Origin of the sequence: Saccharopolyspora galaxeae (genome assembly GCF_016526145.1) — a bacterium.
In the GTDB taxonomy this organism is placed as follows: domain Bacteria; phylum Actinomycetota; class Actinomycetes; order Mycobacteriales; family Pseudonocardiaceae; genus Saccharopolyspora_C; species Saccharopolyspora_C galaxeae.
Genome location: NZ_JADDUE010000014.1, coordinates 57528 through 146593, shown reverse-complemented (window position 1 = coordinate 146593; position 89066 = coordinate 57528). Strand labels below are relative to the sequence as shown.

Genomic DNA, 89066 nt, shown 5'->3' with positions numbered 1-89066 from the left:
GTGGGTATAGCGGAGCGGGGTACGCCCGGTCCCATTCCGAACCCGGAAGCTAAGCCCTCCAGCGCCGATGGTACTGCACTTGTGTGGGTGTGGGAGAGTAGGACACCGCCGACAATACTCGAAATAGGGCCGACCGGGCCGCCCGTACGACGGGTGCGACCCGGTCGGTCTTTTTTGTTTCCCACCCGGATCTCGCGGTCTCATGGGCGTCTGCCCGTCCGGTGCGGGTGAGGTCTACGCTGGTTGTCAAGAGAGTTTGGAAGTTCCCAGGAGGTCTGGTGTCCGGGTCCGACGACACGCGCGGCGGTGGCCGCCGCGGAGCCGATGCCGGTCGGGGCGGTCCGGCCGGCAAGAAGGGGTCGGCCGGAGGCGGTCACGGCGGGCCTAAGCAAGATCGTGCAGGTGGCCGCCAAGGCCAAAACCGGGGCGGAAATAACCGCACCGGTGGTGACAAGTTCGGTGGGAAGCCGGGCAACGACGATCGTCGCGCACAAGGCCACAGGCAACGGCAGTTCGGCCAAAGTCGCGGTGAGCAGACGTGGGGCAAACCCGACGACCGGCAGAAGAGAGATCGCGGGGACGGTCGAGGGCGTCCAAGCGGTGACCGCGGCGGATTCCGCCGCGACGGGAAATTCGATGACAGGCGCGGCGGTTCGTCCGACAGGCGGGGCGGACCGCGCGAGGATCGACGAGAAGCGCGCCGCGACGACCGCAAGGGGCCGGGCGGGCCCCGTCGTCACGACAGGCAGGACGACCGCGGTGGACGCCCCTTCGGCCGCGACGACCGGCGCACCGGCCAAGGCGACTCCCGGGACGACCGTAAAGGTAAACCGAGGTTCGACGACCGGCGAGGGCGTCCGGAACAGAACCGCAGCCGCGGGGACCAGCATTCCGGTCGCCAGCAGGATGACCACCGCCGCAGCGATCGCGGCGCCGGCCCGAAACGCGACCATGGCGGACCCGGTCAGAACCGTGGCGGGCCTCCCCGCGACGGTGATCGGCGGGGGGAAGGCCGACGGGATGAGAACCGGCGGCCTGCCGACCGTCCCGGGAAGGACGATCGCTACGGAAAGCGTGGCGGTGACGGCCGCGAGGACCGGAGGCAGCGGTCCAGCACCGACCGGCCGCGCGGGAAAGACCGGCCGGATCGCAAAACGGGAAATGCGGCGAGCGCGGAACAGGAGACCAAACAGGTCCCGGACGCGCCGGAGCTGCCCGAAGACGTCGACTCCGCCGAACTGCACGAGGAAATCCGACGGGAGATGCGCTCGCTGCCGAAGGGTTTGGCGGACAAGGTCGCTGCGCATCTGGTCGCTGCGGGCAAACTCATGGACACCGAACCGGAGCGGGCGCTCGAGCACGCGCGTTACGCGCGGCGCCGGGCCTCCCGGATCGGAGCGGTTCGCGAGGCCAACGGGCTCACGGCCTACCAGATGGGCGAGTGGACCGAGGCGTTGTCGGAACTGCGCGCGGCGCGGCGGATGGTCGGCGGCGTCGGCCACGTCGCGATCATGGCGGACTGCGAGCGTGCGCTGGGACGGGCAGAACGCGCTTTGGAACTGAGCCGCAGCCCCGAAGCAGCCGAGTTGACCGGGCAGGAAGCTGTGGAGCTGCGCATCGTTGCGGCGGGCGCGCGCCGGGACCTCGGCGAGATCGACGCTTCTGTGGTGAGCTTGCAGATCCCGGAGCTTGATCCGCAACGGCAAGAGCCGTGGAGTGCCCGTCTGTTCTACGCGTACGCCGACAATCTGCTCGCTGCCGACCGCGTGCAGGAGGCGTTCACCTGGTTCGTGCATGCCGCGCACGCCGACGACGAAACCGAGACCGATGCTCCGGAACGGTTGGACGAGCTTGTCGTCCAGCTCGGTGGTGCCGAAGCCGCGGAGGAACTCGTCGCTGAAGCGGAAGCGGTCGGGCCGCTTACCGTCATGAAGGACGTGGACGAGCCGGAGGACGACGCGGAACGAGCGCACGGGGCGACACCCTCGGACCGCTCGGAACAGTCCGGAGGTGGCGAGGCGCGGTGACCGGCTCTCTGCTCGAGAACCACGACGTGGTTCTGCTGGATCTCGATGGCACCGTCTACAGGGGCGGGCAGCTGGCTCCTGGGGCTGACGAAGCCATCGATGGTCTGCGTCGAGATGGTGTGCACGCGCGCTACGTCACGAACAACGCGTCGAAACCGGGGCAGGCCGTCGCCGATCACCTGAACTCACTCGGGCTCAGCGCTGACGTGACCGAGGTGAGCACCAGCGCGCAAGCAGGAGCTGCTCTGTTGGGGCAGCAGCTGTCCGCGGGTGCCAACGTTCTCGTGGTCGGGACGGATGCGCTGGCAGGGGAAATCGAGCACGTCGGCCTCACTCCGGTGCGGCGGTTTAAGGATAAGCCGGTCGCAGTGGTGCAGGGCCATTCGCCGGAGACCGCGTGGTGGAACCTGGCCGAAGCTTGTTTGGCGATCCGGGCCGGGGCGTTGTGGGTCGCCTCCAACTCCGATGCGACATTGCCGACCGAGCGCGGTGAACTGCCGGGCAACGGCGCCATGGTGACCGCCCTGCGCGCTGCAACCGGCCGGGAGCCGCAGGTCGCGGGCAAACCGGAACTGCCGCTATTGGAGCGTGCCGTTGCTTCCGCCGACGCGCGGCGCCCGTTGATGGTGGGAGATCGGTTGGACACCGACATTGCGGGCGCAGTCCGGTACGGGATGCCGTCACTGATGGTGTTCACCGGCGTGGGTACTCCGGCCGAGGTGTTGTTCGCACCACCCGACGCGCGCCCGGATCACTTGGCCGAGGACATGCGAGCTCTGTTCCGGCCGATCGATGACTCTGTGGTCGGCGAACAGCAGCAGTGGAAGGTCCGCGTCGGGGAACGCTCCTTGGAGCTCACGGCAAATGCCGCGGCTGGCGGCGGTGACCGGCTCACGGCGCTGCGCGCGTTGTGCGCTGCGTGGTGGGCGGCCGGTTCCGGCGAGGTCGCCTTGCAGGCGGGCGACGCGGAAGCGAGTCGGGCATTGCGGGAACTCGGTCTGGACTGACCCGGCCGGTTCCGCGCACCGGCCGCTGCGGTCGGATAGCGTTGACTTGGTCGCCGTGACATGCCCGGCGACGTCGCAACAGAGGCGGGAGACGATGACCTCTCCAGGGCAGCAGGGCGAACCCTCGGTGCCGAATCCGTCGATGTTGGCGAGGCAGGTGGACGACGGTTCCGCCGCCGAGCAGGCCACCAGCGCGGCCCTCGCACGCCTCGATGAGGTGCGTGAGCTGCCGGTGGCCGAACACGTCGAACGGTTCGAAGCGGTGCACTCGGCGTTGTCGGACGCGTTGAGCAAAGCCGAGAACATGCATTCCGGTCCGACCGGCGGTGGGTGAAGCAGTGCCACGCAGAGCGCGTTTGGACGCCGAACTGGTACGGCGTGGTTGGGCTCGGTCGCGCGAGCACGCCTCCGAACTCGTCGCCGCGGGCAGGGTGACCGTGCGCGGAATGGTGGCCAAGAAGTCCGCCACTGCCGTTGAGACCGCCGCGCCCATCGTCGTGAACGAGGACGTGGACGACCCGCGGTGGGCTTCCCGCGGAGCGCACAAGCTCTTGGGGGCACTGGCGGCTTTCGAGCCCGAAGGTCTTTCGATCAGTGGTCGGCGTTGCCTCGACGCGGGCGCGTCGACCGGCGGATTCACCGACGTGCTGTTGCGACGCGACGCGCGCGAGGTCGTCGCTGTGGACGTCGGATACGGACAGCTCGTCTGGGCGTTGCAGACCGACGAGCGGGTCCGCGTGCAGGACCGCACGAACGTGCGCTCGCTGAGCCCGGAGGACATCGGTGGAAAGGTCGACCTCGTGGTGGCCGATCTGTCGTTCATCTCGCTCAAGCTGGTCCTGCCCGCGCTGCACGCGTGCGCGGTGCAGGACGCCGACCTGGTGCTGATGATCAAGCCGCAGTTCGAGGTGGGCAAGCAACGCCTCGGATCCGGTGGAGTGGTGCGTGATCCGGGGCTGCGCACCGAAGCCGTCGTTGACGTCGTGCGCTTCGCCGCGGACAGCGGTCTGGGGTTGCGTGCTGTGGAAGCCAGCCCGCTGCCCGGACCGTCGGGAAACGTGGAGTTCTTCGTGTGGTTGCGGGCGGGCTCGAACACCAGCGCTTCGGAAGCCACCGAGCTCGTGGTGGACGCGGTCCGCAGAGGACCGCAGACCGCGAACAACGGCGGTGTCACCGACGCCGCAGCTGTCGCGAGCACGTCCGATGAGCGGCAAGGGAGCGGTAGTTGACCCGAGAAGTGCTGTTGGTGGTGCACACCGGCAGGCAGCACAACCTGCGCACGGCGGAGAAGGTCGCGGGACAGCTCGTCGGCGCCGGGGTGCGGGTCCGGGTCCTGGAGGACGAGGCGCGCGAGCTCAGCCCGGGCTGCTACACCGAGGCCGTGCCCACCGGACTGCACGCCGCTGCCGGCACCGAGTTGGTGTTCGTCCTCGGTGGCGATGGCACCTTGTTGCGAGCCGCGGAGTTGGCGAGGCTGCCAGGAGTGCCCGTTTTCGGGGTGAACCTGGGCCGGGTGGGGTTCCTGGCCGGGGCGGACTCGGATGCGCTGGACCAGGCGGTGCTGGCTGTCGTCGAAGGGCGCTACCACGTCGAGGAACGCATGACCATCGATGTCACTGCGATGCTCGACGGTCGCGTGCTCGCCACTACGTGGGCGTTGAACGAGGCCAGCGTCGAGAAGAGCAGCCGGGAACGCATCCTCGACGCCGTCGTGGAGGTCGACGGCCAACCGGTCTCGGCTTTCGGCTGCGACGGGGTGCTGTGCTCCACCCCGACCGGATCGACGGCCTATGCGTTCTCCGCCGGTGGTCCGGTCGTCTGGCCCGAAGTGCAGGCATTGCTCGTGGTTCCCAGCAATGCGCACGCGCTGTTCGCGCGACCGTTGGTGGTGTCCCGGAACTCGACGCTCGCGCTGGAGATCGATCAGGCCGGCCACGACGCGGTGCTGTGCTGTGACGGGCAACGGCACTTCGACCTGCCGGCGGGCGCCAGGGTGGAGGTCGTCGCCGGTGCCAACCCGCTGCGCCTGGTCCGGTTGTACGACGCGTCCTTCACCGAACGCTTGGTGCGCAAGTTCGAGTTGCCGGTGCAGGGATGGCGCGGGCCTGCGGCGGATTGAACGCCCGTGACCGGCGGCGGAGGTAGTGGCCGACTCACCGCTCCGTTCGGGTTGGCCGCGTTGATCGGACTGGCACCCCTCAGCCGGTCGGGGCGGACCGCTAGGGTGCTCGATGTGTTGGCGGAGATGCGCATCCAGGGACTGGGCGTCATCGATGACGCCACGCTCGAGCTGCACCCGGGATTGACCGTGGTGACCGGCGAGACCGGGGCGGGCAAAACGATGGTGGTCACGGGGCTGCACCTGCTCAGCGGCGGGCGTGCCGACGCGTCGCGGGTCCGGTCCGACACCCCTCGAGCGCTGGTGGAGGGACGTTTCGAGGTCACCGCGGACTCGGGCGCCGTCAAGGTCGCGCGAGAGGCCGGTGCCGAACCCGACGAGGACGGCAGTCTCCTCGCACTGCGCAGTGTGAACTCGGACGGTCGTTCGCGCGCGCACCTGGGAGGACGGGCGGTGCCGAACGCGGTGCTGTCCGATCTTTCCGACCAGCTGCTGGCCGTGCACGGGCAGAACGATCAGCTGCGGTTGCTGCGCCCCGGTGAGCAGCGCGCGGCGTTGGACCGTTTCGCGGGTGAGCCGGTCGCCTCCGCGCTGGCCGAGTACCAGCGGGTCCGTGCCGAGTGGACCGAGGTGGTCCGCGAGCTCAAGGAGCGCACCGAGCGCGCTCAGGAATGGGCGCGGGAGGCGGACCTGCTGCGGCACGGCCTGTCCGAGATTGACGCCGTCGCTCCGGAGCAGGGAGAGGATCAGGCTCTGGTCGACGAAGCCCGCCGGCTTTCGGACGTCGATCAGCTGCGCGAGATCGCCACCGGCGCACAGCAAGCGGTCAGCGGTGCTGCGGACGGCGACCCGGAAGCCCCCGGTGCCATGGGGATGCTCGGGGACGCGCGGCGCAGGCTCGGCGGTGCTGAGGACCCGGCGCTGCGCGACTTGGAACCTCGGGTCGCCGAAGCCGCCGCGGTGCTGGCCGATGTCGGCGCCGAGCTCGGCGGTTACCTGGACCGGCTGGAGGTCGACCCGGGGCGGCTGGAGCAGGTGCTGGCACGCCAAGCCGAGCTCAAGAACCTGACGAAGAAGTACGCCGCCGACGTCGACGGGGTTCTGGAATGGGCCGCGGAGGCGCGTAACCGGCTGGCGGGGATGGACACCTCCGAAGAGGCGCTGGCCGAACTCGCGGGACGCCGCGATGAGTTGGCCGGTGAACTCGCACAGCACGCCCAGGCGCTGTCGGACGCTCGCGTCGAGGCTGCGAGCGGACTCGCGGAGTCGGTCTCCGCGGAACTGTCCGGGCTGGCCATGGCACAGGCCCGGCTGGAGGTCGTCGTGGAGCCGAAGGAGGCCAACGCCGACGATCCATCGGCGCTGCGCGTCGGGGACCGGACGTTGACGGCCGGCCCGGAGGGCACCGACGAGGTGGAACTGCGCCTGGTCGCGCATTCGGGCGCGCCGGCACTGCCGATTCACAAGGGGGCTTCGGGCGGCGAACTCTCCCGCGTGATGCTCGCGCTGGAAGTGGTGCTTGCCGACGCCGACACGGTGCCGACGCTGGTGTTCGACGAGGTCGATGCCGGGGTGGGTGGCCGCGCCGCAGTGGAGATCGGTCGGCGGCTGGCCCGATTGGCCCGCACGCACCAAGTCATCGTCGTCACGCACCTCGCGCAGGTCGCCGCGTACGCGGATCGGCACCTCGTGGTCGACAAGGGTTCCAACGACACGGGACTGACTCGCAGCGACGTGCGCACCGTGGCGGACGAGCGCCGGGTGGCCGAACTCGCCCGGATGCTGGCGGGCCTGGACTCGACCGCGACCGGCCGCGCGCACGCGGAGGAGTTGCTGGCGACTGCGGCCTCGGACAAGGCGGATACCGGCAGTGGCCAGGGAAGCGGCAAGAGCAAGGGGACGCGTAAGCGCAGCCGCTGATCTTGTTGCTCCGTTCAGGGCAGTGAAATATCGGTGAACGGCGGTACCGGTACGGCGTGGCGGTCCTGCGTTCGGTGATCTGTTTGTCACCATCGGTTCATGAAGATCAGTGGTCTCCTCACCCGCCAGGAGGACAGCCGTCCTGGTGTGGCCGGGACGGCGCGGGTAGCGCACCGTCCCGGCGAACTGCCGCGGCGGTTCGGCCCGGGCGACGTCGTCGTGTTCGATCACGTGGACCTCGATCGCCGCACCGCGGACGCCTTGGTCGAAGCCGGTGTGGTGGGGGTGGTCAACGCCGCGCCGTCGATCTCGGGACGCTTCCCCAACCTGGGGCCGGAGGTCCTCTCCGGCGCGGACGTCACCCTGATCGACGACGTCGGTTCGGACGTCCTGCGATCGGTCAAGGACGGCGCGCGCATTCGGTTGCACGAGGGCGTGGTGCACTCCGGCGACGAGGAACTCGCCTACGGCCAGGAACAGGACGCGGACTCGATCGCGGATCAGCTCATCGAGGCCAAGGCCGGGATGACCGCGCAGTTGGAAGCTTTCTCCGCCAACACCATCGAGTTCTTGCGCACCGAGCGGATGCTGATCCTGGACGGGATCGGGGTTCCGGACGTGAGCGTGCCGATGGAAGGCCGCCACGTGCTCGTGCTGGCGCCCGGCTACGGGCACGTCGACGACCTCAAACGGCTCAAGCGGTACATCAAGCATTACCGCCCGGTGCTGATCGGAGTGGACACCGGAGCGGACACGCTGCGACGTGCCGGATATCACCCCGACGTGGTCGTCGGTGACCCCAACGGCATCGAGACGGCCACCCTCAAACGGGGCACCGAAGTGGTCGTTCCCGCTCATGTCGACGGACACGCTCCCGGCATCGAGCGCATCCAGGACTTGGGTATCGGTGCGCTGACGTTCCCGGCCTCCGGCAATCCCGAAGACTTGGCCTTGCTGATCGCGGATGCTCGTGCGGCGCAGCTGGTGGTGACCGTGGGGTTCCAGGCGACCCTGCACGAGTTCCTGGACCGGGGTCGCTCCGGATCGAACCCGTCCACGTTCCTGACCCGGTTGCGGCTGGGCAGCAGGCTCGTCGACGGGTCGGCCGTTGCGGTCTTGCAGCGCGGGACCGGCTCGAATGCAGCGCTCCTGCTGCTGGTGCTGGCCGTGCTCGCGGTCGTGTTCATCGCGCTGGCGGCATCGGGATTCGGGACCTCGTTCCTCGCCGTGCTGCAGGATGCCGGGCAGTCCGCGCTCGCGTTGGTGAAGGGGTGGTTCGTGTGATCTCGATGCGGCATCACCTGGTTTCGTTGGCCGCGGTGTTCCTGGCACTGGCGGTCGGGATCGTGCTCGGGTCGACGTCGTTGAGCGACCGGTTGCTGTCCCACGTCGGTAGCGAGCGGGATTCGCTGAGCCACCAGGTCGGCGAGCTGAGCGCCGAACGCACGGCGTTGCAAGCGCGCCTCGACGGAGCGCGGCGCTTCAGCGCCGCGACGGCTCCGATGGCGGTGCGGGGTCAGCTCGCCGACCGCGGAGTCGTCCTGGTCAGCTCGTGGGACGTTCCACAGCAGGAGCGGGACGGCGCGCGCCGCATGATCGAGGCGGCGGGCGGCCGCGTGACCGGTGATATGCAGCTCACCGAGGCGGTCGCCGCACCGGACCGTGCGGACCAGTTGCGCCGGGTGGTCACCCGGTTGCTGCCCGCCGGGGTGCAGCTGCCGACCGCGACGGATCTCGGCACGCTCACGGGCGGGTTGCTGGGGCCGCTGACCATGCTGGACCAGGCGACCGGACAGCCTCAGGTCTCCCCGGAAGAGCGGTCGGCCGCCCTGGGCGGGTTGAGCGAAGGCGGGTTCGCCACGGCCTCCGGCGAGGTCCAGCCCGCGCCGCTGGCCCTGGTCCTGACCGGCGGTGCGGAACGCGGAGATGACGCGGGAAGCCGTGCGAGCGTGGTGGCCCGCCTGGCGACTCAGCTCGACCGCTCGGGCTCCGGAGCTGTACTCGCCGGCCGTTACGGGTCCGCAGCCGGCGCCGGCGCGGTCGGGGTTGCCAGGGCGGACTCGTCGACGGCCGCCGCGCTCTCCACAGTGGACGATGTGGAGACCCCGCAGGGGATGGCGGCCGCTGTGCTCGCGTTGCGCGAGCAGCTCGACCATCGAGCCGGGCACTACGGCGTCGCGGGTACCGCGCAAGGCGTGGTGCCCGGCGCCAGGGACTGAGGCCCGGTCCGCAGCGAGTGCCGGGCGCGGGTAGCGCGGTCCGAGGCTTGCGCCGGGCGGCGCGTACGCGAGCGCGCCGCCCGGCCGGACGGTCCGGCGCGCGGCGGCCGGGCGCCGCGCCCAGGGGAGGGGCCGGGCACGGGATTCCAGCCGGGCGCCGGACCGGGTTCGGGAGGTCATGCCGTCCAGGATGACTGAAGAATTATTCGATATGCCATAATTCGATCAGGTGACATTCCTGGACGTTGCCCCATCTGCCGGCCCAAGATCAAGGCATGGACGAAACGCAAACCGAGCGGCAGCGGACCAGTCCCACGGTCCGGCGTCACATGCTTGCCGCCGAGCTGAAAGAACTCCGCCGGGCGGCCGGGCTGACGCACGTCGATGTCGCCGACCGCTTGGGTTGGCCGCAGGCGAAGGTCAGCAAGATCGAAGGGTCGCGGCAGGCGGTCGGAGTCGAGGCGGTCATCGCCCTCGCGGACATCTGTCACGCCGAAGGCCGGCACCGGGAGCACCTGGTCTCACTCGCCCACCAAGCGCGCGGGCGCGGATGGTGGGACTCGTATCGCGACGTGCTACCGCCCGAAGACAGGCTCTACATCGGCTTCGAGGCCGAAGCCGCCGACGTGCGCGTCTTCGGTACCGAGGTGCTGCCGGAGCTGGTGCGTACCCGGGATTACGCAGCCGCCGTGCTTGCGGCTCGCCGATCTGCCGAACCCGCGGCGGACTCCGAGCGCTCGCTCGAGGCGCTGGAGATCCGTCAGCGGAACTTGGACAGCGGCGGCGTGCCGCTCGACCTCGTACTTGCGGAGTCGGCGTTGCGAAGGGTGGTCGGCGGCCCGGACGTGCTTCGCGGCCAGTGGGACCGTCTGCTGGAGATCGCGGCGAGGGCTGAGGTGACGCTTCGGGTGCTGCCGTTCGCCGCCGGTGCCTTGGCGGCCGACGGCCCGTTCACCGTGCTGTCCTTCGGTGCGGACTCACCTCCGGCCGTGGTGTATCGACCAGCCTTGGCCGTCCGGCCGTTGCTGGACTCGCCCACGGACGTGCAGGTCCACCAGGATGCCTTCGACCAGCTTGTCGAGTCGGCCCTCGACCCGGAGGAGTCGGTGCGCTTGCTGGAGAAGGAGGTGGACCGGGCCAAAGCCTGAACGGTGCGAAGCAGGCGTTCGAAGGGCCTCGAGCAGTGCACCTTTGGCGGTTGACCAGCAGTGGTCAACGTGCTCAAAGCCATCCGGGCTGCCGTGTACCCGAAGTTCATCGTGCGTTAGGCTGAAATCCCGTGGGTGAGACGGATTCGGCCGTCCTGCCTGTGCACGTTCACTTCAGCCCGGCGACGGCTTGACCACGGGGAGCCTTCTTGGTGCCGCAAGCACGCACGATCAAGCACGTGTTCGTTACCGGAGGTGTGGCCTCCTCCCTGGGCAAGGGCCTTACCGCTTCCAGTCTGGGCGAACTCCTGACCTCCCGCGGTTTGCGGGTGACGATGCAGAAGCTCGACCCCTACCTCAACGTTGACCCCGGAACGATGAACCCGTTCCAGCACGGCGAGGTCTTCGTGACCGAGGACGGCGCCGAGACCGACCTGGACATCGGGCACTACGAGCGGTTCCTCGACCGGGACCTGACGCGGAACGCGAACGTGACGACCGGTCAGGTCTACTCAGCGGTGATCGCCAAAGAACGCCGCGGTGAGTACCTGGGTGACACCGTGCAGGTCATCCCGCACATCACGGATCACATCAAAACGCGGATCCGGGCGATGGCCGAGCCGGATGAGGACGGGCGCACGCCCGACGTGGTCATCACCGAGGTGGGCGGCACCGTGGGGGACATCGAGTCGCTGCCGTTCCTGGAGGCATGCCGCCAGGTGCGGCACGACGTCGGCCGGGACAACTGCTTCTTCCTGCACGTGTCGCTGGTGCCGTACCTGGCGCCGTCCGGGGAGCTGAAGACGAAGCCGACGCAGCACTCGGTCGCGGCCCTGCGCAACATCGGGATCCAGCCGGATGCGCTGGTCTGCCGGGCCGATCGGGACCTTCCCGATGACCTGAAACGCAAGATCGCGTTGATGTGCGACGTCGACTCGGACGGTGTGGTGGCCTGCCCGGACGCACCGTCGATCTACGACATCCCCCGGGTGCTGCACTCCGAGGGACTGGACGCCTACCTGGTGCGCCGTCTCGGACTGCCGTTCCGGGACGTCGACTGGGCGGTGTGGGGCGACCTGCTGGACCGCGTGCACAAACCCAGCGAGCACGTGCGAATCGCGCTGGTGGGCAAGTACGTCGACCTGCCGGATGCGTACCTCTCGGTGACCGAGGCGTTGCGCGCCGGTGGTTTCGCCCACCGGGCGAAGGTGGAGATCGCGTGGGTGCCTTCGGACACCTGCGAGACCGAGTCCGGTGCCGCGCACGCCCTGGCAGGGATGGACGCCGTACTCGTCCCGGGTGGTTTCGGGGTCCGCGGTATCGAGGGCAAGGTCGGGGCCATCCGGTACGCCCGCACGCACGGCATTCCGACCCTCGGGTTGTGCCTCGGCCTGCAGTGCATGGTCATCGAGACGGCGCGGGCGCTCGGCGAGCTGCAGCGGGCGAACTCCACCGAGTTCGAGGAACCGTGCCAGCACCCGGTGATCAGCACGATGGCCGATCAGCACGACGTCCTCTCCGGGAACAAGGACATGGGCGGCACGATGCGGCTGGGTGCCTACCCGGCCAAGCTGCAGGCGGGCTCACTGGTGGCGGAGGCTTACGGCACCACCGAGATCGCGGAACGGCACCGGCATCGCTACGAGGTCAACAACGCCTACCGCGACCGGTTGAGCAAGGCGGGCGTGGTCTTCTCCGGCACTTCCCCGGACGAACGGCTCGTGGAATTCGTGGAGCTTCCGCGGGAGGAGCACCCGTTCTTCGTCGGCACCCAGGCGCACCCCGAGCTCAAGAGCCGGCCGACCCGCCCGCACCCGTTGTTCGCGGCGTTCGTCCGTGCGGCCGTCGATTACCAGGCGGCGGAACGCCTCCCCGTCGAGCTGGCCGACAGCGTTCAGGCAGGGGCCTGATCCATCCGTAGGCTGGCGGCGTGAGCAGCACGGAGAACGCGGGCGCGAACGAGATCGAGCGGACCGGCGGCACGCATCGCTTCAGCACCGTGGCGACCGAGGACGTGTACGTCGGCAAGATCCTGGCGTTGCGGGCGGACGAGGTGGCCATGCCCGGCGGTGTGCAGGCACGCCGCGAGGTGGTCGAGCACCTGGGCGCGGTGTCGGTGGTCGTGCTCGACGACGCCGACCAGGTCGTGTTGATCCATCAGTACCGCTATCCGTTGGGTCGGCGGTTGTGGGAGTTGCCTGCGGGACTGCTCGATGTCGCCGGTGAAGATCCGTTGCACACCGCGCAGCGGGAATTGGCCGAAGAGGTCGGTCTGGCCGCCGAGTCCTGGTCGGTGCTCGCGGACATCGCCTCGTCGCCGGGCTTCACCGACCAGAGCGAGCGGATCTTCCTCGCTCGGGGGTTGTCCGATGTGCAGCGCCCGGACGCCACCGGTGATGAGGAAGCCGACCTGGTGATTCGCCGCTTCCCGTTCGACGAGGCGGTGCGCATGGTCTTCGCCGGTGAGATCGTCAACGCTCCGGCGGTCACCGGTCTGCTCGCCGCGCACGCGGTGCGGGCGGGCGCGCAGCCAAGGCCGCCCGAAGCGGAGTGGCAGGATCGTCCGCACAGCCTTGCCAAGAGGCTGCACGGGTAACTCGGTTCAAGAGCTCAGGCGGCGTCCCGCTGCGTCGGTGCTGTCTGTGTTGGCCAGCAGCACGATTCCGTCGATGAAGCACCAGATCGCGGCTATCGCACTGGTAAGGCCGAAGGTCAACAGCCCGAAGAAGAACAGCAGGAGTTGCGCGATGGCTGTGCCGGTGTGGCCGGTGTAGAACCGCCCCACGCCGAATGGCAGCACGATCTGCAGCACACCGGCCGTGATCCGGGACTTGCCCGACCGGATGAGCGCGTCGTACCCGGGGTAAGGGGTCGGGCGGTATGGGAGCGGTGGTCCCGGCGCTTGTGCCTGCGGTGGCGCAGGCAGACCCATCGGGCGTGGCCCCGGCAGGTCGGCGAACAGCGCCATCAGATCGTTGCGGGTAACGGCGCGGAGAGCTCGATCGAGCCGTTCCTCGTACTCGACCACGGTCAGCCGACTTTTTGCGAAGTGTTCGCCGAGGGCTTGCGAAGCCTGTGACCGTTCCTCGTCGCCGATCCGCATTTGGCCGGGATCCCGTGGTTGGCTCACCCGGAACACGGTAGACCGATTCATCCGGGCACGGTGTCGATTCCGCGAGACTGTGTCGGTGCTGTCCGGTTCTTCCCTGGTGAGCGACGAGATCGTGAACTCGCTGCGGGAGTTTCACTGGAATGGGGGACAATCGGTGCCCATGCGGATCGTTCCTCGCGCATCACGGTTTCTTAGGCTGCAGCTGGTTCGTTCCCGGCACGGAGGAGGTCGGTGGTGAAAGCCTCCGAAGGACTTCCCGAGGGGCTGCGCGCCGCCTTCGCCGGATATTTGGACCATTTGGCGGTCGAGCGGGGGACCGCGCGCAGCACGCTCGATTCCTACGCGCGCGATTTGCGGCGTTATGGGGCACATCTGGCGGAGTCGGGTGTTCACGAGTTGCGCGAGGTCGGGGCGGGGCACCTGGCCGAATTCACCGCCGAACTCCGTGAAGGTGCTGCGCAGCGGCCTGCGCTCGCGCAATCTTCGGCGGCTCGGGCGCTTGTGGCGGTGCGCGGGCTGCACCGGTTCGCACACGCGGAGGGCTGGGTCGAAGCCGACGTGGCGCGGGAGGTGTCGCCGCCTACGCCTTCACGTCGGTTGCCGAAGGCGTTGCCGGTGGATGAGGTGCTGCGACTGCTCGACAACGCGGCCGGGCAGGACGGGCGCGGACTGCGGGATCGTGCGTTGCTGGAATTGCTGTATTCGTCCGGCGCTCGAATCTCCGAGGCCGTGGGTCTGGACGTCGACGATGTCGACTCCGGCGAACGGACGGTGCTGCTCAACGGCAAGGGCGGCCGGCAGCGGATCGTGCCGGTCGGGCGCCCCGCGCTGGAAGCGTTGCAGGCGTACCTCGTGCGCTCCCGTCCGACGCTGGCCGGGCGCGGGCGGGGGACGTCGGCGGTGTTCCTGAATTCCCGCGGCGGCAGGTTGTCGCGGCAGAGCGCTTGGAACACGTTGAAGACTGCGGCGGAGCGTGCGGGGATCACCCGTGAGGTTTCCCCGCACGTGCTGCGCCATTCGTTCGCGACGCACCTGCTGGAGGGCGGTGCCGACGTGCGCGTCGTGCAGGAGCTGCTCGGGCACGCCTCGGTCACGACGACGCAGGTCTACACGCTGGTCACGGTGAACACGCTGCGTGAGGTGTACGCCACCGCGCATCCCCGCGCGCTCAGCGCTGGGTCTTGACCACGACCGGGTGTGGTGGGCCGCATTTCGCGGGCCCCTCGGCGAGGCGCGTTGCCGCTGGTCGAGAATGCCACTTAGGCTTCGTCCGATCGGTATGATCGTCACCGGCAGACAAGGAGTCCTAGCGCCATGTCGACACCGCAGCCCTCCGCCGAAGGGCGGTCCCGGGGCGCGGTCGACCTGAGCATCGCCCCGGAGAAGCCCGGTGTCGCGGGTGACGCGGCCGAGTTGGACCAGGATGGCAACGTCGGCCCGACCGGCAGGCCGCGCAGGCACATTCCCGAGCCGCCGCTGCTGGATCGGCACGGCCCGGCCTCGGTGCTGGCCATGTGCAACCAGAAGGGCGGCGTCGGCAAGACCACGTCGACGATCAACCTGGGTGCTGCGCTGGCCGAGTACGGCCGGCGGGTGCTGCTGGTGGACTTCGATCCGCAGGGCGCGCTTTCGGTCGGCCTCGGGGTGCAGCCGCACCAACTCGAGCAGACGATCTACAACGTGATCATGGAACGCTCCGTGAAGGTCCAGGACGTGGTGCGCTCGACCACGGTGGAGGGCATGGACCTGCTGCCGAGCAACATCGACCTCTCCGCCGCCGAAGTGCAACTGGTCGCCGAGGTGGGCCGGGAGCAGACGCTGGGCCGGGTGCTGTACCCGGCGATGAAGGAGTACGACTTCATCCTGGTCGACTGCCAGCCGTCGCTGGGCCTGCTCACGGTCAACGCGCTGGCCGCCGCGGACGGCGTGGTCATCCCGCTGGAGTGCGAGTTCTTCAGCCTGCGCGGGGTCGCGCTGCTGATCGACACGATCGAGAAGGTCCAGGAGCGGCTGAACCCGAAGTTGGAGATCAGCGGCATCCTGGCGACCATGTTCGACCCTCGCACGCTGCATTCGCGGGAAGTGATGTCCCGCGTGGTGGAGGCGTTCGGGGACATCGTGTTCGACAGCGTGATCAACCGCACCGTCCGGTTCCCGGAGACGACGGTCGCGGGAGAGCCGATCACCCGCTGGGCGCCGCGTTCGGCGGGGGCGCAGGCTTACCGCTCGCTGGCGCGCGAGGTGATCGCGCGGTGATCCGCCGCGGGGTGGCCGGGTGAAGCGCCGTGCCACGTTGCCCGGCGCCGCGGAGTTGTTCCGCACGACGGGGCGGGCTGCGGAGCAGGAGCGATCCCAGTCCGGCAGTGCTCCCGAAGCCGATCAGGGGCCGGACGGCCGCGGCAGGTCCGACGGCCAGGGCAGGTCGGGCTCGGGCCGGCGCAGGCACGATGCGAAAATCACCGTGTACGTCTCCGACGAGGAGTTGCTGGCGTTGGAACAGACCCGGCTCGCGCTGCGCGCGGAGCACGGTCTCGCGGCCGACCGGGGAAGGGTCGTCCGGGAGGCGGTCGCGGTGCTGCTGGCCGATTTCGAGGCGCAGGGAGCGGATTCGGTGCTGGTGCGTCGGCTGCGGCAGGAGCGCGGCGAGTGACCGGCTCCCCGCATGGGGCCGGGTCCGCCGTTGGCGATCAACACGCAGCAGCCCAGGACGCAGCGACGCTCCAGCGTGCGGCGACGACACCGCAGGACGAAGCAGCGGCGCCGGATGAGTCGCCGGCGCCCACCGACGAATCGACCGACTTGACCGAGCAGATGAACACCGGTGATGCGGCGCCCCCGCAGGACGCCGAGCTGCCTGCTGCCTCCGGTGCGGACCAGTCGGGGCGGTTCACGGTCCGGCTGGAGAACTTCGAGGGCCCGTTCGACCTGCTGCTGCAACTGATCTCGCAGCACCAGATGGACGTCACCGATGTCGCGCTGCACAAGGTCACCGACGAGTTCATCGCCTACACCAAGGCGCTCGGCGAGCAATGGGATCTGGACGAGACCACCGAGTTCCTGGTGGTCGCTGCCACGTTGCTGGATTTGAAAGCGGCGCGGCTGGTGCCCGCCGCGGAAGTCGAGGACGAGGAGGACCTCGCGCTGCTGGAGGCGCGGGACCTGCTGTTCGCGCGGCTGCTGCAGTACCGGGCGTACAAGCAGGTGGCGGCGTTGTTCAGCGAGTTGGAGGCCGGTGCGCTGCGGCGGTATCCGCGTTCGGTCTCGCTGGAACCGCGGTTCGAGGGTTTGCTTCCGGAGGTGATGATCGGTGTCGGGCCGCAGCGGCTGGCCGAGGTCGCCGCTTCGGTGTTCCGGCCGAAACCGCCGCCTGCGGTGTCGCTGGAGCATCTGCACCAGCACCAGGTCTCGGTTCGCGAGCACGCCGCGCTGTTGCGGGTGCGGCTTGCCGAGCAGGGGTCGGCGGACTTCTCGGAGCTGGTGGCCGACTGCGAGCACACGGTGCAGATCGTGGCGCGGTTCTTGGCGTTGCTGGAGCTCTTCCGGGAGCAGGTGATCGCGTTCGAGCAGCAGGACCCGTTGGGGAACCTGCTGGTGAGCTGGGTCGGCGGCAGCGTGCAGGAGGCGCAGGCGGCGGCGGACGCGGCGCGGGCGAGTGTCGAGGAAGAGGAATACGGGTGAGTTCGGTGCACGACGACGTTCCCGGCGATGAGCTGCCCGGTGTTGTTGCGGCGCAGGCGGCCGATGACGCGGAGGACACGGTCGCGGGGGGTCCGCTCGCTGAGGACCCGGCAGCTGAGGACCTGGCTGCTGAGGACCTGGCCGCCGGGGACTCGGGAACTGCGCAAGGACCGGACGGGGCCGAACCAGGTGATTCGGTGGCGGTTTCGCAGGCTCCTCCGGATCTGACTTCCGACGAGGCGTTGGATTCCGCGTTGGAGGCGCTGCTGCTGGTGGTGGACGTGCCCGCGGGTGAGGAGTTGCTGGCGAGCACGCTGGAGCAGCCGGTGGCGCGGATCCGCACCGCGCTGCAGCGGTTGGCGCAGGGTTATGCCGACGCCGGGAGCGGTTTCGACCTGCGCAGGGTCGGCGACGGCTGGCGGTTCTACACGCGCGAGACCTATGCGCCCTACGTGGAGCGCTACCTCCTCGACGGGCAACGCTCGAAGCTGACCCGGGCGGCGCTGGAGACGCTGGCCGTGGTCGCCTACCGCCAGCCGGTGACCCGCTCCCGGGTGGCGGCGGTACGCGGTGTCAACGTCGATGGCGTCATCCGTACCCTGGTAGGGCGCGGCCTTGTGGAGGAGGCCGGTACCGATTCGGAGACCGGCGGGAACCTGTACTGCACGACGGAGCTGTTCTTGGAGCGGCTCGGCCTGTCGTCGCTGAAGGATCTGCCGCCGTTGGCTCCCCTGCTCCCTGAAGTGGATACGATCGACGATGTCTGAACACCGTGCCCCGACCACGTCCGGTGCGGAGTCGAAGCCGGAAGGTGTCCGGTTGCAGAAGGTGCTGTCCAGGGCCGGGGTCGCCTCCCGCCGGGCGGCGGAGAACATGATCACCGAGGGGCGCATCGAGGTCGACGGCGAGCCCGTGACCGAACTGGGCCGCCGGGTCGATCCGGAGAACTCGGTGATCCACGTGGACGGCACCCGCGTGAACATCAACGAGGACGTGCAGTACCTGCTGCTGAACAAGCCGCGGGGCATCCTTTGCACGATGTCCGACGATCAGGACCGCCCGTGCATCGGCGACTACCTGCGGGAGCGGGACGGCAAGCTGTTCCACGTCGGCAGGCTGGACGTGGACACCGAGGGGTTGCTGCTGATCACCAACGACGGCGAGCTCGCGCACCGGCTCATGCACCCTTCGTACGAGGTGCTCAAGACCTATGTGGCGGATGTGCCGGGGCCGATCCCGAAGGATCTCGGGCGGCGGCTGAAGTCGGGCGTTCAGCTCGATGACGGGCCGGTGAAGGTCGACGGGTTCCGGTTGCTCGACGTCACCGGCCCGCGCGCGCTGGTGCAGATCACGCTGCACGAGGGCCGCAAGCACGTCGTGCGCCGCTTGTTGGAGCAGGTGGGGCACCCGGTGAAGCGGCTGGTGCGGACCGCGATCGGGGAGGTCCGGTTGAACAACGAGCGGCCCGGCGCGATCCGGAAGCTGGACCGCAAGGAGGTCGGTTCGCTCTACCGGGCCGTCGACATGTGATCTTGCCGCGGTCGCCCGTGGGTTCGTGGACCCACGGGCTTTTTGCCGCCCGGATTCATCGACGGCCGTAATTTTTTCAGTGTCGAGCGAAATTAACCCCGAAGCGCAGCTTTGCAGAAGAAGCTCGGAGGCATCATGCCTTGACGGTGCGACGTCCCACGAAAAGCCTTGCCACCGGCTCGACGTACCGCGCCGCTACCGGTCCGAGGATCGCCATGAGCAGCACGTACGCGGTGGACAGCGCGGCCAGTTGACCGTTGATGCCCTCGGCGACGGCCAAGCCCGCGATCACGATCGAGAACTCGCCGCGCGCCACCAGCGCGGCCCCGGCCCGGGCGCGGCCCAGCTTCCGGATGCCTTGCGAACGGGCCGCGAACCAACCGGTGGCGACCTTGGTGGCTGCCGTGACCACCGCGAGCAGCAGCGCGTAACCGAGCACCGGCGGGATCTGCGCCGGGTTCGTGTTGAGCCCGAACACCACGAAGAACACCGCGGCGAACAGATCGCGCAGCGGCTCCAGCATCCGTGTCGCGTTCTGCGCGGTAGACCCGGAGATCGCGATGCCCAGCAGGAACGACCCGACGGCGGCGGAGACTTGCAGCTCCGAGGCGATGCCGGCGACCAGCAGTGCCGCGCCCAGCAACCGCAGCAGGAACACTTCCGGATCGGGGCTGTCGACCAGCGCGGAGACGTAGCGGCCGAACTTCAGCGCCACCACCAGCACCACCGAGATCACGATCAGCGAAATGCCGACCGCGGTCAGCCCGCCCAGCAGGCTCACCCCGCCGAGCACCGCGGTGAGGATCGGCAGGTACAGCGCCATCGCGAGGTCCTCGAAGACCAGCATGGACAGCACCACCGGCGTTTCCCGGTTACCGAGCCTGCCGAGGTCGCCGAGGACCTTGGCCACGATCCCGGACGAGGAGATGTAGGTGACGCCTGCCATCGTCAACGCGCCGATCGGGCCCCAGCCCAGCGCCCAGGCCACCAGCGCCCCGGGCGCGGCGTTGAGCACGATGTCGACCAGGCCCGCCATCCAGGACCGTCGCAGGCCGGTGACCAGCTCACTCGCCGAGTACTCCAGACCTAACAGGAGCAGCAGCAGGACGACGCCGATTTCGGACGCGAGGTGGGTGAACGGCTCGATCCCGTGCAGCGGGATGACGCCGCCTTCGCCGAACGCGATACCGCCGATGAGATACAGCGGGATCGGTGAGATTCCGATTTTCCAGGCGAGGCGGCCGAGTATGCCGAGACCGAAGAACACCGCTCCCAATTCGATGAGGGAGATCGCCGTGTCGTGCACCGTGTTTCCTCTCGCCTGTCCGAGTGCCTGCCTGAGTTGTCCCTCGCGCGGCGCACGGGGCTACCCGCCCGGGGACCGCGTCCCCGGCCGTTGCGGACGACCTCGTTTCCCTCTTTGCAGTTGCGCTGATCCCGCCTGCGGGCTGCGCCGAGCCGCTCCTCGAGCGGGTGCCGGCTAGCCGCGCTCGAGAATGTCGCCTGCGGCGCGCAGACCGTCGGCGGTGCCGACGACGACCACCAGGTCGCCGGAATCGAAGAGGAAGTCCGGGCGTGGCGACGGGTGCACGGTTCCGCCGCGGACGACGGCGACGATCGACGCCGAGGTGCGGGTGCGCATCTCGGTGTCGCCGAGGGGGCGGCCGTCGTAGGGAGAGCCCTCGACGACCGGAAGCTGCCACGTGCTGATCCCGGTGACTTCGCGTTGCTGCTCGGTCAGTTGCGCGACCAGTTGCGGCGCACCCAGCAGGTTCGCCAGCGTGTTGGTCTCCTCCGAGGTCAGCCCGGCCGATGCGGCCACCTTGTCCGGGTCGTCGTGGCCGGAGACGATCAGCTCGTAGCGCCCGTCACGGTAAGTGATCACCCCGATCCGGTGCCCGGAACGGGTGACGAAGTCCTGTTGGGTCCCGAGTCCCGGCAGCGGGGTCACTGTGACGTCCACGAACGAAAGGGTAGTACACCTGTCAGCTCGTTCGGGTGTCCCGGTGCGGCGCACAAGGAACGCACGCGCCGTTGGCGACCGGGTGGTGCCGGGGCGGACGCGATTGGGTTCCGCTGGGGCGGGCCAGGCACAATGAGTGGTTGATCCGGCGTTGGGCCGGTGACGACGAAGGAGGAGACTCGACGTGGCACACGCCGAGCTTCGAGGGGTGGTGGCCCTCGACGGCCCCTCGGGCACCGGGAAATCCACGGTGGCCCGGAAGCTGGCTTCGGCGCTGTCGGCGTCGTACCTCGACACCGGGGCGATGTACCGGGCGGTCACGCTGGCGGTGCTACGGGCCGGAGTGGTGATCGGTGACGCGGAGGCCGTCGCGGGTGTCGCGGCGAGCGCGGTGCCGGTGATGGGGACCGATCCGCTGCGCCCGGGTGTGGCGCTGGATGCCGAGGACGTCGGCGAGGAGATCCGCGGGCCGGAGGTGACCGGCGCGGTTTCCGCGGTTTCGGCGGTCCCGGCCGTGCGCGAGCTGCTGGTGGACGAGCAGCGGCGGCTGATCCGCGAGGCGCTCGCCCGTCCCGGGGGCGTGGTCGTGGAGGGCCGCGACATCGGCACGGTGGTGGCTCCGGACGCCGGGCTGAAGGTGTACCTGACCGCGTCGTCGCAGGCCCGCGCGATGCGCCGCAGCACGCAGGACCGGGAAGCCGGGCGGGAATCCGACGTGGGCCGCGCGCACGAGGACGTCAGCAGGCGGGACGCGCTGGACTCCGGACGTGCGGTTTCGCCGCTGCGGATCGCGCAGGACGCGGTGGAGCTGGACACCACCCAGCTCGACGTGGCCGGTGTGCTGGAGCAGCTGTGGAAGATGGTGGAAAGCCGCGGATTGTTCGCAAGCGCGGAGGGAGCACGTTGAGCGCGATCGACCTGCCCGAGGGGTCCTCGTCGAAGCTGGCCCGGGTCGGTCGGCTCATCGCCACCACCGTGGTGCGCCTGCCTTACCGGGTGCGGGTCCACCACGCGGAGCGCATTCCGCGCACCGGCCCGCTGGTGCTGGTGGCCAACCACAGTTCGCTGGTGGACGGCCCGCTGCTGTACGGAATGTTGCCGCGCAACGCGGCGTTTTTGATCAAGACTGAGTTGTTCCGCGGTGCCTTGGGCTGGTTCCTGCGCCGGATCGGGCAGATCCCGGTGCGCCGGGGCGAGCCGGACCGCACTCCGCTGCTGGCCGCGGTCCGGGTGTTGCGGGCCGGCGGCCTGGTCGGGGTGTTCCCGGAAGGAACGCGCGGGGACGGCGACATGTCCAACGCGCAGCACGGCGCGGCGTGGCTGGCGCGGACCTCCGGCGCGCAGGTGCTGCCGGTTGCGTGCCGGGGCACGCGCCGACCCGAAGGCCGGGGCCGTAGGCTGCTACCCAGGGTGGACGTGCTGTTCGGCGAGCCGGTGGCGCTGCCGGCGGCGAAGGGGCGCGCCGGGTTGACGGCCGCGACCGATCAAGTCCGCGCTGAACTGGTCGGGTTGATCGCCGAGTTGGACCGGTTGATCTCCGATGCCCCCGAAGACGATGCGAGAGGGATGCGAGCGTGACCGAGGAGTCGGTGGGCGGCCCGGACGACCTGGGCGCGCCGCTCGACGGTGGCCTGGACGGCACCTGGTCGGACGAGTCGGAATGGCACGAGTTCGACGGCGTCGAGGACGACGAGGATTCCGCCGAAGGCGGGCCGCAGCCGGTGCTGGCGGTGGTCGGGCGCCCGAACGTGGGCAAATCGACGCTGGTCAACCGCCTGTTGGGGCGCCGTGAGGCGGTCGTGCAGGACACCCCGGGCGTGACCAGGGACCGAGTGGCCTACGACGCGCTGTGGAACGGCAGACGCTTCACCGTGGTCGACACCGGTGGCTGGGAGCCGAGCGCGAAGGGCTTGCAGGCGGCCGTGGCGAACCAGGCCGAGATGGCGATGTCCACGGCGGACGCGGTGTTGCTGGTGGTGGACGCCAAGGTCGGCGCTACCGCCACCGAGGAGGCCGCGGCGCGGGTGCTGCGCAGGTCGAAACGACCGGTGCTGGTGGCCGCGAACAAGGTCGACGACGCGCGCGGCAACGCCGACGCGGCCGCGTTGTGGTCGTTGGGACTGGGTGAGCCGCACCCGGTCAGCGGCCTGCACGGGCGCGGTTCGGGTGACCTGCTCGACGAGATCCTGGACGTTTTCCCGGACGTGCCGCACGAGCAGTTCGCCGTGGCGGGCGGTCCGCGCCGGGTGGCGCTGATCGGCAAGCCGAACGTGGGCAAGTCGAGCCTGCTCAACCGGCTGACCGGCCAGCAGCGCGCGGTGGTGGACGAGGTCGCAGGCACCACGGTCGACCCGGTGGACTCGATGGTCGAGCTGGACGGCGAGGTGTGGCGGTTCGTCGACACCGCGGGCCTGCGCAAGCGGGTCCGCACCGCCAGCGGCACCGAGTACTACGCCTCGCTGCGCACGAAGTCGGCGATCGAGGCGGCGGAGGTGGCGATCGTGCTGATCGACGCGTCCGAGCCGGTGACCGAGCAGGACCTGCGAGTGATCGGCACCGTCATCGAGTCCGGCCGGGCGCTGGTGCTGGCGTGCAACAAGTGGGATCTGGTCGATGCCGACCGCAGGCGGCGGCTGGACAAGGAGTTCGACCGCGAGATGAACCGGGCCCGCTGGGCCGAGCGGGTCAACGTCTCGGCGGAGACCGGGCGTTCGGTGGCCAAGCTGGCGCCCGCGCTGCGCACCGCGTTGCAGTCCTGGGACACCCGCGTTCCCACCGGCCAGCTCAATTCGTGGTTGTCGGACCTGGTGGCGGCGAAACCGCCGCCGGTGCGCGGCGGCAAGCAGCCGAAGATCATGTTCGCGACGCAGGCGCACCCGCGTCCGCCGACGCTCGTGCTTTTCACGACGGGATTCCTGGAGGCCGGTTACCGGCGGTTCCTGGAACGCAAGTTCCGGGAGACGTTCGGGTTCACCGGCAGCCCGGTGCGGATCTCCGTTCGGGTCCGCGAGCGCAAGGACGACCGGCGCAGCGGACGCCGCTGATCGGGCGAACTGGCGGGTACTGCACGCAGCCGAAGATGACCTTGCCGATAGCCTGCCCCTAGCCCTCGGAGCAGGGGAGGTGACTCAGGGTGCGAGCAGATCCCGCTGGGGGGAGCTCTGCGGTGCGGCCGATTCGGTTGGTGCTTGCCGATGACGAAGCGATGCTGCGGCGCGGCCTCCGGGTACTGCTGGAACACGACGGCGCGATCCGCGTGGTCGGTGAGGCCGGAGACGGCGACGAACTGGTGGCGGCGGTGCGCACGCACCAGCCGGACGTGGTGCTGGTCGACGTGCAGATGCCGGTCAAGGACGGGCTCGCGGCGCTGAGCGAGTTACGCGCGGTGCCGCGGCCGCCGGTGTCGGCGGTGCTGACCACGTTCGATCTGGACGACTACGTTGCCGAGGCGCTCCGGTTGGGTGCGCACGGATTCCTGCTCAAAGATGCCGAGCCGGCGGCGCTGGTGCGTGCGGTGCAGGACTTGGCCAGCGGTGGCGCGGTGCTGGATCCGCGGATCGCGGCGCGGTTGCTGCCGAAGTTCCGCACGCTCAGCGACACCGCGCAGGAAGTCCGGTTGGTGCGCGGTCTGTCGGCGCGGGAGCGGCAGGTGCTGGAGTTGTTGGGGGACGGGCGTTCCAATGCGCACATCGGTGATCAGCTCGGGCTGACCGAGGCGACGGTGAAGAGCTACGTCTCGACGGTGCTGAGCAAGTTGGGCGCGGAGAACCGGGTGCAGGCCGCTTTGATCGCGCAGCGCGTGGCCGGGCCAGGTGAGGGCGAGCGCCGTTGAGGTGCGCGCTGGCACGTGCCCGGCCGGTGGTGCTGGATGTGCTCGCGGTGCTGGTGCCTGGCGCGGCGGTGCTGCTCGCGGAGACGGATTCGTGGTTTTCGCTCCTGTCCGCATTGATCGCCAGTGCCGCGCTGGTGCTGCGGCGCTGGTGGCCGCGGCTGGCCGTGTTGCTGTGCCTGCCTGCGATGGCCGGTGGGTTGGGGTGGCCGCCGACGGTGGTGGCGTTGTTCCGGCTCGGCCGTGCCCGGTCCGGTTCGCCTTGGCTGGCGGGCTGGGTGTTGCTGGTGACCGTGGTGGCGGTGGTGCCGGTGCTGCTGCGCGAGTCGCTGGCGCTGCCGAACCTGCTGCTCACGCTGGCTTTCGTGCTGCTGGCAGCCAGCGGCCCGATCATCATCGGCACGTTGATCGCCACCCGGCAGCAGTTGACCGCGAGTCTGCTGCGGCTGCGGGAGGCGACCGAGGCGGAGTCGTACGCGAAGGCCGAGACCGCTCGCGCGGAGGAACGTGCCCACATCGCGCGGGAGATCCACGACGCGGTCGGTCATCACGTCACGTTGATCGGGGTGGAGGCCGCCGCGTTGGCCACCGTGAGCGAGGACGCCGAGGTGCGGGATTCGGCGAACCGGTTGCGCGGCATGGCGAAGGAAGCGTTGGGCGAGATGCGCACGACCCTGGGTTTGGCGTCCGGCCACCGGGCGGCGGTGAGCGTGCAGGCCATTCCCGAGCTCGTGGAACAGGCGCGCGCAACCGGCATCCGCGCGGAGCTGTCCGACGAAATGGAATCCGGGCTGCCGCTGCCTTCCGGGGTCGACCGGGCGTTGTACCGGGTCGTGCAGGAGGCGTTGACGAACGTCTCGAAGCACGCGCCCGGTTCCCGGGTCGCCGTGCGGTTGAGCCGCGCGGACGGGATGGTCCGCGCGGAGGTGCGCAACGACGCCCCGGAATCCCCGCCGCAGACCGGAAATGTGGCCGACATGGGTAGCGGTGCCGGTCTGGAGGGGTTGTCGGAGCGGGTTCGGATGCTCGGCGGCCGGGTGGAGGCGGCACCCACTGCGGAAGGCGGGTTCACGCTGCTGGCCGCGTTGTCGCTCGAGCCGCCCGGCTGATCACGCGCGCAGCCGAGTCGGCGACGAACCCACGGCGGCGCCGGTTCGCACGCCGCGAGTTTCGCGCTCATGAACCGGCACCGAGCGTCCGGCGCAGGAATTCGACCTGCAACAGCAGCAGATTCTCCGAGGTCGTCTCGTCGGTGGGCATGTGGCTCACCCCCGGCAGCGGCAGCATCGTGTGCGGCCGTCCCGCCGCGGTCAACGCTGCTGAGAGCCGCAGCGAATGCGCCGGGAACACGTTGTCGTCGACGGTGCCGTGCACCAGCAGCAGCGGACGTTGCAGGTTCGCCGCGTCTGAGAGCAACGAACTCGCCTCGTAGTTTTCCGGCTCGCTGTCCGGGTGGCCGAGGTAGCGCTCGGTGTAGAACGTGTCGTAGAGCCGCCAGTCCACCACCGGCGCGCCCGCGATCGCCGCGTGGAACACGTCCGGCCGGCGAAGCACCGCCAGCGCCGCAAGGTAACCGCCGAAGGACCAGCCGCGGATCGCGACCCGGCTCAAGTCCAGTTCGCCGCGTTGCTCGCCGAGCGCCTGCAGCGCGTCCACCTGGTCCTGCAGCGGTGGGCTCGCCAGGTCGGAGCTGATCGCGCGGTCCCAGGCCGGGCCGCGGCCCGCCATCCCGCGCCCGTCGGTGACGACCACGGCGTAGCCCTGGTCGGCGAACCACTGCGAAGTCAGGAATCCCTGCCGGCGCGCGAGAACGCGTTGCGCGTGCGGGCCGCCGTAGGGGTCGAGCAGCACCGGCAGCGGTCCTTGGTCGGCGCTGTGGTCGTGCGGCAGCAGCAGCGCTGTGCGCAGGTCGCGTTCGCCCAGCCGCAGCAGTTCGACGTTCGGCACGACCGCGGGTGTTTCCGGGTATGAGCCGATTTCGCCGAGCCGCCGCTGCCGGTCGCTCACCCGGAACGAGGTGTGCGGCCGATCCAACCCGGCCGAGGCGAGCACCAGCACGTTCCCGGCGCGGCTGGCCGAATGCACGCCCGGCTCGGTGCTGATGCGTTCGGCCCCGCCTTCGGTGCAGCGGTACACGTGGATTTCGGCCGGGTCCTGCCCGGAGGCCGTCACCAGCACGTCTTCGTCGATGTCGAGCACCGACCGGACCTGCAGCGACGCCGGTGTCCACGGGTCGTCGCCGACGAAGAGCCGGTACGCGCCGTCCTGCGGGGCGATCCGTACGACACGGCCGCCGGGGTGCCAGGCGGGCGAACCCGGTTTGATGTCGACCCAGTGCTCGTCGAGGTCGCGGTGCACTTCCCGGGTCCGGCCGCTGGCCGGATCGATCGCCAGCACTGACTGCACACGCTGATCGCGGCTTTGCACGGTGATCAGCGGGGGTCCGTGCGGACTCCAGTGCGCGGTCGCCAGGTACGGGAACGATTCCCGATCCCAGTCGACGTCGACGGCGCCGGATTCCAGGCTCAGCACGGCCAGCGCCACCTCGGCGTTCGAGGTGCCCGCTGCCGGGTAGCGCAGCCTCGTGGGCTGCTTGGCAGGCTCCGCCGGGTCGGCGAGGTACCAGTGCTGCACCGGGTTTTCGTCCACGTGCGCAGCGAGCACCGCGGTGCCCTCCGGGGACCACCAGTAGCCGCGGTGGCGGTCCATTTCCTCGGCTGCGATGAACTCGGCCGCGCCCCAGCTGACGGTCTCGCTCTCCGGCTCGGCCAGCGCCCGGTCGCCTTCCCCGTCCACGCCGATCACCCGCAGCGACCTGTCGCAGATGTAGGCGATGAACCGGCCGCGCGGGTCCGGGCGCGGATCGGCCACCGGTTGTTCGGCGGGAAGTTCGCGCACCTCACCGGTGCTCAGGTCGGTGTGGAACAGCCGGCCGGACAGCGTGAACGCCACGCACCGGCCGTCCCGATCGGTCGCGTAACCGGTGATGCCGGTCGCCCGCTCCCGGGAACGCTCCCGCCTGGCCTGTTCTTCGGGGGACACCGAGTCGTCGGTGAGCAGCTTCGCCGGGTCCGCGAGCACCCGCTCGGTCCCGCTCGCGGCATCCCAGACCCAGAGCGCGTTGCTGCGGTCGGTGCCGCTGTTGGAACGGAGGAACAGCACGGACTCGCCACCTGCGGTGACGGTGAAGTTCCGCGGCACGCCGAGGGTGAAGCCCTGGGTGCGCGCGCTGTGGCGGGGAAACGAGGGCGCGGACGGCATGACTGCACCTTGCCAGCTCGAGAAGGTCGGAGAGGAATCAGGTTGCGTCGGCGTGTCGGCCCTTGACACGCGCTGCAGCGCGGCGGAAGTGTGCACGCCGGGTGCTCTGGTGAGTTCGTTGCGTGGCTAGGAGGGCCGAGTGGCGATCCGGTGGCCCCGCGTGCGGGGATTCCTATTCGCGCTGCCGATCTTGCTGGCCACCGGGTCCACTGCAGCCGGTGGGGAACGGTCCACCGACGCGACCTACTACAACGACGCCGCGCTTCCGGCGGCGGATCCCTTCGTGCTGCGGGATCCGCGCAGCGGCGACTACTTCGCCTACTCCACCGAAGGCGCCGACCCCGGCCATCACTTCGCGATCTACCGCTCGCCGGACCTGGCGACCTGGCACCGGCTTCCCGGCGGCGCGCTGGACATGGCCGACGGGACGCAGTGGGGCCGGGACTGGTTCTGGGCGCCGGAGGTCTACCACAATCCCGAGACCGGGCGGTACTTCCTGTTCTACTCGGCGCTGCTGCGGGACGGGGTGGAGGAGAACTTCGGCCACGCCGACTTCGAAGAGCCCAGCAAGATCGGTGTGGCGGTCGCCGATTCGCCTGCCGGGCCCTTCCGCAACATCGCGCCCGAGCCGCTCGACTACCGGCCGTACGATCCGGACTACCACGACGTGAACGTCCTCATGGACGCCGAGCAGAAGAAGCCGCCGGCGACCTTGGAAGAGGGCCGGACCGCGCCGCTGGGCGTGTACCTGCCTTCGATCGACCCGAACGTCTTCTTCGACGACGGGCGCATCTACCTGTACTTCTCCCGCAACGCCTACCGGAACTGGGTGTGGGACCACGAACTCGGCAAGTACATCGAGGAGTCCAACGTCTCCGCGGTCGAGCTGGACGCGGACTGGTGGCACGACCCGAGCGGGACGACGATGCCGCGGATCACCCCGGATTACCGCGACGCGAACGGCTCACCGGCCGACCCGCCGGGCATCCGCAAAGACGGGTTCGCGCCGATCCTGGACTACGGTTCGGATCCGCAGGACTGGGAGAACGCCCACGTCAACGACTACGCCGAGTCCGGCGGCGAGAAGAAGGACCGCCGGTGGGCCGAAGGTTCCACGGTCCTCAAGACGCGTACGCGAGATGGGCGGCCGCGCTACTTCCTGACCTACTCGGCGAACAACTACCAGAACCGGTTCTACGGTGTCGGATACGCGGTGGCCGACAGTCCGCTCGGTCCGTGGCGCAAGAGCCCGGACAATCCTGTGCTGCAAGAGGATCCGGGTGCAGGGATGTACTCGACCGGGCACGGCAGCGTGATCGCCTCTCCGGATTCGTCGCAGCTGTACTACGTGCATCACGGTCGGCCCGCGACGGACACCCACCGGCGGCTCTACACCCAGCGGATGCGAGTGGCTCCGGACGCGTCTTCGCTGCTGATCGACGGCTCCACGGCGGATCGGCCGATTCCTTCCGGTGTCGCACCGTTCTGGTTGCGCACGGACCGGCCGCTGGTGGAGATGCGGGACGGCCGCGGGCGGGTCGGTTGGCGGGTGGACACTTCTTCCGGATCGGCGATGCCGTTGTCGAACGTGCTCAACCGGGTGCGGGCCGAGGTGGGACCGGGTTCCGGTGTGACCGTGGCGCCGTCGGCGAACGGCGCGGAATTGACCGGTTCGCCCCACGGCGTGGCCGCGTTGTCGTTGCAGTACCAGCGCAAGCAGGCGGGCGGCCAGTACGTCGACGTGCACGACGACGAAGGCACGGTCGCGGTGACCTTGCCGGTCGCCGACTGCACTTCGCACGTGCGCGGGCGCTCCGACGAGCTGCTGATCACCGGAGTGACCTGTTTGGACGGAGCCGAGGTTCGCGGGCCGGTGCGGCTGGCGCCCGGTGCGTCGCTGGTCGCGGTGAACTCGGTGATCGACGGCCCGGTCATCGCCCAGGACTCGGGCGCGGTGTGGTTGTCCGCGAGCACGATCAACGGCTCGGTTCGGGTGCGGGGAGCGCGTGGGCCGGTTCGGGTGGACGGTTCAGAGGTGCGCGGGGCGTTGACGCTGACCGGCAATGCACGCCCGGTCGTCGCGGGCGCCGAGGTGCACGGTCCGTTGAGCTGCCGGGGCAATGCGCCCGCGCCGGTGAATGAGGGGCGGCCGAACACGGTCCGCGGCGCGGCGACCGGGCAATGCGCTGACTTGTAGCGCTCGATTCTTCTTCTGTGGAACGGTTTTTGCCGTCTTCGCTCGGTCCCTGATGCCAGCGGCTCGTGCCCGATGCACATTTCCCGGCTTCTCGCCCGCAGGGAGTATTCGCCGGTGTGTCGGACGGGGGTCCGGCACCGCCGCTGCGCAAACTTCGCCTTGCCCGAAGTGATCGCACACCGCTTCCGCACGGCGGCGGTGAAGTCTGGATGAGAGCAGCCTGATGGATCTCACGGTCGTCGTTCCCTGCTTCAACGAACAGCGCGCTTTGCCGCACCTGCACGACGCGCTGTGCCGCGTCCTGCCCCGGCTCGCCACCGAGTACGAGATCGTCGTGGTCGACGACGGCAGCACGGACCGCACGCTGCCGCAGGTGCGAGCGCTGGCCGCCGTCGATTCCCGGTTGGGTTTCGTGTCGCTGAGCCGCAATTTCGGCAAGGAGGCCGCGCTGCTGGCCGGTTTGCAGCGCGCCCGCGGGCGCCGCGTCGCCATCATGGACGCGGACCTGCAACATCCGCCCGAGTTGCTCGGCCGGATGCTCGCGCTGCTGGACGACGGCCGTGATCAGGTGGTCGCCTGCCGGGACCGCCGCCACGAGCCGCTGTCCCGGGCATTGCCTGCGAAGGTGTTCTACCGGGTGTTCAACGGGTTCCGCGGGTTGCGGATACCCGCCGGGGCAGGGGATTACCGGGTGCTCTCGCAGCGGGCTGTGCAAGCGTTGCTGGCATTACCGGAGCAGCACCGGTTCTCCAAGGGTCTGTTCGCGTGGATCGGTTTCGACACCGCGCACGTGCCGCTGCCGCACGTGCCGCGGCGCGGCGGGCGGTCGAAGTGGAGCAGGCGAGGACTGCTCGAATATGCGTTGGACGGCTTCTTCTCGTTCCACCACAAGCCGCTGCGGTTCGCGGTGCATCTGGGCGCGGCACTGGTTCTCGGCTCGCTGAGCGGGCTGGTGGCCGGGGTGCCCGCGCTGTTCGCCGGAGTGCTCGCGGTGTGCGGCGTGCAGCTCGGCTGCCTCGGGCTGATCGGGGAATACCTGGGACGAATCCACCTCGAAACCAAGCACCGGCCGCATTTTCTGGTGAAGGAGACCGGTGGGCGGGCTGCCGACCGCGGGAGCGCTGTGCTCTGCGGCGCTTCCGCCGATCCGGTGCAGGGGGAGTTGTGGTCCGCATGATCGCCCGGTGGCCGCTGGTCCGGTTCGCCGGCGTCGGCGGGATCAACACCGCGGTGCACCTGTCCGTGTTCACGGTCGTGCGCCCGGTCTTGCCGTACTGGATGGCACACGCGGCGGCGACGGTGCTCGCGATGAGCTGCTCCTACCTGTTGAACTGCAAGTTCACCTTCGGGGTGCTGCCCTGCGCGCGTTCGTTGCTGCTGTACCCGGTTTCGCACGTCGGCAGCCTCACGCTGAGCACGGCTGCGATGTCGGTGCTGGTGGGAGTGGCCGGGATCGATGCGCGAGCGGCGACGTTGGCCGGTGGTGTAGTCGCGCTGCCGCTTACCTACCTGCTCAGCCGTGGCGCGCTCACCGGTGGCGTCCGGAAGCGGGTGACGGCATGAGCACTGTGGAAACCGCATCCGCCGATTCGGCCCGGGCCGGGTCGCGCTCGCGAGAGGTGCTGGCTGCCGCGGCGGTCGCCGTCGCGGTCGCACTGCTGGCTCAGCTGCCGGTTCTGGTGAACTCCGCGTTCTACTTCTGGGACGACAGTGCCGCGCAGTTCCTCCCGATGTGGCACGAGCTGGGGGAGCGGCTGCTCGCCGGGCAATGGCCCGCACTGCTGGAACCGGATTCCTGGATGGGCGGGAACATCGCGGGCGAAGCGCTGTTCGGGGTGTGGAACCCGCTGCACCTGGCTGAGTTCGTGCTCGTCGTCGCGGTCGGTGATCTCGCCGTGGCGGCCGCCTTGGTCAAAACCCAGTTCCTCGTGCTGCTGGGTGTGGGCACGCATTTGCTGTGCCGGGAATACGGGGCCTCGCGTGCGGTGGCGGCGGTGTTCGGCGTGGCACTGCCGGTTTCCGGCTTCGTCTTGTACTTCCAGGCGGCGAGCTGGGCCGGTGGCCTGATGGGACTGGCGTGGGTGCCGTGGGCTTGGTGGGCGTCGCGGCGCACGTGTCACCGGAGGGGGCCGCTCTGGGCGGCTTTCGCGGCCGGGTACCTGTGCGTGTCGGCCGGTGATCCGTACGCGGTGTTGGCCCTCGTCCTGGTTTTCGCCGGTTTGCTCGCGGAATTCCGGTTCATGCGGGTGTCCGGGACGCGCCGCATGTGCGTGCTCGCGGCCTCGGTGGGACTGACGGTGCCGCTGGTGTTCTGGCCGGTGCTAGCGACCACCGCGGTCGGCTGGCGAACCGGATTCGTGCTGTTCAACGTGGGGATGCTCGCGCCAGACCCGGGTGATCTGCTGAATCTGAGCCTGCCCGGGTTCGTGCCGCAGATCCGGTCGTTCGGTTCGTTCCGGATGACGGTGCCCGCGATGTACTTCGCCTGGTTCGTCGTTCCGCTGCTGGCTTGGCTCGATTGGCGTGCGTTCGCGCGGCGCGCAAGGGAATTCGCCGGGCCGTTGATCGTTGCCGCGTGCGCGGTCCTGCTGTGCTTGGGGCCTTCGCAGGTCGGCTTGTTCCGCTGGCCGTTGCGGCACCTTCCGTTGGCGTACCTGGCGTTGTCGGTCGTGTTCGCGGTCGTGGTGAGTGCGGGGCTGCGCAGGGACCGGGTGTGGTTGCGATGGTCTGTCACGGTCGGCGTTCTGGTGCTGTGCGGGTACTTGTCGTTCGCGGCGTGGCCGTCGCTGTGGTTCGCCTACGCCGTCTCGCTGCTGCTGACGGGCGGATTGCTCGCGATCGCGTTGCGGGTGCGCCTGATGCCGCTGGTGCTGCACGCCGGGACCGTTGTCGCACTGGTGCTCCAGCTCTGCTGGTTCCCGGCGAACCGCGACGTGGCCGATTACAACTTCCCGTCCGACGTTCGACGGCTGCGGGATGATTTCGCCGGACTGCGGACGGGCACCGTGGTGCAGATCGCCGATCGTGCGGCGATACCTCAGGAGGACATCGCTTCCGGAGCCGTCTGGCGCCATCTGCTGTTCGGCAACATGCACGCTGTGGCCGGAGTGCCGAGCCTGGTCGCCTACACCGGCATCGGGTACCGCGCGCTGCACGATCGGCTGTGCCTGGGCTACTTCGGGGCGCATTGCCCGGACGCTTACCGTCGACTATGGACGGTCGATGAGACCGGGGTGCCGCTGGCCGATCAGCTCAAGGTCCGGCACGTCGTCGTGCAGCGGCAGCTGATCGATGCTCCGGTGCCGCCGTCCGGCTGGCGCGTGGTGCAGCGCAACGACGTGGTCACGCGCTTCGAGCGGGTGGCGGCCCTTGCGTGGCCGGATGGCCGGGTCGGTGCGTCTCGCGGTGTCCGGGTCGAATCGGATGTCGAAAGGGGAACGCGAACTGAGGACGTGCGGTTCTCCGCGGTGGACCGCACCGGTGGACGGATCGTGTTCGCGCGGCTCGCCTGGCCCGGATACCAGGCCACTGTGGACGGAGCTCGGGTGCCGTTGCGTGCGACCTCGGCCGGCCTGGTCGAGGTTTCCGTCCCGCCCGGTGCTCGTGCCGGGAGTCTGCGGCTGACCTGGAGTCCGCCCGGCTATCCCGGCTGCCTGGTGCTCGCGGGGGCAGGGGCGGTGCTGGCCGTGCTGGGTTCGCGGAAGGCGGTGTGGTCGTGAACTTCTGCAGGTGGATCGCCGTGATCGTGTGTCTTGCCGTGCTGCTCGGACCTTCGGCGTCGGCGCAGCAAGCAGGACAGGCTCGTTACGTCCAGGTCGTCGCGCATCCGGACGACGACATCCTGTTCATGAATCCGGATCTGCTGACCTCGGTGCGTTCCGGAGCACCGACGACCACGGTGTACGTCACCGCGGGCGAGAGCGACGTGCGGCCATCGGAGCGTTACGCCGCTGATCGGCAGGCCGGCACGCGTGCCGCGTTCGCCGAAATGGCGGGCGTCGTCGATCGGTGGCGCTACGAGGTCGTCGAACTCGGTCCGCAACGCTTCGTCGAGGTGTACCGCTTGCAGGATCGGCCTGCGGTGCGGCTGGTTTTCCTGAACCTGCCGGACGACAACGATCCCCGGGTGGTCGGCGGAAAGCACGCTCTGAGTCGACTGTGGACCGACGGGGGCCGGACACGTTCGCTGCTGCCGCAGGGTTCCGGGTTGTCCGCTGCCTCCGAGTTCGACCGAGGCGACCTGATCGATGCCTTGGCCGCGTTGTTCCGGTGGCTCGACCCGACGGTGCTGCGTACCCAAGACCCGGCGCCGGACGTCCGCTACCAGTCGCATTGGCCCGAGCACGATCATACCGACCACGTGATGACCACCCGGTTCGCGCAGGCGGCGTTGCGGCTGCACGGAGTCGAGCAGGTTCGGTACTACCGCGGATACAACGTCGCGGACTCGCCGCCCAACCTGGCACCGGAAGTCGTGGCGGTGAAGCGTCGGATATTCGCGCGGTATGCGCAGCACGATCCGATGGTGAGCTTGGACGAACCGTACGCGACCTGGCTGCGCAGCATGCGGTACCGATGGCCCGCTGCGGCGGACCGGGCCGCACACGACCGGCGAGGCGCGGGCCGGACGACCCGTGCGCTCGGCTGTCCGAGTGATCCGGCTATCAATGATGATGTTAAAATAACCTGTCGTGCTGTGAACACGAAGCCCGCGGGCTCAGTCCACCGGGACCAGCCGCACCTCGGAGTGTTCGCGCATCGCCTCGACGAGCTCGGCGCCGGGGTCCCCGGCCAGCAGCACGTGCTCGAAGTCGCCGACCGGGGCCACCCGGTGCAGCGCTGCGCGGCCGACCTTGCTGGCGTCCATCATCAGCACCCGCGTGTTGGCGGTCGCGATCATCGCGCGTTTCACCAGCACGATCTCCTGCTCCTGGTGGAAGGTCATGGTCGCGTTCATCGCCGAAGTGGACAGGAACATGATGTCCACCGACAACCCGCTGATCATCTCCTGGCAGGGCAGCCCGATGTAGGAGTCGTGCGTGCGGGAGTACTCGCCGCCGATGCCGATCAGCCGGATGTCCGGCGATTCCCGCAGCGCCTCGTGCACTTGGCGGTAGTTGCTCACCACGGTCAGCGGACCGACGTCGGCGAGTTGCCTGGCCAGGGAAAGGCCGGTCGTGGAGTCGTCCAGCATCACCGACATGCCGGGTGTGATCAGCGGGAGTGCCGCGGCGGCCAGCGCTTCCTTCTCCCGGGTGTGGGTGTGCAGCCGGAAGTCGGAACTGCTCTCGAACACGGTCGATGGCTGGGCGGAGACCCCGCCGTGGAACTTGCGCAGCAGTCCGCGGCTGACCAGGTCGTCGATGTCGCGGTGCACCGTCATCAGGCTGACCCCGGCCATCGTCGACAACTCGGCGGCGCTGGCGAAACCACCGGCGACGACGTGGTCGATGATCTGCTGCTGGCGCACGAGCCGAGGGGACTGCTTCTTCGATGCGGACACCATGACCGTCATCTTGCCCCTTACCGGGGCCGGAACCAGAGTGCCGGGCCGGAGATGGGCAGAAATACCACTCGAGTCGTGACACTTAACCATCACGGTGTTAATTTGGGTCGCGAGCGAGCGGGAGGGTAGTGCGATGACGCAGCCGAACGGCGCGGCGGTGGCTGCGCACCGTGCTGTCGTTTTCGACATGGACGGCGTCCTGGTCGAGAGCGAACACCTGTGGGAGCGGATGTGGAGCAGGTTCGCCGCCGCGCGCGGCCGGACCTGGACGGCGCAGCAGACCCGCCAGGTGCAGGGCATGAGCGCGCCGGAGTGGTCGGCGTTCCTGGCCGGGTTCAGCGTGGCCGAGGACTCCGCCGCCGCGACCGAGCGGCTGGTCGTCGACGACATGATCGGCGCGCTGCACGGCGGTGAGATCGAGCTGCTGCCCGGTGCGGAGCGCATGATCACCGAGGTCGCCGCGCGCGCTCCGATCGCGCTGGCTTCCTCGGCGCCGCGCAGGCTCATCGATGCCGTGCTCGATCGGCACGGGCTCACCGAGTTCTTCGCCGCGACCGTCTCGAGCGCGGAGGTCCCGCGCGGCAAACCCAGCCCGGACGTGTACCGGGAAGCCGCGCGCAGGCTCGCGCAGGACCCGCAGGCTTGCCTGGCCGTGGAAGATTCCAGCAACGGGCTGCGCGCCGCCGCGGCGGCAGGCATGACCGTGGTGGCCATCCCCAGCCCCGACTACCCGCCCGCCGAGGACGCGCTGGCCGCGGCCGGATTCGTGGCCGCGGACCTGGACGAGGTCCGGCTGCACCTGCTCGACTCGCTGTCGGCCGCCGTCGCCGGTTGAGCCGCGCCCGTCGAACGAACCTCATCGAACGAAGGAGCCTCCGGAGATGACCAAGGTGCTCGCCGCGGGCGACCACTTCGTGGCTCCCGAGCTGTTCGTGGACGCGTTGGGCGCCCGTGCCGTTGGCCGCGACCTCGAGTTCGCCGAGTTGAAGCTGCCGTGGCCGGTGGAACCGTTCGGTCCCGTCGGCGGGGTCCGGGAGGCCAGCGGCACCGAGCAGCAAGTGCTGGAAGTGCTGGGCGGGGCCGCGGTGGCGATGACCCAGATGGCTCCGTTCACCGCCGAAGTGCTGGGCAAGAGCCCCGAGCTGAAGCTGCTCGGGGTCTGCCGCGGCGGGCCGATCAACGTCGACCTGCCTGCCGCCACCGAAGCCGGCGTGATCGTCAGCTACACGCCGGGCCGCAACGCCGCGGGGGCTGCGGAGTTCGCCGTCGGGATGATCTTGGCCGCGCTGCGGCGCATTCCGGCATCGGATGCCGAGCTCAAGCAGGGCAACTGGCGCGGCGACTACTACGCCTACGACAACGCCGGGATCGAGTTGGCGGGTTCGACCGTCGGCCTGGTCGGTTACGGCGCCATCGGGCGCATCGTGGCCCGCGTACTGCACGCCTTCGGCGCGCGAGTGCAGGTCGCCGACCCGTTCGTGCGGCCGGAAGAGGCCGAGCACGACGGGGTGCGCTTGGTCGGGCTCGACGAGCTGCTGCGCAGCAGCTTCGTGGTGAGCCTGCACGCGCGGCTCACCGCGGAGACCGAGCACCTGCTCAACGCGGACAACTTGGCGTTGCTGCCGGAAGGCGCGGTGCTGGTGAACTCCGCGCGCGGTGGCCTGCTCGACTACGCGCCGCTGCCGGGACTGCTGAAGTCCGGCCGGTTGGGTGCGCTGGCGGTGGACGTCTACGACATCGAGCCGCCGCCGCGCGAGTGGCCGCTGTTCGACTCCCCGAACGTGATCACCACGCCGCACCTGGGCGGCGCGACCCGGCAGACCGCGCACCGCGCGGCGGACATCGTCGCCGGTGACGCGGCCCGCTTCCTGGACGGGCGGCGGCCGCGGTACGTGGCCAATCCGGAAGTGCTGGCACGGTTCGAAGGTCTACAGCCATGATCATCGGGGTGGACGTTGGCACTTCGGTGACGAAGGCGTCGCTGCTCGGACGCGACGGGTCCGCGCGGGTCACGCACAGCACGCGCAGCACGCTGCACCGGCTGCCGGGCGGCCGGGTCGAGCAGGACCTCGACGAGGTCTTGGACTCGGCGGTGCAGGTCATCCGCTCGATCATCGCCGAGGCGGGCGAGCGGGTGCAGGCGCTGGCGATCACCGGCCAGGGCGATGGCCTGTGGCTGCGCGACGCCACGGGCAGGCAGGTCGGGCCCGGCGTGTCCTGGATGGACGCCCGCGCTGCGGGTGTGCTGCAGCGTTGGGACCAGACGGGTGTGCGACGCGCGGTCCACGGCCTGACCGGTGCGGGATTGTTCCCCGGCTCGCCTGCGCCGCTGCTGGCGCACGTCGCCGAACACGAGCCGGATCGGCTGCGCCGCGCGGAAGTCGCCGGCTACTGCGTGGACGCGATAGTGCAGCGGCTGACCGGGGAGATCACGGTGGACGCTTCGGACGCGTCGATGCCGTTCCTGGACGTGCCCAGCCGCACCTACTCGGCTGCTGCGCTGGCCGCGTGCGGGTTGTCCGAGCACCGTCGGCTCTTGGCCGAACCGGCCCCGCCGGGCAAGTTGTTCGCGCTCGGCGCGCGCAGCGCCGAACTGCTCGGGTTGCCGTCCGGCCTGCCGGTTTCGGCGGGCCCGTTCGACCTGCCCGCGTGCGCGTTCGGCTCCGGCATCGACGCGGTCGGCGACGGTGCGCTGGTGATCGGCACGACGCTGGGTTGCCAGGTGCTGCGCGACGAAGTGGTCATCGACCCGTGCGGGGAGGCGGCGGGCATGTGGGTGGCCGGTCCCCGGCCGGACCGCTTCCTGCGGGTGATGCCCGCGATGGTGGGCACCGCGAACCTGGATTGGGTGCTGCGCATGGTCGGGGCCGAGGTGGCCGACCTGGACGCCATGCTCGGCGCCAGCCGCCCGGGCGCGAACGGGGTCTCGGCGCTGTCGTTCCTGGCGTCGTCGGGTGAGCGGGCGCCGTTCGTCGAGCCGCACGCGCGGGGCCAGTTCACCGGCCTGTCGCTGGAAACCACTCCTGCCGATCTGGTGCGCGCGTTGTGCGAGGCGATGGCCTACGCCGCGCGGCACAACCTGGAGGCGGCGGGCCTGACCGGTTCGGTTTCGGCCTGCGGGGGCGGGGCGCGTTCCGCGACCTGGGGTCAGATCTTCGCCGACGTGCTCGGCCGCCCGTTGCACGTGCCGCACGAGGCAGGCGTCGGCGCCCGCGGGGCGGCGATGACCGCGTGGGATGCGTTGGGCGAGCCGGTGGACCGCGAGCAGTGGGCGGCGGCCCGGCGCACGGTGTCGCCGGATCCTGCCGCGGCGGAGTTTTACGAGCGCGGGTACCGCGCATATCTGGAGTCGATCGACCGGGCGCGGCCAGTGTGGCGGTCCGAAGGAGGAGCAGCGCGATGACGCGACTCTACGACGATCCGGCGTCGTTCAGCGAAGACATGGTGTCCGGCTTCGTCGCCGCGAATCCCGGCTACGTGCGGGAGGTTCGCGGCGGCGTGGTGCGGGCGCGCAAGGCGCGCCGCGGCAAGGTCGCCGTGGTCACCGGCGGTGGTTCGGGGCACTACCCGGCGTTCTGCGGCGTGGTCGGCAACGGGTTCGCCGATGGGGCCGTGGTGGGCAACATCTTCACCTCGCCGTCGGCGGAGGACGCCTACTCGGTGGGCAAGGCCGCCGACAACGGCGCGGGCGTGGTGTTCTCGTTTGGCAACTACGCCGGGGACAACATGAACTTCGGGCTGGCCGTGGAACGGCTGGAACGCGCCGGGATCCGCGCGCACAACGTCGTGGTGACCGACGACGTGGCCAGCGCCGGTGCCGAGGACATCGCCAAACGCCGCGGTGTGGTGGGCGATTTCGTGGTGTTCAAGGTCGCCTCGGCGGCCGCGGAGGAGGGCTACTCGTTCGACGAGGTGGTCCGCGTCGGCGAGCACGCCAACGACCGCACCCGCAGCCTCGGCGTGGCCTTCGACGGCTGCACGCTGCCCGGTAGCTCGGAACCGCTGTTCGAGGTTCCGAAGGGGCGGATGGGCCTGGGCCTCGGGATCCACGGCGAACCAGGTGTGTCCGAAGTGGACATGCCGTCGGCCGCGGAGCTGGCCCGCACACTGGTGGACGGGGTGCTGGCCGAAGCGCCGGAAGTCGAGGGCACGCCGCGGGTGGTGGCGATCCTCAACGGGCTCGGCGCCACGAAGTACGAAGAGCTGTTCGTGGTGTGGAAGACCGCCTCCCGGCTGCTGGCCGAGGCAGGCGTGCAGGTCGTCGAGCAGGAGGTCGGCGAACTGGTCACCAGCCTGGACATGGCCGGTTGTTCGCTCACGCTGACCTGGCTGGACCCCGAGCTGGAACGGCTCTACGCCGCTCCGGCCGACAGCCCGGCCTACCGCAGGGGCAGCGTCACTGCGTCCGAAGTGGACGACCAGGTCGTCGAGGAGGCCGAAGAGGTCGTCGAAGAGGCCACCGCCCTCGCTCCGGAGGCGGGCAGGCGCACCTCGAAGGCCGTGGTCGCCGCACTCCGCGCGATCAGCGACGACCTGCACGAGGCGGAAGCCGAGCTGGGCCGGATGGACGCCGTGGCCGGGGACGGTGACCACGGTCGCGGCATGTCCCGCGGCAGCGCCGCTGCGGTGGAAGCCGGTGCGGCCGCCGCCAAGCGCGGAGCAGGCCCGGCCGCGGTGCTGGTGGCCGCCGGGGACGGCTGGGCCGCCAAGGCCGGTGGGACTTCCGGCGCGCTGTGGGGCGCCGGCCTGCGCTCCTTCGGCGACCTGCTGCCGGACGACCGCGCGGTGGCCGCGGCCGATCTGCTCGCCGGAGCGAAGGCCGCGCTGGCCGCGGTGCGCCGCCTCGGCCGCGCCGAGCTGGGCGACAAGACGCTGGTCGACGCCATGGACCCGTTCGTCGACGCGCTCGACGCGGCCGTGCAGGACGGGCAGGACGGGCCGCAGGCGTGGCAGCGGGCGGCCCACGAGGCAACCGCGGCCGCCCAACGCACCGCCGAGCTCACACCCCGCACCGGCCGCGCCCGGCCGCTGGCGGAACGCAGCGTCGGCACCCCCGACCCGGGCGCCACGTCTCTGGCGATGGCGCTCAACCAGGTCGCCGGGGTGCTGACGGCAGGAACCGAATCCGACGCGCAAGAGGTGAAGTGAGGATCATGACCGAGCAGAACGCTCCCTGGCGCATCATCGTCGGTGGCGACGACGCCGGGTACCAGTACAAGGAAGCCATCAAGGCCGACTTCGAGAAGGACTCCCGGGTCGCTTCGGTGACTGACGTGGGCGTCGGCTCCGATGAGCACACCGACTACCCGCACGTTGCGGTGGCCGCCGCGCGCAAGGTCGCCGAAGGCGAGGCCGACCGGGCCCTGCTGATCTGCGGCACCGGCCTCGGCGTCGCGATCAGCGCGAACAAGGTGCCGGGGGTGCGCGCGGTGACCGCGCACGACAGCTACTCGGTGCAGCGTTCGGTGCTGAGCAACGACGCGCAGGTGCTGTGCTTCGGCCAGCGCGTGGTCGGCATCGAGCTGGCGCGGCTGCTGGCTTCGGAGTGGCTGGACCTGGTCTTCGACGACAGCTCCTCGTCGGCGAAGAAGGTCGCGGCGATCAACGAGTACGACTCCGGCGCCGCGAGTTGAGCGAGCCGGTGCTGGCCGCCGAACGGGCCGAGGTCATCCGCGTCGCGCGCAAGATGATCGACGACCGGCTCGTGGTGGGCACTTCCGGCAACATCTCGGTGCGGTCCGGCGATCTGGTGGCGGTGACACCGTCCGGTGTGGACTACGACGCCATGCGGGTCGCCGAGGTCCCGGTGGTCGCGCTCGACGGCGAGGTGGTGGACGGCGAGCTGCCGCCCACCTCCGAGCTGCCGATGCACCTGACCGCCTACGAGCGGCACGGCGCCCACGCCGTCGTGCACACGCACTCGCTGCATGCCACCGCGGTGTCGTTGTTGCGCGACGACGTTCCCGCGGTGCACTACCAACTGGCCGAGTTCGGCGGTGCGGTGCGGGTGGCCGACTACGCCACCTTCGGATCCGAGCAGCTGGCGGAGAACGTGTCCGCGGCGCTGGCCGACCGGGGAGCGTGCATCCTGCGCAATCACGGCGCGCTCGCGGTCGGCTCGACGTTGCCGCGGGCCTACAACAGGGCGCGGCAGCTGGAATGGCTCTGCGAGCTGTGGTTGACCGCCAAGCGCGCCGGCGAGCCGCGATTGCTCGACGATGCGGAACTCGCGCGCTGTGCGGAGCGGTTCGCCGGTTACGGCGTGCACCGCGAATAGGCTGCGCGGCCGCCGCCCCGGACCCCCCAGGGGGCGGCGGCCGCGCTTCCCACTCAGCTGAACGACGAGTAGTAGACCGCGGCCATGTCCTCGTCACCGTGCCCGGCTTCGACGGCGCGGGCGAAGCGTTCCCGGATCGCGGCGGCGAGGTCCAGCTGCAGCCCCTCGGCGGCTTCGGCGATCAGACCGGCGTCTTTGAGCGCGCCGGAGAGCCCGAACGCGGGCGTGAAGTCCTTGTTCAGGATCGCTTTGCCCTTGAGGTGCGCGTAGGGCGAGTCGACGGCGCCGCCTTCGATGGCTTCCAGGAACCGCTGCGGATCGACCCCGAGGTTCTCGGCCAGCGCGATGGATTCGGACACCGCGTTGGTCAGCGCCAGCACCCAGCTGTTCGCGGCGAGCTTGACCCGGGTGCCTTCGCCGCCTGCGCCGGAGGTTCCCAGCCACATGGTGCGACCGCCGACCACGTCGAACACCGGTTGCGCGAGTCCCCGGGCGCTTTCCGGCCCGGAAGCCAGCACGACCAGCGTGCCCTGTTCGGCGGGTGCGCGAGTGCCCAGCACGGGCGCGTCGACCAGCGCGGTGGACCCGGCCACTTCGGCGACTCGCGCGAGGCCGTCCAGCCCGATCGTGCCCATTTGCAGCCACGGTGTTCCGTCGGGCAGTTCGGCGGCTGCGGCGCGGCCGGCTTCCACGGTCGCGTCCGCGTCGAGCAGCATCGTCACCAGCACGTCGGCGCCTCGTGCGGCTTCGGCGGGGCTGTCGGTGACGGTGGCGCCGTCCGCGGTGAGTTCTTCCGCGCGCGAGCGGGTGCGGTTCCACGCGCGCACCGCAAAGCCGCTGCTGAGCAGGTTGCGCGCCATCGGGGCGCCCATCGTGCCGGTTCCGAGGAAGGCCACGGTCGTCATTGCCTGCACTCCATCGTCGTCGGGTTTCGGCCCTGGCGATTGTCCGCGCCGGGCGGCCGCGGCGCCGAAGCCGGGAGCCGCGAAGGCACCGCTTACCGCGCCGTTAGGTTCCGCGCGGTGCCCACCTCGCGGTCGCAACCCGGCCAGAGCATCCGCGCGGATCACCGCAGGCGCAGCTCGGCTCGGCGGCCGCGAACTCCGCCCCGAATCAGGAGAAACTGCACTCCTCTCGAGCGCTCAGACGAGCATCCCGGCAATGGCCGCGCTGAGCAGGTTCGCCAGGGTGCCGCCCGCGATGGCGCGCATCCCGTACTGCGCGATCAGCGAGCGCCGCGACGGGACCAGCCCGCCGAGACCGCCGAGCAGGATCGCCAACGACGAGAAGTTCGCGAACCCGGTCAGCGCGAAGGTGATGATGATCGCGGTGTGCGGGTCGAAACTCGCCGCCTGCGGGCCGAAGTCGGTGAACGCGACGAACTCGTTGAGCACCAGCTTCTGCCCGACGAATCCGCCCGCGGCCACGGCCTCCGACCACGGCACCCCGATGACCCACATGAGCGGGGCGAAGACGTATCCGATCAGCCCCTCGAAGGTGATCTCCGGCAGGCCGAACAGCCCGCCCAGCGCGCCGAGGATCAGGTTCAGCAGCGCGATCAGCGAGACGAACGCGAACAGCATCGCGCCCACGTTCAACGCGAGCTTGAGCCCGTCGGAGGCACCGGTGGCCGCGGCGTCGATGACGTTGCGCGGTTTGGTCTCCAACGCTTCGCTGTCGTCGACGTCTTCGCTGCTGCGCGGCGCGGATTCGGTGGCGGTCGGTGCCGAGTCGTCCGGGGTCCGCGCGGAGTCGCCGGACTCGGCCGCGGGCTGCTCGGAGTCCGCGGCGAACGTCTTCGAAGGCGCCTTGCCGCGGCCGAATTTGCCCGCCACGTCGCCGAACGTGGTCGGCCGCTTGCCGTCCGCCGCTTCGGCGGAGCGCTCGGTCTCCGGCACGATGATCTTCGCCATCAGCAGCCCGGCGGGGGCGGCCATGAAGCTGGCCGCGATCAGGTGGTCCAGGTTCGCGCCCAGCAGCGCGTACCCGACCATCACCGATCCAGCCACAGTGGACAGTCCGCCGACCATCACGGCGAAGAACTCCGAGCGGGTCATGCCCTTCAGGTACGGCCGCACCACCAGCGGCGCCTCGGTCTGCCCGAGGAAGATGTTGGCGGTGGCGTTGAGCGACTCCGCCCGCGTCGTGCCCAGCACCGCGCGCAGCGCCCCGCCGACGATCCGCACCGCCCACTGCAGGATGTTCCAGTGGTAGAGCACCGCGGACAGCGAAGCGATGAAGATGATCAGCGGCAGCACTTGGAACGCGACCACGGTGCTGCCGTCGGTGGGCATCACCGGTCCGAGCAGGAAGTCGATGCCCTCCTTCGAGGAGTCGATCACCCGCTGCACGCCCGCCGAGACGGTGCTGAGCACCTGCTTGCCGGTTTCCCAGCGCAGCACCGCGAACGCGAACACGAGCTGGATGGCCAGCGCGCCGAACACGGTGCGCGGCCGGATCGCCCGGCGGTCGGTCGAGAGCGCGAACGCGACCAGCAGCAGCACCACCATGCCGCCGGCACCCCAGAGAACCTGCACGGCTGAACCGCCTTTCCGTCGATCGATTCGCGGGATGTTCGCATTCCGCCGCAGCCGTCGCTAGACCGGCTGCGGCACGGGAAATGTGGGAATGCCGACGATTTCCGTGCCGCACTCACGCTGACCAGCGGCGTTGGCATTTCCGCCTGCAAGGGGAATCAGCGCCTGCACGCGCGGAATCCGGCGCGGAAAACGGTGCGAACCAGCGCGCGTCGGTGCCGACCGCGGCGTGCTCAGCGCCGCACTCCGACACCGCCGAAGACGATGTGGTCCTGCTGCTCGTCGTCCAGCCGCTCGTCGGGACGCCAGTCGCCGACCAGCTGCGCGCCCGGCTCGACCAGCTCGAAGTCGCCGAACTGCTCGGCGATCCACGCCTTCGGCCGCGGCACGGCCGGGTTGCTGCTGCTGGCGAACAGCTTCGTCAGCTCGGCGAGCTCGTCCTGCCGCGCGTCGTTGGCGGCGCTGGTGATCGCGATCATGCTGCCGGCAGCCAGCGGTTCGCGGTAGCTGGCGACGATGTCGGCAGGCCGGTCCTCGTCCGGGATGAAGTGCAGCAGCGCCAGCATCAGCACCATCACCGGCTCGTCGAAGTTCAGCAGCCGCGTCGTTTCGGGATGTGCGAGCACGTGCTGCGCGTCGCGCGCGTCCGCGGCCACGATCGTCGCGTGGCGATTCTCCTTGAGCAGCAGGTCGCTGTGCGCCACGGCCACGGGTTCGTAATCGACGTAGACGACCGGGCAGGTGGGGTCGACCGCGTGCACGATCTCGTGCACGTTGCCGACGGTCGGGATTCCGGAGCCCAGGTCGAGGAACTGCCGCACACCGGCGTCCAGCGCGTGCAGCACGGCGCGGCGCAGGAATGCGCGGTTGGCTCGGGCGGAGGTGCCGAGACCCGGATACACCCGTTCGGCCTCGCGGGCGAACGCCCGATCGGAGGGGAAGTTGTGTCCGCCGCCGAGCAGCGCATCGTAGACGCGAGCCGCGCTGGGCGTGTTGATGTCGACGTCCTCGGGAACCCACTGCCGGTCCATCCCCGCTCCTCCGATCGCCTCGTGAATGCGGTTCAGGATGCCGCAAACCGCGTCGCGATCGGTCTCGGGATGATCACGAAGTGGCGGTGCGTCAGGTCCCGTCGTCGATGGCCGGGTTGTCCTGCGTGGAGCGTTCGGCGGCGATGCGGACGCAGCGCATGCACGGCATTCCGGTGGATTCCTCGATCAGCGACGGATCCAGCGGCATCCCGCACAAGGTGATCAGCACGCCCCGCGGGGTCCAGGCGGCTGCGTGCACCACGCGGGAGCGTTCGCCGACGACACCGGCGCGGTAGCGCACGTTGAGCACGGTTCGTTCGGGGGGCGGTTCGGCGCCGAGCACTTCCGGCTCGGATCCGGATTCGCGGGATGCGGACACGTCTATCACCTGACTTGGTAACGGTAGGTGATCGCTTTCTCCGCAATCTACGGCTCTCCGGCACTATGGAGTGACAGGCTTGTGACAGTGCGCGCACCGGGTGCCACACCAACGTGTGTCACCTAGTCTGGTGTTCCGCAACGGACGTGGACGGAAGGAGCACGGTGGCTCGGCCGGATCAGGGACTCGCCCTCGGTGAGCGGGTCGCGATGGCGCGGAAGGTCGCCGGGCTCAACCAGCAGGCGCTGGCGCAGCGCGCGAACTACAGCACCAGCATGGTCCGCGCCGTCGAACAGGGCAGGGAGCCCGGTTCGCCCGCGTTCGTCGCCGCCATCGCCCGCGCACTCGGCATCGAGCCCGAAGAGCTCTACGGCCAGCCGTACCGGCAGACCCTCGACGACGACGGTGGCGTGCCACCGGGTTTGACGGAACTGCGCACGCTGTTCGCCGAAGGCCGCTACGCGGCATCGCTGGACCCGGGACCACCTGCGGAACTGGCCGCCGAACTCGCCAAGGCGAGGAGTTTGCGGCACTCCGACCGGGCACGTCAAGGCATCGAGCTGACTCCGGCGCTGCTGCGCAGGCTGGGCGGCGCGGTGCGCGAGGCCACCACGGACTCGGCGCGCGAACGCGGCTACCGCCAGCTCGCGCAGGCATACGCCAACACCGCGCAACTGCTCTACCGGTTCGGGTGGATCACGCTGGCCACCCAGGCGGTGGATCAGATGGAGAACTCCGCCGAACGCAGCGACGATCCGCTGCTGGCCGCGCACGCCGCTCAGCACCGCGCGCTGATCCTGATGTCCTGCGCGGCCTACGACACCGGCGCGAAGCTCGTGGGGCATTCGCTGAACCTGTTGGCGGCGCGGCCCGAAAGCGAGGAAGTGCTGGCACTGCGCGGATCGGCGCACCTGCGCGGTGCCATGATCGCGGCGCGGGACTGCGACGTGGCCCGGGCTCGGGAGCACATCGCCGACGCCCGCGCGATCGGTGCGCGCCTCGGGCATTGCTCGAGCGCTTACGACACCAACTTCGGCCCGGGCAACGTCGAGATCCACGATGTCGCGGTCTCGCTGGAAGCGGGTGATCCGGGTCGCGCGGCCCGCGACGGCTTCGCGCTGGAACTGCCCGATGACATGCCGGCCAACCGCATCGGCCACCACTGGCAGGACGTGGCCCGCGCCTGGGTGCTGGCAGGCGACCACGGCAACGCGCTGCGCGCGCTGAACAACGCTCGCCGCATCGCGCCGCAGCAGACCCGCTACCACCCGCAGGTGCGCGAAACCGCCCGCGCCATCGCCACCGCGGAGCGCCGCAAGTCCGACAGCATCGCGCACTTCACCAACTGGCTCGGCCTGAAGGTCTGAGCCGTTCGGCACCGCAACGCACAACGCCCCGGAAACGCGCACGGCTTCCGGGGCGTGGCAAGGAGTTGTGCCGTTCAGTGGTGGTAGCGGCCGTCCTTGATCGCAAACAGGAACGTCGACCACTGCTCACCGTTCGCGGTGAAGTGCCCGGCGGCGCGGTCCTTGGTGTCGCGAACGGCAGCACCTCCGTCGGCGGTTCGGCTGATTTCTACGCAGTTGTCGTTCGGTCCCGAGCGGGTGGACTTCTTCCAGCGGGTGATCGATGTCTTCATTTCCGGTCGTTCTCCAGTCGTAGAGGAACGTTGGACCGCGGAAGTGCTCAAGATGGATCGTGGGCGCGCTTGCTCGAACTCGAACAGCACGAACGCGCCATTATGCGCGAGCGTCCATCGCATGGCGCTGGCGGGAAGTACGTGCAGTGCGACGCTCGGACCGTCCGCGCCCCACCTCCACCGCTCCAACGGCAAGGAGTGAACGGACTGTTCGTCCCACTAGATTGGTCGAACGGTCCGTTCACTCGGCGCGGTGCTGCGGCGCTGGCGAGGTGTGGAGGCCGCTGCGCAGCGGTCGGCCCGCATTCGGCACCCTTGGAGGCATGGTCAGCATCAAGGACGTCGCCGAGCGCGCCGGGGTTTCGGTGGCGACCGTGTCCAACGCGCTCAACCGGCCCGACCGGGTTTCGGTGCGTACCCGCAGCCGGGTGCAGTCCGCGATCGACGAACTCGGCTACGTCCGCAGCGAATCCGCCCGCCAGCTCAGAGCCGGGCACAGCCGGATGCTGGCGCTGCTGGTGCTCGACATCGGCAACCCGTTCTTCGTCGACGTGGCTCGCGGTGTGGAAGCCGCGGCGCGGGAGCAGCAGCTCGGCGTGATGCTGTGCGACTCCGCGCAGGATCCGGCCGCCGAGGCGCTGTACCTGTCGCTGTTCGCCGAGCAGCGCGTGCGCGGCGTGCTGGTCACGCCTGCCGACGAGCACGGCACGAGCTTGGATTCGTTGCAGCGGCAAGGGATTCCGTCGGTGCTGGTGGACCGGAAGATCTCCAGCGAGCGGTGCTGTTCGGTCTCGGTCGACGACGTCGCCGGGGGAGCGCTGGCGGTGCGGCACCTCGTCGATCACGGGCATCGGCGGATCGCCTACGTCAGCGGATCAGCGCACCTGTCGCAATGCCGGGATCGCCATGTTGGTGCGCTGCAGGCGTTTCGCGACTGCGACTTGGACGAAGATCTGCTGAGCACGATCGAGGTACCGGCGCTGGACGTGGCCTCCGGGCGCGACGCCGGCTCGCGGCTGCTCGGTCGGCCGGACCGGCCCACGGCGGTGTTCTGCGCCAACGACCTGCTCGCGCTGGGGTTGTTGCAGGCGCTGTTCGCCGCGGGCGTGCGGGTGCCGGAGGACATCGCGCTGGTCGGCTACGACGACATCGAGTTCGCCTCCGCCGCTGCCGTGCCGCTCACCTCGGTGCGCCAGCCCGCCTACCGCATCGGGCACAAAGCCGCCGAGCTGCTGCTGGCCGACACCGCCGACGCCGAGCAGCACGTGCACCAGCAGGTCGTCTACGAGCCGGAACTGGTGGTCCGCCGCTCCTCGCTGGCCAAATCCGCGGACTGAGCCGGAAACTTCCGCACGCTGCTGCGCCCGACACGCCCGCGCCACCGCAGAACTTTCCGAGTGAACGGAACTTTCGTCCCACTAGATTGGTCGAAGAGTCTGTTCACTCCAATTCGGCACGGGGTGGTGTCCCCGGATGGTGGTTGATCGGGCGAGTCGGCAGGTCTAGCGTCACGGCGATTCGGTGTTTCGCGGGCGTGTGTCGGGACGTTTTCGGTCGGCGGGCGGCATTCAAGGGCGAATGGGGGAGTGGCTCCGATGGACATCGCTGCAAGCAGTGCGCCGGAGGAAGGCGCGGACTCCGGCGCGACCGGCGGCAAGCCCAGCCGGAAGATCTGGAAGTGGACCGCGCTCGCCTCGATGGCCTCCTACATCGACGCGGGGTCGATCGTCGCCGCGGCGGCCGGACTGCCGCTGTGGGAGAGCTATCTTGGGCTCGGCGCCGGCACCGTCGGCCTGCTCACCGCGTTCAGCTCCAACGCGATCTCCGCGGCCATCGGCGCGCTGATCGGCGGCAGGCTCGGCGACCGGTACGGCCGCAAGCGCATCTACGCCTGGGACCTGCTGGTGTTCGCGTTCGGCATCCTGTGGATCGTGTTCGCGGTGAACACGCCGATGCTGTTCGTCGGCTACGTCATCGTGGGGCTCGCGGTCGGTGCCGACCTGCCGACCTCGCTGGCGCTGATCGCCGAGTTCTCGCCCGGTCGGTCCCGCGGCAAACTGATCGGGCTGACCCAGGTCGCCTGGAGCCTGGGGCCGCTGGTGACCGCGCTGCTGGCGTTCGCCTTGGCGCCGCTGGGATTGCTCGGCGTGCGCATCGTGTTCGCGCACCTTTTCGTGGTCGCAGTGGTCACCTGGTACCTGCGCCGGAGCATGGTCGAGTCCGCGCATTGGGTGCGTGCCCGCGAGCGGGCCCGCGACGCCGGGAACCCGGTGGCGCTCGGACGGCTGCGCGACCTGTTCACCGGGAACAACCTGCGGGCGCTGGTGTTCACCGGCGCGATCTACGTGCTGTGGAACACCGCGGCGGGAACCGCGGGCGCGTTCCTGCCGTACATCCTGCAGCGCGCCGGCAACGCCGATCAGGCGACGAGCGTCGGGATCCAGGTCCTCAACTACGCGCTCACGATGCTCGCGGTCGCCTTCGGCTTCATGCAGCTGGCGGACGGGCGGCGGCGCCGGACCGTTTTCGCCGCCGGATCCCTCATGCAGGTGGCGGCGTTCGGCTGCTTCGTGTTCCTGCCGATCGGGACCGGAGTGGCGGTGGCCAACGTGGCGCTGTTCGGCATCGGCGCGGCGTTCGCCGGCGAGTCGTTCTACAAGCTGTGGTCGCAGGAAATGTTCCCCACGATGTTGCGCGCCACCGCGCAGGGCCTCACGTTCGCGTTCGCCCGGATCTTCCTGGGGTTCTGGAGCCTGTTGGTGCCGCTCATGATCGCCTCGTCATTCGGGGTGGCGGGCATGTCCGCGATCATGATGGGGATGCTGGTGCTGTTCTCCGTCATCGGGCTGCTCGGGATGCCCGACTCGGCGGGCCGCTCGCTGGGCGAACTGGAGCAGGGACCGTCCACGCCGGGCACCGCCGAAGGTGTTGAATCGAACCGGTAAAATGATCGACTCAGCGTAGTCGAATTGCGCATGATTCCCTCGATCGAATGGCTTTCCATTCATTTTCCTGGGCGTCGCCGAGAAAGTCGCTTAATTGTTACCGGCGGCAATGCGCCAAATCTCCGATGGCGCCGCGGCCTCGACGTTCAATCGATCCGTACGGCCCACATTTCTTCGTGCGGAGGGTTCCATGCGTCAATTTCGGGGGGCTGCTCGCAGGTTCGCGGCAGCCGTAGCGGTCAGCACCGTCGCCGTCGGCACAGCGATGATCGGCACACCGGCCTACGCCGCGGAAGCGCACTACGCGGCGCTCGGCGACTCCTACGCCTCCGGTACCGGCACCAGGGAGTACTTCGAGGACAGCGGCGACTGCCAGCGCGGCCCCAAGGCGTACCCGCAGCTGCTGGCGGACGCGAACAGCCCCGCGTCGTTCGAGTTCGCCGCTTGTTCCGGGGACACCACCGACGACCTCAACGCCGGCCAGCTCGGCGCGTTGTCCGCGGAGACCACGCTGGTCACGGTGCAGATCGGCGGCAACGACGTCGGGTTCGCCAAGACCATCAGCAGCTGCCTGCTCGGCAGCGACGAGGGCTGCGCCTCCGCGGTCGCCGCGGGCGAGGCCAAGGCGCGCGACGAGCTGCCCGGCAAGCTCAAGACCACCTACGACAACATCCGCGCGGCCGCCCCGAACGCGGAAGTCGTGGTCGTCGGCTATCCGCACGTCAACGAGCTCGGCGACTGCGACATCCCCGGCTACACCGAAGCCAAGCGCAAGAGCATCAACGCAGGGTCGGACGTGCTGGCCGAAGTGATCTCGGCGCAGGCGGAGTCCGCCGGGTTCAGCTACGCCGACCCGCGGGAGAACTTCGCCGGGCACGGGGTGTGCGGCGGCTCCGAGTGGATCAACGGGCCGAGCAGTCCGCTGACGGAATCCTTCCACCCCAACGTGGCCGGCCACGCCGAGGGCTACCTGCCGACCGTGCAGTCGATCACCGGATGACGCGCTGCTCCGGCGCTCGCCGCTCGCGGGCGCCGGAGCCCGGCTCGTTGACGGCGGGCTCGGGTGCGATCGGCGCGTCCAGCCAGCGGCCGAGCCGCCGCACTCCGGCGTAGCCGAGCGCGGCGGCGGACCCGAGCGCGGAGAGGATCACGAATCGGCGCACTGCGGAACTTCCTTCCACTCGTGCGGAACGCTGAGGTGGTGCGCGGTGAGCATCACCGCGAGCGCCTCGGCGAGCTCGTGCCACTCCTGCTGCAATCTGCGCCGCTGCCCGGGATCGCTTTGCTGCACGGTCTCGATGACCTGACGGATGCTGGTCGGGGCGTAATAGGTCACGTCGACTCCATCGAGTGGGCGGGTGCGGGCCGCCGGGTTTGCCGAGATCGGAGGCGGACGCTACAAGATCCGCGCACCGGCTCGGGCCGATCGACCCGCGCTCCACTCGGATGAGTGATCAGGCGGCCTACCGCCAGGAGTCCCGTGCTCGAGACGGGCTGAACCTCTTGCGGTTCAGCCGACGCACCAGGAGTTCCGGATCAGGAAGCGGGCGCGGGTTCCGGCGATCCGGCGAACGGGATGCTCTGACCGGCGGTTTCGCCGGAGACGCCCGCCGGGTGCTGCCACAGGCCCTTGCGCTGCAGGATCGGCAGCACGCCCTCGCCGAACCAGTACGCCTCCTCCAGGTGCGGATGACCGGAGAGGATGAACTCGTCCAGGCCCAGCGCGTGGAACTCCTCGATCCGTTCGGCGACCTCGGCGTGGCTGCCGACCAGCGCGGTGCCCGCGCCGCCGCGCACCAGCCCGACCCCGGCCCACAGGTTCGGGTAGATCTCCAGATCCGAGGCGGAGCCGCCGTGCAGGTCCAGCATCCGGCGCTGGCCCTCGGACTCGCTGCGGTTGAGCCCCGCCTGCACCTTGTTGATCGTGTCCCGGTCCAGCGCGCCGACCAGCCGCTCGGCCTCGGCCCAAGCCTGCTCGGAGGTGTCCCGGCTGATCACGTGCAGCCGGATGCCGAACCGCGGTTTGCGCCCTTGCGCAGCCGAGAGCCCGCGGATCCACTCGATCTTCTCGGAAACCTTCGCGGGCGGCTCGCCCCAGGTCAGGTAGACGTCGCTGTGCTTGGACGCGACCGTTCCGGCCGCAGCGGACGAACCGCCGAAGTAGACATCCGGCACCGGGTCCGGGGTCCGGGTCAGTTCGGCGCCTTCGACGTGCACGTGCGCACCGCTGAAGTCGACCCGCTCACCGCGCCACAACCGGTGCACGACCTCCAAGAACTCGTCGCAGCGCTGGTAGCGGCCCTCCTTGTCCAGGAAGTCGCCGTAGGCGCGCTGCTCGTGGCTTTCGCCGCCGGTGACGACGTTGAGCAGCAGGCGCTTGCCGGAGTGGCGCTGATACGTCGCGGCCATCTGCGCGCCCAGCGTCGGCGAGAGCAGCCCGGGGCGGAACGCGACCAGGAACTTCAACCGCTCGGTCACCTCCGCGAGCATCGCGGTGGTCAGCCAAGCGTCCTCGCACCACGCGCCGGTCGGCGTCAACGCCCCCTCGAAGCCCAGCTGCTCGGCGCTGCGCGCGATCTGGCCGAGGTAGCCCAGCGTGGCCGGGCGCGATCCGGCGGCGGTGTGCGTGGCCACGCCGTGCCCGCCGCCGACCAGGTAGCGGCTGTCGCCGTAGGTGGGCAGGAACCAGTGGAAGGTGAGTGACATCAGGCTTTCTCCCGAGAAGTGGTGGGGCCGCGTCGTCCGGACGGGGCTCGGCCGGTGCGGCTCATCGCGCGGGCGCAGCACCGGGTGAGCGGTCTGTTCGCTCAGCTGGATCGGTCGAGCTCGGCACCGCCGATCACGCCGAGCGCCCGAGCACGCTGTCGTGCGGGACGCCGTCGAGGGCCTTGTGGAACTGCTCCAGCACGTCGTCGAGCGGGCCCGCGCTTTCCTCGTGGATGGTGAGGTCGTCGCCGGTCACGGTCAGATGCTTGTCGATCAGGAAGAAGCTCTGCACCACGTGCCGCGCGCCGAGCGAACTCACCACCGGGCGCAGCGCGTAGTCCAGCGCCAGCACGTGCGCCACGCTGCCGCCGGTGGCCAGCGGCAGCACCGCCTTGCCGCCGAAGCCGAACTGCGGCAGCAGGTCCAGGAAGACCTTCAGCAGCCCGGAGTACGCGGCCTTGTAGGTCGGGGTGGCGAGCACGACGCCGTCGGCGCGGCGCAGCTGCTCGACGGCTTCGGCGATCTCGGCGTCCGCGGTGTCGGCGCTCAGCAGCGCTTCGGCGGGCAGCGTGCGCAGCCGCAGGTGCTGCGCCGGGCGGCCCTCGGCGGTGAGGCGGCGGGCGAGGTGGTCGGCTACTCGTTCGGTCTTCGAGGTCTTCGACGGGCTGCCGGAGATGACCAGGACGGTGGACACGGGTTCTCCTCACCAGGAACGGCCGGTGGGGTGGGCGCGCACCGGCGGTCGAATGACTGTCCACAAAGGAGAGAACTGCGCGCGGGCGCCGCTCTCAGTCCCGGCAGCGACAGCCCTGCGTCGCCACGCGCAGCAGATCCACGTGGCGTCGTCTGGTGAACAGGGCGGGTAGCACGTCGAGCATCGCAACACCGGCCCGGAAAAAGTGTCAACCGCCGGGAACGCAATCCCAACCGGCGGAACCGGGATTTGATCAGTCCGCCGCGCCCCGGCGCAGCCGGGCCACCCGGCGCGGCGTCGGCCACTTGACGTGGCTTGCCCAGCCCAGCTTCTCGAACAACCAGATCACCCGCGCGGAGATGTCCAGCTGCCCGCGCCGCACCCCGTGCCGGGCGCAGGTCGGGTCCGCGTGGTGCAGGTTGTGCCAGGACTCACCCATGCTCAGCAGCGCCAGCGGCCAGAAGTTCGCCGCCTTGTCCCGGCTGCGGAACGGCCGCTCGCCGATGATGTGGCAGATCGAGTTCACCGACCACGTCACGTGGTGCAGGAACGCCACCCGCACCAGCCCGGCCCAGAAGAACGCCGTCCACGCGCCCCACCAGCTGCCGGACACCGCGCCACCGATCACCGCCGGAAGCAGCAGCGTGGCCAGCGTCAGCGGCCCGAACAGGCGGTGCACCAGGCGGATGTCGCGGTCGTTCATCAAGTCCGGGGCGAACCGTTCCCGGTTGGTGAGATCCCGCTCGAACAGCCACCCCATGTGCGCATGCCAGAACCCCCGCGCCAGCGCGACCGGCGAGGTGCCGAACGCCCAGGGCGAGTGCGGATCGCCCTCGCGGTCGGAGAACGCGTGGTGCCTGCGGTGATCGGCGACCCAGTGCATCACCGGGCCCTGCACCGACATGCTGCCCGCCACGGCCAGCGCGATGCGCAGCCAGCGCTTGGCGCGGAACGCGCCGTGCGTGAAGTAGCGGTGGAAACCGACCGTCACGCCGAGGATCGTGATCACGTAGAACCCGCCGGCCAGTCCCAGGTCCCACCACGTCAGGCCCCAGCCCCACAGCAGCGGCACCGCCGCCAGCAGCGCCAGGAACGGCACCAGGACGAAGATGTAGACCGCGAAGTGCGCGGCCGAGGACCGCTGGCCGGACATCAGCGGAGGACGGCGGCGGGCTCCTGCTGCCTCGGTGAGTGCTGCGTCGTCGGTGAGTGCTGCTTCCTCGGTGAGTGTTGCGTCCGCAGTGGCAGCAGCGGTCTCGGTGCGTGCCGGATCCGCGGTACGAGCGGGCTCATCGGAACTGCCGCCGGTGGCGGAGAACTGGGGGCTGACCATCGCGCGCTGACCTCCCGGACTGGCGAAATGTCGGGAACCCACGTTCCTGGTACCCGGCCACCTCGGGCAACGAACCCGGACTCACACGATGGTGAACAGTGCGGGCTCAGTGCGTGACGACCTGCGCGAGCAACGTCGAGAACGCCTCGCGGTCCACCGTCGCCGGGTCGTCGGCCAGCCACTCGCCGAGGTCGCAGACGAAGTCCTCCGGAGTGGATGTCTCCAGCACCGCGTCCGCGTCCGGGTCGCCGATGGTGATCTCGCCCGCGCGGTTCGGGTACAGCAGCAGCACCCCGCGGACCTCGACTTCGGGCAGCAGCGCCTCGAACGCCGCGACGCCCTCGGCGAGGCGGGTGGTGCCGCCGCGGAACAAGTGGCCGTTGCGGTAGACGGTGCCGTCGTCGTCGACCTCGTAATGGCCGGGCAGCCAGCGCTTGGAGTCCACCAGCACGAGCCGCCGCCCGCACAGCACAGCGTGATCGACGTCCGCGAACACCGAGCCCGGCCAGGCCAGTCCGTGGAAGATCCGCGCGCCGGGCAGCCGGGTCAGGTGATCGGCGAACAGCTCCGCCGAGTGGCGCTTGACCGCCTCGTCCGCGGCGACCTCTTCCTCGGCCGTGCCGCCGAAGACCACGCCGCAGAAATCGGCGTCGAACAGCCTGTCCGTGCGCCGCGACTCCAACAACCGCCGCAGCAGCACCAGCACGACGACACCGGTCGCCACCAGCACCGACAACCACAGCGCCAGCACCACGCCGGAAAGCCCGACCAGCAGCCCGGCCAACGCCAGCAGGACCCAGCCGCCCGCCAACGCCATCGTCGCGGTGCGGTCCGGCGCGGTGACCGGTACGTAGCGCACCCGCTCGGCCGGATCCACCTCGTGCCACCACGGGACGTCGCCGGGTCGCAGGTCCACCGCGGGCGGGGTGAATTGCGGATCGTCGCCGAAGTCCCGGCGGCCGGGGCGGTAGACCCAGCGGCGCGACGCCGCACGCCTGCCCTGCGCGGGCGCGGGGTCGGCCGGTTCCGGCTCCGGTTCGGCCGTGGTCTCGCCGTCGTAGTCGGCGCGGCGCACCGGGTCGGTCAGCGTCTCGTAAGCCAGCTGCAACATCCGGAAGGTGCCCGCGGTGCCGCCGACGTCCGGGTGCATGGTGCGCGCCAGCGTCCGGTACGCCGTCTTGATCTCCGCGGCGGACGCCGATCTGTCCACGCCCAGCAACTCGTAGTAGTCGACCCCGCGCACGAAACTCCGTCCACCTCCCGCGACCGGTCGGCCACGATCGCGCGGCCATGATAAGCGCCGCCGCCCCGCTCATGATCACCCGTGGGCCGCGCCGCGCAACCGGTTCCGCTGTCCGGGTGAAGCGCGCAGTCGCCACGCGAGCAGACCACCCACGGCCAGCGGCAACCAGAACACGAACACGCGGAACACCAGCACCGCCGCGGCCGCCACACCCACCGGCACATCGTAGGAAGCCAGCACCGCCGTCGCCCCGAATTCGACGAATCCGAGCCCGCCGGGCAGCACGCCGACGATGCCGAACAGCGTCGACACCGCGTAGGCCACCAGCGCCACCAGCGGCCGGTCACCGGCGCCGACCGCCGCCAGCGACGCCCACAGCACGGTTGCGCCCAGCAGATCCACCAGGACTCCGAAGCACACCGCGGGCACCGCCGACCACGGGTGCGCACGGATCGCCGCCACCGCGTCGTAGAAGTCGTCGGCCTGCGCGGTGTCGCGCTGCCGCGGCGGGCGGCGCAGCAGGCGGTCCAGGGTCCTGCCCGGCCACACCCACACCCGGCGCAGCACCTCGCGGCTGCGCACCGCCGCCACCAGCGCCACCACCCTGCTCAGCAGGCCGGCGGCGAACAGCACCACCGCGGCGATCTCCGCGCGTTCGATCTTGCCGTCCCAGCACACCACGGCCATGCCCGCGGCCAGCGTGACCACGAACGCGACTTCGGCGGTCTGCGCCGCCGCGAGGTACGCACCGGTGACCCGGCCTCCGCCGCCGCGCCTGCGGGCGTCCGCCGAGAACGCCGCCAAGCCCGCGAGGTTCCCGGACTTCACCGCCAGGTTCAGCGCCAGCGATGCCACCGTCACCGGCAGCAGCCGCGCGAACTCCCGATAGCCGCCCGCGCCGGTGACTTTCCGCGCCGCCAGGTGCAGCAGCACCCAGTTCGCCGTCCAGACCAGCAGCACGAGCACGCCCGCGGTCAACCACGCGCGGTCGGCGTGGCGCAGCGCGCGGCCGGCGGCGGGGAGCTCGTGCCGGTCGGCGTAGATCAGCGCGGCGATCGCCGCTACAACTGCGATCGTCGCGATGACGCGCAACCAGCGGGCGGTCATGCGACTCAGCTTCGCAGCGGTGCCGATGACCCGCCACGGTGCCGAACGACCTGCTCAGGGCCGTCTGCTCGGTCCGGTGCGGCGGCTCAGCCGGTGCTGCGTCCGACCCGGCCTCAGCCGCGGGCCGCGTCGTAGCGGCGGCGCGCGGCGTTGCGATCTCGGCGGGCGCGGGAGACCCGGCGGTCCGTCTCGCGCAGCTGCGTGCCGAGGTCGTCGAGTTCGCGGCGCAGCTCGTCGCGGCGGCGCTGCTGCTCCTCGCGTTGCTGTTCGGCCTGGTCGAGTTCGGTCTCGGCCTGCTGGAGCCGGGCCGCGGCGGAGTCGGCGTCTTCGGCGGCCGAGCGGGATCGCTTCGCGGTGCTGCGGCGGGATCGGCCGGTGCGCTTCCGGCCGGGGCGGGTGGCGCTGGAGCTGGGGGAGTCCGCGGCCGGCTCGGCTTCCGCCTCGGAGCGTTCGGCGTTCCGCCGGTGCGCTCGGGGCCCGGACTTCGTCCCGGCGCGGCGGGAATCGGCTCGGTCGCCTTCGGCGCGATCGGGCTGCTCGGTGGATCGCCGGTCCGCTGCGCGCTGCGGCTCTCGTTCGGACTGCTCGGTCTTGCGGCGGGCTCCTCCGCCGGATTCGGCGCCGCGCCGCGCGGAACCGCGCTTTCGTCGCGGCCGCTGGCTTCCGGCGCCGGAACGCCGCACTGCCGCCGCCGAGAGCTCGTCCAGGCCGAACCCGCTGTACTCCAGCGCGCTGCTGAGCACGCCCTCCCGGACCTGCCGCGCCGAGTCCGGTTCGGCGACCGCGGCCGACAGCGTGCTCTCGACCTGGCGCCGTGCCTGCTCGCCGAACCCGCGGCCGCTGCCCTTGACGAGCTGCCCGGCTCGGTCCAGCAACCGCCGCACGAGTTCATCGCGCCGCTGGTCCAGCCGCCGGATCTCGTCGCCGCGCAGTTCCCGCTGCGCGGTGCGCAGCCCGTCGCCCACTTCGATCAGCTCGGCGACCGCATCGGCGTCCTCGACGGCCAGCCGGTTCACCGCCCACGCCGCCGTGGTCGGTTTGCGCAGCGCCCGGATCGCCTCGGCGCGCTGCTCGTCGCCGTCCCGGCGGGCCTGCGCGACGTGCCGGTCGCGGGCCGCGACGAACTCCGCCGGTTCGCCGCGGTAGAGCTCCCGTGCCACGTCGAGGGGCGCTTCGATGGCCATCGTCCCAGCTCAGCACGTGCGAGCCGGGCGAACCAGCCGGGATGGCGGGACCCTTGCGGACATGAGCAAAGCACTGCAACGCCCCCGCAGCGGCACCATGATCGCCGGCGTGTGCGCGGGCCTCGCGCAGCGGTTCGGGTGGAACACCACGCTGGTGCGGCTGATCTTCGTGATCTCCTGCGTGCTGCCCGGACCGCAGTTCGTGATCTACATCGCGCTGTGGATCCTGATGCCCAAGCAGTAGCCCGCGGGCCGTCGAGCCGAGCGAACGGACCGCTCGTCCGAACCGGGCCGCTCACTCCTGGCGAAATGCGAAAAACCCGCTGACTCCTGGAGCCAGCGGGCCTTTCCACATCGGGCGACCGAGGCGGCTTGCCGCCCCTCCCTTTTGGCCGCCCGGTAGAGCCGGGTCCGATCGGTGTAGGCGCCTGCGACCGGCCCGGCCAGCTCGGCGGGGTCCTGCTGGGACACACCGTATCCGGTCGAGGGCGGTCAAGCCCATGACTCGCCGACGGCGATGTCCGCGGAATTCACGTGTTCTGCGGGAACCCGAGGTCGACGCCGCCGTCGCTGGGGTCCGGCCAGCGGGTCGTGATGACCTTGCCGCGGGTGTAGAAGCGGATCCCGTCGGTGCCGTACATGTGGTGCTCGCCGAACAGCGAGTCCTTCCAGCCGCCGAAGGAGTGCGTCCCGACCGGCACCGGGATCGGCACGTTCACCCCGACCATGCCCGCCTCGACCTCCAGCTGGAACCGGCGCGCGGCCCCGCCGTCGCGGGTGAAGATCGCGGTGCCGTTGCCCCACCGCGAGGAGTTGATCAGCTCCAGCGCCTGCTCGTAGGACCCGGCGCGGACCACGCACAGCACCGGCCCGAAGATCTCGTCGGCGTAGGCGTCCATGTCCGGGGTGACCTTGTCCAGCAGGCTCACCCCGACGAAGAAGCCGTCCTCGTGGCCGGGCACCCGGTAGCCGGTGCCGTCCACCACGACCTCAGCGCCCTGCTCGCGCGCCTGCGGCACGTAGGAGGCGACCTTCTCGCGGTGCTCGGCGGTCACCAGCGGCCCCATCTCGGAGGACTCCTGGTCGCCGGGGCCGATGCGCAGGTTCCGCGCCCGCTCGGCGATCCTGCCGACCAGCTCGTCACCGATCGGGTCGACCGCCACGACCACGGACACCGCCATGCACCGCTCGCCCGCCGAGCCGTAGGCGGCCGAGACCGCGGCGTCGGCGGCCTGGTCCAGGTCGGCGTCCGGCAGCACCAGCATGTGGTTCTTCGCCCCGGCCAGCGCCTGCACCCGCTTGCCGTGCGCGACCGCGGTCTGCTGCACGTACTGCGCGATCGGGGTGGAGCCGACGAAGCTCACCGCGTCGACGTCCGGGTGGGTCAGCAGCCGGTCCACCGCGATCTTGTCGCCGTGCACCAGGTTCAGCACCCCGTCCGGCAGCCCGGCCTCGGTGGCCAGCTCCACCAGCCGCACCGTGGCCGACGGGTCCTTCTCGCTGGGCTTGAGCACGAACGCGTTCCCGCAGGCGATGGCCAGCGGGAACATCCACATCGGCACCATCGCCGGGAAGTTGAACGGGGTGATCCCGGCGACCACGCCCACCGGCTGGCGGATCGACTCCACGTCGACCCGGCTGGAGACCTCGGTGGAGGTCTCGCCCTTGAGCAGCTGTGGGATGCCGCAGGCCAGCTCCACGATCTCCATCCCGCGGGCGACCTCGCCGAGCGCGTCGGAGTGCACCTTGCCGTGCTCGGCGGTGATCAGCTCCGCGATCTCCTCCCGGTGCCGGTCCAGCAGCTCGCGGTACTTGAACAACACCTGGGTGCGCTTGGCCAGCGAGGACTTGGCCCACTCGCGCTGCGCCTTCGCCGCCGAAGCGACCGCGGTGTCCACCTCGTCGACGCTCGCCAGCGGCAGCCGCCCGGTCTGCGCACCGGTCGCCGGGTTCGTCACCGCCTGGAACTCGCCCGAGGTGCCCTCGGCCGCCTTGCCGTCGATCCAATGCCGGATGTGCTGAATGGCCATTCCCTCGGTTCCCATCGTGATCGTCCTGTGCGCCCGGGCGCGCGCCCGCACGGCCACCGGCGCGCGCAGGTTACAGGTAATGCCGCTGGTCGCGGCGGTTGTGGTCGTACTGCTCACGTGCCGCGCGGGTGCTTTCCAGCGCGGCGACCTCCGCGACCGGGACGTCCCACCACGCCTCCGGCGGCAGCTGCTTCTTCGCCGGATCGGTCTCCACGTGGACCGCGGTCGGCCGGTCGGCCGCACGGGCGGTGCGCAGCGCCTCGCGCAGCTCGTCGACGGTGTCCGCGCGCAGCACGTCGACGCCGAGGCTGCGCATGTTCGCCGCCAGGTCCACCGGCAGCGGCTCGCCGGTGAACCCGCCGTCGTGGTCCCGGAACCGGTAGGCGGTGCCGAACCGCTCGGCGCCCACCTTCTCGGACAGCCCGCCGATGGAGGCGTAGCCGTGGTTCTGCACCAGCACCGGGATGATCTTGATGCCTTCCTGCACGGCGGTGACCAGCTCGGTCGGCAGCATCAGGTAGGTGCCGTCGCCGACGAGCGCGAACACCTCGCGGTCCGGGGCGGCCAGCCGCGCGCCGATCGCGGCGGGCAGCTCGTAGCCCATGCAGGAGTAGCCGTACTCCACGTGGTACTGCCGCGGCTCCTTGGCACGCCACAACTTGTTCAGGTCCTCCGGCAACGACCCGGCGGCGTTGATCACCACGTCGCGGTCGTCGAGCACGTCGTCCAGCGCGCCGAGCACTTCGGCCTGGCCGGGGCGTTCGGCGCCGTCCGCGGCCTTGGTCACCCGGTCGACCACCCGGGACCACTTCTCCGCCGCGGTCGCGTACTCCCGCGCGTACTCGTCGTCCACGCGGTGCCCGGCGAGTCGTTCGGCGAGGTCGGTCAGCGCTTCGCGGGCGTCGCCGACCACCGCGGTCGCGGACTGCTTGTGCGCGTCCATCCCGGTGATGTTGATGTTCACGAACCGCACGTCCGGCTCGGCGAACAGGGTGTGCGAGGCGGTGGTGAAGTCCGAGTAGCGGGTGCCCACGCCGATCACCAGGTCCGCGCGCCGCGCGATGTCGTCGGAGGCCGACGTGCCGGTGTGCCCGATCGAGCCGAGCTCGCGCGGATCGTCGAAGCGCAGCGAACCCCGCCCGGCCTGCGTCTCGGACACCGGAATTCCGGTCGCTGCGGCGAATCGGCGCAGCGCTTCCTCGGCGCCGCTGTGGTGCACGCCGCCACCGGCGATGATCAGCGGGCGGCGGGCCGCGCGGATCCGTTCGGCCGCCGCGCGCAGCGACTCCGGGTCGGCGCGGGGGCGGCGCACCGGCCAGACGCGCTCGGCGAAGAACTCCTCGGGCCAGTCGAACGCCTCGGCCTGCACGTCCTGCGGCAGCGCGAGGGTGACCGCGCCGGTCTCGGCCGGGTCGGTGAGCACCCGCATCGCCTCCAGCGCGGACGGGATCAGCGCCTCGGGCCGCCAGATCCGGTCGAAGTAGCGCGAGACCGGGCGCAGCGCGTCGTTCACCGACACGTCGCGGGCGTGCGGCACTTCGAGCTGCTGCAGCACCGGATCGGCCGGGCGGGTCGCGAACACGTCGCCGGGCAGCAGCAGCACCGGAAGGTGGTTGATCGAAGCCAGCGCCGCTCCGGTGACCAGGTTCGTCGCGCCCGGGCCGATCGAGGTGGTGCACGCGTAGGCCGACATCCGCCCGCTCTGGCGCGCGTAGCCGACCGCGGCGTGCACCATCGCCTGCTCGTTGCGGCCCTGGACGTAGGGCAGCTCCCGATCCTCCAGCAGCGCCTGGCCGACCCCGGCCACGTTGCCGTGCCCGAAGATTCCCCAGCATCCGGCGATCAACCGGGCCCGCACGCCATCGCGCTCGGAGTGCTGCTGCGTCAGGAACCGCACCAGCGCCTGCCCGACGGTGAGCCGTCGCGTGCTCATCACCGCTCTCCTTCCGGAGCCGCGTACAGCGGCAGCCGCGCGTCCACCGGCAGCTGCGCCCAGGTGTCGCGCACCCACGCGTGCGCGGGGTCGTCGCAGATCAGCCACGCCCGGTCCGGCGACGGACCGGCCATGACGTTGAGGTAGTACATGTCGTAGCCGGGCACCGCCATCGACGGGCCGTGCCAGCCGTCCGGGATCAGCACCACGTCACCGCCGCGCACCTCGGCGAGCACGTCGGTCTCGCTGTGCGGCCCGGACGGGTAGACGCGCTGGTAGCCCATCGCGTCCGAGCCGCCGTCGAGCTCGAAGTAGTAGATCTCCTCCAGCGCGGACTCGCCGTCGCGTTCGGTGTCGTGCTTGTGCGGCGGGAACGACGACCAGTTGCCCGCGGGGGTGAGCACCTCGACCGCGATCAGCCGGTCCGCCTCGAACACGTGCGCCGCGCCGAAGTTGTTGACCTGCCTGCTGGATTGCCCGGCGCCGCGCAGCTCCACCGGGACCTCCGAGGCCGGGCCGTAACGCGCGGGCAGCCGCCGCTCGCAGCGGGCACCGGTCAGCGCGAATTTTCCGCCCGCTGCGGACGAAATCCGCACCTGCGCGTCGCGGGGCGCGTAGGCGAAATCGGTGACTCCGCGGAAGACGCTCTGCCTGCCGTGCAGCTCGAACGCCTCGCCGTCGCAGTGCACCGTGCAGCTGCCGGACAGCGGCAGCACGATCCACTCGCTTTCGCCGGTGCCGAACTCGTGCTGCTCGCCCGCGGCGAGGTCGAGCACGCGCAGCGACGAATAGCCCCACCCGGCCGACGCGGGGTCGACGTGCACCGCGTAGTCGCCGCGCGCGGCCGAGCCCGCGGGGAGGTAGAAGCTCTTGTCCGCCAAGACCCGCTCCAATCCTGTCTTGCGCCGAACTCGTTGTGGATTCCCGTTCACAGCAAGCCGACCGCGGTGTCCACAGCGGACGCCACGTCGCCGTCCGGCGGGTACAGCAGGCTGCGCCCCACCACCAGGCCGTGCACGTTCGGCAGCCGCAGCGCCTTGTGCCAGCGCTCGAACGTCGCGTCCTGGTCGGCGGCGACCTCGCCGCCGAGCAGCACCGTGGGCAGCGTCGTGGACTCCATCACCGGCCCGATCCGGTCGATGTCGTCGATCACCGGCACCTTCAACCAGGTGTAGGCCGAGGTGCCGCCCAGCCCGGAGGCGATCGAGATCGAGCGGGTCACCGCTTCCGCGGACAGGTCGTTGCGCACCTTGCCGCCTTCCCGCCGGGACAGGAACGGCTCGACCATCGCCATCAGCCCGCGCTCGGCGAGCTCGTTGACCGCCTGCGCGGCCCCGGTCATCGTCGCCAGCGAACCCGCGTCGGCGTAGTCCAGGCGCAGCAGCAACTTGCCGCCGTCGAAGCGCAGCCGCTCGATGTCCTGCGCCCGGTGGCCGGTGAACCGGTCGTCCAGCTCGAACGACGCTCCTGCCAGGCCGCCGCGGTTCATCGAACCGATCGCGACCTTGTTCTCCAGCGCACCCAGCAGCAGCAGGTCGTCGAGCACGTCCGAGGTGCCCAGCACGCCGTCCACTCCGGGCCGCTGCAGCGCCACGCACAGCCGTTCCAGCAGGTCCAGCCGGTTCGCCATCGCCAGCGCGTCGTCGCCTGCGCCGAGCGCGCCGCGCGCGGGATGGTCCGCGGCGACGATCATGAGGCGGCCGGTGTCGCCGAGCAGCGGGCGCCGGGCGCGGCGCTGCGCGGCTTCCCGGACCGCTTCCGGGCGGGTGGCTCGCACCCGCGTGAGTTCGCTGATCCGCATGGGGCGGTGCTCGCTTTCGACTCAGGCGCTCGGCGCCTGGGCTTTCGGGGAGTCGGGGGAGTCCGGTGGCAGCAGGGCGTCGACCTCGTGCTCGTGCGGCATCGCCGAGGAACAGGCCAGCCGGGAAGCGACGAGCGCGCCCGCGGCGTTGGCGAACCGCATCGTGGGCGCCAGGTCCCATTCGCCGAGCAACCCGTGGCACAGCGCGCCGCCGAAGGCGTCGCCGGCACCGAGCCCGTTGACGACGTCGACCGGAACCGGCGGCGCGACGGTTTCCTCGGCGCGGGTGCGCGCGAGCACGCCCTTCGGCCCCTGCTTGACCACGGCCAGTTCCACGCCCGCGGCCAGCAGCGCGTCCGCGGCGGCGTCCGGATCGCGGGTGCCGACGGCGGTTTCGCACTCGTCGACGTTGCCGACGGCGACCGTCACGTGTTGCAGCGCTTCCCGGTACCAGCGCGTCGCTTCGGCGTGGTCGGGCCAGAACATCGGCCGCCAGTCCAGGTCGAACACGGTGGTGCCGCGCTTCGCCCTGCGCCGCAGCGCGTCCAAAGTGGACGACCGGCTGGGTTCTTCGGCCAGCCCGGTCCCGGTCATCCAGAAGATCCGCGCGGCCGCGACGGCGTCCAGATCCAGCTCCTCGGTGCGGATCTCCAGGTCCGGCGCTTTCGGGTAGCGGTAGAAGTACAGCGGGAACTCGTCCGGCGGGAACAGCTCGCAGAACGTCACCGGGGTCGGATACCGCTGCACGGCCGTGACCCACCGGTCGTCCACGCCGAACTCGCGCAGCTGCGCGTGCAGGTATTCGCCGAACGGGTCCGCGCCGGTGCGGCTGATCAGCGACGTGCTGCGGCCGAGCCGGGCCGCGGCGATCGCGACGTTGGCCGCGGTGCCGCCGAGGTACTTGCCGAACGAGGAGACCTCCGCCAGCGAGACGCCGGTCTGCAGCGGGTACACGTCCACGCCGAGGCGCCCCATCGTGATCAAGTCGAACTGCATCGGCTGCTGCCCTCCTGGCGCGGGGTGTCGCGGTGCGCGGCCGGAGGCCGCTGCGGTGCGCAGTCGTGTCTACTCGGCCCGCTCGCCGACTGTCAATATAATGTCCGGACATACTTACTTAAGCACGTCTTGTTACCGTGGCGTGCGTGACCTCGACGCAGCGCCCGACCGGCAAGGGACCCGCCGGCAAGGGCTCGGCAGGCAAAGGCCCCGCGGGCAAAGGCTCAGGCGGCAAGAGCCGGGCCCCCAAGGACGGCTCCGGCTGGAACCCGGCAGCCCGGATCACCGTGGAGCACGCCAGCCCGGTGCCGCTGTACTACCAGGTGGCCAGCCAGATCGAAGCCGCCATCGACTCCGGCGAGCTGCCGGTGGGCGCGCGGCTGGACAACGAGGTCGAGCTGGCCGCCGCCCTCGGGCTGTCCCGGCCGACCGTGCGCCAGGCGATCGGCTCGCTGGTCGACAAGGGGCTGGTGGTGCGCAAGCGCGGCGCGGGCACCCAGGTGGTGTTCAACAAGGTCAAGCGCTCGCTGCAGCTGAGCAGCCTGTTCGACGACCTCACCGAGATCGACCGCAGCCCCGGAACGCGCGTGCTGGTCAACGCCGTCGAGCAGGTGCCCGGCGAACTCGCCGCCACGCTCGGCCTGAACCGCACCGACGAGGTGCTGCGGCTCGAACGAGTGCGCTTCGCGGGCGGTGAGCCGATCGCGCGGATGCACAACCACCTGCCCGCCGACCTGATCAGCCCGAGCACCGACGAGCTCGCCGAACGCGGGCTGTACCAGCTGTTGCGCGGCGCGGGCGTGCGGCTGCACGCTGCGGACCAGACGATCGGCGCGCGGGTCGCTACCGAAGACGACTCCGAGCTGCTGGACGAGCCGGTCGGCGCGGCCCTGCTGACGATGGAGCGCACCACCTACGACCAGGCCGGGCGAGTGGTGGAGTACGGCTCGCACGTCTACCGCGCATCGCGCTACTCGTTCGATCTGTCCTTGCGCGGCGACAACCTCTGACGCCGGAATTCGGATTCCGCGCCGCGTTCAGCGCTGCGGCGCCGCTGGAGGCTGTCCACCCGCCGCGGGCCGGCGGACCTTCGGCGCGGCAATCCTCAGTACGTAAGTATGTCAGGACCAAGTATTGACACCGGCATTGCCGCGGTGAAAACTACCGGCTACCGAAAGCGCGGAGACCGGCGTCACAACACCGCACCGCGCGGCCGCTCGGACCGGACGACCCTCCCCGCCCCTCGGCGCACAGAAGGAGACGACTTCGATGAGCAACGGCAACGCGGCCGGACCATCGCGAGCAGAGTCCCTGCGAGCCGGCCCCCTGCGGGTCGGCTCGGCACCGGACTCCTGGGGCGTCTGGTTCCCGCAGGACGACCAGCAGCCACCGTGGCGGCGCTTCCTCGACGAAGTCTCCGGCGCCGGTTACGAGTGGATCGAACTCGGCCCGTACGGCTACCTGCCCACCGATCCGAACCAGCTGCGCGACGAACTCGCCCGCCGCGGGCTGACGCTCTCGGCCGGAACCTGCTTCGCCGCGATGCACCGCGGCGACGAGGTCTGGCAGGAGACCTGGGAGCACGTCCGGCAGGTCGCCGAGCTGACCACCGCGCTGGGCGCGGAGCACGTCGTGGTGATCCCGGAGATGTGGCGCGACCAGGGCACCGGCGAGCAGGTGCAGGACCGCGAACTCGGTGACGGGTCCTGGCGCGACCTCGGCAAGGGGATCGACCGCCTCGCCAAGGCGCTGCACGAGGAATACGGCGTGCGCCTGCAATTCCACCCGCACGCCGACAGCCACGTCGACACCCAGCCGCACGTCGAACGCTTCCTGGAGATGACCGATCCGCAGTTCGTGACGCTGTGCCTGGACACCGGGCACATCTCCTACTGCGGCGGGGACAACCTGGAGCTGATCGCGAAGTACCCGGATCGCATCGGCTACCTGCACCTCAAGCAGGTCGACCCGCGGGTGCTGGCCGGCGTGCAGCAGGAGGACCTGCCGTTCGGGCCCGCGGTGCGGCGCGGCGTGATGTGCGAACCGCCGAACGGGGTGCCGGAGCTGGAGCCGATCATCAACGCCACCCGGGACCTGGACGCGGACCTGTTCGCGATCGTCGAGCAGGACCTCTACCCGTGCTCCCCGGACGTTCCCGAGCCGATCGCCCGGCGCACCCGCGACTACCTGACCCGCTGCGGCGCCGGTCGGCGCTGAACGACGGAGGAACCATGAGCGACCAAGACCTGCGGGTCGGCCTGATCGGCGCCGGCATGATGGGTTCCGATCACGCGCGGCGCATCCACGAGCGGGTCAGCGGCGCCCGGCTGGTCGCCGTCGGCGACCCGGATGCCGACCGGGCGCGCGCTGCCGTCGAGGGAATTCCCGGCGCTCGCGCCGAAACCGACCCCATCGGAGTGATCGGGGCGTCCGATGTGGACGCGGTGGTGATCGCATCGCCCGGGCCGGTGCACGAGCCGCTGCTGCTGGCGGCCGTCGAACGCGGAATCCCGGTGCTGTGCGAAAAACCGCTCACCCCGGACTCGAAGTCCTCGCTGCGGGTCGTGCAGGCCGAAGCCGACCGCGGGCGCAAGCTCGTGCAGGTCGGGTTCATGCGCCGCTTCGACCCGGAATTCCTTGACCTGAAAGGACTTCTGGACGACTCCGAACTGGGCGAGCCGCTGCTGCTGCACTGCGCGCACCGCAACGCCGCGCACCCGCCCGGGTTCACCACCAACATGCTGATCAACGACTCGGTGGTGCACGAGTTCGACACCACGCGGTGGCTGCTCGGCGACGAGCTCACCGCCGTGTCGGTGCGTCAGCAGGGCCTGGTCCGCAGCGATGACGCCGGAATCCCGCAGATCGTCACGATCGAAACCGCGCGCGGCGTGCTGGTCGACGTGGAGATCTTCGTGCATTGCCGGTTCGGTTACCAGGTTCGGTGCGAAGCGGTGTGCGAGCACGGCACCGCCACCGTCGGCGGCGACACCGGGATGCGCACGCACACCGCGGGCCGCTGGGGCGGGCAGGTCACCGCCGACTTCCGGCCGCGGTTCCGGGCCGCGTTCGACGCGGAGTTCCAGCGCTGGGCGCACGCCGCCCGGGAAGGCGGCATCGACGGCGCGTCGGCGTGGGACGGCTACGCCGCCGCGGCGGCTTGCGAAGCCGGTGTGCAAGCGCAGGAAACGGGGCAGCGAGCGGAAATCTCGCTCGCGGCACGCCCCGGCATCTACGACTAGTGCTGTCCTTTGTGGACCGAAGTGCGATGCGCACGACGAGACGGCGCTGAAGGAGAACCGTGAAGATCGCTCTGGATCCGACGATGTTCCGGCACACGCCGCTGCTGGAACTGCCGAAGCTGGTGGCCGGGCTCGGCTACGAGTGGATCGAGCTGTCGCCGCGCGAGGACGTGCTGCCGTTCTTCCGGCATCCGCGCATCGACGACGACATGCTGCGGAAGTTCCGCCGCGAACTCGACGCCGCGGGCGTGGGGATCGCCTCCGTGCTCCCGCTCTACCGCTGGTCCGGCCCGGACGAGGAGGAGCGGGAAGCCGCGGTGCGCTACTGGAAGCGCGCCATCGAGATCACCTCGCTGCTCGGGGTCGAAGTGATGGTCTCCGAGTTCAACGGCAGACCGGAGCAGTCCAGCCGCAGCGAGGGCAAGTTCTTCAAGTCCATGGCGGAACTGCTGCCGATCTTCGAGCGGGAAGGCATCACCATCACGCTCGAACCGCACCCGGACGACTTCGTCGAGGACGGGCACGTGGCCGTGGACATGATCCGCGGGCTGAACTCGCCGAACGCCAGGTTCCTGTACTGCGCGCCGCACACCTTCCACATGGGCGGCGACGCGCCGGGGATCATGCGCCGGGCCGGTGAGCTGCTCACCCACGTGCACCTGGCGGACAGCTTCGATCACACCGCGTCGTCCGGGCTGCGCTACATCGTCAACCCGCCGGACTCGACCGCGCGGGTGCACCAGCACCTCGACATCGGCGAAGGCGACGTGGACTGGGACGAGTTGTTCGGCTCGCTCCGGGAGATCGGCTTCGACGGGACGATGACCGCCGCGGTGTTCGGCAACGAGCATCGCGCCAGGGACTCGTCGGAGCAGATGCTGCAGAAGACGTCCGAATTCATCCGCAAGCACTGGTGAGGCGCCAATGGTGGCGAAGGCCCTCTCGAACGAGGAAGACCCCGGCGAGGCCGCGCAGCGGCGCGCCGCGGTGCGCAAGGCGAAGCGGTTCGTGCTGTCGGTCGCGGTGATCTCCGCGCTGGGCGGGGCGCTGTTCGGCTACGACACCGGAGTGATCTCCGGGGCGTTGCTGTTCATGACACCGCACTTCGGGCTCAGCCCGTTCATGGAAGGGCTGGTGACCAGCGCGCTGCTGCTCGGCGCCGCGGCGGGCGCGCTGGCCGGCGGGCGGATCGCCGACCGGGTCGGGCGGCGTCCTGCGCTGCTGGGCGCGGCGGTCGTGTTCATCGTCGCCACCCTCGGGTGCGCGCTGGCGCCGAGCGTGCCGGTGCTGGTCGTCTCCCGCGTGGTGCTGGGGCTGGCGGTCGGCGCGGCCTCGGTGGTGGTGCCGCTCTACATCTCCGAGATCGCGCCCGCGGACGTGCGCGGCAGCCTGGTCACGTTCAACGGGCTGATGATCGTCACCGGGCAGCTGCTGGCCTACGTCGTCAACGCGCTGCTGGCCGACGCCGGGGCGTGGCGCTGGATGCTCGGGCTGGCCGTGATCCCGGCGGTGCTGCTCGGCGCGGGCATGTTGTTCCTGCCGGACACGCCGCGCTGGTTCGCCGGGCAGCAGCGGTTCGCCGAGGCCCGCGCGGTGCTGCACCGCGGGCGCACGCGCGAGGAGGCCGAACGGGAACTGGCGCAGATCGTGGAAGTCGGCGAGCAGGAGGCCGCCGCGAAGGGCGGTTGGCGCGACCTGCGCGAGCCGTGGCTGCGCAAGCTGTTCGTGATCGGCATCGGGCTGGCGGTGGTGCAGCAGATCACCGGCGTGAACACGATCATCTACTTCGCGCCCTCGCTGCTGACCGACACCGGGCTCGGCGAGGTCGCCTCGATCGTGGCGACGATCTCGATCGGCGTGATCTCGGTGCTGGCCGCGGCGGTGGGGCTGCTGCTGATGGACCGGGTCGGCCGCAGACCGCTGCTGCTGACCGGGCAGGCCGGGGTCACCGCTTGCCTGGTGCTGCTGGCGCTGGCGTTCCTGCTGCCCACCGGGGCGAGCTGGGTCAGCTACCTGATCCTCGGGCTCATGGTCGTCTACATGGCGTTCCAGCAGAGCAGCGTGAGCACCGTGACCTGGCTGATGATCACTGAGCTGTTCCCGCTGCGCATCCGCGGGTTCGCGATGGGCATCGCGGTGCTGGTGCTGTGGCTGGCGAACTTCGTGGTGGCGCTGGTGTTCCCGCCGATGGTGGCCGCGCTCGGCGGCAGCGCGACGTTCTGGGTGTTCGCGGTGCTCAACGTGGGGTCGCTGGTGTTCAGCGCGCGGCTGGTGCCGGAGACCAAGGGCCGCAGCCTCGAACAACTGGAAGCCGACATGCGACAGCTATGAGAGTTTCGGACTCGTTTTGCGTGGGTGGTCGGGTAGCGGAACCTCAGGCGCCGTCTCGCTGCGGGATCTCCTCCTTAAGTAGCGCCCTACTAGGCGTCGGAGCTGTCCTCGCGAGACGACGCCTGAGAACCCGCCGGTGGTTGCGTTGCGTACGTGGCGAAAGCGGCTGACGCCGCTTAAAGGTCAACACCGAGGCGAATTTGGGTCATAGGTAGGCCGTGCGGCCGCAAGTCCAGGAAGGACGGCCATGAAGCTGGGATTGCTCGGGACCGGGCGGATCGGCGCGATGCACGCGCGGACGCTGCTTGGACTGGACGAAGTGGACGGGCTGGTGGTCGCCGATGCCGTGCCGGAGCGGGCCGCGGAGCTCGCGGGCTCGCTCGGTGTCGAAGCGGCCGGTTCGCAGGACGAGGTCTACGAGCGCGGCGTGGACGCCGTGGTGATCACGGCCGCCACGCACGCGCACGCCGGCCTGATCCACACGGCACTGGACCGTGAAGTGCCGGTGTTCTGCGAAAAACCGGTGGCGCCGGATGTTGCGGGCACCCGCGAAGTCGTCGCGCACAGCGAGCGCGCGTCGGTTCCGCTGCAGGTCGGGTTCCAGCGCCGCTTCGACGCCGGATACCGGGCCGCGCGGGACGCCGTGCGCGGCGAACGCCTCGGCTGGCTGCACACGCTGCGGGCGGTGACCGCGGACGCCGAACCGCCGCCCGCGGCCTACATCCCCACCTCCGGCGGGCTGTTCCGGGACTGCAGCATCCACGACCTGGACATCATGCGGTGGGTCACCGGCCGCGAGGTCGTGTCGGTCTACGCGCGCGGCGGAAACCGGGGCGCGGCGTTCTTCGCCGAAGGTGACGACGTGGACACGTGCGCGGCGCTGCTGGAATTCGACGACGGCGCGCTGGCCACGGTCAGCGCCACCCGCTACAACGGCGCGGGCCACGACGTGCGGCTGGAGGTGTGCGGTTCGGAGGGGGCGCTGTTCGTGGGCAACGACGAGCGTTCCCCGCTGCCGTCTGCCGAGGCCGGTATCCCGTGGCCGTCCGGTGCGCCGTACCGCACGTTCATGGAGCGGTTCGCCGACGCCTACGCCGCGGAACTCGCCGCGTTCGTCGAAGTCGCTGCGGGTAGGCGGGAAAACCCTTGCACCGCAGCGGAAGCGCTGGAGGCGCTCTACACCGCCGAGGCGTGCGACCGCTCGCGCCGTACGGGCCGCCCGGTCGCGGTGTCCGAAGTGCGCAGCTGAGCGCGCTGCGGCGTTCGCAGCGGCCGTCGTGTCCGCGCCTTCCCGGCCTCGCCACATCCGCCGCACCGGCAACTCGTGTCCGATGCGTGGCCTTGTGCTCGGACCGGCCGTCCGATTCAGCTAGGATGGCGACGGTTGAGCAGTCAGCCAGGGATCACCAACATCCTGCCGATGAGACGCCGGATCCGGTCCCGGTGGCTGACTGCGCCGTTTTCCGGCCCGCGGTTGCCGGGGGTCTGCGCTGCTCTTCTCCGGCGGGGAGAGGACGGGACCGCATTGAACACCTCCCACTCCGGCGGCGAGACCGACCGGCCGGGCTCGCTCGGCGATTCGCTGGTGCTGCGGGTAAACCGGCCGCGGCCGGACGTCGTCCTGGTCATCGCCTCCGGTGCGGTCGACGAGTCCACCGCCGCGCGATTCGAGCGGCTGCTGTTCGCCCGGATCGAGGACGCGGTGCGCACGGTGCTGCTGGACCTGACGGGGGTCGGTTTCCTGGCGGTGTCCGCGTTGCAGCTGCTGGCCCGAGCCGGGGAACGCGCCCGCGAGCGGGGCGTGGAACTCACCTTGGTGGCCACCGGGCACGAAGTGCTGCGCGCGTTGCACATAACGGAGTTGCCCGAGGTCGTGCCCGTGCACCCATCCGTTCGGGCTGCTCTTTGCGGGCTGGACGATCGAACGGATCCGAGCTGACCGCCGCTGTTGCGTGACGAACCGGCCGGTGCCCGCATCCAACCGCGGTGAACGAAAGGAGGAGTCCGATGGCCGAGGACCATGCGGTGCGTTTCGCGCGCATCGCGCGCGAGCTGGCCGCGCAACGGTCGGAGCAGGCGGTGCTCGAGCGCGTCGTCGAGCTGGCCGTGCAGGAACTCGACCGCTGCGACGACGCCGGAATCATGCTGCTCAAGCGCAAGCAGGAGGTGGAAACGGCCGCGACCTCGAGCGATCTCGTCGTGCACTCCGACGAGGCGCAGGCCCGCAACCGCGAGGGACCGTGCTTCGACGCCGCGCGCAACACCGTGCCATGGCACAACGCCGTTTACCGCATCGACGACACCGCCACCGAAGACCGCTGGCCCGCATACGTCCCCGAGGCCCGGGAGCTCGGAGTCGGCGCCATGATGGGCTTCCAGCTCTACCGCGAGGAGGAGAGCTTCGGCGCTCTCGACCTGTACGCGAAGGAGCCGCACGCCTTCGACGACGGTCCCGAGCGGCTGGGCTGGGTGCTGGCCTCGCACGCGGCGGTGGCGCTCAACAGCGTGCGCACCAGCGATCAGCTGCACACCGCGCTGGAAACCCGCCAGGAGATCGGCAAAGCCCTCGGACGGGTCATGGAGCGCTACGGGATCTCCGACGACATGGCGTTCGCCGTGCTGCAACGCGCTTCCCAGGACAACAACATCAAACTGCACACGATCGCCGACGAGGTCGTGCGCACCGGGCGCATCCCGGGGGTGTGATCAAGCCGCGTTGTCGAAGTACAGGTCGCGGCGCCGGATCAGCAGGCTCGCGACGGTGGCGACGACGCCGGTGAGCGCGAGGTAGCCGCAGGCCAGCCACGGGGTTCCACCACCGGCGGCCAGCAACGACGTGACGATCAGCGGCGTGAGGCCGGAAGCGTAGATCCCGGAGAACTGGTAGATGAACGACATCCCGGTGTAGCGCATCCGCACCGGCGACAGCTGCGCGTACAACGTGCCCTGCGGCGCGTAGATCACCGCGTGCACGACGCCCAGCACGAGCACGATCACCACTCCGGCCAGCAGTGGATCGCGGGTCTGGAACGCCAGGAACGCCGGATACACCGAAACCGCGAACAACGCCGACCCGATCACGTACAGCCGCCGCGGCGACGTGCGGTCGGCGAGCCCGCCGACCAGCGGGATCAGCACCGCCAGTACCACCGAGGCCGCCATCACAGCCACCAGCACGTCGTTGCGCGGCAGGCCGAGCGTGCCGGTGGCGTAGGTCAGGAAGAACACCGCCCAGGTGTTGAACGCGGCGCCCTCGGAATAGCGCGACAGCAGGCCGAGCACGGTGTTGCGGCGGCTCACCCGGTCCCGGAACAGCTCGACGATCGGCACTCGCGCGGTGCCTTGCAACTCGCGCATCTGCTGGAACGCGGGGGTTTCCGAGACGCGCAAGCGGATGATCAAGCCGACGAACACCAGCACCAGGCTCAGCCCGAACGCGATCCGCCAGCCGTAGCTGAGGAACTGCGCGTCGTCGAGAACGTTGCCCAGCAACGCGAACAGCCCGGTGCCCAACCCGAGCCCGATGGCGAGCCCGACTTGCGGCCACGCCCCGTACCTGGCCCGTTTGCCCGGCGGTGCGTACTCGACGGCCATCAGCACCGCGCCTGCCCACTCGCCGCCGATCGCCAAGCCCTGGAACAGCCGCAGCAGCACCAGCAGCAGCGGCGCCCACACCCCGGCCTGCGCGTACGTCGGCAGCGCGCCCATCGCGGCCGTGGCAAGGCCCATCACGACCATGGTGGTCACCAGCGTGCGCTTGCGGCCGATGCGATCGCCGATGTGTCCGAATAGGACACCGCCGAGCGGGCGGGCGACGAACCCGACGAAGAACGTCGTGAACGCCAGCATGGTGCCCACCGCCGGATTCGCGGTGGGGAAGAACTGCTTGTTGAACACCAGGCTCGCGGCGGTGCTGTAGAGGAAGAAGTCGTACCACTCGACCGTCGTGCCGATCACGCTGGAGGTGATCACGGTGCGGACGTTCTTCTCGGCACCCGGCGCGTCGGCAGGCGCTGTCGCGGTCATGTATCCGGCTCCTGAGCAGCGAATTTCGGGCCGCGAGAGCGCGGCGGGAGATCGCCCGCCGCGGAGTCAGGCGGGCGGGCGCAGGTGGGGGCTCAGGAGGCTGGACACGTCGCGGACGCCACACGCAGCAGATCCACGTGGTGGCGCGCGGTGAGCAGAGCCGGTTGCACGGCACGACGCTAGGAACGCCCCGAACCCGTGTCAACCGAACCGTGCCCGCCGCCACGATCCGTTCGGAGTGGAAGAGCCCTTCGCCGCACCAGCTTGGTCGAAGGGGCCCTCCGCCCCGGAAGAACAGGTGACCACTGTGGACAGTGTGGGGGATCGCACGGTTCGCGGGGCTAACGTTGCGCGCTCGTTGCGCGAGGATGAAGCGGGACGTGCTCGCGCAACGAGGAGAGGGGTTCGACGTGGCTGCCGACCGACTTGGGAGTCGGGAACCGGAGGACCGTGAACCCCTGGCGGGCGCGCCACCCGCCACCCCCTCGATCGTCGACCGCGCGGCGCAGCGGCGCGCGTGGCTGATGTGGGGCGCGGCGGTGCTGACCTACCTCGCCGCCGTGTTCCACCGCGGCACGCTCGGCGTCGCGGGGCCGCTGGCGATCGACCGGTTCCAGGTCGGCCCGGCCGCGTTGAGCTCGTTCACCGTGCTGCAGGTCGGCATCTACGCGGCGATGCAGATCCCCACGGGCCTCTTGGTGGACCGGTTCGGTTCGCGGCGCGTGCTCACCGCAGCCGTGCTGCTGCTCGGCTGCGGGCAGCTGCTGTTCGCCTTCGCCACCTCCTACCCGCTGGGTCTGCTCGCGCGTGCCGTGCTCGGCATCGGTGACGCGCTGACCTGGGTGAGCATCCTGCGGCTGGTGGCGACCAGGTTCTCCGCGCGGCAGTACGCCCTGGTCGCGACGATCTCCGCGGCGATGGGCGCGCTCGGCGGGGTGGCCGCCACCTTCCCGCTCGCCGGAGTCCTCGCCGCGCTCGGCTGGACCGGGACGTTCCTGCTGGTCGGCGCGATCACTGCGGCCTACGCGACGATCACCGCCGGAGTGCTGCGCGACTCGCCGGGCTCGGCCGCCGGTGCCGGCGACGCCCGCACGATCCTGCGCAAGGTCCGTTCGTCCTGGGCGATTCCCGGCACGAGGCTGGCGTTCTGGACGCACTTCGGCACGATGTTCGTGCCGAACGTGATGAGCCTGCTGTGGGGCTACCCGTATCTGGTCGAAGGCGTCGGCGTGCCGCCCGCGCAAGCCAGCCTGGTGCTGAGCATCCTGATCGCCGGGCAGATCGCGGGCGGCCCGCCGGTCGGCGCGCTGATCGGCCGGTTCCCCGGCGCGCGGGTGCCGATCGTGTTCGGCTACCTGCTGTGCAACGGGCTGACCTGGCTGGTGCTGCTGAGCTCGGCGCGGCCGCCGCTGCTGGTGGTGTCGCTGAGCTTCCTGATGTTCGCCTTCGGCGGCCCGGTCTCCAACGTCGCGTTCGCGCTGGTGCGCGACTACAACCCGATCGACCAGGTCGGCACCGCGACCGGCATCGCCAACGTCGGCGGCCATTCGGCCACCGCGCTCGGGGTGCTGCTGGTCGGTGTGCTGCTCGACGCCGTCGGCGAGTACCGGATCGCGCTGCTGGCGCTGGTCATGTTGCTGCTGCTGGCCGTTTTCCGGGTGACCGTGTGGTGGCGTCGCACGCGCGCGGCGGTGCTGGCCGCGCAGGACCGCGGTGTCGTGACACCGGTGCTGATCCGGCGCCGCCGCTGGGACCTGCCGGAGCACGTGCCTGCCTGAAATCGCAAGTACTACTTTGGGTTCCTGACGGCGCAAGATCGGCGCGGCGCGGACGCCCAGGAGTACGCCGCCGACTACCAGGACAACCTGGAATCGGCGAAGAAAACCATGCGGGAATCGCCCTCCTGACGGTCCGGACCGGACTCGATCGCGAGAAGGTGCGAACGAGCCACGACATGACCGACCGGCAACGAAGCGACCGGCGCAGCCGTCCGATCGCCTGCGCCGCGTCCGCGGGCGTGGTCCTGGTGCTCTGCCTCGCTGCCTGCACTCGTCGCCTACCGGTTCTTCAGCTGCTGAACCGGTTCTCACATGCGGGACGCGGCATCCGCGATCTGCGTTCGCAGCCAGCGGTGGGCGGAGTCGTTCGTGTTCCGGGAATGCCAGTACATGGCCTCGATGATCGGCCGGAGCGGCGCGGGCGGGGGCAACAACCGCAGGCCCATCCGGTTGGCGATCGGCCGTGCCAGCCGCTCGTGCACGATGCTGACCAGTCGGGTGCCTTTAAGCAGGAACGGGTTGATCACCCAGCTCTGCGTGAAGATCTCGACGTTGCGCTGCACGCCCAGTTCGTCCAATTGGACTTCGATCAAGGAGCGCAGCGGACCACCGCCGAAAGCGACGGAGGGCAGGCGCGCGAATTCCTCCGGTGAAACCGACCGGCCGATGTCGGGGTTGTCGCGGTCGGCCGCGAGCACGAAACCGTCTTCGAACAGAACCTCGTGCGGAAAGGGGAAGTTCGGGCCGGTGAACGCGGTCGGGGCGATCAGGAGGTCCACTTGGCCGCGTCTTAGTTGATCGAGGTAGTCGTCCGGTATCGGCAGCAGATTGAGGTGAATCCGCGGCGTGTGCGCGGCGAATTCGGCCAATAATGACTTGAGCAGCACGAATATGGCGTAGTCGCTGGCGATGACGCGGAAGGTGCGGTGGTCGGTGGTGGGGTCGAACGGTTCGCTGACGGCCATGGTCGCCTCGGCTGCCGCGATCGCCTCGCGTGCCGGGGCGACCAGTGACTCGGCCAAGGGCGTCAGCACCAGACGGTTTCGCTCCTTCACCAGAAGGACGTCGCCGAAATGCTTGCGCAGCCGGGCGAGCGATGCGCTCATCGCGGCTTGACCGACCATGTTGCGTTCCGCCGCGCGCGTCACGTGCCGTTCGGTGAGAAGTGCGTCCAATGCAAGAAGCAGGTTCAAGTCGACGTTGTGCAGCACCACTCGGAAGACCTTCATCGATGGCGGCCATGCCGCTGATCGACACCAACTGTTTCCCACGCTGCCTGGACCGCTCTAACGTTTCAGGCGAAAGCGACGAAAGATATGAAACCGAGATTCGCGGGCATCTGCGGTGTTCGCCGGGCCCGCTGTCCCGGAAGAAGCGGAGGTAAAGCGTGCGAAAGCGATCCAGCGGCGCGTCGTTGATCAGAGCAGTCGGAGGAACCGCGGCCGTCGCAGCACTGGCGGTCGGGATGGTGGGCAGCGCCAACGCCTCAGAGGTGCGGCCGTTCGCCGAGCAAGCCAGGGCGGCGGGTGTCAGCGAACGGCAAGCCGCCGCGTTGCAGGCCGACATCGATCGCAGGTTGGCAGGAATTCCGCGTGCGACGCAGACCGGTTTCAACCAGATCAGCTTCCCGGAGGGGGTGACCCGGACGTTCGACGTTCCCGGAGCGCCGAAGGCAGCCGGCGCGCCGAACTGCGGAGGCGGCAGCTTCTGCATGTACGCGGATGCCGACTACGAGCCGCCGTCCGGGCACGGTGGGACCATCTCGTTCTGGAAGTGCGGCGACTACGACCTGAACAACTCCGACTACGACTTCCTGGACAAAGCGACCAGCTTGCACAACAACCAGACCGCGGGCACGTATGCGTGGGCCGGCAGCAGGAACGGCGGTGGCTGGGACCACGTTTACTACGGCCCGGCGCCGTACTCGACTCCGCACCTGGGCGGGGGCTCGGACACGGCCGATCACGTTTGGCTCTGCGAGGCATAGCGGTTCGGGGGACCGGCAGGCTGGGGGGGCTGTCGCGTCCAGCGTTGGTCGCTCGGTCGTGCGCCGCAGTCGTCCGCGCTGTATCGAAATCAACCGCAAGATCGGCGATAGCCCGCTGAACTGCGCTCAGTTCAGCGGGCTTTTCGATGGTGCGCTGACACCGTCCACATAGGAACTCGCCGCGTCGGCGCCGGGAACTCGCGGGCGAGATAGCGCGTCAGCCGCGCGGTTCGGTGATTTCGCGCAGCTGCGCCCAGCCTGGTTCGGCCGCGGTCCAGTCGCCGGGGCCGGTGAGCACGGCAACCGCGGCCGTCTTCAACCGGCACGGTCGGCCGGTGAGCACCGAGACGACGTCTTCCAAGCCCGGGTTGTGGCCGATGAGGGCTGCGGTGCCGACGGAGCCGGGGAGTTCGTTGAGCACCGCGATCAGCTCACCGGCGGTCGCCTCGTAAATCCGGTCGTCGTGCACGGTTTCGACCGCGCCCGCTTCCGCGTCGACCAGTTCCGCCCCGGCCAGCTCCCACGTTCGCCGGGCACGCAACGCGGGTGAGCACAGCGCGCGGTCGATGCCGAAGCCCTGCCCGGCCAGCCAGCGCCCGGCCGCCGCCGCGTCGCGTTCGCCGCGCGGCTCCAGAGGACGGTCGAAGTCGTCATCCCCAGCCGCGGCCTTCGCATGTCGGCACACCAACAACGTGCGATACATCGCCCTCGCCTTCCGCAGTCGCAAGCCTGGGCGGAAGGGTAGTAGTGGACCGGACGGGTTCACTGCGCACCGGCGTTTCCCCGCCGGTGCGACCGGAAAACCCACCGAAGAGGCCAACCCTGCCGAAGCGTCCAAAGGGGACCCGCGCGAGGAAACGGAGCAGCTGATGACCGGAAAGCTGGACGGGACCACTGCAGTCGTCACCGGCGCGTCGAGCGGGATCGGGGAGGCGACCGCCCGCGCGCTGGCCGCCGAAGGCGCCACGGTCGCGTTGTTCGCGCGCCGCCGCGACCGGCTGGAAGCGCTCGCCAAGGAGATCGGCGACGCGCACGCCTACGAGGTGGACGTCACCGATGCCGAAGCGGTGCGCTCCGCGATCGACCGCGCGGCCGACGAACTCGGCGGCATCGGCGTGCTGATCAACAACGCCGGCTACGGCAAGTGGGCGCCGGCGCGGGAAGCCGACCTGAGCGAATGGCGCAAGATGGTCGACATCAACGTCAACGGAGTGCTCTCCGCGACCCACGCCGCACTGCCGCACCTGACCGCCGCCGCGCGAGGATCCCGCGGCATCGCCGACGTCATCACCGTCAGCTCCGTGGCCGGGCGCAAGATGCCCGCACCGGACAGCAACGTCTACGCCGCCAGCAAGCACGCGGTCGGCGCCTTCTCCGAGGGCCTGCGCCAGGAACTCGCCGAGCACCACGTCCGAGTCGGCCTGGTCGAACCGGGCCTCGTCGAAACCGAGCTGACCACCAGCGAGGACGACACCGCGCCGAACGCCAGGACCGCCTCCGAACTCGGCGTGATCCAGTCCGAAGACATCGCCGACGCGATCGCCTACATGGCCACCCGCCCGCGGCGCACCGCGATCAACGAAATCCTGGTGCGCCCGACGGAACAGGTCAGGTAAGCCGCGGCAAGGTACTGCTGCAGATCATTTTGCGCGGCCGGTAGCGGAACCTCAGCGGCGCCCTCGATCGATTTCTTACGTAGCTCGCTACGCGGCGAAACCGCTGTCCTCGTGAGGACGCCGCTGAGAACCCGCGGCGGTGCCGGTTGCTTGGATGACCGCTGATCAGCGACTCCGCCGCTGACAGGACAAGGCCCAGAAGCCGCTGTGGGCGCGGTTGGCTCAGCCGAGCCGCACCGGCAGCTGCTGGTAGCCGTTGGAGATGAACGACTCGGTCGGCGGCAGCTCGCCCGCGGACACCGCCAGCTCCAGCTTCGGGAACCGCTCGAACAACGCGGGCAGCGCGATGTGCGCCTCCAGCCGCGCCAGCGCCGCGCCGAGGCAGAAGTGCGGGCCGTGCCCGAACGCCAAGTGGTCCCGTGCGCCGCGGCGCGCGTCGAACTCGTCGGGTTCGGCGTAGCGCCCGGGGTCGCGGTTGCCTGCGGCGTAGGACGCCAGGATCGCGTCGCCCTCGGCGATCACCGTGCCGTCCGGCAGCGGGATGTCGGTGGTGGCGAAGCGCAGCGGCACGTTCGCCAGCGCGGGCTCCCAGCGCAGCGTTTCCTCGACGACGTCGTCCCAGGACACTTCGCCGTTGCGGAGCATCGCGAGCTGCTCGGGGTGGGTGGTCAGCGCGACCACCGCCTGGCCCAGCAGGTTCACCGTCGTCTCGTGCCCGGCGCCGATCATCAGGATCAGCGTGTCGGCCAATTCCCGTTCGCTGAGCCGGTTCTCCTGCTCGTCGCGCGCCGCCAGCAGCCCGCTGGTGAGGTCGTCGGCCGGGTGGTGGCGCTTGTGCTCGATCAGGTCGGCGAGGAACTGCGCCATCTCCTGCGCGGTGGCCGCGGTCTCCTCCGGAGTGGCGGAGGTGCGGAACACCTCGTCCACGATGTGCCGCAGGCCCGCGCGCATCTGCTCGGGAACGCCGAACAGCTCGGTGATCACCGCGATCGGCAGCGGATAGGTGAACGCCGCGCGCAAGTCCACTTCGGACTCCCCGGCCAGCGCGTCCAGCAGCTCGCCGGTGATCTCGGTGATGCGCGGGCGCAGCGCCTCGACCCGGCGCGGTGTGAACGCGCGCGAGACCAGCCCGCGCAGCCGCGCGTGATCCGGGCCGTAGGCGGTGAACATGTTGTCCACGCCGACCCACGAGATCAGCGGCCAGTCACCGGGGATCTCGCCGCGGATCCACGCGGGCCAGTGCTGCCGCGGATCCTTCGACACCCGCTCGTCCGCCAGCAGCCCGCGCAGCCTGCCGTGCTCGGTGACCACCCACGCCGGGACCTCGCCCGGCAAGGTCACCTGCGCGGCCGAGCCGTGCTCGCGCAGCCGGTGCGCTTCGCCGTGCACGTCGGCGCCGGACGGGTCGAGCGGGGTCAGCGGGCATCCTGATGTGGACATGCGGGTCCTCCTGGGGCGGGTTCGGCGAGCGTTGCCACGGCGGGGAAGCGCACCGGCAGGGCGGTCAGCGCCCGGTGGAACGGACCCGGACGCCACCGCAGCGGTTGCTGATCATCCAACTCGACCTCGGGAACGTAGTCCAGCAGCGTCTCCAACGCCACGGTCGCGATCAACCGCGCGGGCCTGCTCGCCGGGCAGCTGTGCGCGCCCGCGCTGAACGCCAGGTGCGCGCGGTTGCCCGCGGGAACTTGCCCGGTCGGGTGCAGCGCCGGGTCGGTGTTGATCGCCGCCATCGAGATCACCACCGGCTGGTCCGCGGGCAGCAGCACCCGGCCCAGGTGCACCGGGTGCCGCGGGTAGGTGATCGCGTAGTTCGCCAGCGGCGTGTAGCGCCACAGCACGTCGTCGAGCGCTTCGTCGAGCGCGACGCTGCCGGTGGCCACCGCGTCGGCCACCCGGTGCTCGGTCAGCAGCAGGTACAGCGCGTTGGCGATCCAGTTGCCCAGCGGCTCCGCACCGGCGCCCATCATGATGATCAGCTGGTGCAGCAGCTCCTCGTCGTCGAGGCCGTGCGGGTGCTCGATCAGCCGGGTGGCGATGTCGTCGCCCGGGTTGGCGCGCTTGTACTCGACCAGGTCGGTGACGCTGGCCTCCAGGTACTGGTTGGCCAGCTGCGGGTCGGTGCCGTCCCAGAGCGCGGCGATCGCGGCGACCATCGCCTGCGAGATCTCCGCCGGGCAGCCGAACATCTGCTGCAGCACCAGCATCGGCAGCTGCGCGGCGAACTCGCCGAGCAGGTCGGCGTGCCCGCGGCCGGTGAACCCGCGGATCAGCCCGGCCGCGCTGCTGCGCACGTACCGCCGCAGCTGCGCGGGCTTGACCAGGTCGAGGCTGTTGGCCACCGGCGGGCGCAGCCGCGCGTGCTGCTCCCCGTCGGCGAACAAGGTGTTCGGCCGCCACGACATCATCGGCAGCACCGGCGCGTCCGCAGGCGCGGTGGCCTGCCAGCGGCGCGAGTCCTTCACGAACACGTGCGGACTGCGCAGCACCTGCAGCGCCGTGTCGTAGTCCACCACCAGCATCGCGGGCACGTCCGGGGCGAGCTCCACCGGCACGATCGGGCCGCGCGAGCGCAGCTGCGAATAGACCCGGTCCGGGTTCCCGGTGAAGTCCTCGCCGTACAGCGGGATGCGCTCGGTGTCGAGATGAGTGGTCAAGCCGAGACTCCGTGCTCCTTCGTCGTGCCCGCGCCGGCGAGCACGTTTTCCACCAGCGTGATCAGCATTCGGTTGCAGGACGGCTCGTCGCGCGCGTCGCAGACGCCCAGCGGCGTGCCCGGCGGCGGGTCCAGCGCCTCGCGCAGCTCCTCGGCCGGGTAGCGCGGCGCGGTGTCGAAGGCGTTCACCGCGATCGCGTACGGCACCTCCAGCTGCTCCACCCGGTCCATCACGTCGAACGAGGCGTCCGGCCGCCGGGTGTCCACCAGCACCATCGCGCCCAGCGCGCCGCGCGCCAAAGTCCGCCACAGGTAGTTGAACCGTTGCTGCCCCGGCGTGCCGAACAGGTACAGCACCAGCTGCTCGTTGAGCGTGCGCCGCCCGAAGTCCAGCGCCACCGTCGTGGTCGTCTTCGCCGGAGTGCCGCGCAGGTCGTCCACGCCCTCGCTGGCCGCGGTCAGCGATTCCTCGGTGTGCAGCGGCTCGATCTCCGACATGGTGTCGACGAACGTGGTCTTGCCGACCCCGGCGGGGCCGACGATCAGGATCTTCGCCGAGCGGCGCACGGTCGGGGCGAGGTAGGCCGACTCATGCGGAGGTGTCCAGGTTGCGAAGTCCATCCAGCACCTCCTTCAACAGGTCCGGGCTGGGCGTGGCCGACGGCCGGGAAGCCGCGGCGGGCGCCAGGTAGCCGTCATCGATCAGATCCCCGACCACCACGAGCGAGACGCTCAGCGGCAGCCGGGTGTGCGCGGCGATCTCCGCCACCGCCAGCGCCCCGCCCTGGCAGACCTGCACGATCCGGCGGCGGTCCGGTTCGAGTTCGGGCACGGTGCCGCGCGATACGGCCCGCACCAGCGTCGCGGGTTCCACCGGGTTGTCCGCGCGCGCCCGCCCGCGGGTGAGCACGTACGAGCGCACCAGCTCGGATTCGCGTCTGTGCGGGCCTGGACTCACGGCCGGTTCCCGGCGGCGGTGCGCGCAGCCGTGCCCATCTCCTGCCCGAGCCGCTGAGCGGTCGCCTGCATCTCGGTGGCCACCACGCCCAGGTCGGCGTCCGCTTCGGTGACCAGCACCAGGTACGACTCCTCGCCGAACGGCTGCAGCAGCTGGAAGCCGCGGGCGTGCTGCACCATCACCTGCTCGAAACCACCGGTCGGGTAGCCCAGCGGTTCCATCCCGTGCCGGGCGCAGGACTGCAGCGGGGCGCTCACGGCCGCCCACCGCTCCGCGTCGGCCCGGTCCAGGGCGGCGTTCTTGACCAGCAGCATCCCGTCCCCGGACACCGCGATGGCCGCGCGGATCCCGGCGTGCTCGACCAGGTCGTCGAGCACCCAGGTGCGGTCCGGCAGCGCTGCTCGGCGAGCGGTCTCGCTCATGCGTTCGCGTCCTTTCCTGATGAGGTGGCGGTCGGATCCCCCGCTTCGCGGTCGCGAACCGCGCTGTCCGGCCCGGGGATGTCCGGTGCCGCCACGTCGGACGGCCCCACGTCCTGATCCGTCGTCGGGCGGCTCGCGCGTTGCAGGCCGCGCAGCGTCTTCGCGACGTCCTGCGTGCGCAGTCCAGCCGTGTCGCCGACGGACTCCGCGGTGTCGCCTGCTGCTGGGTGCTCGGACAGGTCGCCGGAGCGGGTCACCGTGCGGCGCGGCCGCTTCGGCAGCCCGGAGGCGGTGGTGTCCGTCTCCGGTTCGCTGCGGCGGTGCCGCGGCGCGGGTTCGGCCTCCGCGGTCTGCGCCGCGGCCGGTGCCTCCTCGGTGGTCGCCGGTTCCAGAGTGGTCAGCAGGTTGTGCGGCACCAGCAGCACCGCGCGCAGCCCGCCCCGGCTGGACGCGGCGTCGAGCCGCACGTGGAAGCCGTAGCTCGCCGCCAGCACGCCGCAGCCCGCCAGCCCGGTGCGCGGCGGGTTGCCCAGCTCGGTCAGCTCCACTTCGGACTCGCCGTGCGCCAGCAGCGCGTTGGCCTGCCCCAGCGCGTCCGGCGGCATTCCCACGCCGCCGTCGTGGATCTCGATCGACACCCCGTGGTACTCGGCGGTGATCAGCACGTCGACCGGCGCGGTCGGCGGGGACGAGCGGGTCGCGTTGTCCAGCAGCTCGGCCAGGCCGGCGCTGATCGGCTCGACCACCCGGCCCAGCACCGCCGTCGTGGTGTCCCGAGTGGACAACCGGACCCGGTCGTAGTCGTGGATGCGGGACTGCGCCGCGCCGACCAGCCGCGCCAGCAGCTGCGGGGAACGCTGCTGGCCGGGGGTGGAGCCGCACAGCACGGTCACCATCTGCGCGCGGCGCTGCGCCTGCGCGAGCAGGTGGTCGATCGGCAGCAGGTCTTCCAGCACCTCCGGACCGTGCGAGCGCTGCATCTGCTGGAGCTGTTCGGCGGCGTTGTTCGTCAGCGCCAGGATGCGCCGCATCGTGCCGCCGAGCGCTTCCTGCGCGCCCTGCACCACCTCGCGCCGGTAGTCCAGGTCGGCCCGGACCGGCGGGGCCGGTTCCGGCGGTGGTTCGGGGCGGGCTTCCAGCACCGGTTGCGGCGGTTGCTCCAGCACCGGCGGCTGCCACCGTTCGCGGTTCTGCCGCGCCAACCGCGTTCCCAGCACCGCCACCGCGGCGCCGAGCAGCACCACCAGGACGAGCAGCCCGCCGACCATCCAGCCTGTCGTTTGTCCCATCGATTCCTCATACCTCCGCGCGCAGTGCGCGGATTCGTCGGCCGTCCGCGGGGCACCCGAGGCCGCCGCCCGCAGGTCGCCGCCCCGCAGCGCTGCCGCCCCGCAGTGCTGCCGTGCCCGCGGGTCACCGTAGCGAAGGTTGATCACCCGGCATTCCCGTCGTCCGGTTTCGCGTGAATGGAGCAGATTTTGTGACGACCGCTACTCGGTGATCACTCGAAAAGACCTTGCGCGGCGGTGCGTCGGGATGTGGGTGTGCGCCGGACGTGGCACCGGTTTCCCGCGGGGGCGGGCGCGGGCCGGCATTGTTGATCTCCTTACGATATAGCGGTGCTTCATCTTTCGTTCATCTTCGGGAAATCCCGCATTTCCCAGAACGTTCCGGGTGTTCCGGACATCAGCGAGTGGTGGTACCGGGACCTGGCTGGGTCGGGCGCGGCGAGCCCGGCGTTCCTGCAGGGCTTCGGCGCGTTCGCCACCGACGCGATCATCGTCGCGTTCCTGCTGATCTTCGGCGTGCTGATCTGGCGCTCCCGCCCGGGAACGGCCGCGGAGTCGGCGCGGGCGGTGCTCGCGGTCCCGCTGGTGCTGCTGGCCTACCTGATCAGCGAAGTGCTCAAGACGTTCATCCAGGAGGACCGCCCGTGCCGCGCGTTCCCCCGGATCAGCACCATCGAGCAGTGCCCCGAGGTGGGGGACTGGTCGTTCCCGAGCAACCACGCCACGCTCGCCGGTGCATCCGCGGTGGCGTTGATCTGCGTGCGCCGGGCGTGGTTGTGGCTCGGCGTCGTGCTGGCGCTGGCGACCGCGTTGTCGCGGGTCTACGTGGGGGTGCACTACCCGCACGACGTGCTGGTCGGGTTGCTGCTGGGTGCGGCGGTCGCGGCGCTGCTGCCGCGGCTGGCGCGGATGCTCGAGCCGGTCGTGGACGGTGCCCGCGGGCTCACGGCCGGAGCGCTGTTGTTCGGCCCGGGCCCGGATTCGGGGTGGACACCCCTTCCGGCCACGGACGGCACGACCCGGGATCTGCCGGTGCTCGACGGGCAGGCGGGCGAGATGCCCACGACGCGGCTGCCCGCGCCGATGTCCGCGGAGGCGCCCACCGCGCGGATCCCGCGAGCCCGCCGCTGAGCGGTGCCCGCCGCCCGACCCGCCCGATTCTTCCGAGCGAACGGACCGTTGGACCAATCCAGTGGGGCGAACACGCCGTTCGCTCCGGCGGGAACCAGGCGCCGCGCCGGCGGGATGTCCGTGCGGGTGGTGAACGGTCAGCTCGTTCAGGACGACGCTTTGCGCAGCGCGGGCAGCAGCTCGCGTTCGGCGAACTCGAAGAACCCGTCCTGGTGGTCGTCGCCGCCGATCTGCACCAGCGCCACGTCGGTGAACCCGGCCTGCCAGAACGCCGACACGGAATCCACGATCGGCTGCACGTCCGGGCCGCACGGGATCGTGGCCGCCACGTCCTCCGGCCGCACGTACTGCGTCGCCCCGGCGAAGGCGGGCGGGCCGGGAAGTTCCGCGTTGACCTTCCAGCCCCCGGCGAACCAGCGGAACTGCTCGTGCGCTCGGCGCACCGCGGCGTCCCGGTCGGTGCCCCAGGAAACCGGCAGCTGCCCGATCTTGCGGTCACCGCCGCCGGCCGAGTCCCAGCCCCGGCACAGTTCGGCCCGCGGCTCGGTGGAGATCATCGCTTCGGCGGCGGGCGCGAACCGCCGCACCGACTGCGGCCCGGACACTCCGACGCCGATCGGCACCGGACGCTGCGGAACGTCCCAGAGCTTCGCCGAGTCCACGCGGTAGTGCCGCCCGGTGTAGTTGACGTACCCGCCGCCGGACAGCGCCCGGATGATCTCCACCGCTTCGGAGAGCATTTCGTGCCGCACGTTCACCGGCGGCCAGCCCTGCCCGATCACGTGCTCGTTGAGGTTCTCCCCGGCGCCGAGCCCGAGGGTGAACCGCTCCTCGGACAGCAGCCCGATCGTCGCGGCCTTCTGCGCCACCACCGCCGGGTGGTAGCGCATGATCGGCGCCGTCACGTAGGTCATCAGCTCGATCCGCTCGGTGACCTGCGCGACCGCGCCCAGCACGCTCCACGCGTAAGGGGAGTGCGCCTGGGTGTCCAGCCACGGCGAGAAGTGGTCGCTCATCACCGCGAAATCGAACCCCGCGCGTTCGGCCAGCGGGGCGTGCCGGACCAGCGCGCGCGGCCCGGACTGCTCGGTCATCAACGTGTAGCCGAAGCGGACCATGAGTCACTCCGTCTCGACCATGATCGTGCCGCCGGTCGTGCGCTGGAACTGCTCGTAGCCTTGCGGTGCCTGCGCGGGCGGGTGCAGATCGGATCCGCAGATCGCGCTCGAGGTGACCCGCACGAGCGCATCGGTACCGGCCTCGCGGCGCGGATCGGGCACCTGCTCGACGCGCACCTCGCGCGGTCCTTGCCAGGTCAGTGCCTGCACGGGCAGCACCTCCGTAGTCGGCTCGTCCCGGCGGCTACCCGCACCGGTCGGCGCCGACACAGGCTGTGCAGCGGCCGCCACCACGGCTAGGCTCGGATCATGGTCGGATCTCTGCTGGGCAACGAGGTCAACAGGGTCGAGGACCCGGATTTGCTGCGCGGGCGCGCCACCTACGTGGACAACCTGCCGCTGGAAGGCGTGCTGCACGTGGGTTTCGTGCGCTCACCCCTGGCGCACGCGCTGATCTCCGAAATCGACACGAGCGCTGCGGCCGCCGCACCGGGCGTGGTCGCCGTCTACACCGCGAAGGATCTGGACCTGCCGCCGGTGCAGGCGTTCATCCCGGTCGGCGACTTCACCCGCGAGCCGCTGGCCACCGATCGCGTCCGGTTCGCCGGTGAACCGGTGGTGGCCGTGGTCGCCGAGGACACCGCAGCGCTCGCCGACGCGCTCGAACTCGTCGACGTCGACTACGACCCGCTGGACGTGGCGGTGGACCCGGTGGGCGCACTGGCCCCGGACGCTCCGGCGCAGTTCCCCGAGCACGGCTCGAACATCGCCAGCGGCTATCGGGACGCCGCCGGAGCCGACGTGCTGGCGGGCGCCGACGTGGTGGTGCGCGCCCGCATCGAGAACCAGCGGCTGGCCGTGGTTCCCATGGAGGGCAACGCCTTCGCCGCGATCGCGGGCGGACCGGACGACGACCACGAGGTCACCGTCTACGCCTCCACGCAGATGCCGCACGGGTTGCGCAGCGGCCTGGCCGGTTCGTTCGGCTGGGATCAGCAGCGGGTGCGGGTGATCGCCCCGCACGTGGGCGGCGCGTTCGGCGGCAAGGCGGGCGCGGCCGCGGAATACCTGGTGGTGATCGCCGCCGCCCGCGAGCTCGGGCGGCCCGCGAAGTGGGTGGAGTCGCGCTCGGAGAACATGCAGTCGATGCCGCACGGCCGG

The 89066-nt window shown here is 70.4% G+C and carries 85 protein-coding genes, 1 rRNA gene and 1 pseudogene (1 of these 87 only partly in view); 52 read left to right on the top strand and 35 right to left on the bottom strand.

Features of this window, described 5'->3' with window-relative positions; translation table 11 throughout:
• The 12 genes from rrf to INP57_RS26290 all read left to right on the top strand — a co-directional run.
• Positions 1 to 114 (top strand): 5S ribosomal RNA (gene rrf, locus INP57_RS26345); the annotation flags it as partial.
• Between the two features lie 164 nt (positions 115 to 278).
• On the top strand, positions 279 to 2027 hold the full coding sequence (locus tag INP57_RS29850) for a hypothetical protein (RefSeq protein ID WP_233628309.1): 1749 nt from the start codon (positions 279 to 281) through the stop codon (positions 2025 to 2027).
• Complete coding sequence (locus tag INP57_RS26335; protein ID WP_200073038.1) at positions 2024 to 3034, top strand: HAD-IIA family hydrolase; 1011 nt, start codon at positions 2024 to 2026, stop codon at positions 3032 to 3034. The genes INP57_RS29850 and INP57_RS26335 overlap by 4 nt, the downstream gene beginning before the upstream one ends.
• A 94-nt stretch (positions 3035 to 3128) precedes the next feature.
• A complete protein-coding gene (locus INP57_RS26330) occupies positions 3129 to 3368 on the top strand; it encodes a hypothetical protein (protein WP_233628308.1) in 240 nt (79 codons plus the stop codon).
• A 4-nt stretch (positions 3369 to 3372) separates the two neighbouring features.
• A complete protein-coding gene (locus INP57_RS26325) occupies positions 3373 to 4263 on the top strand; it encodes a TlyA family RNA methyltransferase (protein WP_200073037.1) in 891 nt (296 codons plus the stop codon).
• Positions 4260 to 5153: an NAD kinase gene (locus tag INP57_RS26320; protein WP_200073036.1), complete on the top strand. Its 894-nt coding sequence runs from the start codon at positions 4260 to 4262 to the stop codon at positions 5151 to 5153. The genes INP57_RS26325 and INP57_RS26320 overlap by 4 nt, the downstream gene beginning before the upstream one ends.
• A 114-nt stretch (positions 5154 to 5267) precedes the next feature.
• Positions 5268 to 7073 carry a DNA repair protein RecN gene (gene recN, locus INP57_RS26315; RefSeq protein WP_200073057.1) on the top strand — a complete coding sequence of 602 codons (1806 nt, stop codon included), beginning with the start codon at positions 5268 to 5270 and terminating at the stop codon, positions 7071 to 7073.
• Positions 7074 to 7172: 99 nt separating this feature from the next.
• Positions 7173 to 8357, top strand: a complete 1185-nt coding sequence (steA, locus tag INP57_RS26310; RefSeq protein ID WP_200073035.1) for a putative cytokinetic ring protein SteA — start codon at positions 7173 to 7175, stop codon at positions 8355 to 8357.
• Entirely contained in the window at positions 8354 to 9292 is a 939-nt protein-coding gene (locus tag INP57_RS26305; protein ID WP_200073056.1) for a copper transporter, read from the top strand. Before steA ends, INP57_RS26305 begins: the two co-directional genes overlap by 4 nt.
• 275 nt (positions 9293 to 9567) lie before the next feature.
• Positions 9568 to 10440 (top strand): helix-turn-helix domain-containing protein, encoded by an 873-nt coding sequence (locus tag INP57_RS26300; protein WP_200073034.1) that lies wholly within the window; start codon positions 9568 to 9570, stop codon positions 10438 to 10440.
• A 212-nt stretch (positions 10441 to 10652) separates the two neighbouring features.
• Positions 10653 to 12350, top strand: a complete 1698-nt coding sequence (gene pyrG, locus INP57_RS26295; protein ID WP_374220973.1) for a CTP synthase — start codon at positions 10653 to 10655, stop codon at positions 12348 to 12350.
• Between the two features lie 20 nt (positions 12351 to 12370).
• Positions 12371 to 13036, top strand: a complete 666-nt coding sequence (locus INP57_RS26290; RefSeq protein WP_307850291.1) for an NUDIX domain-containing protein — start codon at positions 12371 to 12373, stop codon at positions 13034 to 13036.
• Positions 13037 to 13042: 6 nt separating this feature from the next.
• Here INP57_RS26290 and INP57_RS26285 read toward each other — a convergent pair whose 3' ends face one another.
• On the bottom strand, positions 13043 to 13543 hold the full coding sequence (locus tag INP57_RS26285) for a DUF1707 domain-containing protein (protein WP_200073032.1): 501 nt from the start codon (positions 13541 to 13543) through the stop codon (positions 13043 to 13045).
• 243 nt (positions 13544 to 13786) lie between these two features.
• On the opposite strand from INP57_RS26285, the gene xerD reads away from it, so the two are divergent.
• The 6 genes from xerD (at position 13787) to INP57_RS26255 (ending at position 18760) form a co-directional block, all read left to right on the top strand.
• Positions 13787 to 14737, top strand: coding sequence for a site-specific tyrosine recombinase XerD (gene xerD / locus INP57_RS26280; protein WP_200073031.1), 951 nt, complete (start codon positions 13787 to 13789; stop codon positions 14735 to 14737).
• A gap of 129 nt (positions 14738 to 14866) precedes the next feature.
• Positions 14867 to 15808, top strand: a complete 942-nt coding sequence (locus tag INP57_RS26275) for a ParA family protein (protein ID WP_200073030.1) — start codon at positions 14867 to 14869, stop codon at positions 15806 to 15808.
• A gap of 19 nt (positions 15809 to 15827) precedes the next feature.
• Complete coding sequence (locus INP57_RS26270; protein ID WP_200073029.1) at positions 15828 to 16202, top strand: hypothetical protein; 375 nt, start codon at positions 15828 to 15830, stop codon at positions 16200 to 16202.
• Between the two features lie 161 nt (positions 16203 to 16363).
• Complete coding sequence (locus INP57_RS26265; protein ID WP_200073054.1) at positions 16364 to 17230, top strand: segregation and condensation protein A; 867 nt, start codon at positions 16364 to 16366, stop codon at positions 17228 to 17230.
• Positions 17227 to 17997 carry an SMC-Scp complex subunit ScpB gene (gene scpB, locus INP57_RS26260; protein ID WP_307850290.1) on the top strand — a complete coding sequence of 257 codons (771 nt, stop codon included), beginning with the start codon at positions 17227 to 17229 and terminating at the stop codon, positions 17995 to 17997. The genes INP57_RS26265 and scpB overlap by 4 nt, the downstream gene beginning before the upstream one ends.
• A complete protein-coding gene (locus INP57_RS26255) occupies positions 17990 to 18760 on the top strand; it encodes a pseudouridine synthase (RefSeq protein WP_200073028.1) in 771 nt (256 codons plus the stop codon). The genes scpB and INP57_RS26255 overlap by 8 nt, the downstream gene beginning before the upstream one ends.
• Positions 18761 to 18893: 133 nt before the next feature.
• Here the strand turns inward: INP57_RS26255 and INP57_RS26250 are convergent, their stop codons facing one another.
• On the bottom strand, positions 18894 to 20066 hold the full coding sequence (locus INP57_RS26250) for a cation:proton antiporter (RefSeq protein ID WP_200073027.1): 1173 nt from the start codon (positions 20064 to 20066) through the stop codon (positions 18894 to 18896).
• A 174-nt stretch (positions 20067 to 20240) separates the two neighbouring features.
• Complete coding sequence (locus INP57_RS26245; RefSeq protein WP_200073026.1) at positions 20241 to 20723, bottom strand: cation:proton antiporter regulatory subunit; 483 nt, start codon at positions 20721 to 20723, stop codon at positions 20241 to 20243.
• 184 nt (positions 20724 to 20907) lie between these two features.
• Between INP57_RS26245 and cmk the strand changes: the two genes are divergently transcribed.
• From cmk to INP57_RS26220, 5 genes are all read left to right on the top strand, one after another.
• On the top strand, positions 20908 to 21630 hold the full coding sequence (gene cmk / locus INP57_RS26240; RefSeq protein WP_200073025.1) for a (d)CMP kinase: 723 nt from the start codon (positions 20908 to 20910) through the stop codon (positions 21628 to 21630).
• On the top strand, positions 21627 to 22301 hold the full coding sequence (locus INP57_RS26235) for a lysophospholipid acyltransferase family protein (protein ID WP_200073024.1): 675 nt from the start codon (positions 21627 to 21629) through the stop codon (positions 22299 to 22301). The genes cmk and INP57_RS26235 overlap by 4 nt, the downstream gene beginning before the upstream one ends.
• Positions 22298 to 23767: a ribosome biogenesis GTPase Der gene (der, locus tag INP57_RS26230; protein ID WP_307850289.1), complete on the top strand. Its 1470-nt coding sequence runs from the start codon at positions 22298 to 22300 to the stop codon at positions 23765 to 23767. Before INP57_RS26235 ends, der begins: the two co-directional genes overlap by 4 nt.
• Before the next feature lie 122 nt (positions 23768 to 23889).
• Positions 23890 to 24555, top strand: a complete 666-nt coding sequence (locus INP57_RS26225; RefSeq protein ID WP_295139821.1) for a response regulator — start codon at positions 23890 to 23892, stop codon at positions 24553 to 24555.
• Between the two features lie 26 nt (positions 24556 to 24581).
• Complete coding sequence (locus INP57_RS26220) at positions 24582 to 25661, top strand: sensor histidine kinase (protein WP_307850288.1); 1080 nt, start codon at positions 24582 to 24584, stop codon at positions 25659 to 25661.
• A gap of 67 nt (positions 25662 to 25728) precedes the next feature.
• Here the strand turns inward: INP57_RS26220 and INP57_RS26215 are convergent, their stop codons facing one another.
• Positions 25729 to 27813: a S9 family peptidase gene (locus tag INP57_RS26215; RefSeq protein ID WP_200073021.1), complete on the bottom strand. Its 2085-nt coding sequence runs from the start codon at positions 27811 to 27813 to the stop codon at positions 25729 to 25731.
• A gap of 139 nt (positions 27814 to 27952) precedes the next feature.
• Here INP57_RS26215 and INP57_RS26210 point away from each other — a divergent pair, with 139 nt between their 5' ends.
• From INP57_RS26210 to INP57_RS30590, 5 genes and pseudogenes are all read left to right on the top strand, one after another.
• Entirely contained in the window at positions 27953 to 30010 is a 2058-nt protein-coding gene (locus INP57_RS26210) for a glycoside hydrolase family 43 protein (RefSeq protein WP_295139827.1), read from the top strand.
• Positions 30011 to 30233: 223 nt separating this feature from the next.
• A complete protein-coding gene (locus INP57_RS26205; protein ID WP_200073020.1) occupies positions 30234 to 31187 on the top strand; it encodes a glycosyltransferase family 2 protein in 954 nt (317 codons plus the stop codon).
• Entirely contained in the window at positions 31184 to 31573 is a 390-nt protein-coding gene (locus INP57_RS29845) for a GtrA family protein (protein WP_233628305.1), read from the top strand. Before INP57_RS26205 ends, INP57_RS29845 begins: the two co-directional genes overlap by 4 nt.
• Positions 31570 to 33729: a putative glycosyltransferase family protein gene (locus tag INP57_RS26200; protein ID WP_233628304.1), complete on the top strand. Its 2160-nt coding sequence runs from the start codon at positions 31570 to 31572 to the stop codon at positions 33727 to 33729. The genes INP57_RS29845 and INP57_RS26200 overlap by 4 nt, the downstream gene beginning before the upstream one ends.
• A 128-nt stretch (positions 33730 to 33857) precedes the next feature.
• Positions 33858 to 34340: pseudogene (locus INP57_RS30590) on the top strand (hypothetical protein); the annotation flags it as partial.
• Positions 34341 to 34727: 387 nt separating this feature from the next.
• Here INP57_RS30590 and INP57_RS26190 read toward each other — a convergent pair.
• Complete coding sequence (locus tag INP57_RS26190; protein ID WP_200073019.1) at positions 34728 to 35516, bottom strand: DeoR/GlpR family DNA-binding transcription regulator; 789 nt, start codon at positions 35514 to 35516, stop codon at positions 34728 to 34730.
• Positions 35517 to 35649: 133 nt separating this feature from the next.
• On the opposite strand from INP57_RS26190, the gene INP57_RS26185 reads away from it, so the two are divergent.
• From INP57_RS26185 to INP57_RS26160, 6 genes are read left to right on the top strand one after another with little or no spacing between them, the layout of a single operon-like run.
• Positions 35650 to 36351: an HAD family hydrolase gene (locus tag INP57_RS26185; protein WP_200073018.1), complete on the top strand. Its 702-nt coding sequence runs from the start codon at positions 35650 to 35652 to the stop codon at positions 36349 to 36351.
• A 46-nt stretch (positions 36352 to 36397) separates the two neighbouring features.
• Positions 36398 to 37456 carry a 2-hydroxyacid dehydrogenase gene (locus INP57_RS26180; RefSeq protein WP_200073017.1) on the top strand — a complete coding sequence of 353 codons (1059 nt, stop codon included), beginning with the start codon at positions 36398 to 36400 and terminating at the stop codon, positions 37454 to 37456.
• Positions 37453 to 38919 (top strand): FGGY-family carbohydrate kinase, encoded by a 1467-nt coding sequence (locus INP57_RS26175; RefSeq protein WP_200073016.1) that lies wholly within the window; start codon positions 37453 to 37455, stop codon positions 38917 to 38919. Before INP57_RS26180 ends, INP57_RS26175 begins: the two co-directional genes overlap by 4 nt.
• Positions 38916 to 40664 carry a dihydroxyacetone kinase family protein gene (locus INP57_RS26170; protein ID WP_200073015.1) on the top strand — a complete coding sequence of 583 codons (1749 nt, stop codon included), beginning with the start codon at positions 38916 to 38918 and terminating at the stop codon, positions 40662 to 40664. Before INP57_RS26175 ends, INP57_RS26170 begins: the two co-directional genes overlap by 4 nt.
• 5 nt (positions 40665 to 40669) lie before the next feature.
• On the top strand, positions 40670 to 41149 hold the full coding sequence (locus tag INP57_RS26165) for a ribose-5-phosphate isomerase (protein WP_200073014.1): 480 nt from the start codon (positions 40670 to 40672) through the stop codon (positions 41147 to 41149).
• A complete protein-coding gene (locus tag INP57_RS26160) occupies positions 41146 to 41793 on the top strand; it encodes a class II aldolase/adducin family protein (RefSeq protein WP_200073013.1) in 648 nt (215 codons plus the stop codon). The genes INP57_RS26165 and INP57_RS26160 overlap by 4 nt, the downstream gene beginning before the upstream one ends.
• Positions 41794 to 41846: 53 nt before the next feature.
• On the opposite strand, the gene INP57_RS26155 is transcribed toward INP57_RS26160, so the two are convergent.
• The 4 genes from INP57_RS26155 to INP57_RS26140 form a co-directional block, all read right to left on the bottom strand.
• On the bottom strand, positions 41847 to 42698 hold the full coding sequence (locus INP57_RS26155; protein WP_200073012.1) for an NAD(P)-dependent oxidoreductase: 852 nt from the start codon (positions 42696 to 42698) through the stop codon (positions 41847 to 41849).
• A 237-nt stretch (positions 42699 to 42935) separates the two neighbouring features.
• Positions 42936 to 44330: a NupC/NupG family nucleoside CNT transporter gene (locus INP57_RS26150; RefSeq protein ID WP_200073011.1), complete on the bottom strand. Its 1395-nt coding sequence runs from the start codon at positions 44328 to 44330 to the stop codon at positions 42936 to 42938.
• A gap of 233 nt (positions 44331 to 44563) precedes the next feature.
• Positions 44564 to 45361: an SAM-dependent methyltransferase gene (locus INP57_RS26145; RefSeq protein WP_200073010.1), complete on the bottom strand. Its 798-nt coding sequence runs from the start codon at positions 45359 to 45361 to the stop codon at positions 44564 to 44566.
• Between the two features lie 91 nt (positions 45362 to 45452).
• Positions 45453 to 45740 carry a hypothetical protein gene (locus INP57_RS26140; protein WP_200073009.1) on the bottom strand — a complete coding sequence of 96 codons (288 nt, stop codon included), beginning with the start codon at positions 45738 to 45740 and terminating at the stop codon, positions 45453 to 45455.
• Between the two features lie 164 nt (positions 45741 to 45904).
• Here INP57_RS26140 and INP57_RS26135 point away from each other — a divergent pair, with 164 nt between their 5' ends.
• Positions 45905 to 47107, top strand: coding sequence for a helix-turn-helix domain-containing protein (locus INP57_RS26135; RefSeq protein WP_295143415.1), 1203 nt, complete (start codon positions 45905 to 45907; stop codon positions 47105 to 47107).
• A gap of 74 nt (positions 47108 to 47181) precedes the next feature.
• Here INP57_RS26135 and INP57_RS26130 read toward each other — a convergent pair whose 3' ends face one another.
• Positions 47182 to 47469, bottom strand: a complete 288-nt coding sequence (locus tag INP57_RS26130) for a DUF397 domain-containing protein (RefSeq protein WP_307850287.1) — start codon at positions 47467 to 47469, stop codon at positions 47182 to 47184.
• A 233-nt stretch (positions 47470 to 47702) separates the two neighbouring features.
• On the opposite strand from INP57_RS26130, the gene INP57_RS26125 reads away from it, so the two are divergent.
• From INP57_RS26125 to INP57_RS26115, 3 genes are all read left to right on the top strand, one after another.
• On the top strand, positions 47703 to 48716 hold the full coding sequence (locus tag INP57_RS26125) for a LacI family DNA-binding transcriptional regulator (protein ID WP_200073008.1): 1014 nt from the start codon (positions 47703 to 47705) through the stop codon (positions 48714 to 48716).
• A 258-nt stretch (positions 48717 to 48974) separates the two neighbouring features.
• Complete coding sequence (locus INP57_RS26120; protein ID WP_233628302.1) at positions 48975 to 50324, top strand: MFS transporter; 1350 nt, start codon at positions 48975 to 48977, stop codon at positions 50322 to 50324.
• A gap of 190 nt (positions 50325 to 50514) precedes the next feature.
• Positions 50515 to 51324 carry an SGNH/GDSL hydrolase family protein gene (locus INP57_RS26115; RefSeq protein WP_200073007.1) on the top strand — a complete coding sequence of 270 codons (810 nt, stop codon included), beginning with the start codon at positions 50515 to 50517 and terminating at the stop codon, positions 51322 to 51324.
• Here the strand turns inward: INP57_RS26115 and INP57_RS26110 are convergent.
• From INP57_RS26110 to INP57_RS26075, 8 genes are all read right to left on the bottom strand, one after another.
• Positions 51314 to 51487: a hypothetical protein gene (locus tag INP57_RS26110; RefSeq protein WP_200073006.1), complete on the bottom strand. Its 174-nt coding sequence runs from the start codon at positions 51485 to 51487 to the stop codon at positions 51314 to 51316. The genes INP57_RS26115 and INP57_RS26110 overlap by 11 nt on opposite strands.
• A complete protein-coding gene (locus tag INP57_RS26105) occupies positions 51472 to 51660 on the bottom strand; it encodes a hypothetical protein (RefSeq protein ID WP_200073005.1) in 189 nt (62 codons plus the stop codon). The genes INP57_RS26110 and INP57_RS26105 overlap by 16 nt, the downstream gene beginning before the upstream one ends.
• A 200-nt stretch (positions 51661 to 51860) precedes the next feature.
• Positions 51861 to 53030, bottom strand: a complete 1170-nt coding sequence (locus INP57_RS26100) for an LLM class flavin-dependent oxidoreductase (protein ID WP_200073004.1) — start codon at positions 53028 to 53030, stop codon at positions 51861 to 51863.
• Between the two features lie 133 nt (positions 53031 to 53163).
• Positions 53164 to 53724, bottom strand: a complete 561-nt coding sequence (gene ssuE, locus INP57_RS26095) for an NADPH-dependent FMN reductase (protein ID WP_200073003.1) — start codon at positions 53722 to 53724, stop codon at positions 53164 to 53166.
• Between the two features lie 253 nt (positions 53725 to 53977).
• Positions 53978 to 54877 (bottom strand): acyl-CoA desaturase, encoded by a 900-nt coding sequence (locus INP57_RS26090; RefSeq protein WP_200073047.1) that lies wholly within the window; start codon positions 54875 to 54877, stop codon positions 53978 to 53980.
• A 286-nt stretch (positions 54878 to 55163) separates the two neighbouring features.
• Complete coding sequence (locus tag INP57_RS26085; protein ID WP_200073002.1) at positions 55164 to 56300, bottom strand: J domain-containing protein; 1137 nt, start codon at positions 56298 to 56300, stop codon at positions 55164 to 55166.
• A gap of 75 nt (positions 56301 to 56375) precedes the next feature.
• Positions 56376 to 57407: a flippase-like domain-containing protein gene (locus tag INP57_RS26080; protein WP_200073001.1), complete on the bottom strand. Its 1032-nt coding sequence runs from the start codon at positions 57405 to 57407 to the stop codon at positions 56376 to 56378.
• A 113-nt stretch (positions 57408 to 57520) separates the two neighbouring features.
• On the bottom strand, positions 57521 to 58591 hold the full coding sequence (locus INP57_RS26075) for a hypothetical protein (protein ID WP_200073000.1): 1071 nt from the start codon (positions 58589 to 58591) through the stop codon (positions 57521 to 57523).
• A gap of 61 nt (positions 58592 to 58652) precedes the next feature.
• On the opposite strand from INP57_RS26075, the gene INP57_RS26070 reads away from it, so the two are divergent.
• A complete protein-coding gene (locus INP57_RS26070; protein WP_200072999.1) occupies positions 58653 to 58835 on the top strand; it encodes a PspC domain-containing protein in 183 nt (60 codons plus the stop codon).
• A 286-nt stretch (positions 58836 to 59121) separates the two neighbouring features.
• On the opposite strand, the gene INP57_RS26065 is transcribed toward INP57_RS26070, so the two are convergent.
• The 5 genes from INP57_RS26065 to iolC are packed head-to-tail and all read right to left on the bottom strand — an operon-like array spanning position 59122 to position 65351.
• Positions 59122 to 60636, bottom strand: coding sequence for a CoA-acylating methylmalonate-semialdehyde dehydrogenase (locus tag INP57_RS26065; protein WP_233628301.1), 1515 nt, complete (start codon positions 60634 to 60636; stop codon positions 59122 to 59124).
• A 55-nt stretch (positions 60637 to 60691) separates the two neighbouring features.
• The gene (gene iolD, locus INP57_RS26060) at positions 60692 to 62554 is read right to left on the bottom strand and encodes a 3D-(3,5/4)-trihydroxycyclohexane-1,2-dione acylhydrolase (decyclizing) (RefSeq protein ID WP_200072998.1); all 1863 of its coding nucleotides are present in this window, start codon (positions 62552 to 62554) and stop codon (positions 60692 to 60694) included.
• Entirely contained in the window at positions 62554 to 63435 is an 882-nt protein-coding gene (gene iolB, locus INP57_RS26055) for a 5-deoxy-glucuronate isomerase (protein WP_200072997.1), read from the bottom strand. The genes iolD and iolB overlap by 1 nt, the downstream gene beginning before the upstream one ends.
• A 47-nt stretch (positions 63436 to 63482) precedes the next feature.
• On the bottom strand, positions 63483 to 64355 hold the full coding sequence (locus INP57_RS26050; protein ID WP_200072996.1) for a Cgl0159 family (beta/alpha)8-fold protein: 873 nt from the start codon (positions 64353 to 64355) through the stop codon (positions 63483 to 63485).
• 21 nt (positions 64356 to 64376) lie between these two features.
• Positions 64377 to 65351, bottom strand: a complete 975-nt coding sequence (gene iolC / locus INP57_RS26045) for a 5-dehydro-2-deoxygluconokinase (RefSeq protein WP_200072995.1) — start codon at positions 65349 to 65351, stop codon at positions 64377 to 64379.
• A gap of 287 nt (positions 65352 to 65638) precedes the next feature.
• Between iolC and INP57_RS26040 the strand changes: the two genes are divergently transcribed.
• The 8 genes from INP57_RS26040 to INP57_RS26005 all read left to right on the top strand — a co-directional run bounded on the left by INP57_RS26040 (position 65639) and on the right by INP57_RS26005 (position 73630).
• Entirely contained in the window at positions 65639 to 66361 is a 723-nt protein-coding gene (locus INP57_RS26040; protein ID WP_200073045.1) for a GntR family transcriptional regulator, read from the top strand.
• 259 nt (positions 66362 to 66620) lie between these two features.
• Complete coding sequence (locus INP57_RS26035; RefSeq protein WP_200072994.1) at positions 66621 to 67568, top strand: sugar phosphate isomerase/epimerase family protein; 948 nt, start codon at positions 66621 to 66623, stop codon at positions 67566 to 67568.
• 14 nt (positions 67569 to 67582) lie between these two features.
• On the top strand, positions 67583 to 68593 hold the full coding sequence (locus INP57_RS26030; protein WP_200072993.1) for a Gfo/Idh/MocA family protein: 1011 nt from the start codon (positions 67583 to 67585) through the stop codon (positions 68591 to 68593).
• 59 nt (positions 68594 to 68652) lie between these two features.
• A complete protein-coding gene (locus tag INP57_RS26025; protein ID WP_200072992.1) occupies positions 68653 to 69510 on the top strand; it encodes a sugar phosphate isomerase/epimerase family protein in 858 nt (285 codons plus the stop codon).
• A 10-nt stretch (positions 69511 to 69520) separates the two neighbouring features.
• Positions 69521 to 70924: a sugar porter family MFS transporter gene (locus tag INP57_RS26020; RefSeq protein WP_307850285.1), complete on the top strand. Its 1404-nt coding sequence runs from the start codon at positions 69521 to 69523 to the stop codon at positions 70922 to 70924.
• Positions 70925 to 71171: 247 nt separating this feature from the next.
• On the top strand, positions 71172 to 72173 hold the full coding sequence (locus tag INP57_RS26015; RefSeq protein WP_200072990.1) for a Gfo/Idh/MocA family protein: 1002 nt from the start codon (positions 71172 to 71174) through the stop codon (positions 72171 to 72173).
• A 276-nt stretch (positions 72174 to 72449) separates the two neighbouring features.
• Positions 72450 to 72863 (top strand): STAS domain-containing protein, encoded by a 414-nt coding sequence (locus INP57_RS26010; RefSeq protein ID WP_200072989.1) that lies wholly within the window; start codon positions 72450 to 72452, stop codon positions 72861 to 72863.
• Positions 72864 to 72931: 68 nt separating this feature from the next.
• The gene (locus INP57_RS26005; protein ID WP_200072988.1) at positions 72932 to 73630 is read left to right on the top strand and encodes a GAF and ANTAR domain-containing protein; all 699 of its coding nucleotides are present in this window, start codon (positions 72932 to 72934) and stop codon (positions 73628 to 73630) included.
• Here INP57_RS26005 and INP57_RS26000 read toward each other — a convergent pair whose 3' ends face one another.
• A complete protein-coding gene (locus tag INP57_RS26000; RefSeq protein WP_200072987.1) occupies positions 73631 to 74950 on the bottom strand; it encodes an MFS transporter in 1320 nt (439 codons plus the stop codon).
• A gap of 92 nt (positions 74951 to 75042) precedes the next feature.
• Positions 75043 to 75120, bottom strand: a complete 78-nt coding sequence (locus tag INP57_RS30585; RefSeq protein ID WP_367269023.1) for a putative leader peptide — start codon at positions 75118 to 75120, stop codon at positions 75043 to 75045.
• 354 nt (positions 75121 to 75474) lie between these two features.
• Between INP57_RS30585 and INP57_RS25995 the strand changes: the two genes are divergently transcribed.
• A complete protein-coding gene (locus INP57_RS25995) occupies positions 75475 to 76728 on the top strand; it encodes an MFS transporter (protein ID WP_200073044.1) in 1254 nt (417 codons plus the stop codon).
• 308 nt (positions 76729 to 77036) lie between these two features.
• Here INP57_RS25995 and INP57_RS25990 read toward each other — a convergent pair whose 3' ends face one another.
• Positions 77037 to 77942, bottom strand: a complete 906-nt coding sequence (locus INP57_RS25990) for a LysR family transcriptional regulator (protein ID WP_200072986.1) — start codon at positions 77940 to 77942, stop codon at positions 77037 to 77039.
• 173 nt (positions 77943 to 78115) lie between these two features.
• On the opposite strand from INP57_RS25990, the gene INP57_RS25985 reads away from it, so the two are divergent.
• Complete coding sequence (locus tag INP57_RS25985) at positions 78116 to 78715, top strand: hypothetical protein (RefSeq protein WP_200072985.1); 600 nt, start codon at positions 78116 to 78118, stop codon at positions 78713 to 78715.
• 217 nt (positions 78716 to 78932) lie between these two features.
• On the opposite strand, the gene INP57_RS25980 is transcribed toward INP57_RS25985, so the two are convergent.
• Positions 78933 to 79418 (bottom strand): SixA phosphatase family protein, encoded by a 486-nt coding sequence (locus tag INP57_RS25980; RefSeq protein ID WP_200072984.1) that lies wholly within the window; start codon positions 79416 to 79418, stop codon positions 78933 to 78935.
• A 166-nt stretch (positions 79419 to 79584) separates the two neighbouring features.
• On the opposite strand from INP57_RS25980, the gene INP57_RS25975 reads away from it, so the two are divergent.
• Entirely contained in the window at positions 79585 to 80331 is a 747-nt protein-coding gene (locus INP57_RS25975; RefSeq protein WP_200072983.1) for an SDR family oxidoreductase, read from the top strand.
• 222 nt (positions 80332 to 80553) lie between these two features.
• On the opposite strand, the gene INP57_RS25970 is transcribed toward INP57_RS25975, so the two are convergent.
• Genes INP57_RS25970 through INP57_RS25945 form a run of 6 tightly spaced genes read right to left on the bottom strand, consistent with a single transcriptional unit; the run spans position 80554 to position 85656 of the window.
• Positions 80554 to 81771, bottom strand: a complete 1218-nt coding sequence (locus INP57_RS25970) for a cytochrome P450 family protein (RefSeq protein WP_200072982.1) — start codon at positions 81769 to 81771, stop codon at positions 80554 to 80556.
• A complete protein-coding gene (locus INP57_RS25965; protein ID WP_200072981.1) occupies positions 81747 to 82988 on the bottom strand; it encodes a cytochrome P450 family protein in 1242 nt (413 codons plus the stop codon). The genes INP57_RS25970 and INP57_RS25965 overlap by 25 nt, the downstream gene beginning before the upstream one ends.
• Entirely contained in the window at positions 82985 to 83608 is a 624-nt protein-coding gene (locus tag INP57_RS25960) for a GTP-binding protein (RefSeq protein ID WP_200072980.1), read from the bottom strand. The genes INP57_RS25965 and INP57_RS25960 overlap by 4 nt, the downstream gene beginning before the upstream one ends.
• Entirely contained in the window at positions 83577 to 83945 is a 369-nt protein-coding gene (locus INP57_RS25955) for a DUF742 domain-containing protein (RefSeq protein WP_200072979.1), read from the bottom strand. The genes INP57_RS25960 and INP57_RS25955 overlap by 32 nt, the downstream gene beginning before the upstream one ends.
• Entirely contained in the window at positions 83942 to 84367 is a 426-nt protein-coding gene (locus INP57_RS25950) for a roadblock/LC7 domain-containing protein (protein WP_200072978.1), read from the bottom strand. The genes INP57_RS25955 and INP57_RS25950 overlap by 4 nt, the downstream gene beginning before the upstream one ends.
• Entirely contained in the window at positions 84364 to 85656 is a 1293-nt protein-coding gene (locus tag INP57_RS25945) for an ATP-binding protein (RefSeq protein WP_200072977.1), read from the bottom strand. The genes INP57_RS25950 and INP57_RS25945 overlap by 4 nt, the downstream gene beginning before the upstream one ends.
• A 330-nt stretch (positions 85657 to 85986) precedes the next feature.
• On the opposite strand from INP57_RS25945, the gene INP57_RS25940 reads away from it, so the two are divergent.
• The gene (locus tag INP57_RS25940) at positions 85987 to 86787 is read left to right on the top strand and encodes a phosphatase PAP2 family protein (RefSeq protein WP_200072976.1); all 801 of its coding nucleotides are present in this window, start codon (positions 85987 to 85989) and stop codon (positions 86785 to 86787) included.
• A 146-nt stretch (positions 86788 to 86933) separates the two neighbouring features.
• Here the strand turns inward: INP57_RS25940 and INP57_RS25935 are convergent, their stop codons facing one another.
• Together INP57_RS25935 and INP57_RS30580 are read right to left on the bottom strand one after the other, a co-directional pair.
• Positions 86934 to 87905, bottom strand: a complete 972-nt coding sequence (locus tag INP57_RS25935; RefSeq protein ID WP_200072975.1) for a TIGR03557 family F420-dependent LLM class oxidoreductase — start codon at positions 87903 to 87905, stop codon at positions 86934 to 86936.
• Positions 87906 to 87908: 3 nt separating this feature from the next.
• Positions 87909 to 88115: a hypothetical protein gene (locus INP57_RS30580; protein ID WP_200072974.1), complete on the bottom strand. Its 207-nt coding sequence runs from the start codon at positions 88113 to 88115 to the stop codon at positions 87909 to 87911.
• A 99-nt stretch (positions 88116 to 88214) separates the two neighbouring features.
• On the opposite strand from INP57_RS30580, the gene INP57_RS25925 reads away from it, so the two are divergent.
• Positions 88215 to 89066: the beginning of a xanthine dehydrogenase family protein molybdopterin-binding subunit gene (locus INP57_RS25925; protein ID WP_200072973.1), read on the top strand. The gene runs 1509 nt beyond the window's last position; 852 of the gene's 2361 nt are visible here — the first part of the coding sequence; its start codon is at positions 88215 to 88217; its stop codon lies off the right edge, out of view.

Bases quoted from the DNA above. Each gene is read 5' to 3' on its own strand.
- INP57_RS26330 (WP_233628308.1), top strand. From the start codon at position 3,129: ATGACCTCTCCAGGGCAGCAGGGCGAACCCTCGGTGCCGAATCCGTCG.
- steA (WP_200073035.1), top strand. From the start codon at position 7,173: ATGAAGATCAGTGGTCTCCTCACCCGCCAGGAGGACAGCCGTCCTGGT.
- INP57_RS26300 (WP_200073034.1), top strand. From the start codon at position 9,568: ATGGACGAAACGCAAACCGAGCGGCAGCGGACCAGTCCCACGGTCCGG.
- INP57_RS26285 (WP_200073032.1), bottom strand. From the start codon at position 13,543: ATGCGGATCGGCGACGAGGAACGGTCACAGGCTTCGCAAGCCCTCGGC.
- INP57_RS26275 (WP_200073030.1), top strand. From the start codon at position 14,867: ATGTCGACACCGCAGCCCTCCGCCGAAGGGCGGTCCCGGGGCGCGGTC.
- INP57_RS26265 (WP_200073054.1), top strand. From the start codon at position 16,364: ATGAACACCGGTGATGCGGCGCCCCCGCAGGACGCCGAGCTGCCTGCT.
- INP57_RS26255 (WP_200073028.1), top strand. From the start codon at position 17,990: ATGTCTGAACACCGTGCCCCGACCACGTCCGGTGCGGAGTCGAAGCCG.
- INP57_RS26215 (WP_200073021.1), bottom strand. From the start codon at position 27,813: ATGCCGTCCGCGCCCTCGTTTCCCCGCCACAGCGCGCGCACCCAGGGC.
- INP57_RS26205 (WP_200073020.1), top strand. From the start codon at position 30,234: ATGGATCTCACGGTCGTCGTTCCCTGCTTCAACGAACAGCGCGCTTTG.
- INP57_RS29845 (WP_233628305.1), top strand. From the start codon at position 31,184: ATGATCGCCCGGTGGCCGCTGGTCCGGTTCGCCGGCGTCGGCGGGATC.
- INP57_RS26200 (WP_233628304.1), top strand. From the start codon at position 31,570: ATGAGCACTGTGGAAACCGCATCCGCCGATTCGGCCCGGGCCGGGTCG.
- INP57_RS26190 (WP_200073019.1), bottom strand. From the start codon at position 35,516: ATGGTGTCCGCATCGAAGAAGCAGTCCCCTCGGCTCGTGCGCCAGCAG.
- INP57_RS26185 (WP_200073018.1), top strand. From the start codon at position 35,650: ATGACGCAGCCGAACGGCGCGGCGGTGGCTGCGCACCGTGCTGTCGTT.
- INP57_RS26180 (WP_200073017.1), top strand. From the start codon at position 36,398: ATGACCAAGGTGCTCGCCGCGGGCGACCACTTCGTGGCTCCCGAGCTG.
- INP57_RS26175 (WP_200073016.1), top strand. From the start codon at position 37,453: ATGATCATCGGGGTGGACGTTGGCACTTCGGTGACGAAGGCGTCGCTG.
- INP57_RS26170 (WP_200073015.1), top strand. From the start codon at position 38,916: ATGACGCGACTCTACGACGATCCGGCGTCGTTCAGCGAAGACATGGTG.
- INP57_RS26165 (WP_200073014.1), top strand. From the start codon at position 40,670: ATGACCGAGCAGAACGCTCCCTGGCGCATCATCGTCGGTGGCGACGAC.
- INP57_RS26155 (WP_200073012.1), bottom strand. From the start codon at position 42,698: ATGACGACCGTGGCCTTCCTCGGAACCGGCACGATGGGCGCCCCGATG.
- INP57_RS26145 (WP_200073010.1), bottom strand. From the start codon at position 45,361: ATGGACCGGCAGTGGGTTCCCGAGGACGTCGACATCAACACGCCCAGC.
- INP57_RS26125 (WP_200073008.1), top strand. From the start codon at position 47,703: ATGGTCAGCATCAAGGACGTCGCCGAGCGCGCCGGGGTTTCGGTGGCG.
- INP57_RS26120 (WP_233628302.1), top strand. From the start codon at position 48,975: ATGGACATCGCTGCAAGCAGTGCGCCGGAGGAAGGCGCGGACTCCGGC.
- INP57_RS26115 (WP_200073007.1), top strand. From the start codon at position 50,515: ATGCGTCAATTTCGGGGGGCTGCTCGCAGGTTCGCGGCAGCCGTAGCG.
- INP57_RS26100 (WP_200073004.1), bottom strand. From the start codon at position 53,030: ATGTCACTCACCTTCCACTGGTTCCTGCCCACCTACGGCGACAGCCGC.
- INP57_RS26090 (WP_200073047.1), bottom strand. From the start codon at position 54,877: ATGTCCGGCCAGCGGTCCTCGGCCGCGCACTTCGCGGTCTACATCTTC.
- INP57_RS26080 (WP_200073001.1), bottom strand. From the start codon at position 57,407: ATGACCGCCCGCTGGTTGCGCGTCATCGCGACGATCGCAGTTGTAGCG.
- INP57_RS26075 (WP_200073000.1), bottom strand. From the start codon at position 58,591: ATGGCCATCGAAGCGCCCCTCGACGTGGCACGGGAGCTCTACCGCGGC.
- INP57_RS26070 (WP_200072999.1), top strand. From the start codon at position 58,653: ATGAGCAAAGCACTGCAACGCCCCCGCAGCGGCACCATGATCGCCGGC.
- INP57_RS26065 (WP_233628301.1), bottom strand. From the start codon at position 60,636: ATGGGAACCGAGGGAATGGCCATTCAGCACATCCGGCATTGGATCGAC.
- iolD (WP_200072998.1), bottom strand. From the start codon at position 62,554: ATGAGCACGCGACGGCTCACCGTCGGGCAGGCGCTGGTGCGGTTCCTG.
- INP57_RS26050 (WP_200072996.1), bottom strand. From the start codon at position 64,355: ATGCGGATCAGCGAACTCACGCGGGTGCGAGCCACCCGCCCGGAAGCG.
- iolC (WP_200072995.1), bottom strand. From the start codon at position 65,351: ATGCAGTTCGACTTGATCACGATGGGGCGCCTCGGCGTGGACGTGTAC.
- INP57_RS26035 (WP_200072994.1), top strand. From the start codon at position 66,621: ATGAGCAACGGCAACGCGGCCGGACCATCGCGAGCAGAGTCCCTGCGA.
- INP57_RS26030 (WP_200072993.1), top strand. From the start codon at position 67,583: ATGAGCGACCAAGACCTGCGGGTCGGCCTGATCGGCGCCGGCATGATG.
- INP57_RS26015 (WP_200072990.1), top strand. From the start codon at position 71,172: ATGAAGCTGGGATTGCTCGGGACCGGGCGGATCGGCGCGATGCACGCG.
- INP57_RS26005 (WP_200072988.1), top strand. From the start codon at position 72,932: ATGGCCGAGGACCATGCGGTGCGTTTCGCGCGCATCGCGCGCGAGCTG.
- INP57_RS26000 (WP_200072987.1), bottom strand. From the start codon at position 74,950: ATGACCGCGACAGCGCCTGCCGACGCGCCGGGTGCCGAGAAGAACGTC.
- INP57_RS25995 (WP_200073044.1), top strand. From the start codon at position 75,475: ATGTGGGGCGCGGCGGTGCTGACCTACCTCGCCGCCGTGTTCCACCGC.
- INP57_RS25980 (WP_200072984.1), bottom strand. From the start codon at position 79,418: ATGTATCGCACGTTGTTGGTGTGCCGACATGCGAAGGCCGCGGCTGGG.
- INP57_RS25975 (WP_200072983.1), top strand. From the start codon at position 79,585: ATGACCGGAAAGCTGGACGGGACCACTGCAGTCGTCACCGGCGCGTCG.
- INP57_RS25970 (WP_200072982.1), bottom strand. From the start codon at position 81,771: ATGTCCACATCAGGATGCCCGCTGACCCCGCTCGACCCGTCCGGCGCC.
- INP57_RS25960 (WP_200072980.1), bottom strand. From the start codon at position 83,608: ATGGACTTCGCAACCTGGACACCTCCGCATGAGTCGGCCTACCTCGCC.
- INP57_RS25950 (WP_200072978.1), bottom strand. From the start codon at position 84,367: ATGAGCGAGACCGCTCGCCGAGCAGCGCTGCCGGACCGCACCTGGGTG.
- INP57_RS25945 (WP_200072977.1), bottom strand. From the start codon at position 85,656: ATGGGACAAACGACAGGCTGGATGGTCGGCGGGCTGCTCGTCCTGGTG.
- INP57_RS25935 (WP_200072975.1), bottom strand. From the start codon at position 87,905: ATGGTCCGCTTCGGCTACACGTTGATGACCGAGCAGTCCGGGCCGCGC.